Source organism: Salinicola sp. LHM (genome assembly GCF_034479735.1).
Classification (GTDB): domain Bacteria; phylum Pseudomonadota; class Gammaproteobacteria; order Pseudomonadales; family Halomonadaceae; genus Salinicola; species Salinicola salarius.
The window spans coordinates 2,125,903-2,238,732 of sequence record NZ_CP140261.1 but is presented as its reverse complement, the minus strand read 5'-3'; the positions used below and the strand labels follow the sequence as shown (position 1 = coordinate 2,238,732).

At 61.1% G+C, this 112,830-nt stretch carries 110 protein-coding genes, 1 tRNA gene, 2 pseudogenes and 1 riboswitch (1 of these 114 only partly in view); of the genes and pseudogenes, 56 read left to right on the top strand and 57 right to left on the bottom strand.

All coding sequences use genetic code 11. The features are described 5' to 3' along the window. Positions 1-162 precede the first annotated feature (162 nt). On the top strand, positions 163-300 hold the full coding sequence (locus R5R73_RS10395) for a hypothetical protein (RefSeq protein WP_157957031.1): 138 nt from the start codon (positions 163-165) through the stop codon (positions 298-300). A gap of 49 nt (positions 301-349) precedes the next feature. On the opposite strand, the gene fliJ is transcribed toward R5R73_RS10395, so the two are convergent. From fliJ to fliF, 5 genes are all read right to left on the bottom strand, one after another. After that, positions 350-799, bottom strand: coding sequence for a flagellar export protein FliJ (gene fliJ, locus R5R73_RS10390; RefSeq protein WP_322529580.1), 450 nt, complete (start codon positions 797-799; stop codon positions 350-352). A 201-nt stretch (positions 800-1,000) separates the two neighbouring features. Further along, positions 1,001-2,419 carry a flagellar protein export ATPase FliI gene (gene fliI / locus R5R73_RS10385; RefSeq protein WP_071231273.1) on the bottom strand — a complete coding sequence of 473 codons (1,419 nt, stop codon included), beginning with the start codon at positions 2,417-2,419 and terminating at the stop codon, positions 1,001-1,003. Beyond that, positions 2,412-3,347 (bottom strand): flagellar assembly protein FliH, encoded by a 936-nt coding sequence (locus R5R73_RS10380; RefSeq protein ID WP_322527469.1) that lies wholly within the window; start codon positions 3,345-3,347, stop codon positions 2,412-2,414. Before R5R73_RS10380 ends, fliI begins: the two co-directional genes overlap by 8 nt. Next, positions 3,334-4,332, bottom strand: a complete 999-nt coding sequence (gene fliG, locus R5R73_RS10375; protein ID WP_071231246.1) for a flagellar motor switch protein FliG — start codon at positions 4,330-4,332, stop codon at positions 3,334-3,336. The genes R5R73_RS10380 and fliG overlap by 14 nt, the downstream gene beginning before the upstream one ends. After that, positions 4,329-6,143, bottom strand: a complete 1,815-nt coding sequence (gene fliF, locus R5R73_RS10370) for a flagellar basal-body MS-ring/collar protein FliF (RefSeq protein WP_322527468.1) — start codon at positions 6,141-6,143, stop codon at positions 4,329-4,331. Before fliF ends, fliG begins: the two co-directional genes overlap by 4 nt. Before the next feature lie 305 nt (positions 6,144-6,448). On the opposite strand from fliF, the gene fliE reads away from it, so the two are divergent. Continuing rightward, positions 6,449-6,775: a flagellar hook-basal body complex protein FliE gene (gene fliE / locus R5R73_RS10365; RefSeq protein WP_071231244.1), complete on the top strand. Its 327-nt coding sequence runs from the start codon at positions 6,449-6,451 to the stop codon at positions 6,773-6,775. 73 nt (positions 6,776-6,848) lie between these two features. Here fliE and rarD read toward each other — a convergent pair whose 3' ends face one another. After that, positions 6,849-7,814, bottom strand: a complete 966-nt coding sequence (gene rarD, locus R5R73_RS10360) for an EamA family transporter RarD (RefSeq protein WP_244179835.1) — start codon at positions 7,812-7,814, stop codon at positions 6,849-6,851. Positions 7,815-7,942: 128 nt separating this feature from the next. Here rarD and R5R73_RS10355 point away from each other — a divergent pair, with 128 nt between their 5' ends. Beyond that, on the top strand, positions 7,943-8,746 hold the full coding sequence (locus R5R73_RS10355; protein ID WP_322527467.1) for an amidohydrolase: 804 nt from the start codon (positions 7,943-7,945) through the stop codon (positions 8,744-8,746). Between the two features lie 23 nt (positions 8,747-8,769). Next, the gene (locus tag R5R73_RS10350; protein ID WP_322527466.1) at positions 8,770-9,471 is read left to right on the top strand and encodes a pseudouridine synthase; all 702 of its coding nucleotides are present in this window, start codon (positions 8,770-8,772) and stop codon (positions 9,469-9,471) included. 93 nt (positions 9,472-9,564) lie between these two features. On the opposite strand, the gene R5R73_RS10345 is transcribed toward R5R73_RS10350, so the two are convergent. The 6 genes from R5R73_RS10345 to gloB form a co-directional block, all read right to left on the bottom strand. After that, a complete protein-coding gene (locus R5R73_RS10345) occupies positions 9,565-11,157 on the bottom strand; it encodes an ABC transporter ATP-binding protein (RefSeq protein WP_110632611.1) in 1,593 nt (530 codons plus the stop codon). Next, positions 11,154-12,257 carry an ABC transporter permease gene (locus R5R73_RS10340; RefSeq protein WP_071231239.1) on the bottom strand — a complete coding sequence of 368 codons (1,104 nt, stop codon included), beginning with the start codon at positions 12,255-12,257 and terminating at the stop codon, positions 11,154-11,156. The genes R5R73_RS10345 and R5R73_RS10340 overlap by 4 nt, the downstream gene beginning before the upstream one ends. Next, complete coding sequence (locus R5R73_RS10335; protein WP_071231238.1) at positions 12,257-13,330, bottom strand: microcin C ABC transporter permease YejB; 1,074 nt, start codon at positions 13,328-13,330, stop codon at positions 12,257-12,259. The genes R5R73_RS10340 and R5R73_RS10335 overlap by 1 nt, the downstream gene beginning before the upstream one ends. A 9-nt stretch (positions 13,331-13,339) precedes the next feature. Further along, positions 13,340-15,199, bottom strand: coding sequence for an extracellular solute-binding protein (locus R5R73_RS10330; RefSeq protein WP_322527465.1), 1,860 nt, complete (start codon positions 15,197-15,199; stop codon positions 13,340-13,342). A gap of 106 nt (positions 15,200-15,305) precedes the next feature. Beyond that, positions 15,306-16,469 carry a transglycosylase SLT domain-containing protein gene (locus tag R5R73_RS10325; protein ID WP_322527464.1) on the bottom strand — a complete coding sequence of 388 codons (1,164 nt, stop codon included), beginning with the start codon at positions 16,467-16,469 and terminating at the stop codon, positions 15,306-15,308. A 76-nt stretch (positions 16,470-16,545) separates the two neighbouring features. Continuing rightward, complete coding sequence (gloB, locus tag R5R73_RS10320; protein WP_322527463.1) at positions 16,546-17,313, bottom strand: hydroxyacylglutathione hydrolase; 768 nt, start codon at positions 17,311-17,313, stop codon at positions 16,546-16,548. Between the two features lie 165 nt (positions 17,314-17,478). Here gloB and R5R73_RS10315 point away from each other — a divergent pair, with 165 nt between their 5' ends. From R5R73_RS10315 to nudC, 4 genes are all read left to right on the top strand, one after another. Then, complete coding sequence (locus R5R73_RS10315; protein ID WP_322527462.1) at positions 17,479-18,351, top strand: methyltransferase domain-containing protein; 873 nt, start codon at positions 17,479-17,481, stop codon at positions 18,349-18,351. Between the two features lie 177 nt (positions 18,352-18,528). Continuing rightward, entirely contained in the window at positions 18,529-18,987 is a 459-nt protein-coding gene (gene rnhA / locus R5R73_RS10310; RefSeq protein WP_110633348.1) for a ribonuclease HI, read from the top strand. 93 nt (positions 18,988-19,080) lie between these two features. After that, positions 19,081-19,830 (top strand): DNA polymerase III subunit epsilon, encoded by a 750-nt coding sequence (gene dnaQ, locus R5R73_RS10305; RefSeq protein ID WP_276231542.1) that lies wholly within the window; start codon positions 19,081-19,083, stop codon positions 19,828-19,830. Continuing rightward, a complete protein-coding gene (gene nudC / locus R5R73_RS10300) occupies positions 19,830-20,600 on the top strand; it encodes an NAD(+) diphosphatase (protein ID WP_110632630.1) in 771 nt (256 codons plus the stop codon). Before dnaQ ends, nudC begins: the two co-directional genes overlap by 1 nt. Before the next feature lie 10 nt (positions 20,601-20,610). Here the strand turns inward: nudC and R5R73_RS10295 are convergent, their stop codons facing one another. Then, a complete protein-coding gene (locus R5R73_RS10295) occupies positions 20,611-20,931 on the bottom strand; it encodes an SCP2 sterol-binding domain-containing protein (protein ID WP_322527461.1) in 321 nt (106 codons plus the stop codon). 142 nt (positions 20,932-21,073) lie between these two features. Between R5R73_RS10295 and sohB the strand changes: the two genes are divergently transcribed. Continuing rightward, complete coding sequence (sohB, locus tag R5R73_RS10290) at positions 21,074-22,114, top strand: protease SohB (protein ID WP_322527460.1); 1,041 nt, start codon at positions 21,074-21,076, stop codon at positions 22,112-22,114. Between the two features lie 44 nt (positions 22,115-22,158). Here the strand turns inward: sohB and R5R73_RS10285 are convergent, their stop codons facing one another. Then, positions 22,159-22,461, bottom strand: coding sequence for an ArsR/SmtB family transcription factor (locus R5R73_RS10285; RefSeq protein ID WP_244179836.1), 303 nt, complete (start codon positions 22,459-22,461; stop codon positions 22,159-22,161). A gap of 273 nt (positions 22,462-22,734) precedes the next feature. Between R5R73_RS10285 and R5R73_RS10280 the strand changes: the two genes are divergently transcribed. Beyond that, positions 22,735-23,415 carry a 7-cyano-7-deazaguanine/7-aminomethyl-7-deazaguanine transporter gene (locus tag R5R73_RS10280; RefSeq protein ID WP_110632641.1) on the top strand — a complete coding sequence of 227 codons (681 nt, stop codon included), beginning with the start codon at positions 22,735-22,737 and terminating at the stop codon, positions 23,413-23,415. Positions 23,416-23,558: 143 nt separating this feature from the next. Further along, positions 23,559-24,350, top strand: a complete 792-nt coding sequence (locus R5R73_RS10275; RefSeq protein ID WP_322527459.1) for an alpha/beta fold hydrolase — start codon at positions 23,559-23,561, stop codon at positions 24,348-24,350. A gap of 117 nt (positions 24,351-24,467) precedes the next feature. On the opposite strand, the gene R5R73_RS10270 is transcribed toward R5R73_RS10275, so the two are convergent. The 4 genes from R5R73_RS10270 to R5R73_RS10255 form a co-directional block, all read right to left on the bottom strand. Further along, complete coding sequence (locus R5R73_RS10270; protein ID WP_322527458.1) at positions 24,468-25,367, bottom strand: hypothetical protein; 900 nt, start codon at positions 25,365-25,367, stop codon at positions 24,468-24,470. A 24-nt stretch (positions 25,368-25,391) separates the two neighbouring features. Continuing rightward, on the bottom strand, positions 25,392-26,402 hold the full coding sequence (locus tag R5R73_RS10265; RefSeq protein ID WP_322527457.1) for an ABC transporter substrate-binding protein: 1,011 nt from the start codon (positions 26,400-26,402) through the stop codon (positions 25,392-25,394). Between the two features lie 85 nt (positions 26,403-26,487). Beyond that, positions 26,488-27,264, bottom strand: coding sequence for an ABC transporter permease (locus R5R73_RS10260; RefSeq protein WP_276231537.1), 777 nt, complete (start codon positions 27,262-27,264; stop codon positions 26,488-26,490). Continuing rightward, positions 27,257-28,000: an ABC transporter ATP-binding protein gene (locus tag R5R73_RS10255; protein ID WP_110632656.1), complete on the bottom strand. Its 744-nt coding sequence runs from the start codon at positions 27,998-28,000 to the stop codon at positions 27,257-27,259. The genes R5R73_RS10260 and R5R73_RS10255 overlap by 8 nt, the downstream gene beginning before the upstream one ends. A gap of 31 nt (positions 28,001-28,031) precedes the next feature. Then, a riboswitch (TPP riboswitch) is annotated at positions 28,032-28,135 on the bottom strand. A gap of 70 nt (positions 28,136-28,205) precedes the next feature. Between R5R73_RS10255 and R5R73_RS10250 the strand changes: the two genes are divergently transcribed. Further along, positions 28,206-29,072 (top strand): hypothetical protein, encoded by an 867-nt coding sequence (locus R5R73_RS10250; protein WP_322527456.1) that lies wholly within the window; start codon positions 28,206-28,208, stop codon positions 29,070-29,072. An 81-nt stretch (positions 29,073-29,153) separates the two neighbouring features. After that, positions 29,154-30,863 carry a potassium/proton antiporter gene (locus R5R73_RS10245; RefSeq protein ID WP_322527455.1) on the top strand — a complete coding sequence of 570 codons (1,710 nt, stop codon included), beginning with the start codon at positions 29,154-29,156 and terminating at the stop codon, positions 30,861-30,863. 96 nt (positions 30,864-30,959) lie between these two features. Here the strand turns inward: R5R73_RS10245 and R5R73_RS10240 are convergent, their stop codons facing one another. The 3 genes from R5R73_RS10240 to R5R73_RS10230 form a co-directional block, all read right to left on the bottom strand. Continuing rightward, the gene (locus R5R73_RS10240; RefSeq protein WP_322527454.1) at positions 30,960-31,175 is read right to left on the bottom strand and encodes a hypothetical protein; all 216 of its coding nucleotides are present in this window, start codon (positions 31,173-31,175) and stop codon (positions 30,960-30,962) included. Positions 31,176-31,251: 76 nt separating this feature from the next. Then, a complete protein-coding gene (locus R5R73_RS10235; protein ID WP_322527453.1) occupies positions 31,252-31,566 on the bottom strand; it encodes a hypothetical protein in 315 nt (104 codons plus the stop codon). 163 nt (positions 31,567-31,729) lie between these two features. Then, entirely contained in the window at positions 31,730-32,074 is a 345-nt protein-coding gene (locus R5R73_RS10230; protein WP_322527452.1) for a hypothetical protein, read from the bottom strand. A gap of 671 nt (positions 32,075-32,745) precedes the next feature. Between R5R73_RS10230 and R5R73_RS10225 the strand changes: the two genes are divergently transcribed. Further along, positions 32,746-33,123, top strand: a complete 378-nt coding sequence (locus R5R73_RS10225) for a hypothetical protein (RefSeq protein ID WP_322527451.1) — start codon at positions 32,746-32,748, stop codon at positions 33,121-33,123. A gap of 12 nt (positions 33,124-33,135) precedes the next feature. Here the strand turns inward: R5R73_RS10225 and R5R73_RS10220 are convergent, their stop codons facing one another. The 4 genes from R5R73_RS10220 to R5R73_RS10205 all read right to left on the bottom strand — a co-directional run bounded on the left by R5R73_RS10220 (position 33,136) and on the right by R5R73_RS10205 (position 35,157). Next, positions 33,136-33,279 carry a hypothetical protein gene (locus tag R5R73_RS10220; RefSeq protein WP_322527450.1) on the bottom strand — a complete coding sequence of 48 codons (144 nt, stop codon included), beginning with the start codon at positions 33,277-33,279 and terminating at the stop codon, positions 33,136-33,138. A gap of 1,041 nt (positions 33,280-34,320) precedes the next feature. Further along, positions 34,321-34,554, bottom strand: a complete 234-nt coding sequence (locus R5R73_RS10215; protein ID WP_322527449.1) for a hypothetical protein — start codon at positions 34,552-34,554, stop codon at positions 34,321-34,323. An 83-nt stretch (positions 34,555-34,637) separates the two neighbouring features. Then, a complete protein-coding gene (locus tag R5R73_RS10210) occupies positions 34,638-34,886 on the bottom strand; it encodes a hypothetical protein (RefSeq protein ID WP_322527448.1) in 249 nt (82 codons plus the stop codon). A 180-nt stretch (positions 34,887-35,066) separates the two neighbouring features. Then, positions 35,067-35,157: transfer RNA gene (locus R5R73_RS10205), tRNA-Ser, on the bottom strand. A gap of 163 nt (positions 35,158-35,320) precedes the next feature. On the opposite strand from R5R73_RS10205, the gene R5R73_RS10200 reads away from it, so the two are divergent. The 6 genes from R5R73_RS10200 (at position 35,321) to R5R73_RS10175 (ending at position 38,170) form a co-directional block, all read left to right on the top strand. Then, on the top strand, positions 35,321-35,992 hold the full coding sequence (locus R5R73_RS10200; protein WP_322527447.1) for a Bax inhibitor-1/YccA family protein: 672 nt from the start codon (positions 35,321-35,323) through the stop codon (positions 35,990-35,992). A 131-nt stretch (positions 35,993-36,123) separates the two neighbouring features. Continuing rightward, positions 36,124-36,519, top strand: coding sequence for a sulfurtransferase complex subunit TusD (gene tusD / locus R5R73_RS10195; protein ID WP_322527446.1), 396 nt, complete (start codon positions 36,124-36,126; stop codon positions 36,517-36,519). Next, positions 36,516-36,920 carry a sulfurtransferase complex subunit TusC gene (gene tusC, locus R5R73_RS10190; RefSeq protein WP_322527445.1) on the top strand — a complete coding sequence of 135 codons (405 nt, stop codon included), beginning with the start codon at positions 36,516-36,518 and terminating at the stop codon, positions 36,918-36,920. The genes tusD and tusC overlap by 4 nt, the downstream gene beginning before the upstream one ends. A gap of 40 nt (positions 36,921-36,960) precedes the next feature. Further along, entirely contained in the window at positions 36,961-37,251 is a 291-nt protein-coding gene (gene tusB / locus R5R73_RS10185; RefSeq protein ID WP_322527444.1) for a sulfurtransferase complex subunit TusB, read from the top strand. Then, positions 37,251-37,601, top strand: a complete 351-nt coding sequence (locus R5R73_RS10180) for a TusE/DsrC/DsvC family sulfur relay protein (protein ID WP_322527443.1) — start codon at positions 37,251-37,253, stop codon at positions 37,599-37,601. The genes tusB and R5R73_RS10180 overlap by 1 nt, the downstream gene beginning before the upstream one ends. A 20-nt stretch (positions 37,602-37,621) precedes the next feature. Next, positions 37,622-38,170 carry an ACP phosphodiesterase gene (locus tag R5R73_RS10175; protein ID WP_322527442.1) on the top strand — a complete coding sequence of 183 codons (549 nt, stop codon included), beginning with the start codon at positions 37,622-37,624 and terminating at the stop codon, positions 38,168-38,170. A 21-nt stretch (positions 38,171-38,191) separates the two neighbouring features. Here the strand turns inward: R5R73_RS10175 and glp are convergent, their stop codons facing one another. The 5 genes from glp to R5R73_RS10150 form a co-directional block, all read right to left on the bottom strand. Then, positions 38,192-39,394, bottom strand: coding sequence for a gephyrin-like molybdotransferase Glp (gene glp / locus R5R73_RS10170; RefSeq protein ID WP_322527441.1), 1,203 nt, complete (start codon positions 39,392-39,394; stop codon positions 38,192-38,194). Beyond that, positions 39,387-39,917 (bottom strand): molybdenum cofactor biosynthesis protein B, encoded by a 531-nt coding sequence (gene moaB, locus R5R73_RS10165; RefSeq protein ID WP_322527440.1) that lies wholly within the window; start codon positions 39,915-39,917, stop codon positions 39,387-39,389. The genes glp and moaB overlap by 8 nt, the downstream gene beginning before the upstream one ends. Next, on the bottom strand, positions 39,914-40,249 hold the full coding sequence (locus tag R5R73_RS10160) for a DUF1244 domain-containing protein (RefSeq protein ID WP_322527439.1): 336 nt from the start codon (positions 40,247-40,249) through the stop codon (positions 39,914-39,916). Before R5R73_RS10160 ends, moaB begins: the two co-directional genes overlap by 4 nt. Before the next feature lie 57 nt (positions 40,250-40,306). Beyond that, on the bottom strand, positions 40,307-40,939 hold the full coding sequence (locus R5R73_RS10155) for a helix-turn-helix domain-containing protein (RefSeq protein WP_087720361.1): 633 nt from the start codon (positions 40,937-40,939) through the stop codon (positions 40,307-40,309). Between the two features lie 105 nt (positions 40,940-41,044). Next, a complete protein-coding gene (locus R5R73_RS10150; protein ID WP_322527438.1) occupies positions 41,045-41,980 on the bottom strand; it encodes a histone deacetylase family protein in 936 nt (311 codons plus the stop codon). Positions 41,981-42,133: 153 nt separating this feature from the next. On the opposite strand from R5R73_RS10150, the gene R5R73_RS10145 reads away from it, so the two are divergent. The 4 genes from R5R73_RS10145 to R5R73_RS10130 all read left to right on the top strand — a co-directional run bounded on the left by R5R73_RS10145 (position 42,134) and on the right by R5R73_RS10130 (position 48,214). Then, entirely contained in the window at positions 42,134-44,956 is a 2,823-nt protein-coding gene (locus R5R73_RS10145) for a bifunctional acetate--CoA ligase family protein/GNAT family N-acetyltransferase (RefSeq protein ID WP_322527437.1), read from the top strand. A gap of 203 nt (positions 44,957-45,159) precedes the next feature. After that, positions 45,160-46,362 (top strand): quaternary amine ABC transporter ATP-binding protein, encoded by a 1,203-nt coding sequence (locus R5R73_RS10140; RefSeq protein ID WP_110632692.1) that lies wholly within the window; start codon positions 45,160-45,162, stop codon positions 46,360-46,362. Beyond that, on the top strand, positions 46,362-47,204 hold the full coding sequence (locus tag R5R73_RS10135) for an ABC transporter permease (protein WP_071231206.1): 843 nt from the start codon (positions 46,362-46,364) through the stop codon (positions 47,202-47,204). The genes R5R73_RS10140 and R5R73_RS10135 overlap by 1 nt, the downstream gene beginning before the upstream one ends. A 125-nt stretch (positions 47,205-47,329) precedes the next feature. Continuing rightward, complete coding sequence (locus tag R5R73_RS10130) at positions 47,330-48,214, top strand: glycine betaine ABC transporter substrate-binding protein (RefSeq protein WP_071231205.1); 885 nt, start codon at positions 47,330-47,332, stop codon at positions 48,212-48,214. A 117-nt stretch (positions 48,215-48,331) separates the two neighbouring features. Here the strand turns inward: R5R73_RS10130 and pdxH are convergent, their stop codons facing one another. Both pdxH and R5R73_RS10120 read right to left on the bottom strand, forming a co-directional pair. Continuing rightward, the gene (gene pdxH, locus R5R73_RS10125) at positions 48,332-48,979 is read right to left on the bottom strand and encodes a pyridoxamine 5'-phosphate oxidase (RefSeq protein ID WP_071231204.1); all 648 of its coding nucleotides are present in this window, start codon (positions 48,977-48,979) and stop codon (positions 48,332-48,334) included. A 118-nt stretch (positions 48,980-49,097) separates the two neighbouring features. After that, positions 49,098-49,772 carry a hypothetical protein gene (locus R5R73_RS10120; RefSeq protein WP_322527436.1) on the bottom strand — a complete coding sequence of 225 codons (675 nt, stop codon included), beginning with the start codon at positions 49,770-49,772 and terminating at the stop codon, positions 49,098-49,100. Positions 49,773-49,970: 198 nt separating this feature from the next. On the opposite strand from R5R73_RS10120, the gene R5R73_RS10115 reads away from it, so the two are divergent. The 6 genes and pseudogenes from R5R73_RS10115 (at position 49,971) to R5R73_RS10090 (ending at position 55,983) form a co-directional block, all read left to right on the top strand. Beyond that, positions 49,971-50,651, top strand: a complete 681-nt coding sequence (locus tag R5R73_RS10115) for a cupin domain-containing protein (RefSeq protein WP_004574802.1) — start codon at positions 49,971-49,973, stop codon at positions 50,649-50,651. Then, positions 50,648-51,232 (top strand): TetR/AcrR family transcriptional regulator, encoded by a 585-nt coding sequence (locus R5R73_RS10110; protein ID WP_004574803.1) that lies wholly within the window; start codon positions 50,648-50,650, stop codon positions 51,230-51,232. Before R5R73_RS10115 ends, R5R73_RS10110 begins: the two co-directional genes overlap by 4 nt. A 59-nt stretch (positions 51,233-51,291) precedes the next feature. Then, positions 51,292-52,068, top strand: coding sequence for an SDR family NAD(P)-dependent oxidoreductase (locus tag R5R73_RS10105; protein WP_004574804.1), 777 nt, complete (start codon positions 51,292-51,294; stop codon positions 52,066-52,068). A 14-nt stretch (positions 52,069-52,082) separates the two neighbouring features. After that, positions 52,083-52,649, top strand: a complete 567-nt coding sequence (locus R5R73_RS10100; RefSeq protein WP_004574805.1) for an OsmC family protein — start codon at positions 52,083-52,085, stop codon at positions 52,647-52,649. 115 nt (positions 52,650-52,764) lie between these two features. Beyond that, a pseudogene (locus R5R73_RS10095) lies at positions 52,765-53,013 on the top strand (helix-turn-helix domain-containing protein); the annotation flags it as partial. 3 nt (positions 53,014-53,016) lie between these two features. Continuing rightward, entirely contained in the window at positions 53,017-55,983 is a 2,967-nt protein-coding gene (locus tag R5R73_RS10090; protein ID WP_011005944.1) for a Tn3 family transposase, read from the top strand. On the opposite strand, the gene R5R73_RS10085 is transcribed toward R5R73_RS10090, so the two are convergent. The 5 genes from R5R73_RS10085 to R5R73_RS10065 form a co-directional block, all read right to left on the bottom strand. Then, positions 55,980-56,534 carry a hypothetical protein gene (locus R5R73_RS10085; protein WP_322527435.1) on the bottom strand — a complete coding sequence of 185 codons (555 nt, stop codon included), beginning with the start codon at positions 56,532-56,534 and terminating at the stop codon, positions 55,980-55,982. The two genes, R5R73_RS10090 and R5R73_RS10085, sit on opposite strands and share 4 nt — an antisense overlap. Positions 56,535-56,560: 26 nt before the next feature. Then, complete coding sequence (locus R5R73_RS10080) at positions 56,561-56,947, bottom strand: DUF2069 domain-containing protein (RefSeq protein WP_071231202.1); 387 nt, start codon at positions 56,945-56,947, stop codon at positions 56,561-56,563. Continuing rightward, positions 56,944-57,588, bottom strand: coding sequence for an NAD(P)H:quinone oxidoreductase (gene wrbA / locus R5R73_RS10075; protein WP_322527434.1), 645 nt, complete (start codon positions 57,586-57,588; stop codon positions 56,944-56,946). Before wrbA ends, R5R73_RS10080 begins: the two co-directional genes overlap by 4 nt. Positions 57,589-57,624: 36 nt before the next feature. Beyond that, positions 57,625-57,969, bottom strand: a complete 345-nt coding sequence (locus R5R73_RS10070) for an arsenate reductase family protein (protein ID WP_071231200.1) — start codon at positions 57,967-57,969, stop codon at positions 57,625-57,627. Between the two features lie 141 nt (positions 57,970-58,110). Beyond that, on the bottom strand, positions 58,111-58,536 hold the full coding sequence (locus R5R73_RS10065; protein ID WP_322529579.1) for a gamma-glutamylcyclotransferase family protein: 426 nt from the start codon (positions 58,534-58,536) through the stop codon (positions 58,111-58,113). Positions 58,537-58,711: 175 nt separating this feature from the next. Between R5R73_RS10065 and smrA the strand changes: the two genes are divergently transcribed. Next, positions 58,712-59,311: a DNA endonuclease SmrA gene (smrA, locus tag R5R73_RS10060; protein WP_322527433.1), complete on the top strand. Its 600-nt coding sequence runs from the start codon at positions 58,712-58,714 to the stop codon at positions 59,309-59,311. A gap of 132 nt (positions 59,312-59,443) precedes the next feature. Here the strand turns inward: smrA and R5R73_RS10055 are convergent, their stop codons facing one another. From R5R73_RS10055 to metH, 3 genes are all read right to left on the bottom strand, one after another. Further along, positions 59,444-59,947 carry a DUF934 domain-containing protein gene (locus tag R5R73_RS10055; protein WP_322527432.1) on the bottom strand — a complete coding sequence of 168 codons (504 nt, stop codon included), beginning with the start codon at positions 59,945-59,947 and terminating at the stop codon, positions 59,444-59,446. Then, on the bottom strand, positions 59,940-61,592 hold the full coding sequence (locus R5R73_RS10050) for a nitrite/sulfite reductase (protein WP_322527431.1): 1,653 nt from the start codon (positions 61,590-61,592) through the stop codon (positions 59,940-59,942). Before R5R73_RS10050 ends, R5R73_RS10055 begins: the two co-directional genes overlap by 8 nt. Positions 61,593-61,710: 118 nt before the next feature. Beyond that, on the bottom strand, positions 61,711-65,457 hold the full coding sequence (metH, locus tag R5R73_RS10045; RefSeq protein ID WP_322527430.1) for a methionine synthase: 3,747 nt from the start codon (positions 65,455-65,457) through the stop codon (positions 61,711-61,713). 196 nt (positions 65,458-65,653) lie between these two features. Here metH and nfuA point away from each other — a divergent pair, with 196 nt between their 5' ends. Together nfuA and R5R73_RS10035 are read left to right on the top strand one after the other, a co-directional pair. Continuing rightward, positions 65,654-66,241, top strand: a complete 588-nt coding sequence (nfuA, locus tag R5R73_RS10040) for a Fe-S biogenesis protein NfuA (RefSeq protein WP_071231194.1) — start codon at positions 65,654-65,656, stop codon at positions 66,239-66,241. 245 nt (positions 66,242-66,486) lie between these two features. Then, positions 66,487-67,464 (top strand): TAXI family TRAP transporter solute-binding subunit, encoded by a 978-nt coding sequence (locus tag R5R73_RS10035; RefSeq protein WP_110632718.1) that lies wholly within the window; start codon positions 66,487-66,489, stop codon positions 67,462-67,464. A gap of 26 nt (positions 67,465-67,490) precedes the next feature. Here the strand turns inward: R5R73_RS10035 and R5R73_RS10030 are convergent, their stop codons facing one another. Beyond that, positions 67,491-68,462, bottom strand: a complete 972-nt coding sequence (locus R5R73_RS10030) for a DNA-binding protein (protein ID WP_110632721.1) — start codon at positions 68,460-68,462, stop codon at positions 67,491-67,493. A gap of 177 nt (positions 68,463-68,639) precedes the next feature. On the opposite strand from R5R73_RS10030, the gene R5R73_RS10025 reads away from it, so the two are divergent. Continuing rightward, positions 68,640-69,059 (top strand): SufE family protein, encoded by a 420-nt coding sequence (locus R5R73_RS10025; RefSeq protein WP_110632724.1) that lies wholly within the window; start codon positions 68,640-68,642, stop codon positions 69,057-69,059. A gap of 2 nt (positions 69,060-69,061) precedes the next feature. Here R5R73_RS10025 and yidD read toward each other — a convergent pair whose 3' ends face one another. The 3 genes from yidD to R5R73_RS10010 are packed head-to-tail and all read right to left on the bottom strand — an operon-like array spanning position 69,062 to position 70,314. Then, on the bottom strand, positions 69,062-69,355 hold the full coding sequence (yidD, locus tag R5R73_RS10020) for a membrane protein insertion efficiency factor YidD (RefSeq protein WP_110633357.1): 294 nt from the start codon (positions 69,353-69,355) through the stop codon (positions 69,062-69,064). A 35-nt stretch (positions 69,356-69,390) separates the two neighbouring features. Further along, positions 69,391-69,834 (bottom strand): phosphoribosyl-AMP cyclohydrolase, encoded by a 444-nt coding sequence (gene hisI / locus R5R73_RS10015; RefSeq protein ID WP_110632727.1) that lies wholly within the window; start codon positions 69,832-69,834, stop codon positions 69,391-69,393. 36 nt (positions 69,835-69,870) lie between these two features. After that, a complete protein-coding gene (locus tag R5R73_RS10010; RefSeq protein WP_110632730.1) occupies positions 69,871-70,314 on the bottom strand; it encodes a transcriptional repressor in 444 nt (147 codons plus the stop codon). Positions 70,315-70,786: 472 nt separating this feature from the next. On the opposite strand from R5R73_RS10010, the gene cyoA reads away from it, so the two are divergent. The 8 genes and pseudogenes from cyoA to R5R73_RS09970 all read left to right on the top strand — a co-directional run bounded on the left by cyoA (position 70,787) and on the right by R5R73_RS09970 (position 77,324). After that, positions 70,787-71,800 (top strand): ubiquinol oxidase subunit II, encoded by a 1,014-nt coding sequence (gene cyoA, locus R5R73_RS10005; protein WP_322527429.1) that lies wholly within the window; start codon positions 70,787-70,789, stop codon positions 71,798-71,800. A gap of 4 nt (positions 71,801-71,804) precedes the next feature. Continuing rightward, positions 71,805-73,787, top strand: coding sequence for a cytochrome o ubiquinol oxidase subunit I (gene cyoB, locus R5R73_RS10000; RefSeq protein WP_322527428.1), 1,983 nt, complete (start codon positions 71,805-71,807; stop codon positions 73,785-73,787). A gap of 2 nt (positions 73,788-73,789) precedes the next feature. Next, entirely contained in the window at positions 73,790-74,407 is a 618-nt protein-coding gene (gene cyoC / locus R5R73_RS09995; protein WP_322527427.1) for a cytochrome o ubiquinol oxidase subunit III, read from the top strand. A gap of 1 nt (position 74,408) precedes the next feature. Further along, entirely contained in the window at positions 74,409-74,738 is a 330-nt protein-coding gene (gene cyoD, locus R5R73_RS09990; protein ID WP_322527426.1) for a cytochrome o ubiquinol oxidase subunit IV, read from the top strand. 7 nt (positions 74,739-74,745) lie between these two features. Further along, positions 74,746-75,639 (top strand): heme o synthase, encoded by an 894-nt coding sequence (gene cyoE / locus R5R73_RS09985; RefSeq protein ID WP_322527425.1) that lies wholly within the window; start codon positions 74,746-74,748, stop codon positions 75,637-75,639. Between the two features lie 81 nt (positions 75,640-75,720). After that, positions 75,721-75,867 (top strand): annotated as a pseudogene (locus R5R73_RS09980) (IS3 family transposase); the annotation flags it as partial. Between the two features lie 76 nt (positions 75,868-75,943). Further along, positions 75,944-76,105, top strand: coding sequence for a metal-sensing transcriptional repressor (locus R5R73_RS09975; protein ID WP_239496096.1), 162 nt, complete (start codon positions 75,944-75,946; stop codon positions 76,103-76,105). 313 nt (positions 76,106-76,418) lie between these two features. Further along, positions 76,419-77,324 carry a cation diffusion facilitator family transporter gene (locus R5R73_RS09970; RefSeq protein WP_071231182.1) on the top strand — a complete coding sequence of 302 codons (906 nt, stop codon included), beginning with the start codon at positions 76,419-76,421 and terminating at the stop codon, positions 77,322-77,324. A 521-nt stretch (positions 77,325-77,845) separates the two neighbouring features. Here the strand turns inward: R5R73_RS09970 and R5R73_RS09965 are convergent. Continuing rightward, complete coding sequence (locus R5R73_RS09965) at positions 77,846-80,440, bottom strand: heavy metal translocating P-type ATPase (RefSeq protein WP_322527424.1); 2,595 nt, start codon at positions 80,438-80,440, stop codon at positions 77,846-77,848. 277 nt (positions 80,441-80,717) lie between these two features. Between R5R73_RS09965 and lnt the strand changes: the two genes are divergently transcribed. After that, positions 80,718-82,178 (top strand): apolipoprotein N-acyltransferase, encoded by a 1,461-nt coding sequence (lnt, locus tag R5R73_RS09960; RefSeq protein ID WP_071230019.1) that lies wholly within the window; start codon positions 80,718-80,720, stop codon positions 82,176-82,178. A gap of 138 nt (positions 82,179-82,316) precedes the next feature. Beyond that, on the top strand, positions 82,317-84,023 hold the full coding sequence (locus R5R73_RS09955; RefSeq protein ID WP_071230020.1) for a peptidoglycan DD-metalloendopeptidase family protein: 1,707 nt from the start codon (positions 82,317-82,319) through the stop codon (positions 84,021-84,023). 351 nt (positions 84,024-84,374) lie between these two features. Here R5R73_RS09955 and R5R73_RS09950 read toward each other — a convergent pair whose 3' ends face one another. From R5R73_RS09950 to gorA, 4 genes are all read right to left on the bottom strand, one after another. Further along, positions 84,375-84,767 carry an ectoine synthase gene (locus R5R73_RS09950; RefSeq protein ID WP_071230021.1) on the bottom strand — a complete coding sequence of 131 codons (393 nt, stop codon included), beginning with the start codon at positions 84,765-84,767 and terminating at the stop codon, positions 84,375-84,377. A 99-nt stretch (positions 84,768-84,866) separates the two neighbouring features. Continuing rightward, on the bottom strand, positions 84,867-86,132 hold the full coding sequence (gene ectB / locus R5R73_RS09945; RefSeq protein WP_322527423.1) for a diaminobutyrate--2-oxoglutarate transaminase: 1,266 nt from the start codon (positions 86,130-86,132) through the stop codon (positions 84,867-84,869). A gap of 83 nt (positions 86,133-86,215) precedes the next feature. Then, entirely contained in the window at positions 86,216-86,803 is a 588-nt protein-coding gene (gene ectA, locus R5R73_RS09940) for a diaminobutyrate acetyltransferase (protein WP_071230023.1), read from the bottom strand. Positions 86,804-87,150: 347 nt separating this feature from the next. Next, positions 87,151-88,512, bottom strand: a complete 1,362-nt coding sequence (gorA, locus tag R5R73_RS09935) for a glutathione-disulfide reductase (RefSeq protein ID WP_071230024.1) — start codon at positions 88,510-88,512, stop codon at positions 87,151-87,153. 222 nt (positions 88,513-88,734) lie between these two features. Here gorA and R5R73_RS09930 point away from each other — a divergent pair, with 222 nt between their 5' ends. The 9 genes from R5R73_RS09930 to R5R73_RS09890 all read left to right on the top strand — a co-directional run bounded on the left by R5R73_RS09930 (position 88,735) and on the right by R5R73_RS09890 (position 98,719). Further along, a complete protein-coding gene (locus R5R73_RS09930; RefSeq protein WP_071230025.1) occupies positions 88,735-89,379 on the top strand; it encodes a carbonic anhydrase in 645 nt (214 codons plus the stop codon). Positions 89,380-89,621: 242 nt separating this feature from the next. Then, positions 89,622-91,211, top strand: coding sequence for an ABC transporter substrate-binding protein (locus R5R73_RS09925; RefSeq protein ID WP_322527422.1), 1,590 nt, complete (start codon positions 89,622-89,624; stop codon positions 91,209-91,211). Continuing rightward, positions 91,208-92,254, top strand: coding sequence for an ABC transporter permease (locus R5R73_RS09920; RefSeq protein ID WP_071230027.1), 1,047 nt, complete (start codon positions 91,208-91,210; stop codon positions 92,252-92,254). The genes R5R73_RS09925 and R5R73_RS09920 overlap by 4 nt, the downstream gene beginning before the upstream one ends. Beyond that, positions 92,251-93,192 carry an ABC transporter permease gene (locus R5R73_RS09915; RefSeq protein ID WP_071230028.1) on the top strand — a complete coding sequence of 314 codons (942 nt, stop codon included), beginning with the start codon at positions 92,251-92,253 and terminating at the stop codon, positions 93,190-93,192. The genes R5R73_RS09920 and R5R73_RS09915 overlap by 4 nt, the downstream gene beginning before the upstream one ends. Positions 93,193-93,196: 4 nt before the next feature. Then, a complete protein-coding gene (locus R5R73_RS09910) occupies positions 93,197-94,213 on the top strand; it encodes an ABC transporter ATP-binding protein (RefSeq protein ID WP_322527421.1) in 1,017 nt (338 codons plus the stop codon). Beyond that, a complete protein-coding gene (locus R5R73_RS09905) occupies positions 94,210-95,268 on the top strand; it encodes an oligopeptide/dipeptide ABC transporter ATP-binding protein (RefSeq protein ID WP_322527420.1) in 1,059 nt (352 codons plus the stop codon). The genes R5R73_RS09910 and R5R73_RS09905 overlap by 4 nt, the downstream gene beginning before the upstream one ends. 143 nt (positions 95,269-95,411) lie before the next feature. Then, positions 95,412-96,320, top strand: a complete 909-nt coding sequence (locus R5R73_RS09900; RefSeq protein WP_110632755.1) for a LysR family transcriptional regulator — start codon at positions 95,412-95,414, stop codon at positions 96,318-96,320. Positions 96,321-96,344: 24 nt separating this feature from the next. Beyond that, positions 96,345-97,682 (top strand): Xaa-Pro dipeptidase, encoded by a 1,338-nt coding sequence (gene pepQ, locus R5R73_RS09895; protein WP_322527419.1) that lies wholly within the window; start codon positions 96,345-96,347, stop codon positions 97,680-97,682. A gap of 8 nt (positions 97,683-97,690) precedes the next feature. Then, a complete protein-coding gene (locus R5R73_RS09890) occupies positions 97,691-98,719 on the top strand; it encodes a hydrolase (protein ID WP_276231445.1) in 1,029 nt (342 codons plus the stop codon). 60 nt (positions 98,720-98,779) lie between these two features. Here R5R73_RS09890 and msrA read toward each other — a convergent pair whose 3' ends face one another. From msrA to R5R73_RS09870, 4 genes are all read right to left on the bottom strand, one after another. After that, complete coding sequence (msrA, locus tag R5R73_RS09885) at positions 98,780-99,418, bottom strand: peptide-methionine (S)-S-oxide reductase MsrA (protein ID WP_298837402.1); 639 nt, start codon at positions 99,416-99,418, stop codon at positions 98,780-98,782. An 80-nt stretch (positions 99,419-99,498) separates the two neighbouring features. Further along, on the bottom strand, positions 99,499-103,671 hold the full coding sequence (locus tag R5R73_RS09880) for a translocation/assembly module TamB domain-containing protein (RefSeq protein WP_322527418.1): 4,173 nt from the start codon (positions 103,669-103,671) through the stop codon (positions 99,499-99,501). Then, complete coding sequence (locus R5R73_RS09875; protein ID WP_276231442.1) at positions 103,635-105,476, bottom strand: autotransporter assembly complex protein TamA; 1,842 nt, start codon at positions 105,474-105,476, stop codon at positions 103,635-103,637. Before R5R73_RS09875 ends, R5R73_RS09880 begins: the two co-directional genes overlap by 37 nt. Positions 105,477-105,480: 4 nt before the next feature. Further along, a complete protein-coding gene (locus tag R5R73_RS09870; RefSeq protein WP_322527417.1) occupies positions 105,481-106,506 on the bottom strand; it encodes a hypothetical protein in 1,026 nt (341 codons plus the stop codon). A gap of 292 nt (positions 106,507-106,798) precedes the next feature. On the opposite strand from R5R73_RS09870, the gene R5R73_RS09865 reads away from it, so the two are divergent. Then, the gene (locus tag R5R73_RS09865; RefSeq protein ID WP_110632768.1) at positions 106,799-107,458 is read left to right on the top strand and encodes a superoxide dismutase; all 660 of its coding nucleotides are present in this window, start codon (positions 106,799-106,801) and stop codon (positions 107,456-107,458) included. Positions 107,459-107,533: 75 nt separating this feature from the next. Here the strand turns inward: R5R73_RS09865 and R5R73_RS09860 are convergent, their stop codons facing one another. Together R5R73_RS09860 and galU are read right to left on the bottom strand one after the other, a co-directional pair. After that, positions 107,534-108,814, bottom strand: coding sequence for a nucleotide sugar dehydrogenase (locus R5R73_RS09860; RefSeq protein WP_322527416.1), 1,281 nt, complete (start codon positions 108,812-108,814; stop codon positions 107,534-107,536). Positions 108,815-108,818: 4 nt separating this feature from the next. After that, a complete protein-coding gene (gene galU, locus R5R73_RS09855) occupies positions 108,819-109,706 on the bottom strand; it encodes a UTP--glucose-1-phosphate uridylyltransferase GalU (protein WP_087719729.1) in 888 nt (295 codons plus the stop codon). Positions 109,707-109,995: 289 nt separating this feature from the next. Here galU and ubiG point away from each other — a divergent pair, with 289 nt between their 5' ends. Continuing rightward, a complete protein-coding gene (gene ubiG, locus R5R73_RS09850; RefSeq protein WP_322527415.1) occupies positions 109,996-110,778 on the top strand; it encodes a bifunctional 2-polyprenyl-6-hydroxyphenol methylase/3-demethylubiquinol 3-O-methyltransferase UbiG in 783 nt (260 codons plus the stop codon). Then, positions 110,775-111,452 carry an HAD-IA family hydrolase gene (locus tag R5R73_RS09845; protein ID WP_322527414.1) on the top strand — a complete coding sequence of 226 codons (678 nt, stop codon included), beginning with the start codon at positions 110,775-110,777 and terminating at the stop codon, positions 111,450-111,452. Before ubiG ends, R5R73_RS09845 begins: the two co-directional genes overlap by 4 nt. A 32-nt stretch (positions 111,453-111,484) precedes the next feature. Here R5R73_RS09845 and R5R73_RS09840 read toward each other — a convergent pair whose 3' ends face one another. Beyond that, positions 111,485-112,243 (bottom strand): YciK family oxidoreductase, encoded by a 759-nt coding sequence (locus tag R5R73_RS09840; protein WP_322527413.1) that lies wholly within the window; start codon positions 112,241-112,243, stop codon positions 111,485-111,487. Positions 112,244-112,290: 47 nt separating this feature from the next. Next, positions 112,291-112,830 carry the 3' portion of a tol-pal system protein YbgF gene (gene ybgF / locus R5R73_RS09835; protein WP_322527412.1) on the bottom strand. 318 nt of this gene lie beyond the right edge of the window, so 540 of the gene's 858 nt are visible here — the last part of the coding sequence; its start codon lies beyond the right edge, outside the window — the gene reads right to left on this strand; its stop codon occupies positions 112,291-112,293.

Here is a 112,830-nt window from a genome sequence, read left to right as displayed (position 1 = left end):
GCTACCTGCGAATCCTTTGTCGGCTGGCGGCTGGAGGCGAGGGCCGAGGATGTGTCATCGGTTTCTTGGGTATTCGACCGCTCGGGAGTGTTCGTTGCCTGCGACGCTGAACTTCCACCGGCTGCGGATCGCTGGGGCTTTTCTGCCCCTGCGGCCCGCTGCATGACATCGGCGAAGGGCGCGCTGGCCGTTTCCCTGGACGCGCTGTTCCCGGTATTGGCGCCACGCGTCGAGGATGAGGTCACGCTGATGAGAGAGGAAAGTTCCATGGACTACGCCGCCAGTTTCGTTATCGGATAGAGCTTCTAATCGGTGCTGCTGAGCAGGGCTTCCATTCAGTGTCTCGGTATTACCACTGGTGCCCGGCGTCCTGCTGACGGCGGCGTAACTGCGCGGCCATCTCGTCACTGTGACGTTGCTCGTGACGCGCCTGGTGGCGGGCCGCTTCATGCTGGCGGCGTGTGTGCAACGTGTCATAGGCGTTGAGTTTTCGGCGTTCGCCCTGCCAGTGCTGCTTGCCGTTCTCGACGCGAGACTGGTGCTCGCCGAGCCGGCGCTGTTGCTGTTCGATCGCCTTGTCGAGAGAGGCGATGAACTGTTGATAGTCCCGCCATTGGCTTGATGAGACACCCCGGGTCAGACTGTCGTGGAGCTTGCGCTGGTACTCGTCACGATAACGCTGCAGCTGCCCGAGCTGATTCTGAGCCTCCTGCTGTTGACGCTGCAGATAACCCAGGTTCTCGACAGCCTTGTCGCTGCTGCGCTGCGCCAGATCACGAAGCATCTGCATGGCGTGCATGTTGGCCAAAGCGTTACCTCCTATCCGTCCGTCAACCGGGGCGATTCACCGTGGCGGTTCATCGGGACAATCCGCCGGGACAATCCACCGATTGCCATTGTGGCGCTCGGGCCGTCCCGTCAAAGGATTGATAAGCGATGAAAAATGCCACTATTCCGGAACAGCGCGCGCCGATTTGCCACTCGAGGGGGCGGCGGAAGGTCAGTCGTCGATCGGTATGAGTCGGTCAAGGTCGGCCTGGGTAGGAGCCAGCTCTGCGATCTCGTTCATACGCTGTTGCAGGAAGGCCTCGAGTCGTGGATAGAGCGCGACTGCACGGTCCAATTGGGGGTCCTGGCCGGTGATATAAGCGCCAACGTTGATCAGGTCGCGGTTGCGCTGGTAGCGCGAGATCATCTGCTTGAAGCCTTGCGCCTGGCGCAGGCGCCTGGTGTCGACCACCGCCGGCATCGCACGACTGATCGAGGCCTCGATATCGATGGCCGGGTAGTGGCCGCTCTCCGCCAGCTGTCTTGAAAGCACGATGTGGCCATCGAGGATCGCGCGGGCGGAGTCGGCGATGGGGTCCTGCTGGTCGTCACCTTCCGTCAGCACGGTATAGAAGGCGGTAATCGAGCCACCGCCGCGCTTGCCGTTGCCGGCCCGCTCCACCAGCGCCGGGAGCTTGGCGAAGACGGAGGGGGGGTAACCCTTGGTTGCCGGCGGCTCGCCGATGGCCAGCGCGATCTCGCGAGCCGCCATGGCATAGCGGGTCAGCGAATCCATGATCAACAGCACGTTGCGCCCCTGATCACGAAAGTCTTCCGCCAGCCGCGTCGCGTAGGCCGCGCCTTGCATGCGTTGCAGCGGCGAGGTATCGGCCGGGGCGGCAACCACCACGGCTCGGGCCAGGCCCTCGTCGCCCAGAATGTTTTCGATGAAGTCCTGAACTTCGCGCCCCCGTTCACCGATCAGGCCGACGACGATGACATCGGCATTGGTGAAGCGCGCCATCATGCCCAGCAGCACACTCTTGCCGACTCCGGAGCCGGCGAACAGGCCCATGCGCTGGCCGCGGCCCACGGTGAGCAGCCCGTTGATGGCACGGATGCCCACGTCGATGGCGGTATCGATGGGCGCACGGGCCAACGGGTTGATCGGCGGCGTGTCCAGCGGGGCGTGGGGTGCCTGCTCGAGCGGGCCGTGGTCGTCGAGTGGCCGGCCGTTACCGTCGACGACGCGGCCAAGCAGCCCGTCGCCCAGCGGGAAGCGCCTGGCGCTGGCGATGTCCAGGCGGTTGCCGCTGAGCGCGAGTACCCGCGCGCCCGGCAACAGGCCGCTGGTGTCTGCCAATGGCATCAGGAACAGCTTGTCCCCGGCGAATCCGACCACCTCCGCCTCGGCGAAGCGTTCGTCGTCGTGGCCGTTGCCGGGGGAGAGTTCGATCAGGCAGGCGCTGCCAAGCGGAAGGCGGATGCCGATGGCTTCCAGCACCAGCCCCGTGGCGCGAGTTACCCGGCCTTCGTGGCGGTAATGGGAGAGTGATTCGACACGATGGCTGATCTTGCCCAGCACTTGACGCCAATGCTGGTGGTGCTGGGAGACTCCCGACGAGATCGAGGACTCTGTGGCGTCACTCATCATCGGAGCTCTCGCCATCGAAACCCACGCCACCGAAACCCTCGCCATCGGCACTCTCGTGACCGAGGCCTTTACGACCGTTGCCGTTGTGGCTACCGCTGTGATCGGCACCTTCTTGCTTCGAGCCGTCACGGCGGGAGCGGTCATGGCCTGACTCGAGCTCGCTGTCCTGAGATTCAGGCTCTACCGGTTGGCCGCTCGACGTCGTCTTGCGTTGGCGTCGCTGGTCGAGAATCGCTTTCCACTGGGTGCTCAAGCTGGCATCGAGTCCGCCCGCGGCACTGGTGACATGGCAGCCACCGCGCTCGAGCGAAGGGTCGGCATGACACTCCCAGCCGCTGGCCTCGAGAGAGTCGCCCATGGACGTCGTTACCAGCTCCAGGTCATCCGGATGCAGCCACAGGCGGGGCTTGCCGTTCAGGGTGGTGTCGGCATCGAGCAGCTCGCGCACCACGCTCAGGATATGTTCAGGGTTCGCGGCCAGCGACTCGCCCGCCAGTTGGCGGCCTGTGATCAGCGCCAGCTCGACCAGTTGATCGGCGACTTCGGTATCCAGCGTCGCCAATGCCTGACGAAAATTGTCGGCCAGCTCGGCAAGGGGGCGCAGCGTCATGTCCAGGCGCTTGTTGAATTCCAGTTCGGCGGCTGCGTTGGCCGCTTCGAGACCTTCCTTGTAACCTGCCTGATAGCCTTGCTCGTGCCCTTCGCTGTAGCCGCTTTCGTAACCCTGTTGCCGGGCCTTTTCGGCGATCGCTCGGCGCGCCTTCTCCTCGGCGTCTTCCCGTTGCCGACGGCGACGCTGCGCTTCGGCGTTTGCGGCGGATTGACCGGGAGCCGGGGACGGGGCGCGCGCGAGCTCTTCCATCTGCCAGCGGTGCCATTCGACACGGTCAGATTCGGTCCGATTGCTGCGATCAGACGTAGCCATCGTCGCCACCCGTCAAGGCGATTTCGCCGGAATCCGCCAGACGCCGTACGACCGCCAGAATCGACTTCTGTTCGTTTTCGACCTGCGATAGACGAACCGGTCCTCGGTTTTCCATGTCTTCGAGCATCAGCTGCGCCGCACGCTGAGACATGTTGCGCGTGAACTTGTCGACCAGTGCTTCTTCGGCACCGCGCAGTGCAATCACCAGAGAGTTGGTTTCGACTTCGCGCAGGATCATCTGGATGCCGCGGTCGTCGATATCCAGCAGGTTCTCGAACAGGAACATCTCGTCGATGATGCGTTGCGCCAGATCTTCGCTGTGCGCGCGAACCACTTCGATGACCTGTTCTTCCTGAGTGGAGTTCATCAGGTTGAGAATCTCGGCCGCTGTCCTGACCCCGCCCATCTTGCTGCGCTTCAGGTTGGTGCCGTCGAGCATCGAAGTGAGTACCTCGGTCAGTTCCTGCAACGCTGCCGGCTGTACGCCGCTGAAGGTGGCGATGCGCAGCATGACGTCTTCGCGCAGCTTGTCGCCGAACAGTTCGAGAATATCGGCGGCCTGGGAGCGCTCCAGGTGCACCAGGATCGTGGCGATGATCTGCGGGTGCTCGTCGCGGATCATTTCGGCGACCATCGACGCTTCCATCAGGTTCAACGAGTCGATGCCCGACGCCGTATTGCTGGTCTCGAGAATGTCCTCGATCAGGCTGCTGGCGCGTTCGCTGCCCAGTGCCTTGGTCAGAACCGCGCGGATATGATCGCTGGAGTGCAGATTGATGGCCGTAAACTGCTCGGCTTCCTCGTAGAAATCGCGTAATACCGCCGCCATCTCCTGATGAGAGACCTGGCCGAGCTTGGCCATTTCCTGGCTGATCTCCTGCACCTCTCGGCTGGAGAGGTACTTGAAGACTTCCGCTGCGCTGTCTTCGTCCAGGGAGAGCAACAGGATGGCGCCGCGTCGAGCGCCAGTCATTTCCACCGTCATGATTTGTCCATCCAGCTTCTGACGACCATGGCGACCAGGCGGGGATCTTCCTGGGCGATTTCACGAACTTCCTTGAGATCCTGCTCGTAGCTCGAGGCGCCGCGACGGCTGCGTTCGCGTCTCGAGCCTTCTACAGGCTCGTCGCTGACGCCGCTGTCACTGACTGCCTGATAGCTCGCGGCACCGGCGGCTGCCGCCGCGCCGGTGGCGGGTGCCGGTGCCGCCACCGGGGCGGGAGCGGGCTCTGCGGTCTGGCGACGCAGGAGCGGTTTCACCACCTTGAACCACAGGAACAGGGCGACCAGGGCGACGACGAGATACTTCAGTACGCTCTTGCCGAGACTCCAGACTTCCGGCGTCTGCCACCAGGGCAGGGTATCGAAATCCTGTGCATCGATCTGGAACGGGCTGTTGACGACCTCGAGCGCATCGCCGCGAGCCGCCGAGAAACCCATCGCCTGACGAACCAGGCCACGAATCTGCTCCATCTCCGTATCGCTCAGCGCGACCTGGGTCGGATTGCCGTCTTCATCCACGCCGTCTCGATAGTTGACGACAATGGCTGCCGACAGGCGCTCGATGTCGCCGCTGTGCTCTTTGACGTGCTCTACGGTACGGTCGACTTCGTAATTGATGGTACTGTCATGGCGTGCCCGGCCGGTGTCGGTGGTGTCAGCGGTCTCGGTGCCTTGCGTATCCGCGTTCTGGTTGTCGGCATTATCGGCATCGTCGGCCCCATCGGTCTGGGCTTGGGTGCCCTGCGCGTTGATCGGGGAGGCGGCAACGCCCGGCGGCTGATTGCTCAGCGCGCCCGGTACGCCCATGGCGAGATCGCCATTGCTCTGGTACGACGAGCTGGTCTGCTGGCTGCGTACGGCGGCCTCGTTCGGCGCCTGGTTGGGGCCGTAACGCTCTGCGGTCTGCTCTCTTTGGGAGAAGTCGATTTGCGCGGTGACCTGCGCGCGCACGTTCCTGGCGCCGACGATCGGCGCCAGGATCGCCTCGATGCGCTGGGCGTACTGGTCTTCGAGATTGTTGACGTAATCGAGCTGGCTACCATCCAGCTGGTTGTTGTTGCGGTTGGAGCGGCTCAGCAGATCGCCGTTCTGATCGATGACGGTGACGTCGTCGATGGCCAGTTGCGGCACGCTGCTGGAGACCATGTGGACGATGGCGTTGACCTGGCCTTCGCCCAGTACCCGACCCGGCTGCAGATCGAGGACGACGGAGGCGGAGGCGGGTTCGCTCTCGCGGACGAAGACGGACGGCTTGGCCATGGCGAGGTGGACACGGGCCCGCTCGACGCTGCCCAGCGTGCCGATGGTACGGGCCAGCTCGCCCTCCAGGGCCCGCTGGTAGTTGACCTGCTCTGCGAACTGGCTGATGCCGAATGCCTGGTCGTCCATCAGCTCGAAGCCGACGCCGCTGGCTTCGGGAAGCCCCTGTTCGGCCAGCCGGAGACGAGTCTGGCGGACCTGGTCGGCCGGGACGAGCAGGGCCTGGCCGCCCTCGCTGAACTCGTAGGGGATGCCCATGGTATCGAGCTGGGTGATGATTCGACCGCCGTCGGCGTCAGTCAGCGTCGAATAGAGAACCCGATATTCCGGGCTGCGAGCCCACAGCAGCAAGGCGATCACGATAGCCACGGCGGCGGCGCCGGCTACGATCAGCGGGATACGGGGGTTCCGCTGCAATCTGTTCAACCAGTCGCGGCCGCCGGAGGTCGTCTCCGAAGCGGCTTGGCGATTCGAATTCCGGGCGGATGCATTGGCTGAATTCTGAGCGTCGTTGGACGACGTGGCCGTGCTCATGTCGGACTCCGCTCATGGCACGTGGTGCGACTCGACAACATAGCAGTAGTCTGCTCCCTGCAACGCGTCTGCTCATCCGTGCCTCGACACGCTCGGAGAGTCAGTCCGACGCGGCCCTGGCCGGGGCGTTAGTTTGATGGCAGCCATTATGTGTCGATGCGTTAATGGCGAAGGTGGGAAAAGCCGATGTTTTCACGCGCATTTACCGCGATAGTGTTTGGCTTGCTATTGATAGGCTGCCAGCGTCGAATCCACCGGCGGTCGTGTCGTCTTTCCACGGGGCGCCGTCATACAGGAAAAACTTCATGAGTGCTCCAGCCATTCAAGCGGCGCTTCAGCAAATGCAGGCTCTCTCGGCTCAGGCGAGCGGACAGGGCATGAGCGCGCAGAGCCCTGCTGCCGAGACTCACGGCAGCTTCGCCGGGGAACTGCAGGCCTCGCTCGGACGAATCAATCAGATGCAGCAGTCCGCCAATCAGCAGGCCATGGCCTTCCAGGCCGGCGATCCCGACGTGGCATTGAACGACGTGATGATCGATTCCCAGAAGGCGAGCGTGGCCTTCGACATGGGCGTCCAGGTACGTAATCGCCTCGTGACCGCGTACAAGGAAATCATGGGGCTGCAGATTTAAGGCGCTTTTCCGGCCTCGTTTTGCGCTTCACCGAAGCTCGGCGGTCGTTTGACCGCCGGGCTTTTCGCGTTCATCAGACACCACGCTTGCGATGCTGGCGCCATGTCTCCACCGAGTAGAATCCGAGCCCGATCCAGATCAGGACGAAGGTGGTCAGTTGGGGCCACGAGAGGGTTTCGTCGAATACCCATAGCGCCAGCAGGAACTGCAGCGTCGGATTGAGATACATCAGAAAGCCGACGGTGGAGAGCGTCAGCCGTCGCGCGGCGCCAGCGAAGGCGAGCAGTGGCAGGGTGGTGACGACGCCACTGATGATCATCAGCGCGGTGGTTTTCGATGTCTCGCCAAAATGGGACTGGCCATGCCAGGCCAGCCAGGCCAACGCGGCGAGGCTCAATGGCAGCAGCAGGCTTGTTTCTACCAACAGACCCGACAGCGCATCCAGGGAAACACGCTTGCGCAACAACCCGTAGGTGCCGAATGTCATGGCCAGCACCAGGCTTATCCAGGGTAGCTTGCCGAGTATCACCAGTTGCAGCAGAACGGCGCCGAGCGCGAGGCCGATCGCCAGCATCTGCCAGCGCCCCAGCCGTTCGCGCAGCACGAGCATCCCTAACGCCACATTGACCAGCGGCGTCATGAAGTAGCCCAGGCTCGCCTCGAGCACGTGGTGGGTTTCCACCGCGTAGATATAGAGCCCCCAGTTCAGCGCGATGAGCAGTGCGCAGCCGAGGCTCCAGCTCAGCCCGCGGACCAGATCGCGCGGGCTTCGAAAGCTACGGCCCAACACGGCCCAGCGTCTCATCAGCGTGACCACGACGATCAGGAAGGCGCAGGACCAGAGGATGCGCTGGATCAGTACCTCGAACGCGGGCACGCCATCGAACAGCGAAAAGAACAGGGGAAAACAGCCCCACATCGCGTACGCGCCGACGCCGAACACGACGCCAAGGCGCGCATCGCTCGCGGAAGCCTGCCGCTCGGGGGCTGCCGTTTCGGTGGTTCGAGGTCGGGAATCATCCATTGCAGGGCTCGACATGATCGACGCTCCATATCTCGGGCCCGTAATCTATCATGACCAACGTCACGCAGGCTGCCCGATGTCGACGGGAAATGTACCGGAATGTCCCGTGTCAGACGAAGGCGGCGATTTCAAAGAGGAAAGCCATGAACGAGTTACGCGTCAGCCTCGTACAGAGCGAGCTGCATTGGGAGGATCCGGCAGCCAATCGACGCCTGCTGGATAGCCGCATGGGGACGCTGGATGGCAGCCGGACCGATCTGATCGTGCTGCCGGAAATGTTCGCCACCGGGTTCACCATGAATGCCGAAGCGATGGCGGAGCCCTTCGACGCCAGCCCGACGCTGGACTGGATGCGCAGCCAGGCGCAGGAGCGAGGCTGCACCATCACCGGGAGCCTGGCGATCGCCGACGGTGGGCGCCGCTACAACCGGCTGATCTGGATGACGCCGGAAGGGGTGATGACCCATTACGACAAGCGTCATCTGTTTCGCATGGGCGATGAGCCCAGGCATTACGCGGCGGGCACCCGGCGCCAGATGGTCGAGATCAAGGGCGTGCGTATCCTGCTGTCGGTGTGTTACGACCTGCGTTTTCCGGTATGGCTGCGCCAGCAACCCGGCGCTGGGCAACCTTTCGAATACGACGCGCTGCTGTGCGTCGCCAACTGGCCGGCGCCGCGCAGACACCCGTGGCGAACGCTGCTGCAGGCGCGCGCCATCGAGAATCTGAGCTACGTGATCGGCGTCAACCGGGTGGGAGAGGATGGCAACGGGCTGCCTTACGCCGGCGACTCCATGGTGGTGGACTTCAAGGGCGAGCCGCTGGCCGATCATCCGCCGGGCGAGGCGTTCGTCGAAACCGTCACGATTTCCAGCGATGCGTTAAAGACATTTCGCGACAAGTTCCCGGCGTGGCAAGATGCCGACACTTTTCACTGGGGTGACTGACCTTTTCACTGGGATGACTGACAATGCGGTTGGATCGATTTCTTAGCGAGGCCACGGAACTCACGCGCAGCCAGGCCAAGCGTGCACTGCGCCAGTTCGAGGTCAGCGTCGACGGCGAAGTGACGCGAGACGCCTCGTATCAGGTTTCCGATGATCAGGTGGTGCGTTGGCAGGGCGACATACTGGAACGGGTCGGCTGGAGATATTTGATGATGCACAAGCCGGTAGGTGTCGAGTGCTCCCTGCGCCCGACGCATCATCCCTCAGTGCTGAGTTTGATCGATATCCCGCAGATCGAGCGGGTGCATCCGGTAGGGCGGCTGGATCTCGATACTTCGGGACTGCTGCTGATCAGCGACGATGGCAAGTGGACGCACCGCGTGACCTCGCCGAACCGCGCCTGTGTGAAGCGCTATCGGGCGACATTGGGTGAACCTCTGATAGCGGGCGAGGCTGAGCGCATCGCGGAACAGTTTGCCGAGGGCGTCGAGTTGAACGGTGACGACAGGCCGACCCGGCCGGCCACCTTCGAAGCCGTGAGTGATACCGAAGTGCTGATCGGCGTCACCGAAGGCCGCTACCACCTGGTCCGGCGCATGCTGACGGCGGTGGGGCACACGGTCGAGACGCTGCACCGTGAAGCGATCGGGCCGCTGGAGCTCGACCCGGATCTCGAACCCGGCGAATGTCGCTATCTGCGCCCGGAAGAGATAGCCGCGTTCTGAATGCCTTCCAGCGGGAAGCGGGAGCGCGGGCTTCAATTTTTATACCGTTATCTTGTTTTGGAAAAACACCTTCAGGCTGCCTCGAATTCGTCATCAAGGCGGGGAGAGGGAGGAAGCGTCGATCAGCGCTCGTGTGTAAGCCGATTGCGGGTTTTCGAGCAGCCCCTCGCACTCTCCCTGTTCGACGACTTTGCCGTCCTTCAGCACCAGTATGTTGTGCGCCATCGCCCTGACCACGGCGAGGTCGTGGCTGATGAACAGATAGGCGAGGCCGTGTCTGGCCTGGACGTTGCGCAGCAGCTCGATCAGTTGCTTCTGCACCGTGCGATCGAGGGCCGAGGTCGGTTCGTCGAGGACCAGCAGACTCGGCTTGAGGATCAGGGCGCGGGCGATGGCGATACGCTGGCGCTGGCCGCCGGAGAACTCGTGAGGGTAGCGGTCGCCGCAGTCTGGCGGCAGGTCGACGTCGCGGAGCGCTTCGGCAATGCGCTCGGCCACGGTCGATTCGTCGAGCTCGGGATGATGGAAACGCAGCCCCTCGCTGATGATATCGGCAACCGGCATACGCGGTGACAGCGAGCCGTAGGGGTCCTGGAACACGATCTGGAACCCGCGTCGCTGGCGCCTGAGCGCATCGCCGCTCAAGGTATCGAGCCGCTGTCCGGCGAAGCGGATCTCGCCGCTGGCGGGCAGCAGCCGGATCAGGGCCGAGGCCAGCGTTGTCTTGCCGGAGCCGGATTCACCGACGATGCCGAGTGTTTCCCCTTTACGGAGTTGCAGCGACAACGGCTCGACGGCGACGAAAGCCGGAGGGCGCGGCCGCAGGAAGGGCTTGGGTCGGGGAAACGCCACGCTGACGCGATCGGCGGCCAGCAGCGGTGTTTCGCCGTCCTGTTCCGGAGGCGTCGGCCGACCGCTGGGAATGGCATCGATCAGTTGTCGCGTGTAGGCGGCCTGCGGCGTGTCGAAGACGACGGGCGTGGGGCCGGTCTCCACGCGCTCGCCACGACGCATGACGACGACCCGGTCGGCATGGCGACGCACCAGGTTGAGATCGTGGCTGATCAGCAGCAGGCCCATGTCGTGACGATCCCGCAGGTCGTCCAGCAGCGCCAGAATCTCCTGTTGAACCGTCACGTCCAGCGCCGTGGTGGGCTCGTCGGCGATCAGTAGTTTCGGGTCGTTGGCGATCGCCATGGCGATCATCACCCGCTGGCGTTGCCCGCCGGAGAGCTGGTGGGGCCAGGCCGTGATCAGCTCCTCGACCCGGGGCAGCCTGACCTGTGTCAGTAGCTCCTTGATGCGGCGTCTGGCGGCTTCGCCTCGAAGCCCTTGATGCAGGCGCAGCGTTTCTCCCAGTTGCTTGCCGACGCTATGCAACGGATTCAGCGACGTCATCGGCTCCTGGAAGATGAAACCGATCTGCCCGCCGCGCAGCGCGTTCCATTGGCGAGGCGAGAGATGGCCGATATCGCGGCCGTCGAAATAGCGCTCTCCCTGGATGTCGGTGCCCGCCGGCAACAGGCCCAGCGCCCCCAGTGCGCTGACCGACTTGCCCGACCCCGACTCCCCGACCACGGCGACGGTTTCTCCTCGATCGACATGCAAATCCAGCGCGGTTACCGCCGCCTGGGCACCGAAGCGGATGGTCAGTTGGCGCAGTTCGAACAGTCGCTTGTCGCTCATGGCAGGCTTTCCTGACGCGGGCTATCGAGTGGGGCGGCAGGTCGGTCGACCCGGCTCGCGGTGAGGATATGGCGTGGATCGAATGCGTCGCGCAGCCCCTCGCCGATGAATACCAGCAGCGACAGCATTACGCTCAGGGTGACGAAAGCGGTCACGCCGAGCCAGGGCGCCTGCAGGTTGTTCTTGCCCTGGGCGACCAGTTCGCCCAGCGACGGCGAGCCCGGTGGCAGCCCGAAGCCGAGGAAATCCAGCGCCGTCAGCGTCGTGATGGCGCCGGTGAACAGAAACGGGATGAAGGTCAGCGTGGCGACCATCGCGTTGGGGAGCACGTGTCGGCGCATGATCAGATGCGAGGGTAGCCCCATGGCGCGCGCGGCTCTCACGTACTCCAGATTCCTGGCGCGGAGGAACTCGGCGCGAACGATATCGACCAGGCCCAGCCACGAGAACAGCAGCATGATGCCCAGCAGCCACCAGATGTTGGGTTCGACCAGGCTGGCCAGGATGATCAGCAGGAACAGGACCGGCAATCCCGACCAGATTTCGATCAGGCGCTGGCCGATCAGGTCGATCTTGCCGCCGAAGTAGCCTTGAATGCCGCCGATCACCACGCCGAGGAAGATCGAGCCGATGGTGAGCGCCAGGGCGAAGGCCACCGACAGCCGAAATCCGTAGAGAACGCGGGCGAAGACGTCGCGGCCCTGGTCGTCGGTCCCCAGCCAGTGGCGGCTGCCGGGCGGCGAAGGCACCGGCCCCTGCACGTCGCGGTCCAGCGTCTGGTAGGAAAACGGCACCGGCGGCCACAGCATCCAGCCATTGTCGGCGATCTGCTCGTAGACGACGGGGTCGCGATAGTCCGCGGTCGTCGGTAGGAAACCGCCGAACTCGGTTTCGGGATAGTCCACCAGCAGCGGCACGTACCAATGGCCGTCGTACTGCATCACGATCGGCTTGTCGTTGGCGACCAGCTCGGCGCCCAGGCTGACGATGAACAGCAACCCGAAGATCCAGAGCGACCAGACGGCACGTCGGTTGCCGCGAAAGACCTGAAGGCGACGCTGAGTGATTGGCGACAAGCGCCGGCGATGGCTCGATGTCATCACGACTCCCGGGTGCCGAAATCGATGCGTGGGTCGACCCAGACGTAGGTCAGATCCGAGATCAGCTTGAGTACCAGCCCGATCAGGGTATAGAGGTAGAGCGTGCCGAAGATCAGCGGGTAGTCGCGCTGCATGACGGCCTCGAATCCCAGCAGGCCAAGGCCGTTGAGCGAGAAGATCACCTCGATCAGCAGCGAGCCGGTGAACAGGATGCCGATCAGCGCCGAGGGCAGGCCGGCGATGATGATCAGCATGGCGTTACGGAACACGTGGCCGTAGAGCACGCGCCGATCCGAGGCGCCCTTGGCGCGAGCCGTCAGCACGTACTGCTTGTGAATCTCGTCGAGAAAGCTGTTCTTGGTCAGCATGGTGAGGGTGGCGAAGCTGCCGATGGCCGAGGCGAGGACCGGCAGCGTGATGTGCCAGAAGTAATCCTGGATCTTGCCGAGCAGCGACAGCTCGCTGAAGTTGGAGGACGTCAGCCCGCGCAGCGGGAACCAGTTCAAGTAACTGCCGCCGGCAAAGACCACGATCAGCAGAATCGCGAACAGGAAGCCGGGGATCGCGTAGCCGACCACCACCGCGCCCGACGACCAGACATCGAAGGCGCTGCCGTGGCGCAGGGCCTTGCGAATGCCCAGCGGGATCGAGATGAGATAGACCAGCAGTGTCGTCCATAGCCCCAGCGAAATCGACACCGGCAGCCGATCCAGTACCAGGTCTAGCACCGGCTGCCCCCGGAACAAACTCTCGCCCAGATCGAACGTGGCATAGTCCTTGAGCATCAGGCCGAAGCGTTCCCAGGCCGGCTTGTCGAAGCCGTACTCTTCGGTCAGTTGTTGACGCAGTTCCTCGTTGACACCGGCAAGGCGCTGCGCGCTGCCGCCATTATTGCCGTCGCCGCCACCGCTTTCGAGACCGGTGCTGGCATTGCTGTTCAAACCTTCGAAGCGGGCCATCATCTGGTCGATCGGTCCGCCGGGGGCGGCCTGCACGATGATGAAGTTGAGCAGCAGAATCCCCAGCAGGGTGGGAATCATCAGCAGCAGGCGACGAACGATATAGCTGGCCATGGCGGGCAATCACTCCTGGCCGCGCTGGCGCGCGGTGATGGCCTGGGCGCGGTCGGGATCGACCCACCACACCGTGAAATCGGGCGTATAGCGCGGGAACGGCCGAGGGTAGTCGAACTTGTCCCAGACGGCGACGCGAGTGCCGTCGAAATTCCATTGCGGCACCACATAGAAGCCCCACCGCAGAACCCGGTCGAGTGCCCGGGAGGCGGCATCCAGCGTCTCGCGATCGTCCGCCTGGATCAGTTCATCGACCAGAGCGTCCACTACCGGGTCCCGCACGCCCGCCAGGTTGCGGCTCTGGGGGACGTCGGCATAGTCGCTGGTCCAGAAGTCGCGCTGCTCGTTACCGGGATTGGCCGATTGCGGAAAACTGCCGACGATCATGTCGAACTGGAAGTGGCGCAGGCGGTCGAGGTACTGGTTGACGTCGACCACGCGGATCTTGCTCTGGATGCCGAGCCGCTCCAGATTGCGTATGAACGGCTGGGTGATGCGCTCCCACTGGCTGTCGTAGAGCAAAAACTCCAGCGTGAAAGGCTGGCCCGTCTCGAGGTTCACCAGTCTGCCGTCGCGGACGTCGTAGCCGGCCTCGCGCAGCAGTTCGAGCGCCTGACGCAGGCGCGGACGCAGCGCCTCGGGGCGGGACATCGGCAGGGGCTGGTCGAATACCGCGGCAGGCAGCTGGTCGCGATAGGGTGCGAGCAACTCAAGCTCGCCGTCGCTGGGCAACCCGGTTGCGGCCATCTCGGAATTCTGGAAAAAGCTCTCGGTGCGCTGATAGGCCCCGTAGAAGAGATGCTGGTTGAGCCAGTCGAAATCGAACGCCAGCCCCAGCGCCCGGCGTACACGAGGGTCCGATAGTTTGTCGCGGCGCGTATTGAACACGTAGCCCTGCATTCCTGCCGGCTGGCCATCCGGCACGATTACCCGCTGGATCGCGCCGTCCTCGACGGCCGGCGTATCGTAGGCGGTCGCCCAGTTCTTGGCGCTGCTTTCGATGCGCATGTCCAGCGCGCCGGCGAGAAACGCCTCCAGCGCCACCGATTGATCGCGGAAGTAGTCGTAGACCAGCCGATCGATATTGTAGCGCCCGCGATTGAGCGGCAGATCCCGCCCCCAGTAGTCGTCGACGCGCCGATAGACGATACGCCGGCCGGGGTCGACTTCGTCGATCTCGTAGGGACCGGAGCCCAGGAGCTTGTCGAGGGTCGGTTTGGTGAAGTCCTTGTCTTGCCAGTAGTGTTTGGGCAGTACGGGCAACTGCCCCAGGATCAGCGGCAGTTCCCGCGACTGGTTGTTGGAAAAGGTGAAGCGCACGGTGCGTTCGCTGAGTACCGAAGCCGATTCGACACTGGCGTAGTAGGCGCGATAGAAGGGCGAGCCCTTGTCGCGGAGCAGCCGGAAGCTGAACGCGACATCCTCGGCGGTGACCGGCGTGCCGTCGTGGAAGCGCGCCTCGGGCCGGAGATCGATTTCCATCCAGTGGCGGTCGGGATCGAGCCGGATACCGCCGGCCAGCAGCCCGTACATGGTGAAAGGCTCGTCGGCGCTGGATTCCATCAGCGTGTCGTAGATCTGGTTGAGGCCGTCGGCAGGCGTGCCCTGGATGATGAAGGGATTGGTGGAGTCGAAGCTGCCGTTGGCTGCCCGGCGCAGCGTCCCGCCCTTGGGGGCGGCGGGGTTGGCGTAGGGCAGGTGGTCGAAGTCGGCGGGCAGTGCCGGATCGTCATAGAGCGCGATGGCATGCACGGTAGGTACGCCAGCGCTCTGCCCCGGCGTTTCTGTCGGCTGGGCGCTGACCGGCGCCGACAGCGGTATGGTCAGCGCCAGCGCGGCAGCAGCCAGGAGCCATCGGAATCCAGCCATCTTCGATATCCTTCATCTCGGTGCGAGCGCCCGTGTGGGCGCCAGACGTGGTGAATCGTTGTACCGCTAAACGCTGCCCTGTCAAAGCGCGATCAATGGAAAAACGCTATCGATGATCGCCGTTCTGCGCCAATGTCGTGGCGGGCACGGAAAGCGTCTGCCCGATACGGATGATGCTCCCCTCGAGGCCGTTTTCCTGACGGATCTCGTTGACGCTGGCGCCGAAGCGCGCGGCAATGGCCGAGAGGGTATCGCCGCGACGAACTACATAGCGGTTGAGCACTGTGCGTTCCGCAGTGGGCAGCGTCGCCAGGTTGGCGAGAAAACGCTGCTTTGCTGCCGCCGGTACCAGCAGGCTGGCGTCGTCGCGCGGGCGCGTCGAGGCCCGCTTGAAGCCGGGGTTCAGATCGCGCAGCGTCTGCGGGTCGACGCCGGCGAGGTCCGCTGCCATCGACAGCGTCAGCGGACCGCCGGTATCGACCTGGGCGAACTGGGTCTTGTCGGGAATCGAGGGCAGCGCTACACCGTACTGCTCCGGCTCGGCGATTACTGCCGATAGCGCCAGCAGACGCGGAATGTACGCCATGGTCTCCGCAGGCAGGCGCAGATGCCAGTAGTCGATCGGGTCACCGCGATTGGCCGCGGCGTTCCGAGCGGCATTCACGGTGCCGGCGCCCGCATTGTAGGCGGCCAGCGCCAGCAGCATGTCACCGTCATACCAGCGGCCGGCCTGCTGCTTGATATAGTTCATGGCGGCGTCGGTGGCGGCGACCACGTCGTGGCGGCCGTCGTACCAGGCCGTGCGCGACAGGCCCATGGCGTCACCGGTGCCAGGCATGAACTGCCACAGGCCCGCTGCCCCGCCCGGATTGGTGGCCGTCGGGTCGTAGCCGCTTTCGATGAAGGGCAGTAGCGCGATCTCGCTGGGCAGCTGATGGGCCTCCAGTCGCCGCGTGACCCAGCGAAGCCAGGGCTTGGCCTGTTCCGCCACTTGCTCAACGTGTTGCGGGTGCTCGCGATACCACGCCAGCCACTCGGCCACGCGGGGGTTGGCCGTCTCGTGGGACATCCGGAACCCTTTGCGCAGGCGGTTCCAGACATCGGGCGCTCGACGCTCCTGGAGCACCAGCGAAGACCAGAAGGTACGTTGTGAAGCGCCGCTTGCGGCCTCCGGCGCCGTTTTTGCCATGGCGGTCACGGGAAGCGCGGACAGCAGCAGGCTACCGGCGAGGCCGACGAAGACATGGCAGCGCCTCGGTGGGAAATTCATTCGTTCAAGATCCTTGGTAACACGGTCACCGCAGTGGACAGGTCGACAGCGAATCACGTCGTCTCGCTCTGCGATGCTAGAAACGATCCTTCCATGCGCGCAGCGTGGCAAAGGCGGCCATGCTGTCATCGACGGGCCCTTGCTCACGCAATGTCTCGCGCAGGCCTGGCTCGTCGACGCGCAGGAACGGGTTGATCTGGCGTTCGCGGCCCAGCGTGGTCGGCAGCGTGGGCCGATCCAGGTCGCGAGCGGTCTGGCACTCGCGCCGGTAGGCGTCGCGAGCGGCGTTGTCGGGCTCGGCGGCGGCGGCGAAAGCCAGGTTGGCGAGGGTATATTCGTGGGCGGCAAACACCAGGGTGTCTTCCGGCAGTGCGTCGAGTTTCGCCAGCGAGTCCCGCATCTGCTCGGGAGTACCTTCGAACAAGCGCCCGCAACCGCCGGAGAAGAGCGTATCACCGGCAAACAAAAGCCCTGGTGTGCCGGGCGCATGGAAGGCGATATGATCCAGAGTGTGGCCGGGGACGGCGTAGACTTCGAAGCGGCGCCCCAGCACGCGACATTCGTCACCTTCGCCGACGCGATGATCGATGCCGGAGATGGCGTCGTTGGCGGGGCCGTAGACCGTGGGAGCGTAGCGCTCGATCAGCGCCTGCAACCCGCCCGTGTGATCCTGATGGTGGTGGGTGATCAGGATGGTGTCGAGCGTCAGATTTTCCTGTTCCAGCCAGGCTATGACGGGTTTGGCATCACCGGGGTCGACGACAGCGACGCGCTCCTGCGAGTCCTGGCGCAGCAGCCAGATGTAGTTGTCCTGGAACGCGGGAATCGGCTTCACGGTCAACATGTGGCATTCTTCTCCGGCAGGTTCGTCTGTGGATTCGGGTATCGAGGGTCGAGCCGTTGGTCTGACCCCGTGCAGCACGCGCGGGTTCCCGCAAGCCTTCACGCCGTCAGGTTCAGCGGCGAGCTGCCGTCCAAAAAGCGATAACCTTGGGGAGTAAAGCCGTCCGTGTCAATCTCGCCGCCGGATCAAAGCCTGCAGGCAGCCGTCCGCCAGGGACGCCGGTTCTGGGCATCGCCGCCCGGACAGGCGTTGTGGCGCGCCGAGCGCGCCTGTCTCGGGCCGCATTGCGAGCAGCATCGCGGCATGGTGAGCCTGCAACTGGGCATGGCGCCGCTGATGAGCGACATGTGTCCGATTCGCCATTCGCTCGATTGGGCGCCTTCCACCGAACTCGTTCGCACCGAGAACTGTCTGGTCTGCCTGCCCGGCAGCCTGCCGCTCGCCGACGATAGTGTCGATCTGGTGTTGCTGCATCACCTGCTGGAGGCCGTGGATCAACCTCACCACGTTCTGCAGGAAGCGGCACGCGTGACGCGCGGCGACGGTCGCCTGGTGATATTCGGCTGGCATCCCTTCGGACCGACCGGCCTTCGTCGGCGCTATCACCCCGCGCCGTGGCAGCACCAGTGGCGAACGCCAGCGCGCCTGCGGGACTGGCTGACGTTTGTCGATTTCGAGATCGAGCGGGTAGACTATTGCGGTTTCCGGTTGCCCGGCCGTGCGCTGGGCAGCGATCGTCTGGAGACGCTCGGGCGCCGCTACAATCTGCCGCTGTCCTCGGCCTACCTGGTGGTGGCAAGCCGGCGCAGTATCCCGGTCCAGCCGATCAAGCTGCGCGACCCGGTACTCGGTGGCGGCAAGTCAGGGGCCTGGCTGGGGCTGGCCAGGGAGACCCGGCCGACCGGTCATCACGGTTGCCAGAAATCGCATCGCACGCCGATACAGGCCGCAGGCTGCATGGCGGTCGACGCTGCGGCGCCGGGAACGGAAGGCGAGTCGTGTCGCTCGTCGAAACGTGAGTCTCTCGTCGAAACGTGACCACGCCGAGCGCCGGGATCAAGCGTCCGCCAGATCCCCGCAGACGATGCCTGACCTCAACGACCGCCTGTCATCATCGACAGCCCGTTTTACCAGAAGATCAGAAGCCTCATTACCAGAAGCGTCATCACCAGAAGAGAGTCCGTCTTGCCCGCTCCGAATTCCGAATCGCCGACGATGCCCGCCGTGACCATCTATACCGACGGAGGTTGCCGCGGCAATCCCGGCCCCGGCGGCTGGGGGGCGTTGCTGGTCTCCGGTCGGCACGAGAAGCCGATGAAGGGCGGCGAGGCCGAAACCACCAACAATCGCATGGAACTGATGGCGGCGATCCAGGCCCTGCGTGCGCTGGACCGCCCCTGTCGCGTCGCTCTGTGGACGGATTCCCAGTACGTTCGCAAGGGCATCACCGAATGGATACACGGCTGGCAGAAACGCGGCTGGAAGACCGCGGCCAAGCAGCCGGTCAAGAATGCGGAACTCTGGCGGGAACTGCTTGCCGAAACGCAGCGCCACGCCATCGAATGGCACTGGGTCAAGGGCCACAGCGGCCATGAGGGAAACGAGGCCGCCGACCGGCTGGTCAACGAGGCGATCGACGAAGTCATCGCGAAGCGTCGGTCTTCGGCACGATAATCCGGTTTTTCATGCGGCGGTCCGAACACCAGAAGTCGTGATCCTGTCGTCAAAACACGAATGACTGCCGTCAGGCACAAGCGAGGAAAACGTATGCGCCAGATCGTCATGGATACGGAAACCACTGGTATCGACCCGCGAGAAGGCCATCGCATCATCGAGATCGGTGGCATCGAACTGGTCAATCGCCGGTTTACCGGGCGCACCTATCATCAGTACGTCAATCCGGAGCGGGACATCGAGGCGGAAGCCGTCGAGATCCACGGCATCACCAACGAGCGAGTCGCCAACGAGCCGGTGTTTGCCCAGATCGCCGACGAGCTTTGGGAGTTCATGCGCGGCGCGCAACTGGTCATTCACAATGCGCCGTTCGACGTCGGCTTCTTCGATCATGAATTCAAGCTGCTGAACGCTGTGCGTGGCGAGCCGGTGCTGGGCCCCGTGGCCGAGCATTGCAGCGTGCTGGATACGCTGAAGATGGCGCGGGAGATGCATCCGGGGCAGCGCAACAGTCTCGACGCGCTATGCAAGCGTTACGATATCGACAACGGCCAGCGCGTACTGCACGGAGCACTGCTGGACTCCGAGATCCTGGCCGAGGTTTACCTGGCCATGACCGGGGGCCAGACCGCACTGTCACTCGCCGGCAATGACGAGGGCGACGGCCGCGAACCTGGTGCTGCCAGCGGCGTGCGTCGGGTCGAGCGAAACGGCGTGCCGCTGACGGTGCTCAAGCCGAGCGAAGCCGAGTGGCAGGCCCATCAGCAACGGCTCGAGCAGATCCGCCAGTCGGCCGGGCAGTGCCAATGGGATGCCCTGGAAATGCCGGAGGCTCAGCACTGATGTTACACCGCGAGATACCGCCGGCCGATGTCGTCGGCGGCTGGTTGCTGCGCATGGGCGAGAGCGGAGTCGCGCCGGCTGAATCCGGCAGCATGCTCGTCTACTGCGAACGATGGCCCGAACAGGCGCTGCGGCTGGGATACTGGCACGGCGAGCCGGTGGCCGTGGTTGTCGAGACGGACGGCGATGACTGGCCACCGTTTCGCGACTGGCTGGCACAGGCGTCGGCCTCCGAAAGCGAACTGCTGGCGACCGCGCTGCAGGTCACCCATTGGGAGCAGGATCACCGCTTCTGTGGCCGTTGCGGTCACGCTACGCGGCGGCTGTCCCACGAGTTTGCCATGCAGTGCGACAACTGCGGCCTGCGCGGCTATCCCCGTATTTCGCCTTGCATCATCACGCTGGTGACGCACGGCAGAGACATGCTGCTGGCGCGAAGCCCGCGCTTTCCACCGCAGCGCTACTCGACGCTGGCGGGCTTCATCGAACCCGGAGAGTCGGTGGAAGCGGCCGTGCGGCGGGAAGTGATGGAAGAGGTCGGCGTCGAGGTAGGGCGGGTGAGTTTCTTCAAGAGCCAGTCCTGGCCATTTCCGCATTCGCTGATGATGGGATTCTTCGCCGAGGCGGCCAGCCGGCGGATACGGATCGACGGCGAGGAGATTGTCGATGCGGCCTGGTTCACCCCGGAAAAACCGCCTCAACTGCCGCCAACCTACTCGATTTCTCGGCAGCTGATCGAGACACATCGCAAGGCGGTCGCAATACGCTGAACGTATCGGTTCAGACGGTGGATTTACCGAACAGCTTGGGAAGCCGGCTGGCAAGACCGATATCTCCCTTGACCTTCACCTTGCCGGTCAGCAGGGCCTGCATGGCGTTGAGCTCTTTTCTCACCAGCTTCATGAGCGTCGTGGTATCGCTCGAGATGGTGACGCTGGGTTCGGGATGACGGCCCGCCTGGATATCGAGTGAGCCCTGATCGATCGCCATGTAATAGTCATCGACATCATCGAGATCGAACTGATAGATGGCCGAGACCGACTCGGCGGCATTGGCATCGAACCGGGCACGAAGTTTGGCGATCAACTGTTCGTCATCCATGATGGCATTTCCTGTAACGAAAGCGCTAAGCAAATCATCGCCGTTAGTACCATGCAAGCGGCGGAAGCGGGGAACGCGATTTTCTTCGATGCCTCCGTCGAGAGCAGTGAATGTTCAGAATGGCTAGAACAAGGAGTATGACGTGATCGAATGGTTGGCCGACTACGGTCTCTTCCTCGCCAAGACCATGACACTGGTGATCGCCCTCGGCGTGATTCTGACGTTGATCGCCCACGGGCGTCGCAAGGGGCAGGGCAGCGCCGGGTCGACGCTGAAGGTCGTCGAGCTGGACGAGCGCTTTCAGCGTCGGCGTCGTCAACTGCATCTGGCCGCGGTGCCCAAGGCGGGCCGACGCCGGTTGGCCAAGCAGTTGCGCAAGTCCACCAAACTGGCCCACAAGCAGGATGCCAAACGCGAGGCCGAGCGTGTCTGGGTGCTCGATTTCGAAGGCGACATGAAAGCTTCCGGAACATCGGCATTGGCCGAACTGGTGTCGCTGCTGCTGGAAGAGATCAGGAGCGGGGACGAGATCGTGTTGCGTCTGCAGTCCGGCGGTGGCCTGGTACACAGCTACGGCCTCGCCGCGGCACAACTGGATCGCCTGCGTGATGCCGGCGCTCGCCTGACCGTTTGCGTGGACAAGGTCGCGGCCAGCGGCGGCTACATGATGGCGTGTTGCGCCAATCATCTGATCGCCGCTCCGTTCGCGGTCATCGGCTCGATCGGCGTCGTGGCGCAAATTCCCAATGTCCATCGGCTGCTCAAGAAGCACGATGTGGATGTCGAGCTGCTGACTGCCGGGCGCTACAAGCGCACGTTGACGGTGCTGGGCGAAAACAGTGAAGAGGGGCGCGCCAAGTTTCTCGAGGATCTTCAATCCACCCACGATCTCTTCAAGCATTACGTGGCCCAGCGGCGGCCAGCGCTGGATATCGAAACCGTCGCGACGGGGGAGATCTGGTACGGCAGCGAGGCGCTCGACGCCGGCTTGATCGATGCGGTGGGTACCAGTGACGCCTACCTGCTGGAAAAGCAGCGCCAGCAGCTACGCGTGCTCAATGTGTCGCTGGCATCACGCGCTGGCCTGATGGGAAAGCTGGGTAAAGGCATGGAGAGCGGTCTGGAAAGAAGCGTCGACCATATTCTCCAGCGGGTCGAAGATCTGCGCTGGCAACGCCGTTGACCCGCTCGGCATCGCCCGGCATAGGCAAGCCGGGCGAAAGCGGCTCAGGCAATATCCAGTTTGCCGAGCGTCTGGATCAGGCGTTCGGCCACGTCGCCGTTCAGCGAGTAGTAGATCACCTGAGAGCTGCGACGGGTCGCGACCAGACGTTCCTGGCGCAGCACGGCAAGATGCTGTGATAGCGCCGATTGGCTCAGCGTCATTTCTCTGTTGATCTGGGTCACGGAATGCTCACCCTGCATCAGCAGGCAAAGAATACGTAACCGGCTCTCATTGGCGATCGCCTTGAGAGTCGCAGTGGCAGGACCGATCTGGTGGTCGCCAAGTGGGGTAATCATTGTCGTCATCATGAAGTTCCGCGTGCGCGTTGGCGGATCGCCTACACTGAACCCACTGTTCAGTCATTACTGATATTAGCGTGACGTAACGTAAAGTTACAATGCTTTTTGGCGCGTATCTCCGTGGTGGTGCTAGCGATCTCTTCGGCTGATCCCTATAATTCGCGCCCGCTCCAAGCGATTCAGACATTGCTGCCATTCCAGAGGGTTCCCTAACCCCTCGGCCAACTCCGGTAATAGCTCTTTGACAATGAGAGCTACGGCAAACGAAAAAGGTTACTCATGTTGACACTCGATAAACGCCAGCGCCGACTTGCCCTGCTGTGGCTGGTCAGCTTCCATGTGCTGGTGATCACTGCCAGCAACTATCTGGTTCAGCTACCGTTCACCCTGTGGGGGCTCCATACCACCTGGGGGGCGTTCAGCTTTCCGTTCATTTTTCTGGCCACCGACCTGACGGTCCGCCTGTTCGGCAAGGCGCCGGCAAGAAGGATCATCGCCAGGGTCATGGTGCCTGCGCTACTGATCTCCTATGCAGTATCGGTGCTGTTTCAGCAGGGGCGGTTCCAGGGGGTGGAGGCGCTGGCCCAGTGGAACCTGTTCGTCGGCCGAATCGCACTGGCCAGTTTCATGGCTTACGTGCTGGGCCAACTGCTCGACATTCACGTGTTCGACCGGCTTCGCCGGCTTCGCGCCTGGTGGGTCGCGCCGACGCTCTCGACCATTCTCGGCAATCTGGCGGATACCTTCGCGTTCTTCGCCATTGCCTTCTGGCAGGGCCCCGATCCGTTCATGCGCGAGCACTGGGTGGAGATCGCCTGGTTCGACTACGCGGTGAAGCTGTCGATCAGTCTGATCTTCTTCCTGCCGCTGTACGGCGTTCTGCTGGCCTACCTGGGGCGTCGCCTGCTGGCCCAGGGAGATCGATTCAATCTGCCCGGCGTGTCGCGCCAGCGCGGATAGCAGTCATCCGCTTGTCGCCGCACAACGCCGTCCATCGGGCGCTGGCGGTGTCCGCCTGCGCGGGGGCGGAGCCGAACCCCGGGTTTTGTTATCCTTGACCGAGCTGGCGGCTTCTCGAGCCGTCGGATCGGATTTCAGGAGGGATGACGTTGCAACTTCACTGTATCGATACCGGAATCGCGGAGAGCGGCGATACCGCGATTCCGCTGGTCGTGCTGCACGGGCTGTTCGGTAGCGCCGACAATTGGCGCTCCCACATCAAGCAGTGGCAGGTCGATCGACGCGTGATCGCCGTCGACCTGCGCAATCATGGCCGCTCGCCTCACGTCGAGGGGATGCGATACGCGGCGATGGCGTCCGATGTCATCATGTTGCTGGACGAGCTCGATATCGAACGCTTCGACCTGCTGGGGCATTCGATGGGCGGCAAGGTCGCGATGACGCTGGCACGGCTCAACCCGGCGCGGGTAGCGCATCTGATCGTCGCCGACATCGCGCCGGTGGCGTACGAGCACGGCCATGACGAGATCTTCGCGGCGATGCGTCGGGTCGAGACGGGGCAGCCGACCTCCCGTCGCGAAGTCGCGGCGATAATGGAAGAAGAGATCGATAGCGCTCCCACGCGTCAGTTCCTGGCGACCAATCTGGTGCGCGACGACGATGGCATCATGCGCTGGCGGGTCGGGCTCGACGAGATCGGCGCGGGGTACGAGGACATCATCGCACCGCCCGATGGCGATCAGCCCTTCGAAGGTCCGGCCTTGCTGATTCGTGGCGGTGATTCCCACTATGTGCGGGATCGTCATCGCGACGCGGTCGCCGCGGTCATGCCCAACGTCGAATGGCAGACCCTGGAAGGCGCCGGCCACTGGCTGCACGCCGAACAGCCGGAGGCGTTTCGGGAGGCCGTGAATCGCTTCACCACCGGCTCCTAAGCTCTGTCTGAAAATCGACGAGCGATAGCCAGACAAGGCGCAACGACCGTAGGGAGTAACAGCCGAAGGCTGGCCCGAAGGGTAAGCATAGCGATTCGACGTCATGTCGGCTCGGCGCTATAACGGGTCGATTCCGCCATCGATCGGGATCGGCTCGATCTTCGCATCTTCGGACGAGATGAAGCGATTGAGGATACGATAGGTATCGATATCGAAACCGCGGGTGTCGGGCAAGGTGTCAAGATCGTCGAGCCGTTCGACACTGCCCTGGTAGTGCCAGTGATCGACGATATGCAGGCCGACCTCGCCCTGACGATCGCTTTCCCTGAAGGCGACGCGGCCGGGCCAGGGCCAGTTCTCGATGCGCAGTTTCTCCATTCCATCCCGCGCTCGCCAGGTATGTTCCTCCAGACTTTCCCTCCCGCAGCAGGCTCCGAGGCAGCGGCCGATCTGATAGCCGAAGCAGCGGCCCCGTCCGGCTTCCAGCCCCAGGACGCGCAGACACAGCGATTCGTCGTTGGCGATGTCCCGGAGCGTCATCTGGGCATCGCGGCGATTCCGAAACAGGCCGTAGAACCGTGTCCGTGCCGTTACCACCCATTGGCCGTCGGTGAGCGTCGGGCGATCGTCGCCGTCGGGCCAGTTCCAGCTCACCATGCGTACGCGCTTGCGTAGCTGCCGGTTGTAGAGCGGCACCCATCGCTTGATCAGGTCGGCCTCCAGCAACTGGGCGCCCAGGTCGCCGCTGGTTCGCATCCACGCGATGCGCCGGGTCTGCGCCATCATCTGGTCATGGCGGCGGGAAACCGGCTGCTGCACGTGACGGCGAACACGGCTGCGCATGTTGATGCTCTTGCCGACGTACAGCGGCAGTTCATTCTGACCGAAGAAGACGTAGACCCCGGGCCGCGCCGGCAACGCCCCCAGATCGTCGACGGTCGTGCTCGGCAGCGCCTGGGTCGGATCCTGCCGCGGGTCGTAATGCAATGCGTCATAACGCGATGATATTGAACTCATATCACCAATCTAGACGATCCTCCGCTAGGGTGCGTTGAGATCCACCGCGAGGCGGGAGACCGGACTCTGGGCCTTGATCTGGCCGCGTTCGAGCAAAAACGCCTCGAAATCGCGGTAGCGTTTGGCATCCAGCGCCGCCGGCCGCAAGGCGAAGCGGGGCAGTGTGGCTTTCCAGGCGGCCGCGTTGAGCGGCGTATCCAGCGCGGGATCGTAGGCGATGAAGCTCTGCCACGCGTCGTCCGGGTGATTGATGATCCAGGATGTCGCCTCGCCGACGGCATCCATGAAGCGGCGGTCGGCCTCGCGGTGCTGGTCCAGCGTCTCGCGATTGGCGACGAAGATCAGTTCATCGTAGGTGGGCACGCCCTGTTCCTCGATATAGAACGCCTTGCCTTCGACGCCTTCCTGTTTCATCTGCGCCGGTTCGAAGTTGCGGAAGGCCCCGGTGACGGCGTCGACCTTTTCGCTGATCAGCGCCGGTGTCAGCGAAAAGTTGACGTTGACCATATCAACATCGTCCAGGCTCAGGCCGCTGTGCTCGAGCATGGCCGACAGCAGAACCTCCTCGACGCCGCCGACCGAGTATCCGACCTTTTTCCCGGCGAGCTGGGACAGGTCTTCGATACCGCTATCCGCGCGTACCAGCAGCGCATTCAGCGGCGTCGCGATCAGCGTACCGACGCGTACGACCGGAAGCCCCTGATCCACCTGCAAATGCAGCTGCGGCTGATAGCTGACCGCAAGATCGATCCGCCCGGCAGCGACCAGCTTGGGCGGGACGCTGGGATCGGCCGGGGCCTGAATGTCGACATCCAGGCCGCGTTTCTCGAACAGCCCGCGCTGCTTGGCGATGACGATCGGTGCGTGAACCGGATTGATGTACCAGTCGAGCATCACGCTCAGCGGAATCATCTGTGGCGGCGCCAAGGCATCTTCGTCTTGCTGCGCCAAGGTCGGCGTCGCCAGGGCCAGGCCCAGCAGCGCCAGGCTCATCGCCAGTCCGCGCCGCCATAGTGTCGAACGTTGGGTTGCCATGGTTTGTTCCCCTGTCATTTCGATGTGTTCATGAAGACATGCATGGTTGCTACGATTCGCTAGAAAGACCCGGTGTGATCTCGTTTCAGGATCCGGACTCCACACGATCCCGGTGCCAGGGCATCGACAGCCTCAGTGCAGCGTCGACGCCGAAGTAGAGCAGGACGGCAAACGCCACGAGCACGACCAGGGCGGCAAACATCAGGTCGATCTGCAATCGTGCATTGGCGTTGAGCATCAAGTAGCCCAGCCCTTGACTGGAGCCGACCCATTCACCGATCACCGCACCGATCGGCGCCGCGCTGGCCGCCATCCGCAGCCCGGAAGCGAGCGACGGCAGGGCGGCCGGCAGCTGGACTTTCAGCAGCTGCTGGCGCCGGCTCAGCCCGAACGTGTGGGCCAGATCGAGCCAGCCCTGTGGTGTCTGGCGCAGCCCGTCGTAGCCGGTCGACGCGACCGGGAAGTAGATGATGACCATGGCCATCAGGATCTTCGGCCCCAGGCCGTAACCGAGCCACAGCATCAGGATCGGTGCCAGCGCGAACAGCGGGATGGCTTGACTGATCAGCAGCAGCGGCAGCAACGTGCGGCGCAGGGCGCGGAAGCGAGCCAGCGCCAGCGCCGTTGCCAGCCCCAGCAGGATGCCGCCGATCAGCCCGGCCACGATCTCGATCGCGGTGATGCCGGCATGATGGGCAAGCAACGCACGCTGTTCGATCAAGGCGATACCGACGGCCATCGGCGAGGGCAGGATGTAGCGCGGCACGCCGGTCAGTATCAGTACCAGCTGCCAGATGGCAACGAGGACGACGAGCGCCACCACGGGGCGAACGAGTCGGCCCGGTGCGATCTTCTCAAGCATGAGCCGACTCCCGCAGCCGGGTGACGAGCTCGGCCTGACGACGCTGCAGGTCGATATTGTCGAGCGGGCGCGGGCGAGCGCCTTCGGGTACGGGTATCGATACCAGGCGGGCGGGCTCGCCCTGCAGGATCAGGATTCGATCGGCCAGACGCAGCGCCTCGAGCGGGTCGTGCGTCACCATGATCACCGTGCGGTCGGCCAGGAGTCGGCTGGCAAGGTCATGCAGCTCCAGCCGGGTAATGGCATCGACCGCCGAGAAGGGTTCGTCCATCAGCACGACGCTGGCATCCTCGAACAGCGTACGGGCGAGGGCGACGCGCTGGCGTTGCCCGCCGGAGAGTTCGTCCGGCCACTGACCGGCCTTGTCGGCGAGACCGACCTGGTCCAGCAGGCGCTGGGCACGCTGCCGGTCCTCAGGCGCGGGTCGTCCTCGCCAATGCGAACCCAGCATCACGTTACCCACCACGCGCTGCCAGGGAACGAGGAGATCCTGCTGCGCCATCCAGGCGAGACGGCCCGTCAGCGGCGCGCCGTCGCTGGTAGCGAGATCGAGATGATGGTTGTCAGGCAGTCTCAGGCTGGCGATCATGCGCAGCAACGAGCTTTTGCCGCTGCCGCTGCGACCGAGCAGGCAAGTCCAGCTGCCCGCATCGAACCGGGCCTGAAGCCCGTGAAACAGCGGGCGATTGCCGAACGTCAGCGAGGCCTGGCGGACGACGAGTCCGGGTGGTGGCATGACAACTCCCATCGGGGCCGGGCGAAGTCATGCGAGAACTGCTGGCATTTCCTCCGCCGGTATTAGCCGGTTCAGGTTCAAGGGTTGTGCATACCGCACTCTCAGCCCGTCGCATGGGCACCCCTATCCAGTGCCTGCGATTGTACGCCGACCGTCACCGCCTGCCCACCGGCGATGGATCGGACCGACACAAGGACGAAGTGCATTGACGATGCGAGACGTTGCGATCCGCGCGGATGACGAACTGACCCGGCGCATGGCGGCGCTGACGGGCAAGTCGCTGACGCCGTTGGCGCTACGCTGGCCGGACAGCGCCAACTGGCTGTGGCGCAGCGAAGAGCTTTCTCCGCAGTTGCTGAAGCTGGCGAGGAGATCGCCCGCGACCGACGGCTTCTGGTGGGGGATCCGACAGCTGTTCGGGTTCGACCGCTGGCAGGTTCCCGAAGCGCTGACCCGCGTGCCGGGATGGCTGCCACCCCATTTGCCGATGGCGCCGTTGCCGATGACGTTCCTCGACCGGTTGCAGCAGGCGCCGCTCTGGAGCCTGCCATGGCGTCATGCCGCCTCGCCCGTGATGAGCGAGACGCTGGCTGCGCGACTCGGCGATCAGCTGGCGCTACTGCATCAGGAGGCGCAGCCGGGGTTTGGTCATCCTGTCGGTGACATTGCGCCGTTGTCGAGTTGGCCGGCGCGTGCTCGCGCTTTCGTGGAGAACCACCCCCGGCGCGGCTGGATAGACCACATGCCGAGTTGGCCGCAGCCCTCGAAGAGCGTCTGGTGTCTGCCGGATCTGCGCAGCGATCAGTTTCTCGAAGGCGCGACGGACTGGTTATGGAGCGACTGGGAAGCGCTGGTATGGGCGCCGCTGGAGCTGGATCTCTGCCTGCTCGAGCTGCTGCTGGAGGATACCGGCCAGCGCGATGCCTTCGTCGCCGCCTATGGCCGCCGTCATTCGATACCGGATCTCACCGATTATCGTCCCGGAATGCGGGCGTTGGCGGTGCTGCTGGCGTTGCATGGAGAAAGCGCCGGGAACCGGGTAATCGGCCATCCCCACTGGCTAAAAGATTAAATTTGAAGCAATTTTCGACCACGCAAGACTTCGCCTGCATGGCATACTAGATTATCTCAACTCATAACCGATGGCTGAGACTTGGACTCGATCAATAGCCTGTTCCTTGTGTGTGGGGCGCTGATAGCCCTCAGTATTCTGGCCAGCCGGGTGTCGTCCCGAATCGGCGTACCGCTGCTCGTTCTCTTTCTGGGACTGGGCATGCTGGCCGGCGAGGAAGGTGTACTCGGCCTGCAATTCGATGATTACTCCCAGGCGTTTCTGATCGGTCATCTGGCGCTGGCGATGATTCTGCTCGACGGGGGGCTACGCACGCGCCTCCGAACCTTCCGCGTAGGGCTCAGGCCGGCGCTGTCGCTGGCCACCATCGGGGTCTTCCTGACCAGCGGCATTCTGGGCCTGATGGCCATGTGGCTAATGGATCTGACGCTTACCGAAGGCTTGCTGGTAGGGGCGATCGTCGGTTCGACGGATGCCGCCGCAGTCTTCTCCATGCTCAAGGGGCAGGGCGTCAATCTCAATGAGCGCGTGGGGGCAACGCTCGAGATCGAATCCGGTACCAACGATCCGATGGCGATCTTTCTCACCATCACCCTCGCCGAACTGCTGACCGGCGCCGTCGGAGGCGTATGGGAAACCCTGATGCGCTTCGCCCTGCAGTTCGGGCTGGGGCTCGCCGTCGGGCTGGGCGGCGGCTGGGTCTCGGCCAAGCTCCTGCGCTACCTGGATCTGGCGCCGGGACTCTATTCGCTGTTGGCTTTGGCGCTTGGGTTCTGCATCTTCGGCGCCACCAGCGCCGCTGGCGGCAGCGGCTTTCTGGCGATTTACCTTACCGGGTTGATGATCGGCAACCAGCCCGGACGCCACCTCACGCACATTCTTCCCGTTCACGACGGGTTGGCCTGGTTGAGCCAGATCGGGCTGTTCCTGGTATTGGGCCTGCTGGTCACGCCGTCGGAGATGATCGATTACGCGATACCGAGCGCCATCCTGGCCGTAGCGTTGATCGTGCTGGCACGTCCCGTCGCGGTGATGGCTTCGCTGGTGCCGTTCTTCAATTTCCGGTGGCGAGAGATCGGCTTCATTTCCTGGGTCGGGCTGCGCGGCGCCGTTCCCATCGTGCTGGCGATCTTCCCGGTCATCAGCGGTGTCGAGAACGCCACGCTCTACTTCAACGTGGCGTTCTTCGTCGTGCTGATCTCGCTGCTGCTGCAGGGCTCGACACTGGCGCGGGTCGCCCGCTGGATGCGGGTGGTGCTGCCGGAAACCACGACGCCCGATCGGCGCGGGCAACTGGGCGTGCTGCCGGAAAACGACTACGAGATGTTCGTCTACAAGGTCGAGAACGAATCCCTCGATGACGTGCCGATTCGGCTGCTGCGCTTGCCATCCGGCACACTGATCTCGGCGATCTTTCGCCAGCACGCCATGCTGCACCCCAAGGGAAGTACGCGCTTGCGGCTGAGCGACGTGATCTGTCTGATCGGGCGAACCGGCGATCTGCCATCGCTCAACCGGCTATTCAATGGTGAAGCCAGGCTCAAGCGGGAGCGTGCATTCTTCGGTACGTTCACGCTCGATGGCGAGGCCCTGATGCAGGAAGTGGCCAACGCCTACGGTCTGACGCTGAGCCCCGGCGAGCAGGAGATGACGCTAGGGGAGTTCGTGGCGTTGCGTGTCGGCGGCCATCCCGTGGTCGGGGACGATGTCGACTGGCATGGGTTTCACTGGGTCGTCAGCGAGATGGAAGGAAATCGCGTCACGCGAGTGGGTCTGCGTCTCTATCATTGAACGTCGAAGCGATTGGGCTTCGCTTCTGAAGCAAGGCTACGGAGTCTTGTCTGCATCAATGGCTCCGCAGCGGTGTCTGTGTAGTCGAAAAGCGCGTCACTCGACGTCTGCATCGTCGGTGGGGTGATCCAGCCGCTTGCCGGTCTCCCGAGACGTCATGCCATTCATGCTATCGGCCCGCTTCTGGGCCTGTGCGGCTTCCGTGAAATGCCCGAGGCTGCCACCCGTATCACTATCATAAACTTCGTAGCATACCTGCTGAGGGTCACCGGGTTTGTGAGTCTTTCTGATCGCGACGAACGGTTCTGCCATGATGGAATCCTCCAGGAAAGACATCGACTTTTAGGGTAGTCGAGACACCGGTGTTGTACAGCGAATCCAGCGGCCTTCAATCCGGGTCCAGATCCCACTGCAAGCCGAACTGAAGGCCATTGATCGCTTCGCTGATAAAGTTACCGCTTTGATCATTGCGGTTATCGTCGGCCTGTTCCCGCGCTGTTTGCGTTTGAGGATCCGGCCAACCCAGACGCGCCATGCATAGCTGATATTCGGGTTCGCCAGCGATCTGGTGCGTCTGACGCTCACAGGTATGGCTGTCCTGCAGGAAATTCGTGGCCGTCAGCCGCGGTGTCGCCGACACGCAGCCTGCCAGTAGAAGGGAAACGACAAAGAAGAATAGTGCGCGGTGCATTGGCAACATCATTGAAGACTAGTCGCAGGGTAGCACCGTATCCGCATCATCCATCAAAAAAAGCGGATGACGGATATCTCGGCTTCGACCCACGTGCAGACACCTTCGGCAATCTGAATCACGAAGCTAGGCCCGAGGTGGGCGAGCGCCAGTTGAGCAATCTCCGAAAACGAACTCAGTGCGGGTGGCTCTCCATGTATGACTGAATGGCGGACATGGTGGTCTGCATATCGTCGCAGAACGACTGGGATGGCTGGAAATCGGCACCGCGCGCCAGCTTCTTCATCTCCTCGTCATGGTTGGAAACCTGACCGTTCTCGCGCAGCCCACGAGCCATGCTCGTCAGTTCCTGCTGGGTCTGCTGCGGATTATCGCTACTGGAAATGTACGCATCGATTTGTTGAGTCTGCTCGCCGACATGCTTCATCAAGCTATCCGCCGAGCATTCGAAGTCGGCCGCAGACGCCTGGGTTGAACCGATGATGGCGCCCAGCGCCCCGGCAACGAGAATATTTTTCATGGAATTCAAAGCAATACCTGCCTTCTGGTGGAGTGCTATCCACTATGACAGTTTTGGCTTCTGCACTCTAGCGCAGAGGTAGGGTAAGGGGGCGAGGTAGCGGAGGCGTGGCGCTGCAGGACCCCGCGGCGACTGCCATTAAGATGCCGGATGTTTCAGGCATGATCTCGCAAGCCGCTGAACTACTGGCGAACACGGTTGTATCGGCGATTGGGGGAAAACGAGGAGGGCAAGCTCGTGGTTGGCCTGAACTTGGACCGCGCGCCGCTGACGGTCATCGCACATGTACCGCCAGGCACCTTTGCGCCAGTAGACACATGGGATGCCAAAGTCGTTCAAGATGCCTTCCTATCTAGCGCCGCCCAAGGCTCTCGGAGTCTGTGCAACCGTCTCGCCTTTTATCTAGTGCGCTTAGATTGGGTTCCTTTCGCTCCCGCGGTACTTGTGCTTCGGCGCTGTAGGATGCTTCTTCGACGTACTCTCGCCGACCAGCGTCTCGCTGCTCCTTGCCGCGCTTGCGGTCGGTCAGCTCCACGAGCTCTTCTGGTGAGAGGAATAGGGGGCGTGATGTTCTCCTTGGCCGCGGCCTGACAGGGCCGCGCGTACCGGCTAAATGTAAGATCGTGTTATTCTTCAGTGGTCCCAAGGATGTCGATTAGGTGCACAGTGTCATGTTGAAATTTTTCTTTGTGATTTTGGCTCTTTTTGTAATCTTCGTCGCATTCAAACTAGTGCTTGAGTTCCGTCGACAGAGGAAGGCGATTCGCCGATGTGAGAAGGCCGATGTAGTTGAGGGAGAATGGGATGGGCAGTCGTGTCTTATTGCTTTCGTTGATGAAAAAATATGGAAAAATATAGACCTATATTCCTTCTTATGGCGCTCCCCCACAACGGCTTGGGATTTAAAAAAATCGATAAATATAAAGGCGACTAAAGCTCAGGTAGCTAGATATTCCCGTATTTACGTAATGCTGGAATCGGACAAAGGTTACCATCACGTTCTTGCCTCATGGAATCCTTCGGAGCTTGGTCAAGCGCATCTGGACTGAGATTTAGGTTGGTCACTTGGTTCCGTGGAAGGTACGGTGCTGGTCGCGGTCAAAGAAGCCTATGACCGCGCCGCGCGTCCCGGTCAGGTGTTGGAAGTCAGCGATGGCGTCGGTGTCTACGTCGACCCCATCGATGCAGCGGGCCCAGGGCTGCATGTTGCAGACTCGGGATTACGCGATTGAAACCGCGGGCGCCATCACCGAGCCCGCGAAAGAGGGTGGAAGTGGCGAATTTCTCGTGCTTCTGTCATGGGCGAATCCATGTACAAGGAAGCCACCGATTGGTGGCTATGGGGAAAAATGAATTGCTTCGTGTGCGACGCTGAGGTGGAAGACGGCCCCATCCTTGGAGACTGACACCATGTGAAATGTTCCGAATGCGGTGAATATGCCGTGTCTGGCTCGACGGAGAGGTTGCTCGACAATCGTAAATTGGATATCGAGAGGGCTCGAGAATGGTTACAACGTAATCGACACACCGGAGCCGCTGTTCCGCTCCTGACCACTCAAAACGATGATTTGCTGGTCTAGTTTGGCGCGACCGCGACCTTTGCCTTGAGGAAATTGTGATATTCGGAGGACCTAGAAGTTTGATGTCCGTCGAGGGGATCACGTTTACTGAGATTATCGACAAAATTAGGAACCTGCCAACATGCTCGACAGACCTAGCTCACGCTGCGCTAGATGCGGTATTGGATCAGCTCGCTTTGAGGGGCGATGCTCGAGACTTAGATGCAATGGAACTTTGAGAAGCGCCAATGGCCTCGATGATTGGCGTGAGTGCCGGAATTGCGATGCTTCTGGTTACTTAGATAGCCAAACCTGCACACATTGCAGCGGCAGCGGCTGGATATTTCAACACTAAGGCCAGAAGCGTCCACGCCATTTAGCACGTCGCTGAGCTTTCCTTTTGGCGGTACCGGGCTTGACGCGCGTCGCTGGTGTTGGACAGGTTCCAGTCCTGGGGCGGTTGCGCTAAGCATGCGGGCGGGCATCGTTCGTACCGCTAGACGAGCTACGCGCTACGGAAACTGAAGGCTAACTTGCTGCGTCTTCGAAAGCCGCTAATGCGCGCGTAGCGCAAGCTCAACGACGTCAAGAATCAGTTCGAGGCGGTGGGGCGAGATAAAGCGCCAGCGTATCGACAGATTGGCGGCCGTAAAGAATCGGAACCAACAAGCGCTGGGTGAGAAGATCCTAGAGCCGCCAGCGAAGTAGGAGATACCGCTTCACCTTGGCGGCGGCAACGCCGCCAAAGAATCGTGCGCTGAAAAGCAGCAGCGGCACGTTCGCCGCAATGACGATCAGAACCAGAAACTTGGGGATGCCGACGAAACAAAACTGACCAGAAGCCGGCTTTGCGCATTCTGCCAATGTGCAGGTATGCCGGCCATAGTAAGCCGAGAAGTGGAAGGCCGGCAACGCGGGCAAAGATCGATTCCATATCCGTGAAGGCATCCTAGCTTTGCCGATCTTCTATCGCGAGGGCCTAACGTGTGCCAAGCTACCTGTGATCAGATCAGAAGGTTGGTGATCACGAACAGCACGTAGCCAAGAACGATTCCGGCTGTCGCGCCGATGCGCTGGATTCGCTTACCGATCACTCCTCCTATTAGACCGAGGATCAGTCCCGCAATGCCTTGCCCGAAAGCACCAGCCATACCGAGATTGACCTCCCCAGGGCGGGGGCCCGCCACAATGACGGCAATCGATACGACTACGTACAGCACCACCAGCAGCGCCCATTGCTTTTTTGTGAACATGCTTGACTCTCGTTCTCTTGAATGAAGGACAGAGCCTATAACGTATGGCAAGGGGAGGAAAATACACTGATGGTTAACGACCAAAAGCAGACGATTAGGTAGGCTTTGCACTTTTGGCCGATTTTTGACTTCGCCAGAAACGAAAAAAGGCCAGCTAAGTAGCTGACCTTTCTCGAAAAGTGGCGGAGGGACAGGGATTCGAACCCTGGGTAGGCTATTAACCTACGCCGGTTTTCAAGACCGGTGCATTCAACCGCTCTGCCATCCCTCCGGCTTACGGCGAGGCATACTACCAGTTCGTTCGAAAACGTCAATAGGTTCTTTAGCTTTCAAGGAGTTATTTCTTTTCCGGGGCTTCCATAGCGCTTGTCAGGGGAACTTTGCAAGGGCATTCTGGTCCATGGGTGAGTTTCAATAGAACTGAGGGGACGACAATGGATTTCCGAACATCGCACGACGTCACTGATCGTCGATCGAGTGCGGTCAGCACCAACAAGGTGTTGCGCAACACCTACATGCTGCTGGCCATGACACTGCTATTCTCCGCCGTGACCGCCGGCGCGGCCGTGGCCATGGGCGTCACGCAGCTCAACGTCTTCGTGTTCTTCATCGGCGCCTATGGCCTGATGTTCCTGGTTCACAAGACGGCCAACTCCGGCGCGGGCATTGCGGCAATATTCGCCTTCACCGGGTTCATGGGGTTCACGCTGGGGCCGATCATCGACCTCTACCTGTCGATCCCCAACGGCGCACAGCTGGTGATGACCGCCCTGGGCATGACCGCGGCCACGTTCCTGGGTCTTTCGGCCGTTGCGCTGATCACGCGCAAGGACTTCAGCTTCCTGGGCAACTTCATGATGGCAGGGGCCATCGTGCTGGTGCTGGCCATGGTCGCGGCGATGATCTTCAACATCCCGGGGCTGGCGCTGGCGGTATCTGCCGGCTTCGTGCTGTTCTCCTCGGCGGCGATCCTGTACCAGACCAGCGAGATCGTGAATCGGGCGGGCGAGACGAACTACATTCTCGCGACCATCACGCTGTACGTGTCGATCTACAATCTGTTCATCAGCCTGCTGTCGATCCTGGGCGTGATGTCTCGCGACTGAGCATGCACGGATCATTAGCGGTTATTGGTTGACTCGGGGCCCCACTACGGTGGGGCCTCGTCGTTGGATACTTCGTCGTTTGATATCATGGGGTTTCGCCAAATCGTTCCTGCATGGGCAGGGGAGTCGTCATGCTCAGCTATGCGTTACTGGTACATGCCGCGCCTTACAGTCATCAGGCGGCGCTTTCGGCGCTGCGTTTCGCGGAAACCGTCGTGGCGGGGGGGCACCGTCTGAAAACGGTCTTCTTCTATCATGACGGGGTCCACAACGCCTCGGCGCTGATGTCTCCGCCGCAGGATGAAGTCCATCTTGCCGATGGCTGGAAACGACTCCACGAAGCGCATGGTGCCGAACTGCTGGTTTGCGTGGCGGCGGGGTTGCGCCGGGGCGTGCTGGACACGAGCGAGGCCAGCCGTCACGGCCTGGCTGCGCATAGCGTCGAGCCACCGTTCGAATTGACCGGCGTCGGCCAGTTGGTCGATGCCATGCTCGCCAATGACCGACTGATCACCTTTGCGCCATGACGACTTTTTCTGATGTGGAAACCGTTTCTGATGCGGAAACCGTACCGCAGGATCTGCTGATCGTGCTGCGCCATCCGCCACACGGCTCGCAATGGCTTCGCGAGGGGCTCGATGTCGCGCTGGTGGCGGCTGCCTTCGGCCAGCGGGTCGGGTTGCTGTTCCAGGGCGATGGCGTCTACGCGCTGCTGAAAGACCAGCAGGCGGGTGCCTTGGGGCAAAAGGGCACCCACCGGCAGATGGCGATGCTGGAGATGTATGACATCGATACGCTTTGGGTCAGCGAGACGGCGCTCGCCGAGCGGGAGCTTTCGGCCGACGACCTGATGCTGCCGGTGGTGCCCCTGAATGCCGAGGCGGTGGCCGAGTGCTTCGCGCGCCATCCTCATGCTTTGATCTTCTAGCATCTTTTTATTTCGATCTTCCAGGCCTGGAACGACGCCAATGCTGTTGCATCTGCTCAATCGATCCCCGCAGTCGCTATCCGTCTATCGTGAACTGGGCGAAGCCTTCGGGGCCGACGATCATCTACTATTGATCGAAGACGCCTGTTACGCGGCGCTACCGTCGGCCAGCGCCGCGCTCGAGCCCTTCGGGGGGCGCGTGTCGGTGCTGGCGGAGGATCTGGCAGCCCGGGGGTTGGCCGAGCGAGTCAGCCCGGCCATCGCTGTCGTCGATATGAACGGCTTTCTGGCGCTGACGGAAAGCCATGAACGCTGTGTGAGCTGGTTCTAATGGCAACGACAACCGCAAGAACACTGTTGGTGGAAGGGCAGCCCATCGCGCTGGACCCGGAGGGGTATCTGGTCTCGCTCGACGACTGGTCGAAAAGTGTCGCCGAAGCGCTGGCGGCGGATGACGGTCGTGAGCTGACGCCGGCCCATTGGGAAGTGATCGCGGTATTGCGAGACTTCTACCAGCGCTTCGAGACCGCGCCGGCCATGCGCCCGCTGGTCAAGGCAGTGAAGCAGTCGCTGGGCGAGGAGAAGGGCAGCTCGATCTACTTGATGCAGCTGTTCCCCGAAAGCCCGGCCAAGGTCGGCGCCAGACTGGCCGGCCTGCCCAAGCCGACCAACTGTCTCTAGCGCCCGGTTACCCCGACTTCATGAACTTTCTCGCTCACGCCTGGCTTTCGCGCCACGGCAGCGATGCATTCCTCTACGGCAATCTGATCGCCGACGGGGTCAAGGGACCCGACCTCGAATCGTGGCCGGCGCCAGTCGCCTCGGGCATTCGTCATCACCGCCAGGTCGATGCCGCCATCGATCGGCACGCGGAAGTGTTGCGACTGCTGCAAATGGCACCGAAAGCCCAGCGGCGTTTCGCCGGTATCGCGCTGGATCTGATATGGGATCATTTTCTCGCCAGCCGTCATCCGGATGCGGCACTGGTGGAACGCTGTTATCGGGTTCTTGGCGAGCGGCAGGCGCCAGCCCGCCTGGAGAGGATGGTGCCTTCACTGATCGACGGCGACTGGTTGCAGCGTTATGCCGATTTCGATTTCACCTGCCGAGCCATCGCCGGCATCGGGCAACGCTTGCGCGGCCCCAATCAGCTCGCTGCGCTGACGCCCTGGCTGCGCGACGAGTACGACAATCTCGAAGCCGCTTTCGTCACGCTATGGCCCGACATGCAGCGCCGGTTCCGTGACTGAACCGACGCTTGCCGCCAGTCTTCAGTACTGAAGCCAGAGACAGTCGACACGATCGCCGGGGCGGATATGGCTTTCGGCCGGGATCACGGCGAAGGCATTGGTGGCCGCGCAGGAGGTCAGTACCGCCGAACTCTGTTCGGGATAGACGCTGGCGGTGACACGCTCCCCCTCGAACGCCAGATTGGCACGCATGTAGTGGCGCCGCCCCTGTGTCCGGGTTTCGAACTGCGCTTCGGCGCTGACCACCGGTAGCGACAGCCTGTCGCTGCAGCCCTGCAGTTTGCCCAGCAGCGGGCGCAGGTAGAGCCAGGCGCCGACATAGCTCGAAACCGGGTTGCCGGGCAGGCCGACCAGACGGGTCCGGCCGATCGTGCCCAGCGCCAGCGGCTTGCCCGGCCGCATCGCCAGACGCCAGAGCGAGAGTTCGCCCAGCTGCTCGAGCGCCGGTTTGACATGATCTTCCTCGCCGACGCTGACGCCGCCCGTGGTGACGATGACATCGGCCTTGTGCGCGGCCTCCCGCAGGCGCGCCAGGGTGGTGTCGAAATCGTCGGCCACCTTGATCTGGCTGACGAGATCGCCACCGAAGCGACGGATCAACGTCGCCAGCATCGGCCCATTGCTGTTGTAGATCTGCCCGCGAGCCAGCGCCTGGCCGGGCTCGACGATCTCGTCGCCGGTGAGCAGCAGCGCCACCTTCGGCCGCCGCACCACATCCACCGTCGAGAGACCCTGCCCGGCGAGCAGCCCCAGGGCCGCGGCGCCGAGCCGCGTGCCGGCGGCCAGCAGCGGCTGTCCTGCGGCCACGTCCAGCCCACGGCGACGCACGTTCTGGCCGGCCTGCGTGACCGGGACGATCGCCTCGTCGCCGTCCAGCTCGACGTTTTCCTGAATCGCCACGCAATCCGCGCCAGGCGGTATTTCGCTTCCCGTGAAGATTCGGGCGCAGGTGCCGGGCGTCAGTGGCTGCGGCGGCTGGCCGGCGGGAATGCGCTGGGAGACCGGCAAGCGCTTGCCGCTGTCTCCGCTGAACAGCGCATAGCCGTCCATGGCGCTGTTGTCGGCCGGCGGCACATCGATGGCGACCTCTACATCGTCAGCAAGCACGCGATCGTCGGCATCGAGGCAGGCGATTCGCTCGCTTTCCAGGCGCCCGACGCCGTCGAGCAACGCTTCGAGCGCCTGTTCGACACTCTGGAGTGCACTTTTGGGTTGCTCAGCCATGGCCATGCGTCCCCCGCTCGGGAATCACCAGGTTGGCGAAATTGCAGGGGCGATGGCGGCTGTCCAGCTGTTCCTTGAGAATGCGATCCCAGCCGGTGCGGCAGGCGCCGGTCGAACCCGGCAGGCAGAAGATCACGGTGGCGTTGGACAGGCCACCCAGGCATCGGCTCTGAACGGTGGAACTGCCGATCTCCTCGAACGAGAGCTGACGAAACAGTTCGCCAAAACCTTCGATACGCTTGTCGAGCAGCGGGGCGATCGCTTCCGGGGTGGAATCGCGTCCGGTGAATCCCGTGCCGCCAGTCGTCAGTACGACCTGCACGTCATCATTGGCGATCCATCCGGCGACCACGGCACGAATACGGTAGACGTCGTCCGGCACGATGCGCTTCTCGGCGAGCCGATGGCCGGCTGCCTCAAGGGCTTCGACGAGTGTCTGCCCGGAGCGATCGCTGCTCTCGTCACGCGTGTCCGAGATCGTCAGTACCGCGATCGATAGCGGAATCAGGGGCGAGTCGCTCATGAATTCTCCTCGCTGCCGTTGGCCTCGGCCTTGCGAGCCTGGCGTGCTTCCAGCGCGGCGAGCTGCTCGTCGCTGGCCGGGGCCTGATAGTGCGCTTTCCACTCGGAATAGGGCATGCCGTAGACATATTCGCGCACCGTCTCGTAATCCAGTTCGGTGCCGCGCGCTTCGGCCGCGCTGACCAGCCATTTGGACAGGCAGTTACGGCAGAAATCGGCCAGGATCATCAGGTCGATGTTCTGGACATCCTTGTTGTCGTCCAGGTGACGAAGCAGACGGCGAAAGGCGGCGGCTTCGAGTTCGGTGCGGGTCTGGTCGTCGAGGTGATGCATCGGGGCTCCCGTCGTTGCTGAAGATGAAATCGAGGATTAATAACGGTGGAAGAGTCGTCAGTCCGTGTCGCCGGGCGTGCAGACCGAAAGCACCACGGCGTCGTCCTCGCTGGTGGAGACCAGGGCGTGGCCCATGTCGCTGTCAAAGTAGAGCGAGTCACCGGCGACCATCGCCAGCGGCTCGTAGAATTCCGAATACATCAGGATTCTGCCCTCGAGAACCATCAGGAACTCTTCGCCGTCATGGCGAACCCACTCCTGAAACTCCTCGAAGTGCCGAGCGCGCACGATCGTCTTGAACGGGATCATCCGCTTCTGGGCCAGCTGGCACGAGAGAAGCTCGTGCTCGTAGGTCGGGGTCGGGTGCTGCTTGCCATCGCCGCGCGAAGTGAGGTCGCGCCGGCCGCTGGATTGCCGTTTGGGTTTGGTGGGCTTGAGCAACTGCGGCAGGTCAATGCCCAGACCGGTGATCAGTTTCTGAACGGCGGTGAACGTCGGCGAGATCTGGTTGTTCTCGATCTTGGACAGCGTCGAGCGGGCCAGCCCGGTGCGGGCGCTGACGTCGCCCAGCGTCCAATGGTTCGAAAGCCGTATCTCCTTGAGCCGCTCGCCCAGGCGAAGGGGTTCGACGAAGGCTTTGCGACCGGCGGCGATGCGCAGCGCGGCATCCTGATCGTTACTGGCGGCCATGAAACTCTCTGTCAGGAGCGTGGGAAAAACATTGTGCAGCATTGAAGGCTCAAGAATATCACAGCGCGGCGCCCAGGCCCTGCGCCGAAAGCGCTCGGCACGGCGTCAGGCCGAATAGGGATGGCCCAGCAGTGCCGTCAGATGGGCTTCGACGCTCAACGGCAGCGTCTTCAGGTGATAGCCGCCCTCCAGCACCGAGACCAGTTTGCCGCCGGCATGCCGCCGCGCGACATCCATCGCCAGCGTGGTAATCCAGTAGAAGTCTTCATGATCGAGCGCCAACTGACCCAGCGGATCGTCTCGGTGGGCATCGAAGCCGCTGGAGAGTAGCACCAGTTGGGGGCGATGCCGATCCAGGGCAGGCAGCCACGCCGCTTCCACCGCTCTCCTGAAGCCGAGGCTGCCCGTGCCGGCAGCCAAAGGCGTATTGATGATGTTGGGCCACTGGCCCGTCAGGTAGCGCCAAGGGTAGAACGCTTCCTGAAAACTGCTGCAGACCAGTATCGATGGGTCGTCGTGGAAGATGTCCAGTGTGCCGTTGCCCTGGTGGACATCGAAGTCGAGGATCGCGATTCGCTCTATGCCGTGAACGGCGCGTGCGTGGGCGGCCGCCACGGCCACGTTGTTATAGAAGCAGAAGCCCATCGCTAGCGCCCGCTCGGCATGGTGGCCGGGCGGGCGCACGGCGCAGAAGACGTTGTCGGCACGGTTGCCGCAGACCAGGTCGACACCCCGGATCGCCGCACCGGCACCCAACGCTGCGGCCTCCAGCGAGTACGGTCCCATTCGCGTGTCGCTATCGAGCTGCTGAAGGCCGCTTTGTGGTCGCTGTGCGTCCAGTGCGCTGAGGTAGTCTGGGGCATGCACTCGCTCGAGCTGGAGGCGCGTCGCCGGCCCGGGCTCCGACTGCATCGTCTGCTGCAGCAGGCCGCTCAGCATGAGCCTGGCACGTATGGCCTCGAGGCGCATGGGAGATTCCGGATGGTGAGAGCCCATGTCATGCAGAACGATGTCGGGATGAGTGAGATACGAAGTGATCATGAGTCTCGCCAGCCGGTTCGAAGTCGCTTCATTCTGGGCGAGAGCGGTGCGCTGCGTCACACCGTTGTGCTTCGACTTTGGTCTATGAGGTAAACCTCGGCGGCCTGACCGTGTAGGGTTGAAAACCTCATAACCAACGTCGTGAGGTCCACCGTGGCCACGCAGTTTCTGCGCCGATTTTTCGCTCCGCGCTCATTGGTGGTGATCGGAGCTTCCCCCAAGCCCGAGTCGACCGGGGGAGTCGTTCTTCAAAACTTGCTTCTGGCAGGGTTTCCCGGCCCGATCTGGGCGGTCAATCCGCGCGGTTACAAGGAGGTTCATGGCGTGGCCTGCTTCCGGCGTATTGCCGACCTTCCCGAAACCCCGGATCTCGCCATCATTTGTTCGCCCTTGCACGGCGTGCCCGAGGTGCTGGAAAAACTAGGTGCCAGGCAGGTCAGGGCGGCGCTGATCGTGTCGGGCGGAGCGTCGCTTGGCGAAGGTGCCGAGGCGCTCGCTGGATCCCAGGGAGAAGGATCGCTGCGTGGATCCCGAGGAGAAGGATCGCTGCGGGCACGGCTGCAAAAGGCGACGCTGCAATCCGGCATGCGGGTACTGGGGCCAGAGTGTCTCGGCGTCGCGGTTCCCTCCATGCGGCTCAACGCGACCTACGCCAGTCAGCCGATTGGCGATGGCAGCGTTGCCTACCTGGGCCAGTCGGGCATGCTGGGCAACGCGATGATCGACTGGGCCGCTGGCCGCGAGGTCGGCTTTTCCCATCTGGTGACGCTGGGAGACAGCCTCGACGTCCAGTTGCCGGATGTCATCGACTACCTGAATCAATCCGGGCGCTGCCGGGCGCTGCTGCTGCATCTGGAGGCGTTCCGCAATGCGCGCCACTTCATGACGGCGCTGCGTGAATCGTCGCGTAACCGGCTGGTGCTGGCGATCAAGAGCGGACGCACCGCCGAGGCGACGCTGAGCCCGGTTGCGCCGACGGCCGGCATCGATCGTCGCGATGCCATCGTCGATGCCGCGCTGGCCCGTGCCGGGGTCGTGCGCGTCGACGATTCCGACGAACTGTTCGATGCGCTGGAAACGCTGTCGCGGTTCAGGCCGCCGAAGGGCGATCGTCTGGCGATCGTCTCCAATGGCGTCGGTCCGGCGCTGCTGGCGATCGACAAGCTGATCGACGGCGGCGGTCTGCTGGCCGAACTCAGCGAGGCATCCGCCCAGGCACTGATCACGCAGAAGCTGGACGTCAGCCGCCCGGGACGCAATCCGGTCGATCTGGGCGGCAGCGCCACGCCGGAAGATTATCTGAGTGCGCTGGAGATCGTGACGCGCGACCCTAATGTCGATGCGGTGCTGGTCTTGCACGCGCCGACACGACTGGCGCCATCCCTGGCGACCGCCAATGCGCTGGTCGAGGCGCGCCAGCGCTTCCGGCATCGCCTGCTGGTGAGCTGGATGGGGCTGAAGGAGGCGCTGGATGCCCGTGCGGCCTGCAACCGCGCCGGCATTCCCAGCTACGTGTCGCCGGAGAAGGCCGTCAGAGCCTTCCTGCATCTGGTGCGCTATCGCCAGGTCCAGAACCTGTTGCAGGAGACCCCGCCATCGCTGCCGTTCGGCTCCAGTGCCGAGATGCGCCAGCGCTGTCATGCGCTCATCGACGATGCCCTGGCACGCCAGCGGGATCGGCTGACCCACCAGGAAACCGGCGACGTGCTGGGGGCCTACGGTATCGAATGTGCCCCCAGCGAGTATGTGTTCGATCTGGAGCAGGCGGAGCGGGCCACCGAACGGCTGCAGGGGCCATGGGCGGTCAAGGTCGTCCATCGTGACAACTGCGAACCGTTTCGCTATGGCGGGGAATCGCGTCGGCAGGCTGCCTCGCTGATTCAGGACCTGGAGCAGCCCGGCAGTGTGGTAGATGCGGTCGTCCGTCTGGAGGCGCGTGTCAGCGAAGCGCTGCCGGACAGCCCCATCTACAGCTACTGTCTCCAGACCATGCAGCGCGGCAAGGGCTCGCTGCAGTTGTGTGCCGGCATCACGCGAGATGCGGAGTTCGGCCCGGTCATCGTCTTCGGCACCGGGGGCTACAAGATCGATGTCATGGCGGATCGCCAGACGGCGCTGCCGCCGCTCAACATGCGGCTGGCGGCAGAGCTCATCGACCGTACGCGGGCAGGTCGACTGATTCGCGAACACAGCGACGATCCTCGGGAGGCGATCGCCTGGGTCTCTCGCCTGCTGGTCAAACTGTCTCAGATGGCTTCCGACCTGCCGCGCCTCAAAGGGCTCGAGATCAATCCGCTGCTGCTCAACCAAGAGGGTCTGCTGGCGGTCGATTTCGCGCTGGATCTGGGGGAAGCCTCGACACAGGCGATCATGCCGTACCCGGAACAGTTACGGGAAACGGTGGTGCTGGCGGGGATGAACGTGGAAATTCGTCCGATTCGAGGCGAGGACGCGCCGCTGATCACCCATTTCCATACCTTCCTGTCCGAGCAGAGCATTCGTTACCGCTATTTCCATCACAAGGCGGTGCTGTCGACGCGGGATCTTTCCCAGCTCAGCCAGATCAATTACGACCGCCAGATGGCATTCATCGCGGTTCGCCGACGCGAAGAAAATGAGAGTGCAGAAGCCAGCGATAGCGGGCCACGCGGCGAAGAGATGCTGGGCGTGGTGCGGGTATGGAACGACCCCGACAACATTCGTACCGAGTTCTCGATCATCATCCGTGACGATTTCCACGGCATTGGCCTCGGGCGTCGTCTGATGCGCAAGATGATCGATTACAGTCGCCAGGTGGGAACGCTTGCCATGGTCGGAACGGTCATGAGCGATAACCTGCCGATGCGACAATTGCTGGCAAGCCTGGGGTTCGAGCTGCGCCTGAATATCGAAGAGGGCGTGCTCGAAGCCACGCTACGGCTGAATGAACCGCAGAGCGATTGGCAGCGCCATCGTCTGGAGGCGGCACTGGACTGACGAGACGAAAGATTTGATCGCAGGGAGGAGCAGGTAGAAACGGCAATAAGTTGAACGATCATTCAATTATAGGATATTGTCGTTTGAAGGGTTATTGATAAAACCGTATGATGCGAAACCTAACAACACTAACAGATACCGTTCGACACGCGCGTTAACCGGCACGTGAAGAGCTTCTTCTGCTTTGCCAACCTAGGCCTGACATGACCGACACACAGCAAACCAAGATTCAAGTGCGAAACTTGAGCAAGGTGTTCGGCGACGACACCAAGAAAGCGCTCAAGCTACGTGACGAGGGTCTCAATCGCGCCCAGATCCTCGAAAAGACCGGGCAGACGCTCGGACTCTCCAATATCAATTTCGACGTTCGGGAAGGCGAGCTCCTCGTCATCATGGGCCTCTCCGGCTCAGGCAAGTCGACCTTGATTCGTTGTCTGAATCGCCTGATCGAACCTACCGAGGGTGACATCATCATCGGTGGGGAGAACATTCCCCAATTGAGCGACAAGGCGCTGCTGCACTGTCGTCGTCGACACTTCTCGATGGTGTTCCAGAATTTCGCCCTGTTCCCGCATCGCACGGTGCAGATGAACGCCGAATACGGGCTTGAGATTCGCGGCATCGACAAGGCCGAGCGGGCCGAGAAGGCCAGGAATTCGCTCAAGCAGGTGGGGCTCGAGGGTTGGGAAGATGCCTATCCCAATCAGCTGTCCGGCGGGATGCAGCAGCGTGTCGGCCTGGCTCGTGCGCTGGCCAACGACTCCAGCGTGCTGTTGATGGACGAGGCCTTTTCCGCCCTCGACCCACTGATCCGACGCGACATGCAGCAGGAGCTCATCGAGCTGCAGCATCGAATGAAGAAAACCACCATCTTCATCACCCACGATCTCGATGAAGCGCTCAATATCGGCGATCGGATCATTCTGCTGCGTGATGGCGAGATCGTGCAGATCGGCACGCCGGAAGAAGTGCTGACACGTCCTGCCGACGACTATGTCGCCCGCTTCACCGAGGGTGTCGATCGCTCTCGCGTCGTGACGGCACGTCGCGTCATGCGCCCGGTTCGCGCCACGGCCCGTCACGACGACGGCCCGCGCACCGTATTGCGCAAGATGAGCGAGAATGCGCTGGACTCGATCTACGTCGTCGATCGCGAGCGCAAACTGCTGGGAATTCTGGAGGCCGATAGCCTCGATGAGGCAGCGAAAGCCGGCAAGGATTCGATCCAGGAACTGCTGGTGACCGACTTCCCCCGCATCGGTCCGGACGAGCCGCTGGCCACGTTGTACCCCATGTTTCAGGGCAAGAGCATTCCCGTGGCGGTCATCGATGACCAGCAGCGGCTGCTCGGCGTGGTGGTCAAGGGTGCCGTACTCGAACAACTGGCGCAGACGGGAGAAGAATGATGGATTTCGATATTCCAAGAATTCCGCTGGGCGACTGGATCGAGGGCGGGCTGGATTTTCTGACTACCGAGTTTTCCGGCGTCACCCGGGCGATTTCCCGCGGTACGCAGACCGGCATCAATCTGCTCAACGACGGGTTGATGTGGCTGCCTGAATGGGCGCTGATCGCCGTCGTGGTATTGCTGTGCTGGAAAGTCAGTGGGCGGCGCCTGGCCATCGGGGCGCTGATTGGCCTGGCGCTGATCTGGAACCTCGGCCTGTGGAACCCGATGATCCAGACTCTGACGCTGGTGGTCATCGCGACGCTGGTGGCTATCGTGATCGCCTTGCCGCTGGGGATTCTGGCTGCGGTATCCGATCGCTTCTACAAGGTGATCATGCCGATCCTGGACTTCATGCAGACGATGCCTGCCTTCGTTTATCTGATTCCGGCAATTCCGTTTTTCGGTATCGGCTCGGTATCCGGCATCTTCGCCACGGTGATCTTCTCGATGCCGCCGGCCATCCGCTTCACCACGCTGGGGATCCGGCAGGTGCCGAAGGATCTGATCGAAGCGGCCGACGCCTACGGCTCCACGCGTAGCCAGAAGCTGATCAAGGTCCAGTTGCCACTGTCCCTGCCGACGCTGATGGGCGGTATCAACCAGACCATCATGCTGGCGCTGTCGATGGTCGTCATCGCGGCGATGATCGGCGCCAACGGCCTGGGCAGCGAAGTCTGGCGCGCCATTCAGCGGTTGCGTCCGGGTGAAGGCTTCGAAGCCGGTATCGCTGTCGTCATCATGGCGATGCTTCTGGACCGGCTGACGCAATCTCTCAGCGGTGGCAAGAAGACGAAGTAGCGCGAGAAAGCCAGGTAGAGCGTTTAAACCAGACAGGGCGTTTAAACGAAGTAGAGTCTGATGCTGTCGGCGCTCTGGCCGGCAGCATGACTTGCGGTACGTAAACCACAAAAAGGGGAAAGTCGATGACACGCAACGCAATGTCACAAGCCGTTCGCTATGGTGCCTTGATGATGGCTGCCGGTATCAGCATGACCGCCGGTGTCGCTCAGGCCCAGGACAGCAAGGGAACCGTCAAGCTGGCCTACGTCGAATGGGCTTCCGAAGTCGCTTCCACCAACGTGATCCGCGCCGTGCTCGAAGAGCAGGGATATGACGTTGAAATGAACTCGCTGGGCGCGGCCGTCATGTGGCAGGCCGTAGGCACCGGTGATGCCGATGCCATGGTCGCCGCCTGGCTGCCGACGACTCATGGCGATTATCTCAAGCAGGTCCAGGACGAGGTCGAGGATCTCGGTCCCAACCTCGAGGGGACCAAGCTTGGGCTGGTCGTGCCGGCTTATACCGATATCGATTCCATCGAACAGCTCAACGATCATGCTGACGAATTCGATGGCAAGATCGTGGGTATCGATCCGGGCGCCGGTCTGATGGCGCAGACAGAAGATGCCATCGATGAATACGGTATCGATGACCTGCAGCTGCAGTCGAGCAGTGGCGCGGCCATGACTTCCTCGCTGGCCAGTGCGATCCAGAACAAGGAAGACATCGTGGTGACCGGTTGGACGCCGCACTGGATGTTTGCGCGCTGGGATCTCAAGTATCTCGACGACCCCAAGAAGGCCTTCGGCGATGCCGAGCATATCAACACGGTCGTACACAAAGGCTTCAAGGAAGAGATGCCGCAGGCCTACGCCATTCTGGACAATTTCCACTGGACGCCGGATCAGATGGGCGAAGTCATGCTCATGAACCAGGAAGAGGGTTCGGATCCCTACGAGAACGCCAAGAAGTGGGTCGACGAACATCCTGATGTCGTCGCCGAGTGGACCGACGGCACTGCCGAATAACCTGGCCCGCCATCAGTCCCCACGAAGCGCCCGGTCGTCAGACCGGGCGTTTTGCGTTGGCGATCGGCTATCTTCTATCGGCTATCGAAACCGGGATAGCAGGCCGACGTCGGCAATTCAGGGCGCCAGACGGGTGCGATGCCACTCCTGCGTCTGGAGGTCTCGACGCGTGTAGCGCACACGGTCGTGCAGTCGGCTGCGCTGGCCCTGCCAGAACTCGATCGCATGGGCGACGAGACAGTATCCCCCCCAGTGCGGCGGTCTTTCCACGGACTGGTTCGCGTAAACCTGCTCGAAGCGCGACAACCGTTCCTGCATCCAGTCCCGATTGGGGATTTCGACGCTCTGCTGAGACACCCAGGCTGCCAGCTGACTCTTGCGAGGCCGGCTGGAGAAGTAATCGTCCGACTGCTTGGCATCGACCTTTTCGACACTGCCCTCGACACGAACCTGGCGCTGCAGTCCCGGCCACCAGAACACGAGGGCGGCATTGGGAACATGGGCAAGCTCGTTGCCTTTCTGACTCTGGTAGTTGGTATAAAAGCGGAAACCCTGTGCGTCGAAGCCCTTCAACAGCACGATGCGCGCATGGGGATAGCCTTCGCTGTCCACCGTAGCCAGCGTCATGGCATTGGCATCCGCCCCTTCGCTCTCGGTCGCCTGCTTCAGCCAGTCTTCGAACAAGGGGAGCGGTGTATCGGGGGTGTTTTCCGGCGCCAGGGCTTCGCCTTCGTAGTCCCGTCGCATACCGGCGAGGTCGCTCATCTGTGATTCTCCGTGCAGCGATGTGAGTTGGTGATCATTGTAGCCTGACCGGCTGGTGGATGATGCTTGCCTGCCTTAGTCATTAGCCTAGGGCTGTTTGGCATCCCAGCGCGAATCGCTAGCCCAGACGTGCGTGGAGCGCCAGCACGGCCCCGCAGCAGCACCAGCCCAGCACGGCGTAAGGCAGGTTCCAGCGCAGCATCTCCCGAACGGCAATCTGGTAGCGTACGCAGATGGCCAGATTGCTGCCGGATAGCGGGCTGCTGCCGGTGCCCAGTGCCCAGCACATCAAGAACAGCATCCCGAGCAGGGTCGGATCGGGATGGAGCGGTGCAATCAGCGGCGCCAAGGTGGCGATACCTATCAAGGGATGGATGCCAGTAAACGAGATGATCACGATCATGCCGAGCGCAAACCAGGCTTGCCAGTGTCCGAAATGGGCGATTGGCAGGTCGAGTCCGTCGGGTAGGCTGGCCAGCAGCGCCGCCAGCCCGGTAGAGATGACGCCGGCGCCCAGGAACAGTGCAAATTGCGGGGCCAGCCGCTGTAATCCATACGTGAACTGATGTTGCATGCGCTCGCGCCGATGATCCCTTGGCATCAACAGAAACGAGAACAGCGGGGCAACGATGGCAATGATCAGCGGGATCGAGAGCCCTGGCCAGAGCAGGTGCAGCACAATGACCACGAGCGCCAGCAGGCAGGGCATCAGCAGTGCGCTCTTCTCGGTGGGATAGCCGGTGAAAGGGGCTTTCAATCGCCAGACATCGATCCAGTTGAGGATCAGCAGCAATGCTGCCGTCAGCAGTCCCCAGGGGACCAGATTGGGGACGATAGAGAATTCGGAAAAAATCGTACGCTAAGCTTCGCGAGTTCTTGTAACCAATTCATTGTTTTTTCAATGGATGAAAGAAAATGGCGAAAGCTATTTGACAAACAAATCGGGATCTTATAACTTACCTACCAAGTAGTCGGTAGATGAAATAAAGCCATGAAACTCAATTCAGATCTTTCGCAGCGTGTTGTCGTCGAGCCTTCAAGCTTACAGTGGGTCGATTCGCCAGCGACCGGGATTCAACGCCAGTTACTGGAGCGTGATGGCGACGAAGTGGCGCGTGCCACCTCGATCGTGCGATACGCGCCGGGCTCCGCTTTTGAAAATCATAAGCACGACTTGGGCGAGGAGATTCTGGTCCTGGACGGCGAATTCAGCGACGAATCCGGGACCTTCGGGCCTGGGACTTACATCAAGAATCCACCAGGTTCTTCGCATGCACCGAGCTCCGCGACGGGTTGCACGTTGTTCGTCAAGCTGCGCCATCTTGATCTAGCCGACAGCCAACGCACCGTGGTCGACACCCGTAACGGCCCCTGGTTTCCAGGCCTCGTGCCGGGTCTGTCGGTGATGCCACTTTCTGAGTTCGACACACAACATACGGCTTTGGTGCGCTGGGCCCCGGGGACACGATTCAATTCGCATCGTCACTACGGCGGTGAAGAAATCTATGTGTTGGAAGGCGTCTTTGAGGATGAGTTCGGAAGCTACCCTACCGGCACATGGATGCGCAGTCCGCATTTGAGTGCTCACCGTCCCTTCAGCAATACAGGCTGCACCATCCTGGTCAAGACAGGCCACCTGCCAGTCGCCGAATCAAATGAGGCGCTTGCATGAAGCATTTCTCCGAAATCTCGCCGACCGCCGAGCGGGTGGTCGATGCCGCTGAAGGGTTGGTACAGCAGCACGGCTACAACGGCTTCTCATACGACGACGTGGCCCAGTTGGTAGGCATCAAAAAACCAAGTATCCACCACCACTTTCCCAAGAAGGGTGAACTCGTGGCCGTGGTCGCACAGCGCTACACGCACCGGTTTCGTGAGGAGTTGCTGAGCATCGAAGGGCAGCATGCGAAAGCGCCTGACAGGCTAACTGCGTATGCGGCACTTTTCGAACGCACCTTCGCCAAGGACCGGCGCCTTTGTGTCTGCGGCATGTTGGGTGCCGAGTCGGACTCGCTGCCGGACGCCGTTGTGAGCGAGGTCGAGCGATTCTTTAAAGTCAATCTCGACTGGTTGACTCTTGTCGTTGCCGATGGTCAGCGTGCCGCGCTGATCACCTCGAATTCCACCCCAGAGGCTCTCGCAGAGGCATTCTTGTGCGCGTTGGAAGGCTCGATGATGGTGGGCCGTGGCATGCGGTCGTCACGCGGACCGGCCGAAGTTGGAAACACTTTTCTTTCCACCGTGTTGACCTGAGGTCGGCACTTTTTTTGCAACACAACCCTACCATTTAGTTGGTAGTTAAGGAGATTATTATGAGTACTGAATTTAATGGCAAGAAGTTGTTGGTCATCGGCGGCACTAGCGGGATGGGACTGCAAACTGCCCGCATGGTTCTTGAGCAAGGCGGAAGCGTCGTCATCGTCGGTCACCGTGAAGACAAGGCCGAAGAGGCCCGCAAGGCGCTGTCGTCGTTGGGCACCGTGACCGCCCTGACTGCCGATCTCTCGCGAGCCGAAGATGTGAAGCGACTCCTGCATACCATCGATGAACACCACAAGGACATCAATCTTCTGGTCAACGCGGCTGGGGTGTTCTTCCCGAAGGCGTTTCTTGAGCACACGGAAAGTGATTACGAACAATATTTGACGTTGAATAAAGCGTTCTTCTTCATCACACAAAAAGTCGTGGCCAATCTCGTGGCCAGCGAGCGTCCCGGCGCCATTGTGAACATCGGCTCGATGTGGGGCAAGCAGGCGATTGCGGCTACGCCGTCGTCCGCGTATTCGATGGCAAAAGCAGGTTTGCATTCGCTGACCCAGCACCTTGCGATGGAGCTGGCATCCAAACAAATCAGGGTCAATGCCGTTTCTCCGGCGGTTGTCGAAACGCCGATTTACGAGGGATTCATACCCAAGGCCGAGGTTCATGGCGCCTTACAGGGATTCAACAGCTTCCACCCAATCGGCAGGGTTGGGACGCCACAAGACGTCGCCGAGGTCATCCTCTTCCTGTTGTCGGACAAGGCAGCATGGGTGACGGGCGCAATCTGGGACGTTGACGGCGGCGTGATGGCCGGGCGTAACACATAATGGGGGAACGAGAAATGAACACAAACATTAAAGGAACTCCCGGCAACGGGATCAACGTCGGCGCATTGCGTGAGTTTGCAGATCAGGTCGCAGCAAAGCCCGCCGCAGGCATCGCGACGTTCGGCGTCGTGACAACCTGGGAGGGTGGCACCCGGACGCGTGCGCGAACCATGCCGCTCGTACTAGGTGACACGGCCTTGGCGCGCGGCTTTGTCATCGACGCGGACGAACCGGCAGAATTGCTCGGTACCGACACGGCCGCTAATCCACAAGAATTGATCCTGGCTGCGTTGAACGCATGCATGACTGCAACCTACGCGGCAAATGCGGCGGCAATGAACATCGAGTTGCAATCGCTGACTATCCGCACGAAGGGAAGCCTCGATCTGAGAGGTTTTCTTGGAATCGATCCTGGGATCAATCCAGGGTACGACCAGGTCGAGTATGAGGTCGAAATGGAGTCGTCGGCGGATTCGGCGGCGCTGAAAGCATTGCACGCGCAGGTGCAGCGAACATCGCCGAATTACCACAACTTCGCGAGAGCCATTGATCTCAAGGCCAAGCTGACCATTCTCCAATGATCGAGTCAGTGTTTCCCGTGGTTGGCTGACGGGAGGCCAAACCAGATGCGCTATGACGGAAGGTTCAACCTTCCGTCATCACGTTCTCTGGAATACGCAGTGTCAATTTGAGGTCAACCTCATGCTGTCGGTGATGGGTGCCTTCGCCGAGTTCGAGCGCGCCCTGATCCGCGAGCGGCAGCGTGAGGGTATCGCCTTGGCCAAGCAGCGTGGCGCGTACCGAGGCCGCAAGAAAGCCCTGTCCGATGAGCAGGCTGCTACCCTGCGGCAGCGAGCGACGGCCGGCGAGCCCAAGGCGCAGCTTGCCCGCGAGTTCAACATCAGCCGGGAAACCCTCTACCAGTACCTCCGCACGGACGACTGATACATGCCGCGTCGCTTGATCCTCTCGGCCACGGAGCGGGACACCCTGCTTGCGTTGCCAGAAAGCCAGGATGACATGATCCGCTACTACACCTTCAACGACTCCGACCTGTCGCTGATCCGCCAGCGGCGCGGCGACGCCAACCGCCTAGGCTTCGCGGTGCAGCTCAGCCTGCTGCGCTACCCCGGCTATGCGTTGGGCACCGACAGCGAGCCGCCCGAGCCGGTCATCCTGTGGGTGGCCAAGCAGGTTCAGGCCGACCCGGCGAGTTGGGCGAAGTACGGCGAACGCGACGTGACCCGCCGCGAGCACGCCCATGAACTGCGCACCTACCTGCAACTGGCCCCGTTTGGCCTGTCCGACTTCCGCAACCTCGTGCGCGAGCTGACCGAGTTGGCCCAGCAGACCGACAAGGGCTTGCTGCTGGCCAGCCAGGCTCTGGAGAGCCTGCGGCAGAAGCGGCGCATCCTGCCGGCGCTGAGCGTAATTGATCGGGCCTGCTCGGAGGCCATTGCGCGGGCTAATCGGCGGGTCTACCGCGCCCTGGTCGAACCACTCACGGACTCGCACCGTGCCAAGCTGGACGAACTGCTGAAGCTCAAGGCCGGCAGCAGCATCACCTGGTTGACCTGGCTGCGCCAGGCACCGCTGAAACCCAACTCTCGGCACATGCTTAAGCACATCGAGCGGCTGAAGACATTTCAGCTGGTGGACTTGCCCGAAGGGCTGGGCCGGCACATCCACCAGAACCGCCTGCTCAAGCTGGCCCGCGAAGGGGGGCAGATGACGCCCAAAGACCTTGGCAAGTTCGAGCCGCAGCGGCGCTACGCGACCCTGGCCGCCGTAGTGCTGGAGAGCACCGCGACTGTGATTGATGAGTTGGTCGATCTGCACGACCGCATCCTGGTCAAGCTGTTCAGCGGCGCGAAGCACAAGCATCAGCAGCAGTTCCAGAAGCAGGGCAAGGCGATCAATGACAAGGTGCGCCTGTACTCGAAGATCGGCCAGGCTCTGCTGGAGGCAAAGGAAAACGGCAGCGATCCGTACGCCGCCATCGAGGCGGTGATTCCCTGGGACGAATTCACCGAGAGCGTCAGCGAGGCCGAGCTGCTGGCCCGGCCGGAGGGCTTCGACCACCTACACCTGGTCGGCGAGAACTTCGCCACCCTGCGCCGTTACACGCCGGCCCTGCTGGAGGTGCTGGAACTGCGCGCTGCACCGGCCGCGCAAGGCGTGCTGGCGGCCGTGCAGACCCTGCGCGAGATGAACGCCGACAACCTGCGCAAGGTGCCGGCGGATGCCCCTACCGCCTTCATCAAGCCGCGCTGGAAGCCGCTGGTGATCACCCCGGAAGGCCACGACCGACGCTTCTACGAAATCTGCGCGCTGTCCGAGCTGAAGAACGCCCTGCGCTCCGGTGACATCTGGGTCAAGGGTTCACGGCAGTTCCGCGACTTCGACGACTACCTGCTGCCGGCAGAGAAGTTCGCCGCGCTCAAGCGGGAACAGGCCCTGCCCCTGGCGATCAACCCGAACAGCGACCAGTACCTGGAAGAGCGCTTACAGCTGCTGGACGAGCAGTTGGCCACCGTAACCCGGCTGGCCAAGGACAACGAGCTGCCCGATGCCATCCTCACCGAGTCCGGGCTGAAGATCACCCCGCTGGATTCTGCGGTGCCCAATACCGCGCAGGCGCTGATCGACCAGACCAGTCAGCTGTTGCCGCGCATCAAGATCACCGAACTGCTGATGGATGTGGACGACTGGACGGGTTTCAGCCGCCACTTCACCCACCTGAAGGACGGTGCCGAGGCCAAAGACAGGACATTGCTGCTGTCAGCAATCCTGGGCGATGCGATTAACCTCGGGCTGACCAAGATGGCCGAGTCGAGCCCCGGCCTGACCTACGCCAAGCTGTCCTGGCTGCAAGCCTGGCACATCCGCGACGAAACCTATTCGGCGGCCCTGGCCGAGCTGGTCAACCACCAGTACCGCCATGCCTTCGCCGCCCACTGGGGCGACGGCACCACCTCATCCTCCGATGGCCAGCGCTTCCGGGCGGGCGGCCGGGGCGAAAGCACCGGGCACGTCAACCCGAAGTACGGCAGCGAGCCGGGGCGACTGTTCTACACCCATATCTCCGACCAGTACGCACCGTTCAGCACCCGCGTGGTGAATGTCGGCGTGCGTGACTCCACCTATGTGCTCGACGGCCTGCTGTACCACGAGTCCGACTTGCGGATCGAGGAGCACTACACCGACACGGCCGGTTTCACCGATCACGTCTTCGCCCTGATGCACCTGCTGGGCTTCCGCTTCGCACCGCGCATCCGCGACCTCGGCGAAACCAAGCTGTATGTGCCGAATAGCGTCCAGGACTACCCGACATTGCGCCCAATGGTTGGTGGCACCCTGAACATCAAGCACGTCCGCGCCCATTGGGACGACATCCTGCGCCTCGCCAGCTCGATCAAGCAGGGCACCGTCACTGCCTCGCTGATGCTGCGAAAGCTCGGCAGCTATCCACGCCAGAATGGCCTTGCCGTGGCCCTGCGCGAGCTGGGCCGGATCGAACGCACCCTGTTCATCCTCGACTGGCTGCAAAGCGTCGAACTGCGCCGCCGCGTGCATGCTGGACTGAACAAGGGTGAAGCGCGCAACTCCCTGGCCAGGGCGGTGTTCTTTAACCGCCTCGGCGAGATCAGGGATCGGAGCTTCGAGCAGCAGCGCTACCGGGCCAGCGGCCTGAACCTGGTGACGGCCGCCATTGTGTTGTGGAACACGGTGTACCTGGAGCGCGCCACTCAGGGGTTGGTCGAGGTCGGCAAGCCGGTGAACGGTGAGTTGCTGCAATACCTGTCGCCGCTGGGCTGGGAACACATCAACCTGACCGGCGATTACGTCTGGCGGCAGAGCCGCAGGCTGGAGGACGGGAAGTTCAGGCCGCTACGGTTGCCCGGAAAACCTTAGCGTACGATTTTTTCCGAATTCTGCGGGCTCCCCAGATTCAAGTAGTTGAGCCCGGGCGCGTAGGTCAGCGCCACGCCCATGGCGACGAAGAACGGCGACCAGGCCGCGGCGGCAGTGAAACCTCGCCCGAGGATGAGCGCCTGTGAGCGCGTCAGTTTTCCTTCCCGCTGCATGCGTTCACCGAACAGGAAGACCACCGAGAGATTGATGGCCGCGCCGAACAGGTGGGCGCCCAGCATGGTGCCGATCATGCTACCTGGCCGTTGTGGGTTCTTGGTGGCCATGGGCGTGGCCATGGTCAGAAAACTCACGCCGGCAAACATCATCAGCAGCGACTGATTGATGGTGAGCGCTTCCAGCAAGGGATAGGGCGTTCCGCGAACCAGCGCCACGCCCCACAGCAACAGGCCGGCGGCAAAGAGCGTGCCGGCCTGACGGCGCGAAGTCCGAGGAAGTGTGCGAAATAGCCGCAGCGTTGCCAGCCAGGCCAGTACGGCGGCCGGCCAGACCGGCCAGCCAAACAGATTGCAGGCCACACTGATTGCCAGCATGGCAAGAATCAAGATGCTCGAAGGCCTCATGAGACGCGACGATCGAGCCTGCCACGCAAGCGAGCGTATCGGTAGGCCATGATCGCCAATGCGCCGGCGGCCAGAATTTCGGCAAAAACCAGCACCGAACCGCCGCCCTTGCTGACGATCATCAGGCCTTGAACGACGTAAAGCACGCCCAGGGCCGTCAACCAGATATGGCCTCGACGCCGCTGCATCAACACTGTCGGTAGAAACAGTACCAGTGGCAGGATTCTCACCAGTAGCGCCGCGACCTGCGCATGCTGCTGGATATAATGCCAAATGCCGCTGATCACCAGCAGCGCCAGCAGCGTCGCATAGGCAATCCATACCGCGCGTCGGGCTGTGCCGAGAGCCGCTATCTCTGAATGCTGGGTGGGAACTTCACTCATGAACGTGCATCCCTCATCGCCTTGAGTGCCAGGGAAAGCTGAGCGAGGCGGCGACCTTGCGCGAATGCCAACTTGCGCTCATCGGTGTCGACTTCCCGATCTGCGTTCGGGCCGGCCAAATGGCTGGTGCCGTAAGGCGTTCCGCCGCTCTGGGTACTCAACAGCGTCGTCTCGCTATAAGGGACGCCAGCGTACACCATGCCATGATGAAGTAGCGGGATCAGCATGGTCAGCAAGGTGCTTTCCTGCCCACCGTGCAGGCTGGCCGTCGAGGTGAACGCCGTCGCGGGCCGATCGACCAGCGCGCCATTCATCCAGAGCCCGCTGGTCGTATCGAGAAAATACTTGAGCGGTGCGGCCATGTTGCCGAATCGGGTCGGGCTGCCCAGCGCCAGGCCCGAGCAGTGGCGTAGATCGGCTTCGTCGACGTAAATGGCACCCTCGTCGGGTATTTCCGGCGCAGTCGCTTCGCAGACCGGCGAGACCGCCGGCACAGTGCGCAGACGCGCTTCAATGCCGGAAACGCTCTCGATTCCGTTGGCCAGCTGCTCTGCGAGCGTCTTCGTTGCTCCCTGTCGCGAGTAATAGAGCACCAGAACGTAAGGCGTGGTAGGGCTGGTGGCGGCCGTGTGGTCGGTCATGGCTGTTCCTCGAGAGCGAGCGGAAAATCAGGGGATTCAAATCAGTTGAAGAACGGCCTGTGGCGGACGTCCGATGACCGCATATTCGCCGTCATCGGCGATGGGGCGTTGCAGAAGGCGCGGATGTTCGACGATGGCATCGATGATCTGGGTTCGTGTCGGTTCGCCGATGCCCCGGGCTTTCCACTCTGGCTCGTCACGGCGCAGCATACGATCGGCATCATCGCCCAGGCGTCCGGCCAGACCCTCGAGCTGTTCCCGAGTCAGCGGATCATTGAGGTAGAGGTGTTCGATGACTTCCACGCCTCGAGATTCCAGTAGAGCCAGAGCTTCGCGGGATTTGGAGCAACGGGGATTGTGATACAGCGTGAGCGTTGGCATCGGTACAACGGGACCTTGTGTGGCAGAGCGTCTTCACAGGAGGACGGTGACCCGCATTGTAGCGGTTGTAGCAATGGCGCCTCAATCGGGTGTTAGATCGAACCGCCTGCATTTATACCGTTATCTTTTTTCGTTACCACCTTAATTAAACAATCGTTTGTAGGCCCAGGCAGTAGTGCCGTCAGCAAGTTTGACGCTTTCGCGCGTATATCGAATGCCTAGACGCTCGTAACGGTCCAGCGCTTTCAGGGCGGCAGGGTCGATCGTCAGAACCTCACCATGCACTTCGGCACCCGGCTGTGGCTGGATATCGAGATCCTGACGATGATATCCCGGCAATGTCGCCTCGCGTGTTTCGATTGGCGTGCCCATGATGATCCAGCGCAGCCAGTCGTAGCGCAGCGTGCCATAGACGAAAACATCCTGCTCCGGAATCCGCTCGTCGATAATGGCAGTTTCTGGAGGGTGGTAACCATACGGGCTCATGAAGGTATACCAGAAGCCTCCGGAACCGATGGCGATTCCTATGACCAGCAAGATGAAAAACCATTTGCAAAAGCGTTGCATCACGAAAAATCCCTATCGGCATGGCGAGGCGCGAGAGCCATTGTCGTCAATCTCCACAAGATGCGGATACTGCCTGTCGGCAAGATGGTTGCCATGACATTGATCATGACATCGAACCCCATGCTAGCATTTGAAGTCCAAGCGCTAACCACGTTACTGACGGAGGAACGCCATCATGAGTCACGCTGCCAACGACTACCAGGCATTCCGCGAAGCCTTGGGTAACGATGTGCAACCCCTCAAGAAAGGTCGCGACAAGGTCGCGATGGTTCGGGCCCAGACGTCACCCTCCGATGCCCAGCTGGCACGCCGCGAGAGTGCCTTGCAGACCAACGAGGATGAACGCGATTTTCTCTCCGATGAGTTCGTCGACCTGGTTGGTGCGCACGATCCCATCGAATTTCGCCGTGACGGTATTCAGATTGGCGTACTGGAGCGATTGCGTCATGGCGGCTACACCGCCGAGGCGCGCCTGCACATCATGCGCATGCCGGTGATCGAGTGCCGTCGCGCGGTATTCGGCTTTCTCCGTGACGCTTACGAACATGACCTGCGCAGCGTTCTCATCGTTCACGGGCGCACTCGTGATGATGATGGACACGCCAACATCGTGCGGTCGTATCTCAATCACTGGCTCAGGCAATTCGAGCAGGTTCAGGCGTTCAGTACGGCGCCACCTCAGCAAGGCGGGATGGGGGCCACTTTCGTGATGCTGCGCAAGTCCGATCGCGCCAGGGCGCGTAATCGCGAACGCCAGCAGAAACGGCGGGGGTGAAACGCGATCGCCCCGGCGCAGTCATCAGGCGGGGCCGGGGCGATCATGTCTTCAAGCTTTCGGTATTTGTCGACTTCCAACATTTATCGACTTTCGATATTTGTCGAGAAGGTCTGCCGAAATGGCGGTGATTCAACCGGCCTGGCGTTCACGCATCCGACGCCGGAATAGCGGCTCCGTAGTATCGGTGCCCGGTTGGTAACTCAGGCTGAAGCTATCCAGGGCATGCAGGGCATCCTCGACGATCTGATCCTCGCGCAGCGAGAAGGCGTCGAAGCCACATCGCGACATGTAGAATAGCTGATCGATCAGGACATCCCCCACGGCACGAACCTGACCGCCATAGCCATAGCGCTCTCGCAGCAGCCGCGCGATGCTGTAGCCACGGCCATCGGTAAACTTGGGGAAATCGATGGCGATCAGCGATGCATCGAGCAATTCCTCGGCGAGTTCGGGCGTGAGTTCGGTGTCGCTGGTCAGCAGCGGGGCAACGTCTTCGCCCCGAGCTTCCCGCCACGCCGCCAACGGAACGATGACCCGTGCGCCCGCCGGACGCTCCGCGCCTTCCTCGAGGAGCACCCAGTCGTCATCCTGGACGCGGCGATCAGCGATCAGAGTACGATGCTGTTCAGGCATAGACTTGCTCCTTGAAGGGTTTCAGGCCGATGCGACGATAGGTATCCAGGAATGTCTCGTCGGGGGTGCGCTCTCCGATGTAGACCTTGAGCAGCTTGTCGATCACGTCCGTCACGTCTTCACGGTAGAAGGAGGGGCCGAGGATCTTGCCCAGGGAGGACTCGTTGCCCTGGCTGCCACCGAGCGAGATCTGGTAGTACTCCTCGCCTTTCTTGTCGACACCGAGAATACCGATATGGCCGACGTGATGGTGGCCGCAGGCATTCATGCAGCCGGAGATGTTGAGCTCCAGCGGGCCCAGGTCATAGAGAAAATCCAGGTCCTCGAAGCGTTGCTGAATCGACTGGGCGATCGGAATCGACTTGGCGTTGGCCAGCGCACAGTAGTCGCCACCGGGGCAGCAGATCAGGTCGGTCAGGGTGCCCACGGTAGGATTGGCCATGCCCAGGGCATCGAGACGCTGCCAGAGTTCCTCCATGCGATCCACCGGCACGTCGGTCAGCACCAGATTCTGCTCGTGAGTGACGCGTAGTTCGCCATAGCCGAATTCGTCGGCCAGGTCCGCCACCGAGGCCATGTCCTCGGAGGTCACGTCGCCGGGCGAGTGCTGGTGACGCTTGAGCGACAGGGTCACGGCCTTGTAGCCGTGCACCTTATGGTCCGTGACGTTGTTGGTCACGAAGCGCGCAAAGGCGCGGTTTTCCCCGCGCAGGCGCTCGAAGGCCGCGATGGCGTCTTCGGCGACCTCACGGCGGGGCGGATCGACGAAATGCTCGGCCACGGCGGAAACCGCTTCCTCGGTCAGGGTCTGGGGACCATCCTTGAGATGAACCCATTCTTCTTCGACGCGACGTCGGAATTCATCGATACCCAGCGCCTTGACCAGAATCTTGATGCGCGCCTTGAACTTGTTGTCACGACGACCGAACTGGTTATACACCCGTACCAGAGCTTCCAGGTAGGTGAGCAGATGTCGCCACGGCAGGTCCTCGCACATCACGCTGGCGATCATCGGGGTGCGTCCCAGGCCGCCGCCGGCGAGCACCTTGACGCGAACCTCGCCCTCGTCGTCCCGCCAGAGGCGCAGACCTACGTCGTGGACCTGGATGGCTGCGCGATCTTCCTCGGCACCGGTCACGGCAATCTTGAACTTGCGTGGCAGATAGGCGAATTCCGGGTGGAAGGTCGACCATTGACGAATCAGCTCGCACCAGGGGCGAGGGTCGACATCTTCGTCGGCGGCAATACCGGAAAACTGGTCGGTAGTCGTATTGCGGATATCGTTGCCGCTGGTCTGGATGGCATGCATCTGCACGCTGGCCAGATCGGCCAGAATGTCCGGTACGTCCTCGAGCTTCGGCCAGTTCAGCTGCAGATTGGTTCGCGTGGTGAAGTGGCCGTAGCCACGATCGTAGCGTGCGGCAATCTCGCCAAGCTTGCGAAGCTGATAGGAGGCCAGCATTCCGTAAGGGATCGCAATACGCAACATGGGGGCGTATCGCTGAATATAGAGGCCATTCTGCACGCGTAGCGGCAGGAATTCCTCATCGCTGATCTTGCCCTCGAGATAGCGGCGCATCTGATCGCGGAACTGGTCGACGCGCTCGTCGACGAGCGTCTGGTCATAGGAATCGTAACGATACATTCGGGCCTAATCCTGCTAGTCATGGATTGCCAAGGCGAGCACCTTACCGCGTGCGCTTTATTCTATGAAAGAATAAATAATCATATTTTATTACCTTGCCGTTATTACACCGGCGAAGCTACGAGGCCTTCGAGGCAGGCAATTCTCCATTGGCATCGGGGTCGTAAGAGAGCACCGGCATCAGCCAGCGCTCCATTTCTGCAAGTGTCATCCCCTTGCGTTGGGCCAGGCTCTCGACCTGGTCGCGACCGATCTTGCCCGTCGAGAAGTACTTCGCTCCGGGATGGGCGAAGTACCAGCCGGATACCGCTGCGGCAGGCCACATGGCAAAACTGTCGGTCAGTTCGACACCGGCATTGTCCGTAGCATCCAGCAACCGAAACAGCGCCGCTTTCTCGGTGTGGTCGGGACAGGCCGGATAACCGGGCGCCGGACGAATGCCTTGATACTTCTCGGCGATCAGGGCTTCGTTGTCCAGTGTCTCTTCCGGCGCGTAGCCCCAGAACTCCTTGCGCACGCGCTCGTGAAGCCGTTCGGCGAATGCTTCCGCCAGGCGGTCGGCCAGGGCCTGGACCAGGATCGCATTGTAGTCGTCGCCAGCCGCCTCGTAGCGCTTGGCCAGCTCGTCGACGCCATGTCCGGTAGTGACGGTGAAGCCGCCGATCCAGTCGAGTTTGCCACTGGTCCTGGGTGCTATGAAGTCCGCCAGACTGTAGCAGATGCCATCACGGCCCTTGGTGCTCTGCTGCCGGATATGATGGAGTCTTTCGACTACCGTGTCACGGCGCGTATCGGCATACACTTCGATGACATCGTCGTCGACACTGTTGGCCGGCCACAGGCCGATCACGCCACGAGCCTGAAGATGACGCTCGTCGATCAGCTTGCGCAACATGGCCTGCGCATCGTGGAACAGGCTGCGCGCCGCTTCGCCAACCACGTCATCCTCGAGAATCCTGGGATACTTGCCGGACAACTGCCAGGTCATGAAGAAGGGCGTCCAGTCGATGAACTCGACCAGCTCGTCGAGATCGTAGTCGTCGAACACGGTGAGTCCGGGCTGGATCGGCTTGACCGGGTCGAAGCCATTCCAGTCGGTATCGAAGCGGCGTTTCCTGGCCGCGGCGTAGTCGAGGTCGGCGGCCTTGGGGCGGCGCTTGGCATTGCGCTCGCGAACCTGATCGTACTCTTTCTGGATGTCGGCAAAATAAGCCGGCTTCTGCGTCGGCGAGAGCAGGCGACTGGCAACGCCCACGGCGCGGGAAGCGTCGCTGACATAGATCACCGGCTCGTCGTACTGCGGCGCGATCTTGACTGCGGTGTGGGCTTTCGAGGTCGTGGCACCACCGATCAGTAGCGGCAACTCGAAGCCTTGACGTTTCATCTCCTTGGCAACATGGACCATCTCGTCCAGCGAGGGCGTGATCAGCCCGGAGAGGCCGATGATATCGGCGTTTTCATCACGCGCGGTCTTGAGAATCTTCTCGGCGGGGACCATCACGCCGAGATCGATCACTTCATAGTTGTTGCATTGCAGCACCACGCCGACGATGTTCTTGCCGATGTCATGTACGTCGCCTTTGACCGTGGCCATCACGATCTTGCCCTTGGATTGGGTGTCGCCGGACTTCTCTGCCTCGATGTAGGGAATCAGGTAAGCCACCGCCTGCTTCATCACGCGGGCGGACTTGACTACCTGGGGCAGGAACATCTTGCCGGCGCCGAACAGATCGCCGACCACGTTCATGCCGTCCATCAACGGTCCCTCGATCACCTCGATGGGATGCTCGGCGACCTGACGAGCTGCCTCGGTATCTTCCACGATGTGGCTGGTGATGCCCTTGACCAACGCATGTTCGATACGCTTGTCGACCGGCCAGCTGCGCCATTCGAGATCTTCCTTCTTGGCCGTGCCGCCGTCGCTACGGTAGCGCTCGGCGATGTCGAGCAACCGTTCGGTGCCGTCGTCACGGCGATTGAGCACGACGTCTTCCACTGCTTCACGCAGCTCGACGGGCAGGTCGTCGTAGACCGCCAGCTGGCCGGCGTTGACGATGCCCATGGTCATGCCTGCCTTGACGGCATGATAGAGAAACACCGAATGGATCGCTTCGCGCACCGAGTTGTTGCCACGGAACGAGAAGGAGACGTTGGAGACACCGCCCGAAATCATGGCATGGGGCAGATTCCTGTGGATCCACTGGGTCGCCTCGATGAAATCCACGGCGTAGTTGTTGTGCTCTTCGATCCCGGTGGCGATGGCGAAGATGTTGGGATCGAAGATGATGTCTTCGGCCGGGAAGCCGATTTCGTCCACCAGCAGCCGATAGGCGCGTTCGCAGATTTCGGTCTTGCGCGCGAAGGTATCGGCCTGGCCTTGTTCGTCGAATGCCATCACGACGATGGCGGCGCCATGGCGGCGACATTCAGTGGCTTGTTGTCGGAATGCTTCCTCACCTTCCTTGAGCGAGATCGAATTGACGATCGCCTTGCCCTGGATGCACTTGAGCCCGGCCTCGATGATCGACCATTTCGACGAGTCGACCATGATCGGTACACGGGCGATGTCGGGCTCGCCGGCGATCAGGTTGAGGAAACGCACCATCGCTTCCTCGGATTCCAGCATGCCTTCGTCCATGTTGATATCGATGACCTGCGCACCGTTCTCGACCTGTTCCAGGGCCACTTCCAGAGCGGTGGTGTAATCCTCTTCCTGGATCAAGCGCTTGAAACGCGCGGAGCCGGTCACGTTGGTGCGTTCGCCGACATTGACGAACAGCGAGTCCGCCTCGATGTTGAACGGCTCGAGGCCGGAGAGGCGGCAGGCGACAGGGCGCTCGGGAATGGGGCGGGGCGCCACGCCGTCGACGGCGCGCTTGACCGCGGCGATGTGCTCCGGGGTCGTACCGCAGCAGCCGCCAATGACGTTGATCAAGCCGCTGCGGGCAAATTCGCCGACGATCGCCGCCATCTCCTCGGCGCTCTGGTCGTACTCGCCGAACTCGTTGGGAAGCCCCGCATTGGGATGAGCGGAGACGAAGGTATCGGCCTTGTTGGAAAGCTCTTCGAGATAGGGGCGCAGCTCTTCGGCACCAAGCGCACAGTTCAGGCCGATCGACAGTGGCTGGGCATGACGCACGGCGTTCCAGAATGCCTCGGTGGTCTGGCCGGAGAGCGTACGCCCGGAGGCATCGGTGATGGTGCCGGAGATCATCACGGGCAAGCGCTTGCCACGGGCTTCGAACAGCGCTTCCAGCGCGTAGATCGCGGCCTTGGCGTTGAGCGTGTCGAAGATCGTCTCGATCAGGATCAGGTCGGCGCCGCCTTCGATCAGGGCCGTCGCGGCTTCGGTGTAGTTGTCGCGCAGCTGATCGAACGTCACGTTGCGCCTGGCGGGATCGTTGACGTCCGGCGAGAGCGATGCGGTGCGCGAGGTCGGACCCAGCACACCAGCGACATAGCGCGGGATGCCGGTTTCTGCGGCGACCGCGTCGCAGACTTCGCGCGCCAGACGGGCAGCCTCGCGGTTGAGCTCGGCCGTCAGCGACTCCATGCCGTAATCCGACTGCGAGAGCTGCGTGCTGTTGAAGGTGTTCGTCTCGACGATGTCTGCCCCGGCTTCGAGGTAGGCCCGATGGATCGACTCGACGATATCCGGGCGCGTCAGCGTCAGCAGGTCGTTGTTGCCCTTGAGCTCGCTGGGCCAGTCGGCGAAGCGCTTGCCGCGGAAGTCCGCTTCTTCCAGTCGGTAGTCCTGCAGCATCGTGCCCATGCCGCCATCGAGGATCACGATGCGCTCGCCGAGCGTCTGTCTCAGTGCTTGACTCAACGGATCGGGCGCAGCAGTGGTGTCAATGGCAGGCATGGTGGCAACTCTCCAACAGCGAGGGAAACGATTGCGTCCCGTCCGAGACGCCAAGGGGCCGCATGGTATCAGAAAGGCTCATGTGGCGGGACTTCGACGACAGTCCGACAATAAGCCTGACTAAATCACTCGGGATTGTTTTGATGGCCGCTTTTTTCTACCATAGCGATACATCTCAAGCAGAGTCCGCAGTCTCATGAGCCAACCGATTCAGATCACCGAAAGCGGCCAGGAGTATCTGGCCGAATTGCTGGCCAAGCAGAACGTCGACGATATCGCCGTACGCGTCTTCATCACGCAGCCCGGCACACCGTACGCCGAGACCTGTCTTGCCTATTGTCGTCCGGGGGAGGAGGAGCCGAGCGACGAACGGCTCGAACTGGAGAAATTCAGCGTCTATCTCGACAAGAATAGCGTGCCATTCCTGGAAGAGGCCGTTGTCGACTTCAATCCGGATCGTATGGGGGGGCAGCTGACCATCAAGGCGCCCAACGCCAAGATGCCGAAGGTCAATGCCGACAGCCCGCTTGAAGATCGCGTCAACTATATCCTGTACAGCGAAATCAACCCGGGTCTGGCCTCGCATGGCGGCGAAATCCGGCTGATTCAACTGACCGAAGAACAGATCGCCGTTCTGCAGTTCGGTGGCGGTTGCCAGGGCTGTGCGGCGGTGGATCTGACGCTCAAGGAAGGGGTCGAAAAGACGCTGATGGAGCGTATCCCGGAATTGGCGGGTATTCGCGATGTGACCGATCACACCGATACGACCAATGCCTACTATTGATTGATCGTCACGACCGCGGCTTGCGGTCGAGATAGCGCCAGATCGCATCTCGGGCCGAAGCCCGGCGATGAAAACGCGAACCGGTACCATTTCCTGCGGGGAGCCTTCGGCGAAGGTTCCCCGCGTTTTCGTGGTTCCGGTCTCGTTGCGAACTCGTGTCGAATTTCAGCTTCTCCGCCTGCGGCCGATAGTTGTCGGAAGCAGAATCGAACGATCAGACAAGCGCTGTTAGCGGAGATCAGTGAATGCATTCGACATGGGGAAAGCGGCTTTGCCGTGGTTATCTGGCTTGTCTCCTGGCCTTGGGGAGCCTGCCTGTCTGGGCGGGGTCTCCGATCGTGATCGGTACCGGCGGAAGCGCTGGCGTCTATTTACCGGTAGGGCAGGCCATGTGCGAGCTTTACCAACAGGCCACGGGGTCGGCGTGCCAGGCGCTGACGACCGGCGGCTCTCTCTACAACGCCAGCGCCATTCGCAACGGCGAGCTGGATTTCGGCATCGTCCAGTCGGATATTCAGTATGCGCTCTTCCACGGCACCGAGCAGTTCTACGATAGCGGGCCCAGCAAGGAGGTAAGAGCGCTTTTCTCGCTGCATGCCGAGGCATTTACCGTGGTTGCCACACCGCCCGAGATCCGCAATTTCGATGATCTTGCAGGCAAGCGGGTCAATGTCGGCAACCCGGGTTCTGGTCAACGCGCCACGCTCAACTTGTTGCTGGAAATGAAGGGGGAGACGGAAGGCATCTTTGCGCTGGCCAGCGAGCTGAAGCCTACGGACATGAGCCGAGTCATGTGCAGCGGGAAACTGGATGCGTTCCTGTATGTGGTGGGCCATCCCTCGCAGGCGATCGACGAGGCGACTCGGGGCTGCGGAGCCCATCTGGTCAATGTAGCGGGTCCTGAGGTGGATGCGCTGATCGAGCAGATGCCGTACTACGGCCTCACCGTGATCCCCGGTGGCACCTATGTCAATAATCCCGACGACACCGTCACCTTCGGTGTCCGGGCGACGTTACTGTCGCGCAAGGATGTCGATGAGGAAAGCGTCTACCAACTGGTCAAGGCGGTATTCGAGCACCTGGATGCGTTTCGCCGGTCACACCCTTCGCTGGCGACATTGACCCCGTCCGCCATGGTTCACGAAGGGTTGACCGTACCACTGCATGCAGGCGCAAGACGCTACTACGAAGAGGTCGGGTTGCTGCCACCCGGCAGCGAATGACTCGAGGTGGCAGGCTTCGGCAGGCTTCAACTGGCCGTTGGGGGCAGGGCAGCACGAGACAGACGTTCATGAAGCTCCCGGTTGGCTGCCCGTAGATTCTTGAGTTCGCTTTCCAGTCGCTGGCGTTCCTGCTGCATGGATTTGACCCGGTCATCGCTGACCCGCTTTTCACTCTCGGTCTGTTCCATGTGCACCTTGTCGGCACGCAGCGATTCCTGAAGCTGACCATACTGCCGGCGCTGTTCGGAGAGATCCTGCTGCAAGCGTTCGCAGCGCTGGTCCAGCGAGGTCAGGCGCTGCTCGTATTGTCTTTCCTGTTTCAAGCGCTCCTGACGGGCCTCTTCCAGCAATCCCATGAGACGCGTTTCGGCGGACTCGTGGCGCTTCTCTTCCTGCGCGAGCTTGGCCTGATTGGCCTGATGCTGTTTGGCCATCGCGTCGCGGTGCTGCCTTTCGGCCTGCTCCAGACTGGACTGGTGGCGCTGGCAGGCCTGTTCGAGTTGCAGGATGCGCTTCTGCTGTTGGCTTTGAGCGGATTGCAATGACTGGAGTTCGGCCTGGAGATGAGCGGCTTCCGTCGTCTTGGTCTCGAGCCGTTCCTGAACGCGGAGCATGTGGTCGTTGAGTGCCTGCAGCCGCTGCTCGGCATTCTCGCTCTGGCGTTGCGCCTGATGACTGATCTCGTCGGCCTCGCGGATCTGCTCGTCGGCTTCCTGCCGGTAGATCGCGAGCTTTTCGTAAGCTGCCTGTTGTGCCTTGTCCCAGATATCGGCCACCCAGCTATCCAGGCCTTCCGGGCGCTCGAGGGTGCGCGGGATGGATTGCACCGAATCGCCATTCTGGCGCAAGCGCCATTCGCGAAGATGGTCGCTGATCGTGGTGTAGCTGCCCGTGCCGAGAAGCTCACGTATCTTCTGAACGCTGGCCGCCTCGCCACGTTTCTGCAACGTGTCGATGGCGCGGCAGACGTCATCGTAACGGATACCATTACGTGCCATGTCGAATTCCCTTGTGTTGCGAATGATCCTGGAGCTTCTGAGAACTCTCGGGATACAGCATAGATGCTTTACGTAAAGTGTATACGTAAAAATTTCCGTGTCATATCAGATCATCTCTTCTATGGGGATACGTTCGCTCAGGCCCTATAATGAAGATATTCAAATATAGGAGGCGCCATGAGTATTGGACAGGCCCAGGCCGAGCTGCTGGACGAATTCTCGATGTTCGATAACTGGATGGATCGTTATCAGTACATCATCGACATGGGGCGCCAATTGCCTGACTATCCCGAGTCGGACAAGGTGGCGGCCTACAAGATCGAAGGGTGTCAGTCGAATGTATGGCTGCGATCCACCCAGGAAGCGGGGCGGCTGCATTTTCTGGCCACGTCGGACGCGGCCATCGTCAGCGGATTGATCGCCATTCTGATGCGTGTCTACGACAAACGTGAACCGCAGGAAATTCTCGAGGGTGAGCCTCAATTTCTCACTGAGCTGGGGCTGGACAAGCATCTGTCTCCGACACGCAGTAACGGCTTGCATGCCATGATCGAGCGGATCTACGCCATCGCTCGTGAAGCCCAGGCCCACCAATAGATTCACTGACCGCCCGGCTCGTCACCGTCTCGCTTTTCGTCGCCGGCACCGGCACCGGCGCCGTTGTCCGGCCGGCAGTGGCAGGATTTCTGCCGAGGTTCCGGCACCGGATCGACGCCGCCGGCATGGAAGGGGTGGCATTTCGACAGGCGTCGCAAACTCAGCCAGCCTCCACGCCACGGGCCATGAAGGCGAATGGCTTCCAGCGCATAGCTGGAACAGGTCGGCCAGAATCGGCAGCGCGGGCCGAGCAGGGGGCTGATGCCGTAGCGGTAGCCCTGGATGACGGCGGTCATCAGCCAGGTGGCGAGCTTGGCGATCACGTCACGCCTCAGCGCTTTCCGCCGTAGAGTTCTTCCTTTGACATCAACGGGTCGCTATCGATTTCCCCGGCCGTCGGCGTGAGTCGAAGGTAGAAGCAGCTACGGCGACCGGTATGGCAAGCGGGACCGGATTGGTCGACTTTGAGGAGCAGGGTGTCGCCGTCACAATCGAATCGGGCCTCGACGAGATGCTGCTGCTGGCCCGAGGTTTCGCCTTTGCGCCAGAAGGCCTGTCTCGAGCGAGACCAGTAACAGACTCGACCCGTCGACAGCGTCTCTTCCAGAGATGCGCGATTCATCCAGGCCATCATCAGTACCTCGCCGCTATCATGCTGCTGCGCAATGGCGGGTATCAAACCGTCAGCATTCCATTTGGCGGCCGATAGCAAATCGGATAGCGCCACCGAGGTATTGGTAGGTAATTGTTCGAGATCGTGAAAGAAACCGGACATGAGAGTTCCGTCGAGCTGGAGATGAGCTTAGCGTGATCAGGCCTTTTCGAGACAGGCGTCGCAGGCGCCGAGCAGCTCGATGGTCTGGCGCTGGATCGTGAACCCGCGTTCCCGTGCCGTGGATGCCAGCATTTCACCGACGGCTTCCTGATGCAGTTCCTCGACACGTCCGCAGTGACGGCAGATCAGCAACTGGAATCGGTGGACGTGTTCGGGGCACGGGCAGGCAATGTAGGCATTGAGCGATTCGATGCGATGGACCAAACCTTGCTCGATCAGGAAATCCAGTGCCCGATAGACCGTCGGCGGTCTCGCGGACGCATGTTCGTCCGACAGACGATCCAGCAGATCGTAGGCCTTGAGACCACCTGGCGTACTGGAGATCATTTCCAGTACGCGACGGCGGATCGGCGTAAAGCGTACGCCGCGTTCCTGACACTGTTGATCTGCCTGTTTGAGCAGCACATCCGAATCGAGCATCGAACTTCCCGGTAAGCATCGAGAGGGCCACATTCTACGCGTTAGCGCTGGAAGGAACCACCGGACAAGAATTCACCCGGATGGGGTGGATCGTCATCCAGGGATTCGACATGCCGGTGCATGCAAGACAATACGTACACAGCCTATTTAACATAATATATATTATGCGAACTCATGGAGATGCCATGATCCGAATCATCCATCATACATGCCGATATGTTTATCGCTCGGGATTTCGAAATACTGCTCGGTTTACCCCGAGGTTGCGCTACGCTGATGTGACATCGAGAAATGGGCCGCGTCAGTCTGCGACATATCGCCACACTGACGCGGAGTTTCCCGCCAGCGTCTGATCAAAAGTCATTTTTTCGGTACAATGGCGACCGCGAAATCCCTACTTCGTTGGCGACGTCCGATGCTTCGGTACGCCATTGCGCGTCGTGTCAGAGTTGTCAGCCCTGGCTAGCGGCGTATGATGCAGGCCGCTAACCGATTGTTGCAGGGCCGAAAAGCTTTCCTCCACTGGGGTCGTGAGATGAGAAAAAGGAACTCCCTCAAGTATTTGAGTGTGATGACGTGGTTAACCGCGCCATTATTGTTGAGTGGCTGTGGCTCAGCGCTGATGGATCCGACCGGCGAGATTGGTCAGGGTCTGAAATCGCTGATCATCACGGCCTTCGGTTTGATGCTGATCGTGGTCATTCCGGTCATCGTGATGACTATTCTGTTTGCTTGGAAATATCGCGGAACCAATCTCGCGGCCAAGTACACGCCAAACTGGGAGCACTCGAACATCATCGAGGTCTTCGTTTGGGCCATTCCGTGCGTCATCATCTTTTTCCTAGCCATTCTGACATGGCAGACGTCGCACTATTTTGATCCAAGCAAACCTCTCGCCAGTGAAGGCAGTGAAGATGAAACCATGACGATCGATGCAATTTCACTCGATTGGAAGTGGCTGTTCATCTACCCGGACGAAGGCATCGCGACGGTCAACGAGATCGCGATTCCCGTCGATAAACCAGTCCATTTTCGTGTGACCTCGGGTACGGTCATGAATTCATTCATGATTCCCACCCTCGGTAGCCAGATCTACGCCATGGCCGGTATGGACAACGACGTTTATCTGATAGGTAATGAAATTGGCACCTTTCGTGGTCGTTCGACCAACTACAGTGGTGAAGGTTACTCGGAAATGTTGTTCGACGCGCGCGTGACGTCGGATGCGGATTTCCAGGCATGGGTCGACAAGGTCAAGCAGTCGCCGGAAACCATGATGTTCCCGGAAGACTACGACCAGATCGCGAAGCCTTCGGTTGCCAATCCGGTGGAATACTTCTCGCAGGTCTCGCCAGATTTCTATGGCGATCTGATCAATAGCTACAAAGCGGGCTCTGATGGTACTGATGATGGTACTGATAGCCGTGGCGAGCACAACGAAGCACGGGAGTCTTCAATGCCCATGAGTGCGCAGGCAGCGGAGTAACGTCATGTTCGGAAAACTCAGTTTAGATTCGATTCCATTCGAGCAACCCATCATCATGGTCACCGCGGCGGCCATCGGCATCATCGGTGCCATCATCCTCGGTCTGATCACCTACTATGGCAAGTGGGGCTATCTCTGGACCGATTGGATAACGTCCATCGATCACAAGAAAATCGGTGTGATGTACTTTCTCGTGGCCCTGGTCATGCTCATCCGCGGTTTCGCCGATGCGATCATGATGCGAACGCAGCAAGCCATTGCTGCCGGTGGCGCCGAGGGCTATCTGCCTCCCGAACACTACGATCAGATCTTCACCGCCCACGGTGTCATCATGATCTTCTTCGTCGCCATGCCCATGGTCATCGGTTTGATGAATCTGGTCGTGCCGCTGCAGATCGGCGCTCGCGACGTGGCCTTCCCGTTCATGAACAACCTGAGTTTCTGGCTGTTCGCGGTGGGCGTGATTCTGGTGAACATGTCTCTGGTTATCGGCGAGTTCGCCAAGACCGGCTGGCTGGCCTACGCGCCGCTATCGGAGTTGAAATACAGTCCAGGCGTTGGGGTCGACTATTGGATCTGGGCATTGCAGATATCGGGGATCGGGACCACGCTGACGGGGATCAACTTCTTCGTCACCATCCTGAAAATGCGCACCAAGGGCATGACGCTGTTTCGCATGCCGATCTTCACCTGGACGGCGCTCTGCACCAACGTGCTGATCATTTTGTCGTTTCCGATCCTGACTGCCACCATTGCCATGCTGACCCTGGATCGTTACCTAGGCATGCATTTCTTCACGAATGACATGGGCGGCAACATAATGATGTACGTCAATCTCATCTGGGCTTGGGGCCATCCAGAGGTGTACATCCTGATTCTGCCGGCATTCGGTGTCTTCTCCGAAGTCATTTCGACTTTTACCAAGAAGCGCCTGTTCGGCTACAAGACCATGGTCTGGGCCACCGTCGTGATCGCATTTTTGTCGTTCACCGTCTGGCTGCACCACTTCTTCACCATGGGCGCGGGTGCTGATGTAAATTCCTTCTTTGGCATTGCAACGATGATCATCGCCATACCCACGGGCGTGAAGATCTTCAACTGGCTGTTCACCATGTATCGCGGGCGCATCCAGTTCACGACGCCGGTACTCTGGACGATCGGTTTCATCATCACCTTTACCCTGGGCGGTATGACCGGTGTCATGCTGGCCGTGCCGGGGGCGAACTTTGTGCTACACAACACGCTCTTCGTCATCGCTCACTTCCATAACGTCATCATCGGCGGCGTGGTGTTCGGGATGATGGCCGGCTTCACGTACTGGTTCCCGAAAGCCTTCGGCTTCACGCTGAGTGAAAAATGGGGCAAGCGCTCCTTCTGGTGCTGGCTGATCGGCTTCTACGTCGCGTTCATGCCGCTGTATGCGCTGAGCTTCTTCGGTGCCATGCGCCGGATGCAGTCCTACGAACAGACCGAGTGGCAGCCGCTGATGATCGTGGCCTGGTTTGGCGCCGTGATCATCGCCTGCGGCATTGCCTGCATCGTGATCCAGCTTGTCGTCAGTATTCGCGATCGCGAGAAGAACCGTGATCTGACAGGCGATCCGTGGGATGGGCGTACGCTGGAGTGGTCTACCTCCTCTCCGCCCCCGAACTACAACTTCGCTTACCTGCCAGATGTCGCGTCCATCGATAGCTACTGGGAGATGAAGCAGCAGCCGGGTGGCTTCAAGCGCGAGCTGGCGACCAAGTTCGAGGACATTCACATGCCCAGGAACACGGCGGAAGGCCCGATCCTGTCGCTGTTTGCCTTGTTGTTCGGCTTTGCGTTGATCTGGCACATCTGGTGGCTGGCGGGTCTGGGGGCCATCGGCATGTTCGTGACGTTCATGTTCCGTATCTTCAATAACGATACCGACTACCACGTCAGCGCCGCGGAGGTCGAAAAGACCGAACGTGAATACTACCAACGGTTGGAGGTGCAGGCTTAATCATGGCAACCGACACAATCAAGCAACATGACGCTCATGCCCAGGATGGGCATGAGCACCACGACGCGAGCGCAATGAAGGTCTTCGGGTTCTGGGTCTACCTGATGAGCGACCTGGTGATCTTCGGTACCTTGTTCGCGACCTTCGGCGTACTGGCCAAGGCGACGGCTGGCGGCCCGACATCTCAGGAAATTTTCGACCTGCCCTTCGTGATGGTCGAGACCTTCCTGCTGTTGATCAGCAGTTTCACTTTCGGCCTGGCGGTACTGGCGCAGAATGCCGGTGACCGAGGTGCGGTGCTGAAATGGCTGGCAGTGACGTTTCTGCTGGGTGCCGGGTTCATCTCGATGGAGATCTATGAATTCTATAGTCTGATCTCTGAAGGCGCGGGTCCGGACCGTAGCGCGTTCCTGTCGGCGTTCTTCACGTTGGTCGGAACCCATGGCCTGCACGTGACATTCGGTCTGATCTGGATCGCGATCATGTTCGTCCAGATCTCCAGGCGCGGGCTAGACAGCGTGACCAAGTCGCGAATGTTGTGTCTCAGCCTGTTCTGGCACTTCCTGGACATCGTCTGGGTCTGTGTATTCACTTTCGTCTACCTGATGGGAGCCATGTGACATGAGCGATATCCACACTTCGCACGACGGCGCTAGTCATGGCAGCCACAAGTCCTACATCATTGGACTGGTTCTCTCGATCGTGCTGACGCTGCTGGCCTTCGGCGTAGTCATGTTGGGCGATTTCAGTACCACGACCATGATCGTCACGATCATTGTCATGGCGGTTCTGCAGATCATGGTCCAGTTGATCCTTTTCATGCATCTTGAACTGAAAACGCAACAGGGTCGTGAATCCGGAGGGTTCTTCTTTTTCACACTCGTGATTCTGAGTCTGATAGTCGGGGGTTCGTTATGGATCATGCACCATCTGCGCCTCAACCTGATGTGATAGCCAGGTGACATACAAGGCCTACCTATCGCTGACCAAGCCCGGTATCATCTTCGGTAATCTCGTGACAGTCATCGGCGGCTATTTTCTGGCCGCCGGTGGCCGTTTCGAGCTGTGGTTATTCCTGGCAACGGTGCTTGGCACTTCATTGGTCGTTGCGTCCGGCTGCGTTTTCAACAACGTGATCGACCGCGATATCGATGGTTACATGGCACGTACCCAGTCTCGTGCCATGGTGACCGGCGAGATTTCGATTCCGATCGCCCTGCTGCTGGGCTGTCTGATGGGGATTGTCGGGTTCGGCCTGCTGGCATGGATGACGACGCCCGTGGCCACGGGATTCGCAGCATTTGGCTTTGCCATCTATGTCGGTGCCTACAGCCTTTACCTCAAACGGAATTCGGTCTATAGCACGCTGATCGGAAGTTTATCCGGCGCATCGCCACCGGTGATCGGATACTGTGCGGTGACGGGCACGTTCGATCTGGGTGCCCTGCTATTGCTGATCATTTTCAGCATGTGGCAGATGCCGCACTCCTATGCGATTGCCATCTTTCGCTTCGACGACTACGCCTCGGCATCGATACCCGTTCTACCGGTGAAGCACGGCATCGCGGTGGCCAAGCGACATATCGTGATCTACACGGTGCTGTTCGTGATCGCCTCGGTCATGCTATCGGTTGCCGGCTATACCGGATGGGCCTACGCCATCGTTGCCGTTGCCGTGGGCGGTTACTGGCTCAGTATTACGCTCAGAGGCTTCCGAACCACCAATGATCAAGCCTGGGCTCGCAAGGTCTTCGGTATCTCGATCGTGGTGGTAACTGCATTGAGTGTCATGATGTCACTGGATAGCCGAATGCCGATAGCCGAATCGCTGCTGTCGCTTGCATCAGGATGATCGGATCGAGATTGACGGATTGACCTTCCCCCTGGTTTAAGTCCGCCCACAATGTGAGAAGCCGCCGCTCCAAGCGGGGCCAATTTGTCCATGGAGCGGTTATTTCGAAGCTACAAGAGCGAATGGATGTCCGCGACCGGTTACTTATCGGTGCGTTAGGCTTTACGGGATATCGGCTTCTACCTGATGCTGCGCTACAACCAGCAGCGCCCCTACATGCATGCATGACGTTCCTTGTGCCTCTTCGTTATTTCACGATGGCCATTTCGTGTGATGGCTATCGATCACAAAAGCGTGCCGATGAGTGCTGCAACAGATCGCCGCGATTCGCGGGGCGGTGAATGGGTTGATGGCCGCCGTCATGGAGGGGCACCTGACTGATCACGTCGTCAGGGAGCCCGAACTGGCGCAGCGGCAACAAGACTTGGACGCGGTACTACAGGTCATTAAGTCCTACCTCAAGTAAGGCAGATAAAAGCCTGGCACACGGAAGACTCAAAATGAATGAGAGTAAAAAAGCAAGACCACCACCACCCGCTCGAAGAAAAGGCTCAAAGGCACTGGCGCCGGTACGACGATCACCAGCGACTAGGATGACTTCTGCTACGGGACGACAGCCGTGGCGAGCCACGGCTTCCTTTGTGAATATATCCAATCGTAATGTGGCAGGTGCAAACTGCCTTTCATTAGCGCGGAAAAACATATCGACCCAATGGCCTGATAGAGAGTGAGAGCGGCTCGCGGGGAATCTCGATGGCCAATATACGAAGGAGGCATCAATGTCAGACCACAATCATAGCCATAGTGGCGGCAAGACCTTGTTGTTTGCACTGGTCTTCACTACAGGTTTTGCAGCTGTCGAAGTATTCGGCGGCCTGATAGCTGATTCGCTTGCCCTGTTATCGGACGCAGGCCACATGCTTACCGATTCATTGTCGTTAGGGATTGGTGCCTTCGCCGCTTGGCTGGCCAAGAAGCCGGCATCGCGTCAGCATTCCTTTGGACTCAAGCGCGCCGAAATTCTCGGAGCCCTGTTTAACGTGCTGTTTATGTTCGGAGTGATTGTATTTATCGCCTATGAAGCGATCCGCCGCATGGCAGACACCCCCGCTGTTGCCGGTGGCATGGTTTTGGCGATCGGCGGGCTCGGTTTGCTGGTGAATATCGCAGTGGCTTGGGCGCTGATGCGTGGAGAGCAGACTATAAACGTTCGCGGAGCGCTCCTGCACGTAATGGGAGACTTGCTGGGCTCGGTCGCTGCGCTGGTTGCCGGGGCGGTCATTTATCTGGGCGGGCCGCCCATTGCGGACCCGATCCTGTCTCTTTTCGTCAGCCTATTGATTCTGGTATCCGCCGTTCGACTACTGCGTGAGGTGACGCAAGTGTTGATGGAAGGCGTGCCAGAAGGAATCGATGCACATGAAGTCGGCTGCGCCCTTGTCCGGGTCGACGGCGTTTTTGCTATCCATGACATGCATATCTGGAGCCTATCATCAAACAGTCAAGCTCTAGCGGCGCATATTGATGTGGAAGCGATGGGACGATGGGAAGAGATACTGCCGCAGTTGCAAACGATATTGCGGGGGCGCTTCGGTATTGAGCACACCACCTTACAACCCGAGGATGCCGCTATCCGTCACGTTTGTGATGCCGATCCTGATTGCGGGGCTGGTGATGTGAATTAGGAGACCACAGGCAGCAGAGCCCCGTCTAGGCTGCATGTAACAGCGTCAATAAAGAATAGCAAGCCCCCTAGGGGGCTTGCCTGCTTCTGAACCGCTCCTGCCGTCGTGCGGACACCTTTCGGTTGACGAGACCAGCGGCATATCCACGCCAAGATCGGGGGTGTGGAGATGTCATGGGCTCTATGCCTGGCTGGAAGTGTTTATGAATCCATTCTCGCTACGATGACCATGTGACTCTCGGCGTTCTGCCAATAGGACAGCATGAACCGTGCTGCTTTCATTGAGGCGTTTCTCTTGCTGACCAAGTTGCGACAATGCGGACGCTTCCATACCCACGCCGTCGTCCTCAATGTCAATAATCCGTTATTTCTGTGTATGCGACATGCCACGCGTCCGCGAGACCTCCGCAACCAGCCCGCCACCGAAGTTTCCCAACGCGGGAAGCAATGCCAGGCCGAACACCATCCAAATGCTATCCATGATCACCTTCCCTGGTCGATGTCTAGCTCTAGCACTCGCCTTCAAGCACTCGCCGGCGAAGCGGCCTGGCCCGAGCTTTCCGGCGGCACATTGACGGAGGCTCCACCGCCGCGTGTCGGGCCCTGTCGATTCTCGAACCGTAACAGACGCAGCGCATTCAGCGTCACTAGTACGGTGGCGCCGGTATCAGCCATGATAGCCACCCACAACCCGGTCAGACCAAACATGGTCGTCAACAGGAATACCGCCTTCAGGCCCAGCGCGATGGTGATGTTCTGGCGAATATTGTTCATGGTGGCGCGAGCCAGACGAATCATAGTCGCTATGTCGGTCACGCGATTACGCAGCAAGGCGCCATCGGCCGTTTCCAGGGCGACATCGGTGCCCGAGCCCATGGCCACGCCGACGTCGGCGGTGGCGAGTGCAGGCGCGTCGTTGATCCCGTCGCCCACCATGATCACCCGGTCCTTGGCGACCATTCCCTTGATTGCCGTGACCTTGTCGTCAGGCAGCAAGCCTGCCTGGAACTCGATGCCCAGCGGATCGGCAATCGCTTTCGCGGTACGGGGGTTGTCACCGGTCAGCATCACCGAGCGGATGCCCAGTGCCTGGAGATCCTTGATGCCGTCGATGGCGTCCGTGCGCGGCTCGTCACGCATGGCAATCAGTCCGACGATCGCGCCGTCCCTAAACACCACGACGGCCGTCTTGCCCTGCTCCTCCAGCGCAGCGATCCGCGTCTTCAGAGCCTCTGTCAGTACGCCCTGGTCTTCAGCGTAGCGTGGCGAACCGACATAGCTACGATGACCGTCCACGCTTGCCTCGACACCATGGCCGGCGATGACGCGTGCGTCCGCCCCTTGAGAAAACGCGATATGACGCGATTCGGCATGACTTAACACCGCCTCGGCGAGCGGGTGGCTGGAGCCGGCCTCGACACTGGCGGCCAAGGCAACGACATCAGCCTCATCGTGGTCATCGGCAGCCGCTTGCACGTCGGTAACGACTGGTTTCCCGGCGGTCAGGGTGCCGGTCTTGTCGAAGGTCACGAGGCTAGCCTTGGCGGTGGACTCGATCACCGCGCCCCCCTTCAACAATAGCCCGCGGCGTGCCCCGGTAGACAGCGACGAGGCGATCGAAGCCGGTACCGAAATTACCAGCGCACACGGGCAGCCAATCAACAGCAGCGCCAGGGCTCGATAAGTCCATTCACCCCAAGCGCCGCCGAAAAGTAGCGGAGGAATGATCGCAACGAGTAGCGCGGTACCGACCACAGCGGGCATATAGACACGGCTGAAGCGATCAATGAAACGCTCGGTGGGCGCACGGGCTTCCTGTGCTTCTTCCACCAAGCGGATGATCCGCGCGATGGTATTGTCTTCGGGCGCCTTGGTGACGCGAATACGCAGCACGGCATCATTATTGATGGACCCGGCGAAGACCGACTCGTCGAGGGTCTTGCTCTTGGGCACCGATTCACCGGTCACCGGCGATTCATCGATAGAAGACGTTCCTTCAATGATCTGCCCATCGGCAGGAATCCGGTCGCCGGGTCGCGCGACGACGATCTGACCAATCTTCAGATTCGCGGCATTGACCTTGCGAGTCGCCCCCTGCGCGTCTTCGACCAGCGCGCTCTTGGGCACCAGATCACCCAGCGCGCGAATGCTCGAGCGGGCGCGATCCGCGGCCACCCCTTCAAGCACTTCGCCGACGGCGAACAGGAATACCACCAGCGCCGCCTCCTCGGCGGCACCGATGAACAGCGCGCCACCCGCAGCGATGGTCATCAGCATCTCGATGGTGAACGGCATGCCCGCGCGCGCGGCAGAAAAGGCGCGTTTCGCCACGGGAACCAGCCCGACCAGACACGCCAGGATGAAGCCCCAATAAGCCAGAGACTCCGAGGCCACCAGGCGCACCGCCACGGCGGCCAGCAGGACAGCCCCGGTCATGACCACCAGCCGGCCCTTGCCATGCAGAAACCAGCGTTTCGGTGAGGCCGACACTGCCTCGGCGACGCCTTCGTCAGCTGTGGAGCTGGCGCCATTGGAGCCATTACCGGTTATGGCGGTGCGCGGCGTTACACTGTAACCGAGCCGCTTGATCGATTTCTCGACGCTGTCCGGCGAGGTTTGCTGTTCGTCGAGCTTCAGCGTGAGCGTCTCGTTCATGACCGACACTTTGACGTCGGAGACTCCCGGCAGGTTCTCTACACCGCCACGAATTTTCGCCGCGCAACTGGCACAGTCCATGCCGCCGACCTTCCAACTGAGCGTGCCCTCGGTATCGGCCTCTTCGGCTGTCGCCATCGTCACGTCGCGGTCATGGTCATGGTCATAGTCATGGTCATAGTCATGTCCGTGACAGTGGTCGTGGTCGTGAGCCTGGCTACCGTCACAGCCGCCGTGTGAATGGCTCTCGTCCGGATCACTATCCTGTCCAGCGGCAGCGGGCTTGAACTGGACGCCATAGCCAAGCCGCTTGACGGTCTTCTCGACTTGCTCCATCGAGGTTTGTCGCGTGTCCAGCCCAAGCCTCAGCGTCTCCTTCATCACCGAAACCTGAACGTCGGAAACGCCTTTCAGGCGTTCCACCGCACCACGGATCTTGCCGGCGCAGCTTGGACAGTCCATGCCTTGAACGGTCCACTGGTATGGGTTATCGGATACTTCGGGATTTGTAGCTGGCATGAAAAGTTACCTCGTTCAATTTCTGTGTTTAAACTCTAAACCTTCTAGTGGCTATAGAGTCAAGCCGCATCGTCTTACTGGTAGTGAAGCATGCGAGGCGGGTAGAAAACGACTTGCGAACGACTGCGACGGCCAATAGAAGCATGACTTTTGAGAATGGCCATAATGTTTTTCCGAGGCGTTTTTGATAAAAGTGGCCCGTCACGTTAAGGAGCAACCCATGCGATTTTCCTGTCGCCCCTGGATGGGATGCGTGTTAGCGGTCTTCGCAGGGGCTCTAACGACGCTAACCTTCTCTCCCTTCGAGCTTTGGTGGCTGGGGCCGGTCGCCGTCGGCCTCATTTACTCAGGCCTGGATGACCTGACACCGGGTCAGGCAGCCCTGCGAGGCTGGTGTTATGGCATCGCGCTGTTCGCCACGGGAACCTCATGGGTCTACGTGTCGATCCATGAGTACGGTTACACGGGGGTGCCGCTATCGGTTTTCCTTACAGCCCTGTTTGCCGCCACCTTGGCGCTTTTCTATGCCATTCCCTTCTGGTTCTATCGGCGCTTTACTGGCTCGCGTCTAGCCTTTCTCTCCTTCGCCGGCGCGTGGGTGTTGATTGAAGTGCTACGGACATACCTTTTCACCGGTTTCCCTTGGCTATTGCTGGGGAGCGCGCACGTCGATTCTCCTTTAGCACCATTGGCCCCGGTTGGCGGGGTGCTGCTGTTGACATTGGTTACCGCCCTGACGGGCACGCTGGGGGTGGAGTTCCTGCGTCGACGCTGGTGGGCAGGGGGCACGATCGCCGCTCTATGGCTGTTCCCCTTGATGCTTCCTACTCAGTGGACCATACCCAGCAAGGAGCCCGTACAAGTGAGCCTGTTACAGGGCAATCTACCCCAGCTAAGCAAATGGACAAACGAGGGGCAGCGTAACGCAGTCAGCACCTATGCCCGATTGACCCGCAACATTGCTGAAGACATAGATCTGGTTATCTGGCCGGAAACGGCGATTCCTATGTATCAGCGTCAAGCCGAGCCGCTGTTGGAGCGGGTTAAGGCTACTTTGCCATCAGGAGCCGAACTACTCACCGGTATCGTGCAGCGCGACGACTCGGGCCGCTATTACAATGCCGTAGTCGGTGCCGGCGAGGTTACGGATGTGTACCGCAAGTCGCATCTGGTACCGTTCGGTGAATACATCCCGATGGAAAAACAGCTACGTGGCATTATCGCTTTCTTTGATCTGCCGATGTCAGACTTCACGGCAGGCAATTCCGAACAAGGCCCGATCCGAGCCGCTGGACTGCGCATCGGCACGGCGATCTGTTACGAAATTATTTTCCCGGACTTAGTGGCACAACGCGCCGATAACGCTGAGGTGTTGCTCACGGTGTCCAACGACACCTGGTTCGGTGACTCCATCGGGCCGCTTCAGCATCTGCAAATGGCCCGGCTACGCGCCCTTGAAAATGGTCGCTATGTTATGCGGGCAACGAACAATGGGGTGACGGCCATCATCGACCCGCAAGGTCGCATTATCGATCGCGCGACTCAATTCAGGATGACCACCCTCAACGGAGAAATCCGGGCCATGCGGGGAGAAACGCCATTCACACGCACCGGAAGCTGGCCAACCTGGCTATTGTCAGCAGCGCTGGTTATATCCGGGGTACGCAGGCGAAATAGCTAAAAGACACCGTTATCGACAGTTAGGCAAGCCACTACAAAATGTCATTATGCGCAGAGGCTTGCCCTGTAGGGTAGGCACATCGTGTTGTTTGGGGTAAAGTGCCGCCATTTCACTTCACTTGGTCTATCATAAGCTCTCATGCTAAGAATCCTTCGCTTCCTGCCTCGCAGCCGAAAATTACTGATTTTACCTATAGCTACGCTAGTCACGTTACTAGGAGCGCAGGAAATCTTCTCTGTGTTAAAAGCTTCTAATGGAGATGATGCGCCCCTTAACGAGGCTAGTTCGCCAAGCATTGAGTTATCTACTCGCTTCCAAGCTCAAGCTGACACCATGACAGCTGTTAAAGTCAGCACCAACTACAAATATACGGGCCCCGCTCAGGCTTCCACCGGACTTACCAAGCCCACGGCAGGCTCGCCGCAAAGCCTCCTATTGGTAACAGACGAAGTTGAAACTACTCGCGTTTCTGAAACAACTGTCCAAGACAGCGTTGTTCGTGCGGCTACACCATTAAACCCCAGCGTTCCTACAACCAAGCCGGAAAGTACTAAAGACGCTAGCGAACTGGATAGCCAGGCGCTGCACATGGCGATTCGACTTACCGACTCGTCAACAGAAGCCAACGATCGCAAAGTTGGCGGGACTTCCGATGTTGGTTTATCTGTCGACCTAATACATAACGATGAAAAAGTAGACATGGAAGAAGAACTGGTAGCCAACGAAAGATTCGTCCCATCTTGGGAAACTTATACCATTCAATCCGGCGATACTTTCGCGGACATGGCCGAACGCATTCTGGGACTAGGCTATGATGAAGTTATGCAGCTTCTCGAAGAAATCCCGGACGAAAGGACATTCACTCGCTGGCGTGTCGGTGATAACTTTGACTTTAAAATTAACGAATCTGGTGAATTATTGGCACTGCGAATCATGGAGGATGCACATTCCGGCCTCCTGATTGAACGCGACCACGACAGCAAGAGCTTTGAGGTTACTCGTCTTGAAAAAACGGCTCGGAAAACGGAGCGATTGTTTTCAGGAACCGTCAATGGCAGTTTTGCTCAGTCAGCCAGCGCCACTGGCTTATCTTACTCAGAAGTGTCTGATCTGAGCGATCTACTTTCGAAAAAGATAAATTTTCGCCGTGCTGCCCGGCGAGGAGATCAATTCCGAGTTTTGGTAGAAACCGATATGATTGAGGGTCAGGCTGCTGATTCGCGCATCCTTGCTGCTCACTACAAAGGCAATAAAAGAGACCTAGCTATCGTTAGGAATCCTGCTGATGACAATTTTTATACCTCTGAAGGCTACAGCCTCTCCCCGGCATTTAACCGGAAGCCGTTTAAAGGCGACTACAGGATAAGCTCGCCTTTTAACTTGCGGCGAAAGCACCCAATCACTGGCCGAGTTAGTCCGCATCGAGGCACTGACTTTGCAGTAACCATTGGCACTTCGATTCAATCTCCAGCAAATGGACGTGTTGTCAAATCGGCCTATCAAGCAAATGGCGCTGGAAACTACGTTGTGATCCGCCATGACAACGGCTACAAGACTCGCTATATGCACCTATCCAAACGCTTGGTATCTGAAGGCGAGCGCGTTTCCAGAGGCCAGAAGATTGCACTATCCGGCAATACGGGTCGTAGCACGGGGCCTCATCTTCATTACGAATTAATGGTTAACAATAATCAAGTCGACGCCATGCGCGTCAAATTGCCGGAAGGCAAGCAGCTATCTGGACAAGCATTAGCAGCCTTTCAAAAGGAGGCCAAGCAGTTCTTAGCTCAGATTGATCACGACACAACTTTATCTATGATTGCTAGCCAATCGAAATTACCTTAGAAAAACGCATTTCCAATGAGCCTGAGTATCCACTCAAAATACTTGGACCGGAGTCTGATAACCCAGACGCTGCGGGCAGGTTGTTGAGCCTCTCTACGACCTACCGCAGCTCAGCGTCGATGACTTCTCGAAAGGCCGTACCCTTCAAAATTACTGGCGAATTAGTCCGTTGGTATTCTGTTTTCACGGCACCAAGTCGAGGCTCCATCGCGAGATCTCGTGCTATCAGAATAAACGTAGCGGGAATTTCACATTGCCGGTGGATCCGGTTTCTGGGAGGAGGTCAGGATCAAAAAAAGACCGCATAAGCGGTCTTTTTTTGTGCCTGAATGAACGATGGCGCGTTGAGATTTACTCGGCCGGTGCGTAGGAGCCGTCTTCGCGGTGAATTTCACGGCCAGTTAGCGCAGGGCTGAAGACACAGGCAACGGTCATGCCCTTTTCCTTGCCACGCAGCCAATGCTCATCGTGCTGGTCGAGCAAATACATGTCGCCGGCCTTGATGGTATGGATCTTGCCATCGGCGATGGTTTCCACTTCACCCTCACCTTCGTAGCAGAACACTGCTTCGATGTGGTTCTTGTAATGAATATGGGTTTCCGTACCCGGATGAATACGCGTGATGTTGAATGAAAACCCACAACCGTCTTCGGCCAGCATCAGCCGAGTGCTGTCCCAGTTGCCGTTCTCGGCTTCGACGAAGCGGTCGGTTTTCATGCATTCCTGAAGATTACGTACGATCATCGATACAACTCCTGGTGGGTGACTTCAAAGATGACATGAGAGACGGCCCAATGCTCATCGAGGAGGGCCGCCCTATTGTGCGCCGTGCCAGGTTTCGCCTCAGGCAAAGGCTTCCTTGGCACTGCGCTCCAGAATATCCAGACCTTCGAGGAGATCTTCATCGCTGATCACCAGCGGGCACAGGCACTTCACGACTTGACCATCCTGCCCCGCGGTTTCGATGATGAGCCCGTTTTCGAAGGCTTTTGCCGTGATCTTGTCCGCCACGTCACCGTCGCGTACATCGATACCGCGCATCAGACCGCGGCCGCGTTCGCTCGCGGGATAACCCATTTCGGTCAGCATCGCGGCAATCCTGGCGAAGCGCTCTTCGACGAGACGCCCTTTACGCTGGACGTCGCGCTCGAAGGTGTCATCGCTCCAGAAATGTCTGAGCGCGGCCGCCGCTGTCACGAAAGCCATGTTGAAACCCCGGAATGTGCCGTTGTACTGGCCAGGCTTCCACTTATCCAGTTCGGGGCGCATCAGCACGTGGGCGAACGGCAGGCCATAAGCGGACAGCGATTTCGAATTGGTAACGATATCAGGCACGATGCCGGCATGCTCGAAGCTGAAGAACTTGCCGGTACGGCCACAACCTGCCTGGATGTCGTCGACGATCAGCAGGATGTCATGCGCGCGGCAGATGCCTTCCAGACGCTTCAACCAGTCCAGGCCTGCCGGGTTGATACCGCCCTCGCCCTGCACCGTCTCGACGATCACGCCGGCCGGCACGTCGAGCCCGCCAGACTTGTCGCTCAGCAGCTTCTCGAAATAGTCGAGTGTGTCGGTGCCTTCCCCGAGATAGCCATCGAACGGCAGGAAGCTGGCACCCTGGGCCGGGATGCCACCGGTCGCTTCGCGGAACTTGCGGTTGCCGGTCGTTGCCAGTGCGCCCATGGTGACGCCATGGAAGCCATTGGTGAAGGTGACGATGTTATGACGCCCCTTCGCCACGCGAGCCAAGCGAATCGCGGCTTCGGTAGCGTTGGTACCCGTCGGGCCCGGCAGATGAACCTTGTAGTCCAGCCCACGCGGTTTGAAGATCACTTCTTCCAGCGTCTCAAGGTAGTCGCGCTTGGCGGCGGTCCACATGTCCAGACCATGGACGATACCGTTGGAAGTGATGTATTCGACCAGCGCTTCCTGAAGCTTCGGATGGTTATGACCGTAATTGAGCGTGCCGGCGCCAGCGAGAAAATCGATGTACTCGCGGCCATCCTCGGCAGTCAGGCGCGCGCCCTGGGCCTTGGTGAAAACAATTGGAAAAGAGCGAGAATAAGTCCGGACTTCGGACTCCATGCGTTCGAGAATCTGAGTCTGCATACAACCTCCGTAATGGGAGTGTGGATGTCGTGGGGAGCGTGGATAAGGCGTGCTGGCATAAGACATGCGTAACAACGCAGACCTTACCCGCCCTGGATACGTTGGGGGTCGAACGGGCCGATCCGGACGAGGTTTTCCGGGTCGTGCTCTCCGCCCAGTTGATCGGTCGAAAAGTATTCGCGACTGATGAGGGGCGCCTGCCAGCGATCCGCCAGACGCTTGAACAAGCCCCATGAGGCCTGATTGTCCGGCGTGATCGTGGTTTCGAGATGGTTCAACTCTGCCAGCTCCGGCCGAGTCAGCACGGCTTCGACCAAGCGTCTAGCCAGGCCGGTGCCCCGTGCCTTTTCCCCGACGGCGACTTGCCACAGGAAATAGATATCGGGAGCGGCAGCTTTGACGTAGCCGGACACGAATCCGACGATTTCCCCATCTTCCGTCGTCGCGACGGCACAGCTGTCGCGGAACTGCGTTGCCAGCAACAGATAGGCATAACCGGAATTGACATCGAGCGGCGGACAGGCCTTGACCAGTTCATAGATCCCCCACCCGTCTTCCGTGGTGGGCTTGCGAATGAACAGTGGCATATCGGGCTTGCCAACGACGGCATCGGCCACGGTAGGCCTTGCCAAGTCTGCCGACGGCGTAAATGCCGGATTGGGGTTGGTCATCGTCATCGTCGCTATGGCGAATTTGAATTCAAGGATAACAGCGAGTGAAGCAAGCTTCAAACCGTAGGTTATTTTACTCAACCAGTTCAATAATGAATATTTATATGCTGGATGAGCATCCGGAAATTCCGACAATTCCAGTCTAGACGAAGGCTGGCGATGTATTGGAGGAAGATGTATTGGAGGAAATAGGCGAAGTCTTTGAGGCCCGATGCTCGCATCGTTCTGAAGAACTTTCTCTCATGGCGAATTCGGGGCGCGCCGATGAGAGTCACGAAGGCCGGACATCGGGCATAACGACAATGGCCGCCTCGAGGCGGCCATTGAACGTAGCAGCGGAGCCGTGATCAGCGGCGAGTGAGGCTGCGCATGGTAACGAACTCTTCCGCTGCCGTCGGGTGGATACCCACCGTGGCGTCGAAATCCGTCTTGGTCAGTTGGGCGCGCACGGCGATCGCGATGCCTTGAATGGTTTCCCCCGCTTCGTCACCAACCATATGGGCGCCGACGACGCGGTCGCTGGCATCATCGACCACCAGCTTCATCAGGCAGCGCTCGTCACTGCCGGACAGCGTGTGCTTCATCGGACGGAAATCCGCGCTGTAGATGCGCACTGCGCCGAAGCGCTCGCGCGCTTCTTCTTCGGAAAGACCCACGGTGCCGATATTGGGATGGCAGAACACGGCCGTCGCGATGTTCTGGTAGTCGAGCGGTCCCGGTGTCTTGTCGCCGTAATGATGCTGAACCAGGTGCATGGCTTCTGCCAGCGCGACCGGTGTCAGCTCGGGGCCACCAGTCACGTCGCCCAGCGCAAGGATCGACGGCACGGAGGATTCGTAGCGCTCGTTGACCTTGAGCGTGCCGTCGGTGTTGAGCTCCACGCCCAGCGAATCCAGGCCCAGCCCTTCCAGGTGCGGACGACGCCCTGTGGCGGCAAGCACGGCATCCACCTCGAGCTGTTCACCGTTGGTCAATGTCACTTCGAGCCCGCCATCCACCTTGCGGATACGCTCGATATTGGCCTCGAAATGCAGGTTGACGCCCTTCTTGGCCATTTCGTCCCGTGTGAACTCGCGGACTTCGTGGTCGAATCCGCGTAGAAACAGCGCGCCACGATAGACCAGGTGCGTATCGGCGCCCAGGCCATTGAATATGCTGGCGAACTCGACGGCGATATAGCCGCCGCCCAGGACCAGAAAGCGCTTGGGGAAGTCGTCGAGGTCGAATACCTGGTTGGAGTTGACGGTATATTCGCTGCCCTCGAACTGCGGCGTCCACGGCCAGCCGCCGACCGCGACCAGAATCTTCTCCGCGGTGATGCGCTCGCCATTGATCTCGACCGCGTGGGCATCGACGACTTTGGCCCGGCCATTGATCAGCGTGACGCCGGCCCCTTCCAGCAGGCGGTTGTAGATGCCGTTGAGACGCTTGATCTCTTCGATCTTGTTATCACGAAGCGTGGCCCAATCGAATTTCGGCGCCTGCGGTATCGTCCAGCCGAAACCGCTGCTGTCTTCGAAGGCGTCGTGAAAATGTGCCGCGTAGGAGTACAGCTTCTTCGGCACGCAGCCGACGTTGACACAGGTACCGCCCAGATAGCGATCTTCGGCAACGGCCACTTTGACGCCCGTTGCTGCAGCCGTCCGTGCGGCACGTACACCACCGGAACCGGCTCCTATCACGAAAAGATCGTAATCGTAATTCGCCACAGTGAAACTCCTTGAGACATGATGCGGCGATGATACCAGCCTCGATCCGGTGTCGGAAAAGTCCGTGACTATCGAGGCGATATAAAAAAAGCTTTGCAAGGCGTGATGCTCGCGTTCGGCGCGTCAGATGATGTGACTTCGAAAATATCGCCGGATGGCCTAGAATCGTTGTCTTGACGGCGACACAAGACGTTCGCCAAGCCACGTACTCAGGTTACTGTCATGAGCGATATCCAGACTCTTCTCGAACAGAATCGGCGCTGGGCCGACGGTGTGCAGCAGCGTGCTCCAAACTTCTTTGCGGAGCTTTCCCAGCAGCAGAATCCCGACTATCTCTGGATCGGATGCTCGGATAGTCGCGTACCTGCCAACCAGATCGTCGACCTGCCACCAGGTGAAGTTTTCGTTCACCGTAACGTTGCCAATCTGATCTACCACAACGACATGAATGCATTGTCGGTCGTTCAGTTCGCCGTCGACGTGCTCAAGGTCAAGCACATCATGGTGGTCGGGCACTACGGCTGTGGTGGGGTCAGGGCCGCAATCACTGGCGGGGAGCACGGTATCGTCGACTACTGGCTCAATAGCATCAGCGAGCTCTATCAGCAGCATCGGCCGACACTTGAGTCACTCCCCCTGGATGAGCAGGTCGACCGCATGTGCGAACACAATGTTCGCCTCCAGGTTGCCAACCTGTGCCGTACCAAGATCATTCAGCGTGCCTGGGAGCGGGAGCAGCCGCTGTCCGTGCATGGCTGGGTCTATGGCCTCACGGATGGTCGCGTCAATGATCTGGGCTGCACCGTGTCACGCGCCGATCAGATGGGAAGTATCCGTATTCAGCCGACCTTCTCCGCTCAGGAGTGAACGCCAGGCAGCAGACCTGCATCATCAGAGCCGAACATCTCATGAGCCGAGTTGAGCTATTCGCTGATTGAATGGCATGGTTCGAGATTTCGATTGGGTCCATCGGTCATCCATGAGTAAGGTGGATGACACGATGGATCTGCCAGACATTACCGATCGAGCCAATGACCAATGGCAGCACGCATTGGCAACGTTCTCCACGTCATCTCAAGGCGTGATTTCATAACAATATCGGACCCGCAATGCGTCTCACGACGATTCTGCTTGGCTTGCTGATGGGAAGCCTGTCTCTGTTGCCATTGACCTGCGCAGCCATGGCGGACGATAAGAGCACCCTGCTCAGAGTGGCCTATGACACCGACCCGGTGTCGCTGGATATTCACGAACAGCTTGCCATCGGCATGCTCCAGCTCTCCCATCTGGCCTTCGACCCGCTGGTTCGCTGGAACCGGAATCTTCAGCTCGAACCCCGGCTGGCCACCGATTGGGAACGACTCGACGATACGACCATGCGGCTACACCTGCGGCACGGCGTCACCTTTCATAGCGGTAACGCTTTCACGGCCAAGGATGTCGTATGGACGGTGCAGCGTCTCAAGCGGAGCCCGGATTTCCGCGCCATTTTCGCTCCCGTCGAACGCGTCGAAGCGGTCGACGACTTCACCGTCGACCTGCGGACGCGTCAGCCCTATCCGCTACTGCTCAACCTCGCGACCTATATCTTTCCGATGGACAGCCAGTTCTATACCGGCACTTCGGCCAAGGGGCAGGACAAGAGCGAGATCGTCAAGAATGGCAACTCCTTTGCCTCGAATCACCTGTCTGGCACCGGCCCTTTCGAGATCGTGTCGCGTCAGCCGGGCACCCGGATCGAGTTCAAGCGTTTCCCCAAATACTGGGACGACGATTCACCCGGCAACGTCGATCGTCTGGTCATGACACCGATCGCCGAGAGTGCGACTCGCGTCGCCGCCCTGCTCGCCGGTGACGTCGATTTCATCTCGCCGGTGCCCTTCAGTGCCGTGCAGCGATTACGTCACGCGGATGGCGTCAAGCTGGTCACCATGCCCGGCACTCGTATTACCATGCTGCAGCTCAACGAGCAGCGGGTACCGGCATTTCGCGATGCGCGCGTGCGACGCGCCTTTGCCTACGCGGTCAATCAGACTGCCATTGCCGAGCGTCTGCTGAAAGGCTTTGCGACACCCGCGGCGCAGATGTCGCCCAAGGGTTATGCTGGGCACGTATCGACGCTGACGCCACGCTATGATCTCGCCAGGGCCCGAGAGCTGATGCGTGACGCCGGCTACGGCGACGGGTTCTCGGTCACCCTGATGGCGCCCAACAACCGCTACGTGAACGATGCCCAGACCGCACAGGTGGCACTGGCGATTGCCGCCATGCTGGCCAAGATCAACGTCACTGTCGAATTCGAGACGCTACCCAAGAATCAGTATTGGGCCGAATACGATAACCGTGCCGCCGACATGATGATGATGGGCTGGTACTCCGATACCGGCGATTCCGCCAATTTCTTCGAGTATCTGACCTTCTGTCCCGATCCCGACACGGGCGCCGGGCGTTACAACGCCAGCGAGTACTGCAATCCGCAGATCGACGCGCTGGTCGACCGGGCGAACCTCACCACCCGGCCGGACGCTCGCGCCCAGTTGCTGAGGCAGGCCGAGCAGGCGATCCATGACGACGCTCCGTTCATCCCGCTGTACTGGCAGAATCTCGCCTGGGCGGCGGCCGAGCGGGTCGATATCGCGCCCGTGCTGAATGTCATGAACATGCCCTATCTGGGCGACGTGGTCGTGCGGTCTCGATGATCCCGTTTCTGATTCGGCGGCTGTGCCAGGCGGTCCTGGTGATGTTCATCATCAGCATGATCGGCTTCGCGATCCAGGGTGGACTGGGAGATCCCGTCCAGCAGATGCTCGGGCCAGCGGCTACCGAGGCAGAAGCCACGGCACTGCGTCACTCGCTCGGTCTGGATGCCCCGCTGTGGGCGCAATATCTGGATTTCGCGAACGACGCCTTGCACCTGGATTTCGGCCGCTCCTACTTCTTTCACGAGCCTGCGCTCAGCGTGATTGCCCGCTATCTGCCGGCGACCCTCGAGCTGGTGGCGGCCAGTGCCGTACTGACACTTCTGCTATCGGTGCCGATGGGCGTTTTCTGCGCGATTCGGCCACGCAGCTGGTTGTCGCAAACCCTGATGGGGTTATCGGTGATCGGTATCTCCGTGCCGGTCTTTCTGACCGCCATGGTGCTGATCCAGGTCTTCTCGATCGGCATCCAGGTAACGCTGTTTCCCGCGGATACCGGCTGGGGCCACTGGCTCAACCAGCTTTTCTCCATCGAAGGCGGCATGCCTGCCTATGGGCGTGGCAATCCCGTCCATGTCCTGGGCGTCTGGTACACCAATTTCGCCACGCTGCAGGGCATTCTCTATCTGTTACTCCCGGCCTTCTCGCTGGCGCTGGTCATGCTGCCATTGTTTGTCCGCCTGATTCATGCCGAAATGCTAGAGGTACTGGAGTCGGACTACGTGAAATACGCCAGAGCCCGAGGGCTGCGGCCATCGCGTATCTATTTTCTGCACGCGCTGAAGAACACGCTGCTGCCGGTAGTGACGCTGGGCGGGGTACAGATCGGTACGCTGGTGGCCTATACCCTGCTGACGGAGACTGTCTTCCAGTGGCCAGGAGCAGGCCTGATGTTTCTCGATGCCATCGAGCGTGCAGACATGCCGCTGATCGTGGCCTACCTGATGGTGGTCGGACTGCTTTTCGTGGTGATCAATACCCTCGTCGATCTGTTGTATCGGCTGCTGAACCCGCGGATCACGTTGAGCGGGAGGGCCGCATGAGTCCCGAAACTCGTTCCTCGGCAACCGTCTGGCGTCGCTTCCGCGGCTCCTATTTCCTATACCGGTTGCAACGCAACCGCCGCGCCCAGGTCTGTTTGACACTCTTCGTGCTGATCATGGCAAGCGTTCTTCTCGCGCCCTGGATCGCGCCCAGCAATCCCTACGATCTCGCGCAGATCAACCTGCTGGATTCCGAACTGCCACCCTTCTGGATCGCAGGCAGTGAACCTGCCCATCTACTGGGCACCGACGTGCAGGGCCGGGATCTGCTCTCGAGTATGCTTTACGGCGCGCGCGTGTCGATTGCGATCGGCTTCGGCGCGGTGCTGCTGCAATCCGTGCTGGGTACGGCGCTGGGGCTGCTCGCAGGTTACCGGGGAGGCTTCGTCGATGCGTTACTGATGCGGCTGGCCGATATCCAGCTGTCGTTCTCGACCTTGATGATGGCGATCATCATCGGTGCCGTGGTCAAGGCAGCATTCGGCGGCGCGTTCTATGGCGATTATGGCGTCGTGATCCTGATACTGATCATCGGTCTGAGCGAATGGCCCCAGTACGCCCGCACCATCAGGGCAAGCGTCCTGGCGGAAAAACAGAAAGACTATGTCGACGCCGCTCGCGTGCTGGGCTTCTCGAGTTATCGCATCATGTGGCGACACTTACTTCCCAACACGCTGACGCCGATTTTCGTGCTCTCCACCATTCAGGTCGCCAACGCCATCATGGCCGAAGCGGCGCTGTCGTTTTTGGGTTTGGGGATGCCGGAGACCGAACCGTCATTGGGCTCGCTGATCAAGTCGGGATTCGACTACCTGCAGTCCGGTTCCTGGTGGATCACGCTGTTGCCGGGGCTGTTTCTGGTGACGCTGGTTCTGGTCATCAACCTGCTGGGGGATTGGTTGCGCGATACGATGAATCCTCGTCTTCACAAGGGATAACGCCATGGCGCTGCTGGAGGTCGATCACCTCGATATCCGTTTCCCGCTGCGGCACGACGAGATCCGCGCGGTGCGTGACGTGAGTTTCGCACTCGAACGTGGCGAGCGGCTGGGTATCGTTGGCGAGTCCGGCGCCGGCAAGTCGGTGCTCGCCTTCAGCCTGCTGAAACTGCTTTCCCGGCCGGGATACATCGCCGGCGGTCGCGTTCGGTTCGAAGGACGCGAACTGACGACACTTTCGGATCGCCAACTGCGCAGGATTCGGGGTAACCGCGTGGCGATGATATTCCAGGATCCGCTGACGACGCTCAATCCGGCCCTGACCATCGGCCGGCAGATGATCGAGAGTCTCAAGGCCCACCGCCGGATCTCCGAGCGCCGCGCACGGGCCATCGCGCTGCACAAGCTGCGCCAGGTGCAGGTGTCCTCCCCCGAGCAGCGTTTCGAGCAGTATCCGCACCAGCTCTCCGGTGGGCTCTGCCAGCGCGTGGTCATCGCCATCGCACTGTTGCTGGATCCCGACATCATCATTGCCGACGAGCCCACCACCGCTCTCGATGTCACCATCCAGGCCGAGATCATCGCTCTGCTCACGCAACTATGCGACAAGCACAACGTCGGCCTGATCGTGATCTCCCATGATCTCGGCGTCATCGGCCAACTGACGCAGCGCCTGCTGGTGATGTATGCCGGCCGCATCGTCGAGCAGGGGCCGACCCGGGAGATCATCAATGATGCCCAGCACCCCTATACGCAGGGATTGATCAATGCCCTGCCCCAGATGACGCTGCCCAGGCAGCGCCTGGCGCAGATTCCCGGCAACATGCCGAGCCTTGCCCGGGTACCGGACGGCTGCGCCTTCCATCCCCGATGTCGTTACCGCTTCACGCCACAAGGGCGACTGCGGCAGGCGTGCGTGGAACGGGTGCCCGAGGCCGTCTCTTCCGGCGGAAGCCAGGTTGCCTGCCACTGGGTCCGTGAACTGATAACGACCGTGCCGATCGAGGAAGAGGCAATATGAACCCCACCGATTCGCTGCAGACGCTGGGACGTGCGGCCGATGCGCCCGCTCCGCTGGTCCGGGTTCGTGGCTTGCACAAACGCTTTGCGCTGCATCCGGAACGCCTGCTGCCGTGGCGGTTCGACAAGCGTCGGCGCGCCTGGCGCCGTCAGAGGATTCATGCGGTCAATGGCGTCGACCTGGATATCCAGCGCGGCGATGCACTCTGCGTGGTGGGCGAATCGGGATGTGGCAAATCGACCCTGGCACGCTTGATCATGGGCTTGCTGACGGCCAGCGACGGGGAAGTAAGTTACGACGGCCAGCGAGTCGACCGTCTCGACGCGAAGCAGTGGCGCCCTTTTCGTCGGCGCATGCAGATGATCTTCCAGAACCCTCATTCGTCGCTGAATCCGCGCCTGACAATGCGCCAGACCCTCGAGGAGCCCATTCGTTTCCATCATCCCGACTGGCCGCGTTCGAAGATTCGCCATCGGGCCGATGCGCTGATGGCAGACGTGGGTGTCGATATCGGCTGGGGCGAGCGCTTCGCCCACGAGCTCTCCGGCGGGCAACGGCAACGTATCGCCATCGCCAGGGCGCTCAGCGTGGAACCCGAGTTCATCGTGGCCGACGAGCCCGTCTCCGCCCTGGACGTCTCGGTTCAGGCCCAGATCATGAATCTGCTCATGGACGCTCAGGCGGAACGTCGTTTGACCTACCTGTTCATCACCCACGACCTGGCGGTCGTTGAGCACTTCGCCACGCAAGTCGCGGTCATGTATCGAGGGACGATCTGCGAACTGGCGGATGCCGACACGCTCTTCGCGCAACCCCGGCACCCGTATACCCGGGCGCTATTGGCCGCGAGTCCTCGGCTGGAAGATAGCGATACCGAGCCACTGCGTCTGAGCGACGAAGACCCGCCCCCGATCGAGACGTCGAGCGGGTGCGTGTTCCGGGAGCGCTGCCCTCACGTCAACGCTCGCTGCCAGCGGGAGATGCCGGCAGCGCTCGTTACCCGGGACGGTCATCGGGTCGCGTGCCACGCCGTCGAGGAAGGACGCGTTCCATGATCGCCTTCAATAGTCGCTCAACGGCGTATCGGGTAGGCTGGTTCGAGTCGGTGCTTTCGAGTCGGTTCTATGACCTCGATGAGGCGATTTGCCAACCCATCGTCCGGCGCATCGCAACCGCGTGATTTACGATAGAGAACACCATGGAACTACGTTGGCTGGAGGACTTCATCGTCCTGGCCGAAACGCGTCATTTTTCTCGTGCCGCCGATCAACAGAACGTCACCCAACCGACCTTTTCGCGGCGCATCAAACTGCTCGAGGAGTCGATGGGCGCCACGCTGATCAACCGTCAGACACTGCCGCTCAGTCTGACCCCGGCCGGCGAGGAGTTCCTCATTCTGTGCAAGCAGATTACCGAGCGGGTGCGGGTCACGCGGGAGCGATTGCAGAACCTCGCCCGGGAGGACTCGCGTCGCGTCAAGCTGGCGGCGCCCCAGAGCCTGGTGACCCACTTCGTCCCTTCATGGCTGGAAACGAATGCCATCCAGTCGCAGGTCGAACCCTATCTGCGTGCCACGAGCTGGCTGGTCGGAGAGTATTTTCAGGCGCTCGAGCGTGGCGAAGTGGATCTGGCGCTGTGTTACTGGCCGGAAGGTCGCACGGCACTCGATATCGATCTCAGTGGCGTGCGCTACCTCGAGATCGGCGAGGAGCGCCTGATACCCGTCTGCCTGGCCGATGCCGATGGTCAACCACGTTTTGCCCTGCCCGGCCACAAGCGGGAGCCGGTACCGCATATCGCCTATCATCCCAGCGGATTGATCGCCGCAGCGCTGCAGGCCCACTGGGGGCGCTCACGCCAGGAAGTGCATCTGTCCACGCTCAACGAGAACGTCCAGACATCCAACATTCGTGAACTGGTGCAGCAGGGCTACGGGCTTGGCTGGCTACCCTGGCGCACGGTTCGTCATCTTCTCGAAACTGGCGAGCTGACGCGTGCCGGCGATCAACGCTGGGACGTGCCGCTATCGTTACGCCTCTATTTTCGGCAGGACAGCCGGCATCCCACGCTACCGGGCCTGCTGACACGACTCGCTGCCGCCCGGTGATAAATCCAACGACAGGAAACGCCCATGATTTCTAGCAACGATACCGTCGCAACGCTTCAACGCGCCCACCTGGAACGCCTCCAGTCGGCTTACGCCGATATTCTCGCTGCCCAACGGTTCGATGCCGTTCTGATCTACAGCGGCCATGCCGGCGTCCACTTTGCCGATGATCAGGAAGCCTCCTTCAAGAGCTACGGTCATTTCGTCCACTGGACCGGGGCCAGCCATCATCAGCACGACTGGCTGCTGATTCAGCCGGGTAGTTCGCCCCGCTGGTACTACTACGCGCCGGCCGATTTCTGGCACCTGGCCACGCCAGCGCCGACGGGCGTATTGGCGGAAGTCATGACGCTACAGCCGCTGCGCGATACCGGCTGGCCGCCGGAAAGCGATATGGCTGCCCGTCGCCTGGCCGTGATCGGTAATCTGAAAGCGTCGTCGCTGCCGGCCGGGGCCGAGCTCAATCCGCCGGCGCTGTTGGCGGCGCTGGACGAATTGCGCATGTACAAGGATGACTACGAGCGCCATTGCCTGTTCGTTGCCAACCAGTGGGCCCTGAAGGGCCACGATGCGGCCCGCAATGCCTTTGCCGCGGGCGCCAGCGAACTGGATATCCAGCTCGCCTATCTCGCGGCGACGCGCCAGCGGGAATCCCAGGTTCCCTACCAGAATATCATCGGCATCGATCACCACGCGGGCACCCTGCACTATCAACACTATGACGTGGAGGCACCCGGCACGCCGAAGTCGCTGCTGGTCGACGCCGGCCACTCCCACGCAGGCTACGCGGCGGATATCACGCGCACCTGGGCTTCCGTTCACGCCGACCCGCTATTCGAGCGACTCATCCAGGGCGTCACCGACTATCAGCAGCGTCTCATTTCGCGGCTGGCTCCGGGACTGGATTTCGTTGAACTGCACCGGGAAATGCACCGCCATCTGGCCGAGCTGCTGGTCGAGACCCGACTGATCTCGACCAGCGCCGAAGCGGCCGTGGAGAGCGGCCTGACACGCGCCTTCTGTCCCCACGGGCTCGGGCACAGCCTGGGCATTCAGGTTCATGACGTGGGCGGCCGGCAGCGCGACGGACAGGGTACGCCGTTGCCACCGCCGCCCGAGGACCCCGCATTGCGCCTGACACGCACGCTTGACGTCGGCATGGTGGTTACCATAGAACCGGGTTTGTACGTGATTCCCATGTTGCTGGCGCCGTTTCGCCAGGGCGCCCAGCGTGAAACCGTCGACTGGGCGGCCGTCGACCGGCTTCAGGATCACGGTGGCATCCGGATCGAGGATAACGTGATCGTCACGGCAGAGGGTCACGACAATCTGACCCAGGGCAGACCGATCGCCGAGGATTGAATCCATTCATGGCAAGCACGATCGTATCGGCTGATTTTCGCGCGCCGCCGGGGCTGCGCAACGCGCACGTCCAGACACTGCTCCCGCGACTGCTGCCCGGCGGCTTTCTGGCGAAAGACACCGAGGTCGTGAACCTGCCGGATGGCGATTTCGTGGAGCTGGCCTGGGCCCGCCCGGCCCCGCCGCGCGCCGACGCGCCGATCTTCCTGCTATTCCATGGTCTGGAAGGTTCCTTCGATTCGCCCTACGCCCGCGAGCTGCTCCATGCCGCGGCGCGAATGGGATGGCGTGCCGTGCTGATGCATTTTCGTGGCTGCGGACAAACGCCGAACCGGTTGCCGCGAGCCTATCACTCGGGAGATACCGCCGATGCCTACTGGGTTATCGGTCAGCTGGCACAGCGTTATCCCGAGGCACTCATGGTGGCTGCGGGAGTGTCGCTGGGCGCGAACATGCTGCTGAAACTGGTGGCCGAACAGGGTGGCGACGGTCTGCCGCTGGAGGGCGCCATCGCGATCAACGCGCCGCTGGATCTCGCCGCGAGTGCCGATACGCTAAATCACGGGTTCTCACGGCTTTATCAGCGCTATCTGCTGCGCCAGCTCAAACGCAAGGTTCTGACCCGACTGCGGACGACCCCGTTGCCGTTGACGATCAGCGCGCAGCAGATTCGACAGTTGAACAGCTTCTGGGCCTATGACAACGACGTCACCGCCCCGCTGCACGGCTTTCGCTCTGCCAGCGATTACTATCGACGCGCCTCGGCGGGGCCGTTGCTGGGAGAAATCGAATTGCCGACGCTGATTCTGCATGCGAATGACGACCCGTTCATGCCGCCGGATCTGTTCGCCCGCCTGCCGGCACCCTCGCCGTCGGTGCGGGTGGAAATTGCCCGCCACGGCGGCCACGTCGGGTACGTGGAAAGACGCGGCGGGCGGCTGGGTTCCTGGCTGACCCGACGCATCGAAGCGCAGCTGCAGCAGTGGGCGCCGCGCAAGCTAAGCCAGACGGCTCCCTCCCCTCTGCTCGATCACTGAACCGATCGTCAAGCCAGGCAGCGAAGAGAGCCGCAGACTCAAGCGATGCTTGATCGGCGATCAGGCCGGTAGCGGACAGGTGACGCCTGTCCCCTTCAGACCACAGTAGCCATTGGGATTCTTGGCGAGATACTGCTGGTGATACTCTTCGGCGTAGTAGAACGTATCCAGCGGACGAATCTCGGTGGTGATCTCCCCCAGGCCTTGAGCTTGCAGCGCCGCCTGATACTCGTCCCGGCTCCGCTCGGCCACCGCTTGCTGCTTCTCGCTGGTGGTATAGATTGTCGAACGGTATTGCGTGCCCAGGTCGTTGCCTTGCCGCATTCCCTGGGTCGGATCATGAGCTTCCCAGAAGGTACCCAGCAGCGACTCGAGCGTGACACGGGCCGGATCGTAGACGACCAGCACGACTTCGGCGTGGCCCGTCCTGCCGGTACAGGTCTCTTCATAGGTCGGATTCGGCGTGATACCGCCGGCATAGCCCACGGCAGTGACGACGACGCCATCCTGCTCCCAGAACAGCCGCTCCGCCCCCCAGAAGCACCCCAGCCCCAATACGATCTGCTCGGTGCCAGCCGGGAAAGGCGGTTGCATCGCAGCGCCATTGATCAGGTGTTCACCGCTGATCTGAATGGGCGTATCGCGCCCCGGGAGTGCTGTCTCCGCAGTCGGTAGCGATTCGGAACGTCGTTTAAACATGGGTTACCTCCGGATGATCGAAGAGGCGCCCGGCATTGCCGGACGCCGATAATGTCGGGCGAGCCCCTCGGATGAGCGTCTCAGGTATCGCTGGCACGGCCCAGGCTGAAGGTGTAGATCAGATCGACGGCCTGCGCGGCGCCGGAAACGGCCTGCAGATAGAGATTCTGAATCAGGCGATAACGCAGGGTCAGCTCGGCGATGGGAGAGAATATGCCGACGCCGTAGCTCACCTTCAAGTCGTCGAAGACATAACCGCTGACCACCACCTGGCTGTCATCGCCCGATCCCGACGCATCGAGACTCAGATCCTGCACGCCGAACGCCTGGCCGACCTGCCCTACGGCACTGCCGGTCTGCGACAGCGAGAGCCCGATCAACGCCGAGGTCAAGGCGTCGTCTCCGCTGCCGGTATCCTCCGGCGCTCGGCCCCGAAGAATATAGGACAGGGCGCGGCTTTCCGTCATCGCGGGTTCGGAGAAGATCGTCAGACGCGGTGACGACGCCGAACCGGTCACCCGCAAGCCGGCAATCACGTCGTCTTCGGTGGTATCCGGATTGCGGATGGCCTCGAACTGCAGACTCGGCTGGGACGCCGGCCCGCTGAACAGTACCTGCCCTTGGCGAATGATCAGGTCCTGCCCGAACGAGGTATAGGTGCCGTCGACCAGATTGACGTCGCCATAGAGCTGGACCGGGCCGGTGCCCTGACGCACCTGCAGCTCGCCGGTGAGCCCGGCTTCGAGACCGTAGGCTTCCAGCTGCATGTCCGGCCCGAGATGCAGGTTGACGCGGACATCGAGCTGCATCCCCGCATCGGCCAGGGCCTGAGCCGTACCGGCACCCTCTTCGTTCTGCCGGGCCGCGGCTGCGGCCTGCTGCTGGCGATCCTCTTCCTCGGTGATGATGACGGTGTCGCTGCTGGGCGCCTGCGCCGACGAGGGAATCTGACCAATCTCCAGCCGCGCCCACGGAATGCTGACATCGCCGCGAACCTGGAGTCGCTGCGGCATGGCATGGATCTGCAGATCCGGGGCAACTCTCAGGCGACCGTAGGCCGGCATCGCCACCATCAGCGGCGATTCGGTGCCGTCGATATTGACGTTGGCTCGCCAGTTGGCCGGATCCTGCCAGTTGGCATCCCCCGAGAGATCGAGCCGGCCCTCGTCGCTCTGCACGAATCCCTGCAGTGTCGACGACTGGCCCTGCAGAGCCAGTGACAGTTGGGCGTCGGTGATCGCGCTCGGCGACACGCCCCCCTTGACCTGCACGCCATCGAGGGTGATATCGCCATTCAGCGCCGGCATGGCAAGCGTGCCGCCGAGCGCGACATCGCCATTGATGGCGCCTTCCAGCCGATCGATTCCCGCCACCAGTGGTCGATAGGGGCTGAAGCGGAGATCGCTCATCTGCAGACGCCCTTCCAGCTTGCCGTCGCCCGCGGGATCGTCGATTCGAGCCTGCAGCCGAATCCGGCCCGCGTCTTCCAGTTGCAGATCGAGCTGGGTCCGGGCCCGCTGCTGATCGGCATCCAGCGACAGCGACACCGCCGCCGCCGGCACCTGCCACGGCGCGCCTCGCGCATCGACGCCGCTGACCGTCACGTCACTGTCGATATCGGCGTTGGCGGCCCAGGCCTGACCGCCTCGCGACCAACTGGCGACGATATCACCGTTGGTCTGGCCCTCGACCTGCCACTCTTCGGGCATGAAGTCGTTGAGCAGCGCCATGGGAAGATCGTCGATCGACAGCGCGGCTCGCCCTTGGGCCTTTGATGCGTTCATGCGCTCGGTCAGGCAGAGCGCCCCACCCTGCTGGCGATCAAGGCAGAACGGGGAAATCGTTGCGCTGGCATTGGCCAGATTGGCACTGAAGTTCAGCGAATCGCGCAGCTCGATATCGCCATAGTCGGTCGAGGCCGTCAGCCGGGAGAATACGCCCTGATAATGCTGGAAGGCACTATCGAGGCCGCCTTGAAGCCGAATGGACGCCTGCGAGACCGGAAGGCCCTCGCCACCGCTCACGTCGAGCGACAGCTGGTGCTGAGACAGGCGTCCGGCGAGATCGAGCTCGACGGATCGAATCTGCTGTCCCGCCGTCTGAATGCCGCTCGCTGTCAGATCCACGTCGAACTGCGGATCCTGCGTTCCCGTGGAGTCGGCTTTCAGCGCCAGCTGCTCGAGCCGGTTCTCGGCATAGCCGACACCGCGGCCCTGAAGATCGACCGCGATCTGCGGCCGCTCCAGCGTCCCGCGGCCCTGAAATCGGCCGCTCAGCGCCCCGGAGAGATCCGGCAGGATAGTACCCAGGGCGGGCGCATCGATACGACCCTCGATGTCGAGATTCCGGTCGACTCGCCCGCTGGCGGTGATCCGGTTGTCGCCCTGGCGGAAATCGAGCTCGCGGATATTCCACTGCATCTCGCTGTTGCCATCGACTTGCGCGTGCAAACTGAGTGCCCGCTGCTGAAGCCGACCGTCGATCGCCAGCCGAGGTACCGCAAGCTGCCAGCCGCCGTCGTCGCGCATCGCGAAAGCCGCCTGGGTCTGGCCATTCAGTTGCCCGGTGAGGGTCTGTGAAAAAGCGCCCAGCGGCAGTTGCTGAAAATCCAGATGCACGCTGGCGGACAATGCCGGCGCCCAGCGCACCGTGCCTTGGCTTTCGAGCTTGCCTCCCTGGCTTGCCACCTGCATCGGCTGCCAGGCGAAATGGTCGAGATCGCCCTTGCCAGCGAGTGTCAGCGTGGCGGGCGGCAACCCGGCGCCCTGTCCGGCCAGGTCGAGATCGGCGCGATAGTTCGCCAGCGTGCCGTCGACGTTCAGCGCCAGGTGGTCGAGCTGATATTGCGGCGCCGTCTGCTCGATGGCCTGCACGTCCTGCAGTTTTCGTGCCGCGAGGATGGCGGCCTCGTCGAGGCCATCGTCCAGGTCGGTGAAAGGCGCGAACGGACGCGACGCCAGCGGCCAACGCAGTTGATCCGCATTGAGGTTCACGGAGAACGGCAGCCCCGGTTCGAAGGCTTGAATCCGGGCATCGAGCGTTGCCTCGGCATTACCGGCCGTGCGCAGCTGGATATCCAGATCGTCGAGCGTGCCCTTGGCATCGAGTGTCATCGTCTGGCCGTAGAACGGCGCGCGGGTTACCCGCCCTTGCAGTGATAGCGCAAGCGGAATCTCCCCCTCGAGCTCGGCACTGGCGGCAAGCTCGGCATGGCCATCCGGTGCATCCAGCATCAGCCGCTGGATCTCGATCCTGCGATCGATGGCGGAGAAAGAGAGCGCCAGTCGGTTCAACCGTTGCGGATTCGGACCTTCGAGGCTGACGTCACTGATCGTCACGCTCGGCGCGTCGACTTCCAGCGGCAACTGGAGATCGGGCAACTCCTCGCGAAGCGCTGCGAGACTCCGCTCGATCCTTTCGACACGGGCGTCGGTTCGGTCGGAGTCTGCCTCGGCGACGTTGACGGCAGCGGCCAGCGTCAGCGGCGTCAATGCCATCGGCACGAGGTTGTCGGGAAGCGTGTCGGGAAGCGCTGCAGGCGGCGTGTCGGTAATCGAGGCCGGTGGCAGCGTCGCGTTGTCGCCGGCAGCATTGACGGCGACCGAGGCATCGATGGCATCCGGACTGAGAACGCCAGTGCCGAGATCGGGCATGGCGAGCGTCTGGCCCGGACTCTCAGGCAGTTGAATGCGGGTCTGGTCGAGCGTCGTGGGCAACAGTTTCAGATGGTTGCCGGACATTTCGGCACCCGTCTGGAAGTGCTGCCAATGGATATCGGTGCCATCGGCCAGCCGAATGCCGACGTCGTCAAGACGAACCTGGCGAATCTCGATAGGCAGCGGAACGGCAATCGACGGCATGCCGCCGCCCTCTTCCTTTGCGGGCGTCGGCGGAGGCTGGGAATCGCTCTCGCCCAGTCGAATGCGGGCGCCGGTGATGCTCAGATCGTCGAGACACACGCGGCCCCTGAGCAGGCAGTCGTCGGCCCAGGCAAGGTGGAAACTGTCCACGGCGAGATCCAGCGTCCCGGCGGACAGGCGTAGCCCCTCGATGGTCAGTTCATCGAGCGGTGCACCCTCGAAACGCTGCGCCTCGACCCAGCCGCGCGACTGGGCCTGCTCGAAAAGCCACTGGCTGCCCCAGGGCGACAGACCCAGCCCGGCGAGTGTCAGAATCAGGCCCAGCAGCCACAGGACCAGGAACAGCAGCAGCCGAATCAGAATTCCGGTCCGATGGAGAAATGGAGACGCCAAGAGTCCTCCTCGTCGTCAAACGGATGGGCGATATCGAAACGGATCGGCCCGACGGGTGAGATCCAGCGTACGCCGACGCCAGCGCCGGTCTTGAGTTCGTCCGGCCACCATTCATCGAACGCGTTGCCCGTATCGACGAATGTGGCGCTCCAGAAGTTGCCGGTCAGGTGGCGTTGATACTCGATGCTGCTGGTCAGCATGTGTTGACCACCGAGAAGCTCGCCGTCCTCGTTCTCGGGCGAAAGACTCTCGTAGGAGTATCCGCGGATGCTCTGGTCGCCCCCGGCGAAGAAGCGCAGCGATGGCGGGACCTTGTCGAAGGCATTGGTGGCCATGGCACCGCCACCGATACGGCCGACGAAACGGTTCTCGCTGCCGAGCATTCTCACCCACTGGGAATCGAAGGTGGTCCGCACGAAGCGAGCATCCGATCCCCAGGCCGGGTCCGACCATTCCAGTGTCAACTGCTGCCTGTCGCCCCAGCTCGGGAAGGTCTGGTTGCGCTTGCGAGTGCGCGACCAGCTGATGCCGGGATAGAGCAGCAGTACGGCATCGTCCTGGTCGGCCTGGGTAAAGTTCTCGTAGGTGGTCTGCCAGTAGAGATCCTGCGCCCAACCATTGGAGAATTCCCAGTGACGTGCCATCTGGACCGAACTCTCGAAGCTCTTGGTGTCCTCGTTATCGATATTCTTGAGGCCGTAGCGAAAGCGATAACTGTCTCTCAGCGGGTTCTCGAGCGGAATCGTGTATTCTCCCGAGAAGCGCTGTTCGGGCGCGGAAAGATACAGCGAGTTGGTCAGGCTGTGACCGTAGCGATTCAGCCAGGGTATGGTCCAGGAGAACTGGGTGCGCGGCCCCACGTCGGTGGCGTAACCCACACCGACCTCGAACTGATGGCGATCCGCCGGGGTCAGCTCCACATCGACAGGCACGACCGTGGGTCGGCTATCGGTTATTTCCCTGGCGACGTTCAAGCCCGGCCCACCCAGCACTGAATCGGGGTCGGCAGTCGTGTCGCGGCCGGTCGCCTCGCGCCACCACTGGCTGGGCGCGGCCGGCAATGCCTCTTCATTGACGCGTGGCCGTACCGCCACGCCACTGAACCAGTTGGTCTGCCCCAGATTCTGGTTGAGCGTGGCCAGATCGCCGGCGAGGTAGGGTTCTCCCGGCTCGAACGGGACCATGTTCTTCAAGCGGTGCTGCTGGATCTGACTGCCTCGAAAATGGACATGCCCGAATCGGTAGCGTTGGCCGCTGTCGAAGTCGAGAAAGATGCGGGCGCTGTTCTCCCAGGGGCGGACTTCGATACGCTGCTGACGAAAGCGCGAATTGAAATAGCCTCGTTCCAGTGCCAGCGTCGACAGCCTGCCCTTGAAGCCGTCATAGCGGGAGTGCAACAACGGATCGCCGACCTTGAGCGGGTTCGACTGCATCGCGCTTTCGAACGCCGCATCGTCTTTGGCATCGCCCTCGAGTGACACGTCGACCTGCGTGATTTCGGTACGCTCGCCCGGCTCGATATCGATGACGACGCGCTCGTTGTCTTCATCGGGATAGCGAGTGGCGAGTTCGGCATTGTAGTAGCCAAATGCCTGGAGGGCCTGCTCGGCCCGGTTTCTCACCACGCCATCCAGGCGTTCGCGAGTGGATTGGCTGTCGGCCTCGAGCTCGGAAAGAATGTTGACGACATTGTCCGCAGGCGCCCCGCTCAATCCGTGCACGGTGACGTCCAGTGCCCAGACGTGCCCCGCGACAGGCAGCCCGAGGCAGATCAGTCCCATCCCTAGGACCTTGGCTTGAAACATCGACTCAACCTCCGCCGCGCTGTAGATCAGAGACATTGGTAATCAGCGAGGCGACACGTCGCGTCAGCTGGGCGCGACTGGCCTCGAGTGATCCCAGTCTTTCTTTGAGTTCGCGAATCTGAGAGGCGCTGACCCCGGCGGGCAGATCATCGACGCGTGACTGCAAGGATTCGAGACTGGCATTGAGAGCGGTTTGCCCCTGCCGAAGTTCCGTCAGCGAGCTGCGAATCTGTTCCAACTCGTCCGTGGACGGTGTCTCCTGCTGCGAGAGCGTATCGACGCGTTTCTCGAGCGTCGTCAGCGTAGATTGCAGGTCCGTCAGCGTGGCTTGAGTATCCGAGCCCTCGATCTCTTCGAGCTGCTTCGAGAGCGCCTGCTGATCCTGACGCAGCGTATCGAGCGAGGCGACGAACTGGTCCGATCGCTCTTGGCCGGTCTGTTCCAGCCGATCCAGAGCGTCGTTCAAGGCGGTGATACGCTCATCCTGCTGCTGTTGGCCGCCTTCGAGCGTGGTCAGCCTCGCCGACAGCGCGCCGCGTTCGTTCTCGCCGGTACTTTCGAGCGCCGTGAACGAGGATTGCAGCGTCGCGATCAAATCACGCAGCTCCTGATCAGTATGCTGGAGCGATTCGAGTTGCTGTGCGGTCTGGTCATCCTCTCGAGACTTCGCTACCCGGGTTTCCAGACTGCCTACTGCCGCTCGGGTCGCCTCGAACTGATCGCGCAAGCGATCGAACTCCGAACGCAGACTTTCCCCGGAAGCGTCCAATGTCGAACCAGTCGCATCCAGGCGCTGATTGAGCTTGGCGATCTGGGCATCCTGCGCCTGCAGCCTCTGCCAGAGTTGCCAGCCTCCTGCCCCCGCCCCGGCGATCAACAGCAGAATGAAACACCATAATGGCCACACTTTGGGCGGGCGCCGCCCGGGAGATCCCTGGTAATGGCGCGCACCCGTTCGGGGTGTCGTCATGTCGCTGCGATCGGGCACGATGGTCGGGGGGGCGCGATGCTCGTCGGATTGTGATGGCATTGACGTCATATACCTTGCCAATAGTGATGCTGTCGCTGATGAAACGGGCGATGTCTCGGCCTCCGCGGGTGCGGATACCGGAAATCGTCTCGCCGGCCACCTACTCGGCCACCTGCTTTCGGCGTCATCACGCCAGAGGAATCAGCGTCGGAAGCCGGCCTCGAACGGCCGAAGGATTACGTTACGTGAAAGCCGTGACGAAGCCTAGGCTTGGCAACGCAAGGGTCGCATGATAACAGCCGCGGTGAAGATATAGGCATCGAATTGGGATCTCGGCCGGGTTCGCGGTAGCATGCCCGCGACCTGCCCTCGCCCGATCCGGCTTGTGTCTACTGCCAACCGTCTTCCAACCATGTCGATGAGTACGATGTCTCACCTCGCGTCCCGATTCGAATTACCCGCACTTCCGTTCGAGCGCCATTCGCTGGAGCCAGAAGTGTCCAGAGCCCAGGTCGATCTGCTCTATAGCCATCATCATCGCCGTCACATCGACGCCCTCAATGCGCGACAGTCGCCCGATGACGATCTCTCCCTGGCCGCACTGGCGAACACGGATGACGGAACCGTGCGCCATCATGCCCAGGAAGCCTGGAACCTGGTATTCTTCTGGCATGGACTGAGCGCGCGTAGCGTGGAAGTGCCCGGCGCACTGGCCCGGCGGATCGATGCCGCCTTTGGCGGCATGGGGGCGCTGCAATATCGGTGGCGAGCCCAGATCGATGCCAGCGAGGCCGGGTGGTCCTGGCTGGTGATCGATGCTGAGAATCTGTTGCAACTGACGACATCGGCGCCGGGGCGATTCCCCGTCGGAACGATCCCGTTACTGGCGATCACGCTGGCCGAAGACGCCTATCGAATCGACCATCGAGGTCGACGAGGAGAGTATTTCGATGCGCTATGGCCGCATTTGAACTGGGAATACGCGCAGCTCAATAGCGAAGTGACCGAATGAGCGCTGGCCGGGCTGGCCAGCGCGGGTTTGAATGCCGCGCAACCCGAAGGGCCGGGCATGAAACGTCAAAAGACCCTAGGCCCGCCGCCCGATACCGCGGTAAACGAATCCCCGCGAGGCGACATAGGCCGGATCGTAGATATTGCGACCATCCAGGATCAGCGGCGTGTTGAGCGCCTGCAGCAGGCGTCGCCAGTCCGGGTTCCAGTAACACTTCCACTCGGTCACCAGCATCAGGGCATCGGCGCCTTCGCAGGCGCTGTAGAAGTCGCCTTCGCACAACTCCAACTGCGGGTGATCGGGGTAGAGCTGACCCAGCGCATGCAACGCTGCCGGGTCGTGCACCTTGACCGTGACACCCTGCGCCCACAGCGCTTCCAGCAGCGTCAGCACGGGAGCATGATCGATCCGAGCGGTGCCCGGCTTGAACGCCGCCCCCCAGATAGTGACGGTACGACCTTCGAGTTCGCCCTTGAAATGGTTCCAGAGCTTGCGGAACAGCGTCTCTTTCTTGCTCTCGTTGATGTCGAGGACATGTTCGAGCAAGTGGGACTCACGCCCCGTCGAGTGCTGGACATCGGCCAGACGCATCAGATCGCGAGAGAAGTTGGGGCCACCAAAGCCGCAGCCGGGGTAGAGATATTCGAAACCGATACGCGTATCGGCCCCCATCCCCTGGCGCACGTATTCGACATCCACTTCGAGCGAGTCGGCCAGACCGGCCAGCTCGTTCATGAAGCTGATACGCGTGGCCAGCATGCCGTTGATGGCGAGCTTGGTCAGTTCCGCGGCACGACGAGGCATCAACTGGAACACTTCGTGACGCCGATTGAAGGCGCGCAGCAGTTCGCGAATCTGCTGGGTACCCCATTCTTCTTCGCTACCCAGCAACCAGTGCGCCGGGCGCGTGAACGTCTCCCACGCGCGCCCTTCCTCGATACGGTCCGGCAGCGCGACGGCGACCTGCCCGGAGTGCCCCAGCAGTGCCTCGAGCTTCTCCGTCTGCCCTACGGGGAAGGTGGAATTGTTGACGACGACCAAGGGCGTGCTCTGGCGCCCCGGCACCTGCCTGACGTAACTCTCGGCGGCTTCACGCTGATCCGGCGACAGGGCCAGCCAGTGGACGTCCGCGTCGGTATCGGCCGGCACTTCTTCGACGATCACCAACTGACCGGAATTCTGGCCGGCCACAATCTGATCCTTGAGTCCCGGCTCGCTGATCACCCAGTCGGCATTGGCCAGACTTTCCCAGGGGAAATCGGCATGCGGCATCCAGGTAACCTGATGCCCGACCGAGCATAATGCGGCTGCGGCAGTCGCCGCGGCCAGTTCGCTACCATGTACGACCACCCGCATCGATTCAGTCCTCGGCCGCGTATTGTTTGATCAATTGACGGAAACCTTCACCCAGCGTCGGGTGCTTGCGTCCCAGCGCCAGTGTCGCCTCGAGATAACCGAGCTGACTGCCGCAATCATAGGTCTGGCCCTGCATGCGATAGGCCGCCGCGCCGCTTTTCTTGCGCAGCGTCTCGATGGCGTCGGTCAACTGGATTTCATTGCCCGCACCGGGCGGCGTTTCGGCCAGAATCGGGAAGATCTCGCCCGGCAACAGATAACGACCGATCACGGCCAGCGTCGACGGTGCCTCTTCGACCTTCGGCTTCTCGACCATGCCCGTCAACGGTGCGCTCTCGCCGGCAGCCGGCTCGTCGCCTTCCAGCGCCACGATACCGTACTTGTAGGTCAATTCCTTCGGTACGGTCTCGACCATGATCTGGGCCTTGCCGGTTTCGTCGAAGGCTTTGATCATGCCGGTGAGATCGTTGCTGGCCATGCCATCATCGTCGATGACGACGTCCGGCAACAGCACCGCGAACGGGTCGTTGCCAATGACCGGGCGCGCACAGAGGATGGCGTGACCCAGGCCGAGCGCTTCGGGTTGGCGCACGCTAATGATATTGACGTCGTCCGGGATGATGTTGCGAAGCTCTTCGAGGAGTTCGTCCTTGCCCTTGGCTTCCAGCTGCGTCTCGAGCTCGAAATGCTTATCGAAATGGTTTTCGATGGCGCTCTTCGAAGAGTGCGTCACCAGCACGATCTCCTTGATGCCTGCCTTTACCGCCTCGGAGACGACATACTGGATCACCGGCTTGTCGACGATCGTGATCATCTCCTTGGGAATCGCCTTGGAGGCGGGCAGACAACGTGTGCCGAATCCGGCGACGGGCAGTACGGCCTTGCGAATCATTTTTGAGGTCCTTCCCTTCCTGGGTATGAAATCAGCGGTTTGTTGGCGTCCCGATATCGGATCCTTCTGCTAGCTTAGCGGGCAAGAAGCCGAAAGCACAGTCGCAGAATGGTGACAAAATCGTGCCGCCCTTTTACCAGCTGTTTTTGCTAACTTGGCATCCAGCCAAGCTACCGTCCATAGTAGAATATCGCAAAGCCACGCACCGCTGAACCGGCTTCGAGTCGCGGCAGCGGTCGATCGACCCATCCGACGGTGCGCCGACATCCCAGGGAAGGAAGACCTATTCATGACACCATCATCTGATAACGCCGCGCTTCACGACAACGTCGCCCTCCATGGCAACGTGGACCAGGCCGAGATCGCCAAGTTCGATGCGCTGGCCAGTCGCTGGTGGGATCGTGAGGGCGAGTTCAAGCCATTGCACGATATCAACCCGTTGCGTCTTGGCTTCATCGAATCGCACGTTTCGCTGGCCGACAAGCGCGTTCTCGACGTGGGTTGCGGTGGCGGCATTCTCAGCGAAGCCATGGCCATGCGTGGCGCTCGGGTCACCGGGATCGACCTGGGGGAAGCGCCGCTGTCGGTCGCCAAACTGCACCAGATGGAGAGCGGCGTGGAAGTCGACTACCGTCACATCAGCGTGGAAGCGATGGCGGCTGAGCATGCCGGAGAATTCGATGTCGTGACCTGCCTCGAAATGCTCGAGCACGTTCCCGATCCCGGTTCGGTCATCGAAGCCTGCGCCAGGCTGGTCAAGCCCGGCGGTCATCTGTTCTTCTCGACGATCAACCGCAACCCGAAGGCATACACCTTTGCGATCCTCGGCGCCGAATATGTGCTGGGCCTGCTGCCACGCGGCACGCATGAATATCGCAAGTTCATTCGCCCTTCAGAGCTGTCGAGCTGGTGCCGTCAACATGGCCTGCGACTCCAGAACCAGACCGGCCTGACCTATAACCCCGTATCACGGCGGTACCGCTTGACTGCCAATGATGTCTCGGTCAACTACATGGTGCATGTGCGCCCCGAATGGACCGGAGAAGAGCGGACCGGCGGCGGCGGGCAATGAGGTCGAGTGTCTTGCCTCAAGCCTTGCTGTTCGATCTCGACGGCACCTTGATCGATACGGCACCCGACCTGGCCGAAGCCACCAATCGCCTCCGCGAACATCATGGCCTGGCGCGGTTGCCCTACGAGGTGATTCGCGCCCAGGTTTCCAACGGCGGTAGCGCGCTGGTGACACTTGCCCTCGAACTCGCCAGTGATCACCCGGAGCATGCCGTGGCCCGCCGATATCTGCTCGAGCGTTACGCGGAAGTCGTCGCCGACAATAGCCGCGTCTACCCGGGGCTGGAAGCCGTCATCGAGCGCTGGGAAGCCGGGAAGCGCGGCTGGGGCATCGTGACCAACAAGCCCAGGCTGTACGCGGAGCCGCTGGTCGAGGCGCTCGGATTGCGACCGGGCGTGCTCGTGTGCGCCGACGACCTGCCGGTCAGAAAGCCCGATCCCGAACCCCTGCTGTTCGCTGCCAGGCAGCTCGGCGTCGATGCCGGGAAGTGCTGGTATGTGGGAGATCACCGGCGCGACATGGAAGCGGCCGACCGCGCAGGCATGACGGCGGTAGCGGTACGTTACGGCTACATTCCGGACGACGAGAACATCGATGACTGGCCGGCAGCGCGTTGGTTCGACACTTCGGAGTCGCTCGCTGGCACACTCTTGGCGTCAATCGCTGAACGCTGAGCCGGTCCAGGCGGCAGGCTTTGTCGCCCGCCTCACGTCTTCGGCGGCTGGGCGTCGAAAGCCTGACCGCTGACTGTCTCGCTATCCGGCCCCATCAGCCAAAGGTAGGTCGGCATGATCTCTTCCGGCGTACGAAGCACTCGAGGATTCTCATCCGGATAGGCCGATTGGCGCATGGCCGTGCGTGTCGCGCCGGGATTGAGCGAATTGAAGCGAATGGCCGAGCCCTGATGCTCGTCGGCGAGAATCTGCATCAATCCTTCGGTGGCGAATTTCGAGGTCGAATAAGCACCCCAGTTGGCGCGTCCGCGCCGTCCTACGCTGGAAGACGTGAAAATGACGGACGCGCTGGCGGACTGCCCCAGCAGCGGCAGCAGAACTTGCGTCAAACCTAGCGTGGCGGTGAAGTTGACCTGCATCACCTTCGCCCAGAGCTCCGGGTCGTAGGCGTCGACCGCCACCCTCTCCCCGAGAATGCTCGCGTTGTGGAGCAGACCATCGAGACGGCCGAACTCCTTCTCAAGCTTCGCGACGACCGCTCGATAATCCTGCGAGGTCGCGCTCTCCAGGTTGAGCGGAAATATTGCCGGTTGTGGTGCACCCATTGCCTCGATGGCGTCGTAAACCACTTCGAGACGACTGACGCTACGGCCGAGCAGTATGACCGTAGCCCCATGGCGCGCGTAGCTCATCGCTGCAGCCCGACCGATACCGGCACTGGCACCAGAGATCAACACGATCTTTCCGTCGAGCAACCCGTCAGGTGCCTGGTAATCGATATGACACGTCATAAGGATGTCCTGATCCGCGGAGCCGGAAACCAGGTGGCCGGATTCGATCAGCCACCCATCTGATTGAGAAAGTCTCCTGCCATCTGCGCGGCATTGCTGTCCGGGTAGTCACCGCGGACGCGCTCGAGCAACTGACGACTGCCGTCGGTGTCACCCTGTCGCGCTTTCAGCAAGCCCAACTTGTATAGCGCATCCGGCATCTTGTTGCTTTGCGGATAATCGCTGATAACGGTGTCGAACGCATCGGCGGCCTGATCGAGCTGGGATTGTGCGGAGTAAAGCTCTCCCAGCCAGTAGTGCGCATTCGGTAGCAGGCTGGATTGCGGATAGTCACTGATGAACCCCTGGAACGCATCGATGGCCGAATCGAACTGGCGTGACTGCACCAGTTGAAACGCCGCCTGGTAGGCTTCGCGCCCATCTCCGCCACCGCTGCTCGCATTCGGCTTGCTGGACGAACGGTCATCCGCTGTTGCGCCATTCGCGCCATCATCGGCCGGTGCCGGGCTGCCCGCGACATCGCTTGCGCTACTGCTGTCGACACTGCCGCTATCGAGACCGGCGCCGTCCGAGCCACTATTGGAGCC

Bases quoted from the DNA above. Each gene is read 5' to 3' on its own strand.
- R5R73_RS10395 (WP_157957031.1), top strand. From the start codon at position 163: ATGACATCGGCGAAGGGCGCGCTGGCCGTTTCCCTGGACGCGCTGTTC.
- fliJ (WP_322529580.1), bottom strand. From the start codon at position 799: ATGCACGCCATGCAGATGCTTCGTGATCTGGCGCAGCGCAGCAGCGAC.
- fliI (WP_071231273.1), bottom strand. From the start codon at position 2,419: ATGAGTGACGCCACAGAGTCCTCGATCTCGTCGGGAGTCTCCCAGCAC.
- R5R73_RS10380 (WP_322527469.1), bottom strand. From the start codon at position 3,347: ATGGCTACGTCTGATCGCAGCAATCGGACCGAATCTGACCGTGTCGAA.
- fliG (WP_071231246.1), bottom strand. From the start codon at position 4,332: ATGACGGTGGAAATGACTGGCGCTCGACGCGGCGCCATCCTGTTGCTC.
- fliF (WP_322527468.1), bottom strand. From the start codon at position 6,143: ATGAGCACGGCCACGTCGTCCAACGACGCTCAGAATTCAGCCAATGCA.
- fliE (WP_071231244.1), top strand. From the start codon at position 6,449: ATGAGTGCTCCAGCCATTCAAGCGGCGCTTCAGCAAATGCAGGCTCTC.
- rarD (WP_244179835.1), bottom strand. From the start codon at position 7,814: ATGTCGAGCCCTGCAATGGATGATTCCCGACCTCGAACCACCGAAACG.
- R5R73_RS10355 (WP_322527467.1), top strand. From the start codon at position 7,943: ATGAACGAGTTACGCGTCAGCCTCGTACAGAGCGAGCTGCATTGGGAG.
- R5R73_RS10350 (WP_322527466.1), top strand. From the start codon at position 8,770: ATGCGGTTGGATCGATTTCTTAGCGAGGCCACGGAACTCACGCGCAGC.
- R5R73_RS10345 (WP_110632611.1), bottom strand. From the start codon at position 11,157: ATGAGCGACAAGCGACTGTTCGAACTGCGCCAACTGACCATCCGCTTC.
- R5R73_RS10340 (WP_071231239.1), bottom strand. From the start codon at position 12,257: ATGACATCGAGCCATCGCCGGCGCTTGTCGCCAATCACTCAGCGTCGC.
- R5R73_RS10335 (WP_071231238.1), bottom strand. From the start codon at position 13,330: ATGGCCAGCTATATCGTTCGTCGCCTGCTGCTGATGATTCCCACCCTG.
- R5R73_RS10330 (WP_322527465.1), bottom strand. From the start codon at position 15,199: ATGGCTGGATTCCGATGGCTCCTGGCTGCTGCCGCGCTGGCGCTGACC.
- R5R73_RS10325 (WP_322527464.1), bottom strand. From the start codon at position 16,469: ATGAATTTCCCACCGAGGCGCTGCCATGTCTTCGTCGGCCTCGCCGGT.
- gloB (WP_322527463.1), bottom strand. From the start codon at position 17,313: ATGTTGACCGTGAAGCCGATTCCCGCGTTCCAGGACAACTACATCTGG.
- rnhA (WP_110633348.1), top strand. From the start codon at position 18,529: ATGCCCGCCGTGACCATCTATACCGACGGAGGTTGCCGCGGCAATCCC.
- dnaQ (WP_276231542.1), top strand. From the start codon at position 19,081: ATGCGCCAGATCGTCATGGATACGGAAACCACTGGTATCGACCCGCGA.
- nudC (WP_110632630.1), top strand. From the start codon at position 19,830: ATGTTACACCGCGAGATACCGCCGGCCGATGTCGTCGGCGGCTGGTTG.
- R5R73_RS10295 (WP_322527461.1), bottom strand. From the start codon at position 20,931: ATGGATGACGAACAGTTGATCGCCAAACTTCGTGCCCGGTTCGATGCC.
- R5R73_RS10285 (WP_244179836.1), bottom strand. From the start codon at position 22,461: ATGACGACAATGATTACCCCACTTGGCGACCACCAGATCGGTCCTGCC.
- R5R73_RS10280 (WP_110632641.1), top strand. From the start codon at position 22,735: ATGTTGACACTCGATAAACGCCAGCGCCGACTTGCCCTGCTGTGGCTG.
- R5R73_RS10275 (WP_322527459.1), top strand. From the start codon at position 23,559: ATGACGTTGCAACTTCACTGTATCGATACCGGAATCGCGGAGAGCGGC.
- R5R73_RS10270 (WP_322527458.1), bottom strand. From the start codon at position 25,367: ATGAGTTCAATATCATCGCGTTATGACGCATTGCATTACGACCCGCGG.
- R5R73_RS10265 (WP_322527457.1), bottom strand. From the start codon at position 26,402: ATGGCAACCCAACGTTCGACACTATGGCGGCGCGGACTGGCGATGAGC.
- R5R73_RS10260 (WP_276231537.1), bottom strand. From the start codon at position 27,264: ATGCTTGAGAAGATCGCACCGGGCCGACTCGTTCGCCCCGTGGTGGCG.
- R5R73_RS10255 (WP_110632656.1), bottom strand. From the start codon at position 28,000: ATGCCACCACCCGGACTCGTCGTCCGCCAGGCCTCGCTGACGTTCGGC.
- R5R73_RS10240 (WP_322527454.1), bottom strand. From the start codon at position 31,175: ATGGCAGAACCGTTCGTCGCGATCAGAAAGACTCACAAACCCGGTGAC.
- R5R73_RS10235 (WP_322527453.1), bottom strand. From the start codon at position 31,566: ATGATGTTGCCAATGCACCGCGCACTATTCTTCTTTGTCGTTTCCCTT.
- R5R73_RS10230 (WP_322527452.1), bottom strand. From the start codon at position 32,074: ATGAAAAATATTCTCGTTGCCGGGGCGCTGGGCGCCATCATCGGTTCA.
- R5R73_RS10225 (WP_322527451.1), top strand. From the start codon at position 32,746: ATGTTGAAATTTTTCTTTGTGATTTTGGCTCTTTTTGTAATCTTCGTC.
- R5R73_RS10220 (WP_322527450.1), bottom strand. From the start codon at position 33,279: ATGCAGCCCTGGGCCCGCTGCATCGATGGGGTCGACGTAGACACCGAC.
- R5R73_RS10210 (WP_322527448.1), bottom strand. From the start codon at position 34,886: ATGTTCACAAAAAAGCAATGGGCGCTGCTGGTGGTGCTGTACGTAGTC.
- R5R73_RS10200 (WP_322527447.1), top strand. From the start codon at position 35,321: ATGGATTTCCGAACATCGCACGACGTCACTGATCGTCGATCGAGTGCG.
- tusD (WP_322527446.1), top strand. From the start codon at position 36,124: ATGCTCAGCTATGCGTTACTGGTACATGCCGCGCCTTACAGTCATCAG.
- tusC (WP_322527445.1), top strand. From the start codon at position 36,516: ATGACGACTTTTTCTGATGTGGAAACCGTTTCTGATGCGGAAACCGTA.
- tusB (WP_322527444.1), top strand. From the start codon at position 36,961: ATGCTGTTGCATCTGCTCAATCGATCCCCGCAGTCGCTATCCGTCTAT.
- R5R73_RS10180 (WP_322527443.1), top strand. From the start codon at position 37,251: ATGGCAACGACAACCGCAAGAACACTGTTGGTGGAAGGGCAGCCCATC.
- R5R73_RS10175 (WP_322527442.1), top strand. From the start codon at position 37,622: ATGAACTTTCTCGCTCACGCCTGGCTTTCGCGCCACGGCAGCGATGCA.
- glp (WP_322527441.1), bottom strand. From the start codon at position 39,394: ATGGCTGAGCAACCCAAAAGTGCACTCCAGAGTGTCGAACAGGCGCTC.
- moaB (WP_322527440.1), bottom strand. From the start codon at position 39,917: ATGAGCGACTCGCCCCTGATTCCGCTATCGATCGCGGTACTGACGATC.
- R5R73_RS10160 (WP_322527439.1), bottom strand. From the start codon at position 40,249: ATGCATCACCTCGACGACCAGACCCGCACCGAACTCGAAGCCGCCGCC.
- R5R73_RS10155 (WP_087720361.1), bottom strand. From the start codon at position 40,939: ATGGCCGCCAGTAACGATCAGGATGCCGCGCTGCGCATCGCCGCCGGT.
- R5R73_RS10150 (WP_322527438.1), bottom strand. From the start codon at position 41,980: ATGATCACTTCGTATCTCACTCATCCCGACATCGTTCTGCATGACATG.
- R5R73_RS10140 (WP_110632692.1), top strand. From the start codon at position 45,160: ATGACCGACACACAGCAAACCAAGATTCAAGTGCGAAACTTGAGCAAG.
- R5R73_RS10135 (WP_071231206.1), top strand. From the start codon at position 46,362: ATGGATTTCGATATTCCAAGAATTCCGCTGGGCGACTGGATCGAGGGC.
- R5R73_RS10130 (WP_071231205.1), top strand. From the start codon at position 47,330: ATGACACGCAACGCAATGTCACAAGCCGTTCGCTATGGTGCCTTGATG.
- pdxH (WP_071231204.1), bottom strand. From the start codon at position 48,979: ATGAGCGACCTCGCCGGTATGCGACGGGACTACGAAGGCGAAGCCCTG.
- R5R73_RS10115 (WP_004574802.1), top strand. From the start codon at position 49,971: ATGAAACTCAATTCAGATCTTTCGCAGCGTGTTGTCGTCGAGCCTTCA.
- R5R73_RS10110 (WP_004574803.1), top strand. From the start codon at position 50,648: ATGAAGCATTTCTCCGAAATCTCGCCGACCGCCGAGCGGGTGGTCGAT.
- R5R73_RS10105 (WP_004574804.1), top strand. From the start codon at position 51,292: ATGAGTACTGAATTTAATGGCAAGAAGTTGTTGGTCATCGGCGGCACT.
- R5R73_RS10100 (WP_004574805.1), top strand. From the start codon at position 52,083: ATGAACACAAACATTAAAGGAACTCCCGGCAACGGGATCAACGTCGGC.
- R5R73_RS10090 (WP_011005944.1), top strand. From the start codon at position 53,017: ATGCCGCGTCGCTTGATCCTCTCGGCCACGGAGCGGGACACCCTGCTT.
- R5R73_RS10085 (WP_322527435.1), bottom strand. From the start codon at position 56,534: ATGCTGGCAATCAGTGTGGCCTGCAATCTGTTTGGCTGGCCGGTCTGG.
- R5R73_RS10080 (WP_071231202.1), bottom strand. From the start codon at position 56,947: ATGAGTGAAGTTCCCACCCAGCATTCAGAGATAGCGGCTCTCGGCACA.
- wrbA (WP_322527434.1), bottom strand. From the start codon at position 57,588: ATGACCGACCACACGGCCGCCACCAGCCCTACCACGCCTTACGTTCTG.
- R5R73_RS10070 (WP_071231200.1), bottom strand. From the start codon at position 57,969: ATGCCAACGCTCACGCTGTATCACAATCCCCGTTGCTCCAAATCCCGC.
- R5R73_RS10065 (WP_322529579.1), bottom strand. From the start codon at position 58,536: ATGCAACGCTTTTGCAAATGGTTTTTCATCTTGCTGGTCATAGGAATC.
- smrA (WP_322527433.1), top strand. From the start codon at position 58,712: ATGAGTCACGCTGCCAACGACTACCAGGCATTCCGCGAAGCCTTGGGT.
- R5R73_RS10055 (WP_322527432.1), bottom strand. From the start codon at position 59,947: ATGCCTGAACAGCATCGTACTCTGATCGCTGATCGCCGCGTCCAGGAT.
- R5R73_RS10050 (WP_322527431.1), bottom strand. From the start codon at position 61,592: ATGTATCGTTACGATTCCTATGACCAGACGCTCGTCGACGAGCGCGTC.
- metH (WP_322527430.1), bottom strand. From the start codon at position 65,457: ATGCCTGCCATTGACACCACTGCTGCGCCCGATCCGTTGAGTCAAGCA.
- nfuA (WP_071231194.1), top strand. From the start codon at position 65,654: ATGAGCCAACCGATTCAGATCACCGAAAGCGGCCAGGAGTATCTGGCC.
- R5R73_RS10035 (WP_110632718.1), top strand. From the start codon at position 66,487: ATGCATTCGACATGGGGAAAGCGGCTTTGCCGTGGTTATCTGGCTTGT.
- R5R73_RS10030 (WP_110632721.1), bottom strand. From the start codon at position 68,462: ATGGCACGTAATGGTATCCGTTACGATGACGTCTGCCGCGCCATCGAC.
- R5R73_RS10025 (WP_110632724.1), top strand. From the start codon at position 68,640: ATGAGTATTGGACAGGCCCAGGCCGAGCTGCTGGACGAATTCTCGATG.
- yidD (WP_110633357.1), bottom strand. From the start codon at position 69,355: ATGACCGCCGTCATCCAGGGCTACCGCTACGGCATCAGCCCCCTGCTC.
- hisI (WP_110632727.1), bottom strand. From the start codon at position 69,834: ATGTCCGGTTTCTTTCACGATCTCGAACAATTACCTACCAATACCTCG.
- R5R73_RS10010 (WP_110632730.1), bottom strand. From the start codon at position 70,314: ATGCTCGATTCGGATGTGCTGCTCAAACAGGCAGATCAACAGTGTCAG.
- cyoA (WP_322527429.1), top strand. From the start codon at position 70,787: ATGATGCAGGCCGCTAACCGATTGTTGCAGGGCCGAAAAGCTTTCCTC.
- cyoB (WP_322527428.1), top strand. From the start codon at position 71,805: ATGTTCGGAAAACTCAGTTTAGATTCGATTCCATTCGAGCAACCCATC.
- cyoC (WP_322527427.1), top strand. From the start codon at position 73,790: ATGGCAACCGACACAATCAAGCAACATGACGCTCATGCCCAGGATGGG.
- cyoD (WP_322527426.1), top strand. From the start codon at position 74,409: ATGAGCGATATCCACACTTCGCACGACGGCGCTAGTCATGGCAGCCAC.
- R5R73_RS09970 (WP_071231182.1), top strand. From the start codon at position 76,419: ATGTCAGACCACAATCATAGCCATAGTGGCGGCAAGACCTTGTTGTTT.
- R5R73_RS09965 (WP_322527424.1), bottom strand. From the start codon at position 80,440: ATGGACTGTCCAAGCTGCGCCGGCAAGATCCGTGGTGCGGTGGAACGC.
- lnt (WP_071230019.1), top strand. From the start codon at position 80,718: ATGCGATTTTCCTGTCGCCCCTGGATGGGATGCGTGTTAGCGGTCTTC.
- R5R73_RS09955 (WP_071230020.1), top strand. From the start codon at position 82,317: ATGCTAAGAATCCTTCGCTTCCTGCCTCGCAGCCGAAAATTACTGATT.
- R5R73_RS09950 (WP_071230021.1), bottom strand. From the start codon at position 84,767: ATGATCGTACGTAATCTTCAGGAATGCATGAAAACCGACCGCTTCGTC.
- ectB (WP_322527423.1), bottom strand. From the start codon at position 86,132: ATGCAGACTCAGATTCTCGAACGCATGGAGTCCGAAGTCCGGACTTAT.
- ectA (WP_071230023.1), bottom strand. From the start codon at position 86,803: ATGACCAACCCCAATCCGGCATTTACGCCGTCGGCAGACTTGGCAAGG.
- R5R73_RS09930 (WP_071230025.1), top strand. From the start codon at position 88,735: ATGAGCGATATCCAGACTCTTCTCGAACAGAATCGGCGCTGGGCCGAC.
- R5R73_RS09925 (WP_322527422.1), top strand. From the start codon at position 89,622: ATGCGTCTCACGACGATTCTGCTTGGCTTGCTGATGGGAAGCCTGTCT.
- R5R73_RS09920 (WP_071230027.1), top strand. From the start codon at position 91,208: ATGATCCCGTTTCTGATTCGGCGGCTGTGCCAGGCGGTCCTGGTGATG.
- R5R73_RS09915 (WP_071230028.1), top strand. From the start codon at position 92,251: ATGAGTCCCGAAACTCGTTCCTCGGCAACCGTCTGGCGTCGCTTCCGC.
- R5R73_RS09910 (WP_322527421.1), top strand. From the start codon at position 93,197: ATGGCGCTGCTGGAGGTCGATCACCTCGATATCCGTTTCCCGCTGCGG.
- R5R73_RS09905 (WP_322527420.1), top strand. From the start codon at position 94,210: ATGAACCCCACCGATTCGCTGCAGACGCTGGGACGTGCGGCCGATGCG.
- R5R73_RS09900 (WP_110632755.1), top strand. From the start codon at position 95,412: ATGGAACTACGTTGGCTGGAGGACTTCATCGTCCTGGCCGAAACGCGT.
- pepQ (WP_322527419.1), top strand. From the start codon at position 96,345: ATGATTTCTAGCAACGATACCGTCGCAACGCTTCAACGCGCCCACCTG.
- R5R73_RS09890 (WP_276231445.1), top strand. From the start codon at position 97,691: ATGGCAAGCACGATCGTATCGGCTGATTTTCGCGCGCCGCCGGGGCTG.
- msrA (WP_298837402.1), bottom strand. From the start codon at position 99,418: ATGTTTAAACGACGTTCCGAATCGCTACCGACTGCGGAGACAGCACTC.
- R5R73_RS09875 (WP_276231442.1), bottom strand. From the start codon at position 105,476: ATGTTTCAAGCCAAGGTCCTAGGGATGGGACTGATCTGCCTCGGGCTG.
- R5R73_RS09870 (WP_322527417.1), bottom strand. From the start codon at position 106,506: ATGCCATCACAATCCGACGAGCATCGCGCCCCCCCGACCATCGTGCCC.
- R5R73_RS09865 (WP_110632768.1), top strand. From the start codon at position 106,799: ATGCCCGCGACCTGCCCTCGCCCGATCCGGCTTGTGTCTACTGCCAAC.
- R5R73_RS09860 (WP_322527416.1), bottom strand. From the start codon at position 108,814: ATGCGGGTGGTCGTACATGGTAGCGAACTGGCCGCGGCGACTGCCGCA.
- galU (WP_087719729.1), bottom strand. From the start codon at position 109,706: ATGATTCGCAAGGCCGTACTGCCCGTCGCCGGATTCGGCACACGTTGT.
- ubiG (WP_322527415.1), top strand. From the start codon at position 109,996: ATGACACCATCATCTGATAACGCCGCGCTTCACGACAACGTCGCCCTC.
- R5R73_RS09845 (WP_322527414.1), top strand. From the start codon at position 110,775: ATGAGGTCGAGTGTCTTGCCTCAAGCCTTGCTGTTCGATCTCGACGGC.
- R5R73_RS09840 (WP_322527413.1), bottom strand. From the start codon at position 112,243: ATGACGTGTCATATCGATTACCAGGCACCTGACGGGTTGCTCGACGGA.